Raw genomic sequence first — 115,343 nt, forward strand, 5'->3', positions numbered from 1 at the left:
GAAGCGAACTTCATGATTACCGCGATGGAACCAGTAGTAGGTGAAATCGTCGAGGAAAAACAGCAGCAGCCACCAGGGCCAGCTGGTGCTGACAAAGTCCTTTAATGGCGACAGCTCATAGACCACGAACATAAGCCAGATGCCTGCCAGCTTGGGCAGCACGTCGACAAAGGCCGTTAGTACCATGACCCCCATAGAGGTCATGAAGTCGTTGCGTTGATATATCTCGGGATGACTCTTGAATGCCCAGCGGCCCTCAATTGCGAGCGCCAGTAGGAATATCGGCAGGGCCATCATGACCCAATCTTCCTGAAATACCTCGGATACACTTGCCGCCATAACGCTTCAAAACCTCATTGCCTGTTGATATGCCGTAGCGCGCGGATGGAGCTTACAGCTGCTGAATGTTCGCTGGAAAGTGTTACGCCTGGCGAAATACTGAAGCCAGCTGTGGCTGGATGCCTGACAACTTAACCGGCTCAGATGGTACTGACAAGTCAACCGCCGAAAATTGCCCGAACTGTCCGGGTAATGTACATAAAGACGAGTATTCTGCCGCCTGCGCGCCTGGGGCAGGCCACCAGTGACCTGTTAGACCGGATATTTGGCCTGCATAACCTGCGACCGGGCCGCCGCGTCTCTGCTCAGGCGCTTGCGATCCGGTCAGAGCGCACCATGTCCACCGGGATGCCGGACAGATGCGCCATACCTGATAGCTTTTCAACGTTTGCATAGCCATCGCCGGCCAGGAAGTTGGAGTTTACGCCCGGATGTTGTTGCGCATGCGGCAAACCATCCGCCTTCTGATGCCCCCAGCATTGTGGAATCGCTACTACTCCCGGCATCATCTCATCGGTTATACGCACGGGCAGGGTGATACTGTCTAGCGGGCTACTCACATCGACGTAGTCCCGCTCGGCCAGTCCCAACCGTTGTGCATCGACCGGTGATATGTAGGCGTAATTGGTTTTATCCTTGACCAGCCGCGGCGAGTTGGCAGAGGAGGTGTTCATCCGCTTGATCTCACGCTTACCGATTAACTTCATCTTGTCCAAATTGGCCCTTTCATCGTCAAACAACGGTTCAACCCGTTCCTTGAACGCGGCTACGAAGTCTGGCGGGCCAAGGTCTACCAGCGCGTCATCGGTCAGCACACGATCGGTACCGAGAAAGTTATTGCCAGGGTTGTCTGGCAGGCGCAGGCCGTGGGGGTGGTCCTTGAGCATCGACTTGAAATTCGGTTGCCCGGATTGTTTCAGCATGCCGCTGATCAACATTTTAGGCACATTGATAAAACCCAAGCGGGTACCGGTTAGCCGGGCCGCCAGTTTCAGAATACCACTGAACATAGGGCTGCCCATCAGGGTCACTCCAAATTTGTCGGCCAGCCGTGTATATATCCACCACTCTTCACGCACCCCAGGCGGGGGGTCGAGTACCTTGTCCGCTGCATACAGGTAGGGTGTAGGTGTGCAGCCGACGAAGGACTGCAGGGCGTAGGGCATGCCCGGACGCTCCATCCAGGTTGCGGCGGGCAAGATATAGTGCGCCAGGTTGCCGGTCTCGTTGCGAAACCAGTCAATCGACACCAGTAGCTCGAGTTCGCCCAGCGCGTGCTCCAGACGGTTGCCCGGATTCGGCACCGCCAGCATCGGGTTCGAAGCCTCGACAAAAAGTCCGCGCACCTCGCCGCTGAGAATATCGTCGGCCAACATCGCCGCCGGTTGTTGGCCTGATACTGTGGGCAGGTCATCAGAGCGGTGAAAGCCCAGTTTTAATACCGGGTCATCTTTGGCCTGCAGGGCAAAATCGATGATGCCCTCGCCAATCAGGTTGCCGCCGCGGCGATCAAAATTACCGGTAATAGCCGAAATTGATTCCAGCAACCAGTAACAAAGAGTGCCACTGCGGCCCTGGTTAACCCCGGTTGCCATGTTCAGCGCCGCGCCGTCAGCGGCCAGATAGGCGTCTACCAGTTCCAGCAGGGCGTCCGCGGTGATACCTGTCACCTCAGCCTGACGCTCCGGCGTCCAGTCTGCTACCGCTTCTTTTAAGTCATCCACGTTTTTCATCGTCCGGGCGATGAGTTCATGGTCAAGCGCGTCGCGGCGGAAGATCTCGTTACAAAACGCCGCCAGAAAAAATACATCAGTATCAGGGCGAATGAAAAAGTGTTCTCCGGTGCGCGCAGACTCAACCCGTCGCGGGTTGATCCATACCACCCGCCCGCCGCGTTCGATAATACCGGCAAAGCGATCCCGTGAACGTGGCAGGTGGTAAAGCGTGTTGCCAGAGACGTTAGGGTTGGCGCCCAGGATCATCATAAACTGGGTGTGATCCACGTCTGGGTAGGCCAGACGCATCGCTGACCCGTACATGTCGCCATTGACCCGAAACTTGTTGGTGGTGTCGCAGCTGCCGGTGCCATACATGCGGCTGGAGCCAATGCCCTTGTAAAACTCGCCGCGAAATATCGGTGACATCAGGTTGGCCCCGCCGGGAGCGCCGACGAAATTCCCAAAAGCCTGAGGGCCGTCACGGTCAATAATGCTGCGAATTTTTTCTGCTATTTCGTCGAGGGCCTGTTCCCAGGAAATAGCTTCCCATTTATCGCCAGTTCGTTTCATGGGCTCGATAATGCGGTCGGGGCTATGTTGTACCGAATCAAAGCGGGTGCCTTTCACGCACACGTAGCCGTTGGAGACGACGTGCTCCGGGTCCGGTCGTATGTCCGCAATGCGATTGTCTTTTACATCAACTTCGAGTCCGCAAAATGATTCGCAGAGAGAGCAGAACGTGAGCCTGGTTTCCGTCATGGAATTAGCCACCTGTAGCGGGAATTTTTATTGTGTGCTGTCTATCATAGTCCTCCTTAATCGCGAACGGGCCATAAAGCGATGAAAATGTGTCCACCCTTCAACTATTTGCACCAGCTGATCAGTGCTGCTGTTGCCGGTCGCGCTGCTAAGATTGGACCTGACTTCCTATCGGTAGAGCGTTAAGATTCGCAGTCTTTATATTCTCAACAGGAACTTCACATGGCTATCAACCGACGCTCGCGCAATATTACCGAGGGTGTACAACGGGCACCTAATCGATCCATGTTTTATGGACTGGGCTATGAGGAGGAGGATTTTGCCAAGCCCATGATAGGTGTAGCCAACGCCCATTCAACGATTACGCCTTGCAATGCCGGTATACAACCTTTGGCTGACGCTGCCACGGTAGCTCTCAAAGAGGCTGGGGCCAATGCACAATTGTTTGGTACGCCCACCATTAGCGATGGCATGTCGATGGGCACCGAGGGGATGAAGTACAGCCTGGTATCACGCGAAGTCATCGCGGATTGCATAGAAACCTGTGTTAGCGGGCAATGGATGGACGGAGTTTTGGTGTTCGGTGGCTGCGACAAGAATATGCCCGGTGGAATGATGGGTATGCTGCGCGCTAACGTGCCTTCGATCTTTGTCTATGGCGGCACCATACTGCCCGGGCGGTTTAATGGCCGTGATTTGAACATTGTCAGTGTCTTTGAGGCGGTTGGGGAGCACAGCGCGGGGCGAGTTTCCGATGCTGATCTATTGGCCATTGAGCGTAATGCCATACCCGGCAATGGCGCTTGTGGCGGCATGTACACAGCCAACACCATGAGCTCAGCGTTTGAAGCGTTGGGGATGAGTCTACCTTACTCAAGTACCATGGCGACGGTGGAGACGGAGAAGGCGAAAAGTACTGAGGAAAGTGCCCGCGCGCTAGTAGAAGCTGTTAAGCGTGACCTTAAGCCTAGCGATATTGTGACGCGGGAAGCCATTGAGAACGCCGTTACCGTGGTTATGGCCACAGGTGGGTCGACCAATGCGGTACTACACTTTCTGGCGATTGCCCACGCGGCCGGCGTGCCATGGGATATCGATGATTTTGAGCGCATACGCCGGCGGGTTCCGGTGTTCTGTGACCTGAAGCCAAGCGGCAAGTATATGGCCATCGACTTGCACCGTGTGGGCGGTATACCCCGGGTCATGAAAATGTTGCTGGACGCGGGCTTGTTGCACGGTGATTGCATGACCATTACCGGTTCCACTCTGGCTGAAAACCTGGCTTCTATCGAGTCTGGCTGCCCCCCTGATCAGGATGTCATCCGGCCATTGGATGCGCCGCTGTATGCAGAGGGCCATTTGGCCATATTGCGCGGCAACCTGGCAGAAGAAGGCTCGGTCGCCAAGATTACCGGTCTGAAAAGCCCGGTGATGTCGGGCCCCGCGCGAGTATTCGAAGATGAGCAGTCGGCGTTGGAGGCCATATTGGCAGGCAAGATTAGCGCCGGTGATGTGGTACTTATGCGCTATCTCGGCCCCCGCGGCGGTCCTGGTATGCCGGAAATGCTCGCGCCTACCAGTGCATTGGTCGGACAAGGCTTGGGAGAGTGCGTAGGACTGGTGACCGATGGCCGGTTCTCTGGCGGCACCTGGGGCATGGTGGTAGGGCACGTCGCTCCTGAAGCCTATGCTGGAGGTTTGATCGCCCTGGTCGAGGAAGGCGACACGATTACGATTGATGCACATAAGCAGCTTTTGCAGCTTGATGTTGCCGATGAAGAGATTGTGCGACGACGTGCGGCATGGGTGCGCCCGGAGCCACGTTACCGACGTGGAGTACTGGCCAAGTTTGCCCGCAACGCGGCGTCGGCTAGCAAGGGCGCGGTGCTCGATTTGTACGACGATGACTGGAGCTAGCTAACATGCGTAAATGGCAAATAGGCGAGGTTACCGTAACCAAGATAGTGGAGATGGAAACGACGGGTGGCGCCAGCTGGATTTTGCCGGATGCATCACCCGCTGAGTGCCGTGATATTGAATGGCTGAAGCCCAATTTCATGGACGAAGAAGGTGAGCTCAAGTTCAGCGTGCATGCCTTGGTAGTGGAAACTCCCAGCTGTACTATCGTCGTCGACACCTGTGTCGGCAATGATAAGGAGCGCAAGCCGTTTAGAGATTGGCATCAGCTGCAAACCTCATTTCTGCAAGACTTCGCCGGCGCCGGGTTTGATCGAGACACGGTCGACCATGTGCTGTGTACTCACTTACATGTAGATCATGTGGGCTGGAATACCATGTGGGTAGATGGCGCCTGGGTGCCAACTTTCAGTAACGCCAGCTATCTGGTTGCGCAAGATGAGTACGACCACTTCAGTCGTACCGATATCGAAGAGATCAATCAGCGGGTTTTTAACGATTCCGTGGCACCGGTCTATGAGGCCGGGCTGATGCAATTGGTGGCCACGGATCATCAGGTTTGCCCCGAGGTAGATCTGGTGCCTACCCTTGGTCATACCCCCGGCCATGTCAGTGTCCGGATCCGCTCTGGCGGTGAGCAGGCATTGATTACCGGTGACTTTGTGCATCATCCCTGCCAGATGGCGCGTCTGGACTGGGGCAGTTCGGCAGATCTGGATGCCGCTGCAGCCGATGCTACGCGCCGCCGTGTGTTTGCAGAATATGCCGATACCCCTACCTTGATCATCGGTACCCATTTTGCGGGCGTGACTGCTGGTCATATAGTGCGCGACGGTGATGCATTTCGTCTGCAAACCTGAAGCGTCAGGTGCTGACCTTGTTGAATGCTATGGAGGTAACTTATGAAACTTCAACATAATATCAATCCCGGTCAGCGTCCTTATTTGAAGGATCGGCATGAACAGCTCAGTCAACTCAGTTGGGAACGTATTCGCGCAGAGCGTATCAGTCCCTGTCTTGGGGCCGAAATTAGCGGTGTTGATCTCAGCAAACCACTCGATACGGAAACCTTTGATGAAGTGCGTGCGGCGCTGTTGGCCTACCGGGTCATTTTCTTTCGCGACCAGGATATCACCGCACAGCAGCACATGGACTTTGCCAAACGTTTTGGTGAACTGGAAGAGCACCCCTTTATTCCCTCCGATGCGCCTGACGCAGAAGTCGTGCGCTTTGATAAAGACGAGAAGGCCGTGGGTGTAGAGAATCTTTGGCATAGCGATGTCAGCTGGCGTGAAATCCCTTCACTGGGCTCAATCCTGCGTGCGCATATCGTGCCGGAGATAGGGGGTGATACGTTGTTTGCCGACATGGTAGCAGCCTACGAATGCCTCGATGAAGAAACCAAGGCGTTGATCGAGGGCAAGAGTGCAGTTAACGATTTCACCCAGAGCTTTGGCGTGTTTCTTCGCCCTGAGGAACTTGCCGAACAGCAGAAGAGATTTCCCGCGGTCGAGCACCCGCTGGTGCGCACCAGCCCTGACACAGGCGAAAAATCCCTCTATGCAAATGGTGTTTTCACCAGCCATATAGTCGGCATGGATCGTCAGGCTAGTGATACGCTGCTGGGTCGACTGTTTCTTGAGGCCGCCGTGCCGGAATACCAATGCCGCTTCAAGTGGCGCAAAGACAGTATCGCGTTTTGGGATAACCGAGTGGTACAGCATTACGCGGCTAACGACTACTGGCCCCAGCGCCGGCAGATGGATAGGGTTACCATTATCGGTGACAGGCCCCGCTAGCTTAATCCGCCGTCGCGGCGCCAGGCTCGTGCCTGGCACTTTCGCGTTTTACTCTGGCCCAGCGGAACGGCGCCAGAATCTGCGCCCACCAGGTCATCGGAAAGTCAGGTAGGTCAGCAATGCCAATGTCTCGCGGTGGTTCTCTATCCTTGGGTAGAAAACGCGTACCGAACACCCAGTCCCAAATGCTGATGGTCTGGCCAAAATTGGTATTGGCCTCTTCTATGGTGCGGGAATGGTGCCAGCGGTGTAGCTCCGCCATGCTAAAAATCCAGTTGAGTGGGCCCAGTCGCAGCTGCAGATTGGCGTGTTGGAAAATACCGTGAACCGATGACACCAGGCCGAAATAGGCCAGCACCAGTTCGTTGCAGCCCAGCATAACGAGTAAAAAGTAACTGGGGACATAAGTCAGCATGATATCGATAGGGTGAAAGCGGCCCGCATTGAGCCAGTACAGCCTGGGCGCGCTGTGGTGTACGCTGTGAAAACGCCACAGGCCATCCCAGGAATGCTGCCATCGATGCACCCAGTATCCCGGTAGTTCGCCTATAACCAGTGCCAGCGCGATCTGTGCCAGCAGGGGCCAGTCTTGTGGCCACAAGCCGGAACCCAGTGCCGCGGAAAGCCAGGCCGCCGTGGCGACACCTGCTGACACGACGAAGGGCGCCAGGATTGCGGTGGTAATGCCAATGCCTGCGGTGTGCGTAGCGTCCACTCGAATATCATGTTGCGAGCGCAGCCAGCTCTGGTGGTAGGGATAGATGCGCTCGGCAACTGCAACCACGAAGAAGGCCGCAAATTGCGGGCCCAATATGGCCAGAGCCGGGTTCACGCCGCGCACCATAAGGAAATAGGACCCGGCAATGACCGTTGCCATGACAAGCGGAAACACGCTCCATTGGAATGCCGTGGGCGCCATGCGCAGAGGCGGGTGGGTAGTTTGAAGCGTCGCGTTCACGGCGTTTGTTTATCCCCGGGGCTGAATTATTATAGAGTTTTCCGGTTTGATCCTTATTGGTGCTGCGAATAAGTTAACTGGCGGTCTCTGGCTGAGTCAATACAGTACTGTATACTCCCGCCGCGCACCAAGGTTGGTAGTGGAGTTGTCAGGGTCAACAAGCCTAGAGTGATCCAGTGCAGCAGAGGCGTCGTAGGTTGGTCTTTATCAGGGATAGTAATAGGCATGCGAACTTCATCAAAATATCTGGCGGTTTTTTGTTTCAGCGGATTGCTGGCCTGCCTATCCTTATCCGGCAATGCAGAAGAATCCTCCCCCAAACAATTTGGCCCTTGGGTGTGGGGCGTTTCAGGGGGCACCTTGTATCAGTTTGACAGCGACTTTGCCGACGGCCCGGGTGAGTTCAATGTCACGCGCGGGGTTCTGCAAGGTAGCTTTGGCTATGCCTGGGATAGAAAAACCAGTGTTTCGTTGTCGATAGGGGCCGGTGTCTCTGAGTACGAATTCTCGCAGCAGGCGTCAATCGGTGGCGAGCAGCCCTGGGATCAAATTCGGGATTACCGCGTGTCCTTGCCGATACGTTTCGCCCCATCCGAGAAAACCAGCGTCATCATCATTCCCAGTGTGAGAACCTATATCGAGTCCGGTGCCAGTCTCAGCGAGGGACGAACAGAGGGTGTGTTAGCGGGCATGAGTTGGAAGCTATCCGATAGCTTGACGCTGGGGCCGGGTTTTGGCTGGTTCAGTGAGGTCGGTGGCGGTAGCACAGCGTTTCCCATTGTGGTGATAGATTGGAAGATCACCGATAGGATTAGCCTGACCACCGGCAGTGGTCTTGCTGCTTCGCAAGGTCCGGGTTTGACCCTCAATTACCAACTGGCGGATAAGTGGACGCTTGGGCTCACCGGCCGCTTCGAACAAACGCGCTTTGCGTTGGATAGCGATGGCGACGATGGCGCGCAAGTGGGTGAAGATCAGAGCGCGCCACTATTGGTGACGGTTGAATATAGCCCCTGGCCCATGACTAGTATGAGCCTTTTGGTGGGCGCGGAATTCGCGGGCCAACTCACTCTGGAAGATGCGAATGGTGATAATGTTGCCAACTCAGAGTTCGATACTGCACCAGTGATTGGGTTAACGTTTTCCTCACGTTTCTAGCTGGCTGGCGACTCGGCTACTAGTGGTTATGGAGGCGGCGTAACCGTTTTCATTTAAATGCAGTGAAGCGAGAGCAAACCCGATTGATGCCAAAGTGATCCCTTGTGCATACGCAAGCCCGGGGTTTAGCACCAGGTTGAAGGCCATCGCGGTCAGCCACATGAAGATCGCCCATAGCTGCGGGTTGAGGCGGCCATAAATTTTCTTAAACTGTATATTGGCCGCCCAAAGCCGCGACCAAATCTTGATGTGCATGTAGAGATACAGGAAAGCCCCCACTACACCATATTTGTACAAGGTACCGATAAAACCAATATCGTCGGGGAAAAAATAGGGACCAACAATATCCTGGTAAGTCGCGCCGTAAGCGTTGTCCTCACCGGCACCAAATATCAAGTGGCCGGGTATCTGCTGAAAAGCCAATTCAAATGATTGCTTGCGTAACCCTCCTCCATCAGATCCGAGGAATACATCCAGCATCATATCAAAACCTACAGGAATACTTAGGATAAGCAGCGGAGACATCACTACCACGAGTGGAATCCTGTTCTTCGAGGCGAACAAGGCGGGGTAGAGAAGCATAGCCATAGCCATCGTGGCCAATGTGGAGCGAAACATCACTATCGACCATATATAGATAGCAATCCCCATGACTGACAGCGATATCGCCCATGACATGAAAGTCCGTGCCTGGCCCACACCAATAAATGCAGCCATCAGTCCAACCATGATGGCAAAGAGAGGGGGCTTCAGTCGGAAGCCGCGCCAGTCGTCGTAAGTAACCAGGTTGCTGAGTGTATGGTCGGTAGAGAAAAACAGTGACTTCAAATCGAGAGTGAAGTAAAAAAACAGGTAGTTAAGCATCAGTGCAACGAGTGCGAAGCGCACGGTGGTTTCGACAACCCTAACGGGCAATCCGGTCCTGCACAGGAGATAGACTCCAGGACCAACAAACGCCAGCATGAATTCACGGGCGGAGAAAAAGCTATATAGAGGGTTGCCGCCATAATTGACATAGAAAGCCATTGAACTGATGAGCATGATTCCAAAGATCAGACACACAGGTTTCAAAACCCAGTCTTTCAAGTTGTCCAGGTTCAGTTGGAAAACTGCTCGCCATGCGCCCAGAGACATTAGAAGCAGAGCGCTGAAAATGCCCAGCTCTTGTAGTCGGTTAGACATGTAGTAGCGGCCGCCTTGACAGCCTGCGAATATTGCCAGAAACAGCAAACTACAGATCAGCGGCTGAATATTCAGGGGGCGATGCGCGACCCGTTCTTCCAGCTTGTATTGTAGTGTTGAATCCACTGAGGTTGTCCTACGCTCGGAAACTGCTTGCGCCGAATAAAACAGACAGGACAACGCGCGCGTTACTGAACTGGCCGCGCATCAGTCTCTTTCCAATTTCCACGCAGCTATGTAGGTAACACCAAAGCATACTGCCCCGGTGATGCTTTTTCATAAAAAGATGTTTACTCCTGAAAATATGAAAGTCGGCCAGGAGTGAGGGTGTCGATTGCTGCCAGCTTGGTGAACCGATAGAGCCGCCCTCGCGGTGATAAATGTGCGCATCGCTAGCGATACACGGGCGATTAGATGGGCCTGCTCTGGTAAACCAGTCAATTTCTTCGTAGTAAAGAAAATAGTCTTCACTTAGCAGTCCAACTTTTTGCAGCAGATCGCGAGGTATCAACATTGAACAACCACTTATATAGTCGATCCGCTCCTCAATCAGATTACAATCATTCAGCTCGCCCTCTGATCTAAATCGACCCTCAGATTCGAGGGCAACGCCGGTGCGGCTATTGAAACGATTGCCTCCGATGGCTTGAATGGTCTGTGGGTTATCAAAAAAGTGTATGACTGAGCCACACACTTTTGGAGTGGTTTCTCGCTGCAGACGGTGCTGCATATTCGACAAACAAGCGGGCTCGACCAAAGTATCATTATTCAGTAACCATACATGTGACATGTCAGGCTGATTAAGCGCGTAGCGAATCCCGACATTATTGCCTGCGGCGAATCCACCATTGTCTTCATTGTCTATCAATATCAAGGGTGCCGCGGTGTCGCTGCCAGGCTCTGCCCTGATGCCCGTGGCAGTGAGATTGATGTGCGCTATGGGCCGAGTTGCTCCGCCAACTAATTGTTGTAAGCGAGGGTCCTCTGGTGGCTCCGCTGATATTTGGTTTCTCGCCCAGGCGGCTATCTTTGACAAACTGTCATCACTTGAATTGTTGTCACAGACAATGACGCGGAAAGATGAATCTGTAGACTCAAAGATCGACTCCAGGCATGCGATGGTGTCTCGCCAGCCATTCCAATTGAGAAGAATTATGTAGGTAAAAGTGTCAGTCATTGTTCTGTTCCGTTTTGTTGGATATTGTGCGACCAGGACGTGGTGTGGCAGGCCTGCTTAACTGAAGAAAAATGCTGTGTGAGCCTGGCTTTGACCTGTCACCCCAACTGTGATGCAGCCATATTTTTGCGTAGCTGGCTCATTAGGGTATGGGTGGCTTCTGGGCTCAGCCCGATGTTGGATTGGAGCAGAACGGCCTGTGGTGAATCTCTATGGTCAATTTCATTGAGGAATTTTTCGGTTTCGTCTTTAAACCAAAGGCACTGGCATAGATCGTTCGGATCATGAAAGTGGCCGGACTCTTCAATGCCTATGACGTGCTCGACAAAAACACCGTAAAGTGTATATTCGGAAACCGTCATTCTTCTGCCCACGGCCTCATGCCATGGGCGTTCCTGGCGCTCTTCAATATGGCGTTTCAAATGCACCACGTTACTGCGTCTCCAACTAGCCAGTGCGCCAATGTAGTCACTGCCAAAGTATCTGGGACTAAAGCCCAATAGCTCCGCCGACGCGTGGTGCCATTTCAGGTGTACACCTTCATTTTTGTGCCCCGGCTTTCTGTGGAGGCGCAGGGCTCCATCTCGAAGTAATCGATCATGCTGTAGTGGTTTTAGAAACTCGATATCAGAATCAACAAAGATAATATTTTCACGGCTAGTCACAACGTCTGCACACAGCTTAGTCACCTGTTGGACCATCCAGCCCCGAATCGGCCACATGCTGTCATCGAGCCACCACTTCTTGAATAATGGCAACTGAAGGAACCGGCCTGGCAAAACATCTTCTGTGCTAAGAATGGTTCGGTTTTTCGACTCCAGTGTGGAAAAAATTTTCCTGTCGCGATCAGGTACGATAATAAAATGCGCAGTGTCTGGGCTGATTAGGGCGTCGACGCTTGCACAAAGTCGAGCGCATCGTTCAAAGTCTGGTCGGTAAGAGCAGGTGATGAGAGCGAGTTGCTCATTGATGTTGGTCGGGCTCATAACGGGGTTCCTAAGGGATTATCTGGGCAGCTGTTTAAGACGTTGCAGGCTTCATGCCAATCTATGGCGAACCGATGGTGATAGCGTAAAGGGATGTTTTATATACCCTTTTTTCAATTTTTGGTCGTAGCAGGGGCGCCATCTTCGCGCGGCGACAGCGACGATATCTAGATTGGCGAAACGGCTTGCACCCTGAGTTGCAAAATGCAAAAAAACACCAGCAGTTGCAGCCCAGAAAAGCATCATGGTTTTGGAGCACCGTCATTGGCCGCTAACTCCAAATATTGCGCCCTATAATGGGTGATTTTTTGCAACATACCTGCCAGTAGTACCCAGGCGAGGACACCAAAAACTGTCAGCAGAAAGCCCGTTACTGTGCCGATTGCTATTCTCTTCTTCCGCGACATGTTAAAGCTACGGTAGGGTAGGGCTGCCGGGTCGATAATCTCCAGGGCATACTCCTCCCGTGCGTTGGCTAACATCGCTATCGCTGTCTGTGCTTCGATCAGTCGGTAAATGGATTTCTGCATTTCCAATAGATCCGAGCGGTTGAGTTCCTGCTTCAGGTATTCCTGTTTACTGCGCACGTCATTGATCGTGCGCTCACGTATGAACTCGTTAAAGCTCCGTACATACTGATTCGCCCAGTCTCGCGCCACGGCAGGGTCTGGCCAATTCATGCCGATGGTGATGATGTCGGTTTCCTCATCCCGACTGACGTTGCGCACTTCGTCCCGGAACCGGGTGAATACCTCGCCACGGTCTGGTGTAAAGCTGCCTCTCCAGCGTTGTTCATCTTCGATCCACTGCGTCGGATAAAAATGCCGGTAGACGTTATGCTCGTCGAGAAATCGCATAGTGAAGTCTCTGGAGTTTAGTCGTGCGCGCATCACGTCGTTGTAGTTATCATGAGTGGTCCCCATGACGAAGCCATGTTCAACCAGAGTGAGTACTTCAGAGGCCCGTCGGTCATCGGGAGACACTCCGCCGGGGTCCTCGATATCGACCACGCTTACCTTGATGGCGGACTGGAACATGTAGGGTTTGGAGTATGCGGCAAAACCTGCCAGCACGGCGGACACAAGAACAGCGATGACTAATATCCAGCGGGCTTCGATCAGCGCGTTTAGATAAGGCATGAGATCCAGTTCCATTACCGCGCTTGGCTTGTGACTTATCGTTTCAGTAGTGTTCATTTCCAGATTCCAGAGTTTGCAGGTAGGTGCGGACCTGTATCAAATTGGTGGCTTTCGAATTCTAACGGTGACACAAAGGGCTTCCCGACAGCTATGTCGTTTTGAGCGCGCTTAGGTATTCAAAGTCACCATCGCTCAAGCACAGTACAGCGTTGATTTTCTCCTCAGAAACACCGAGTTTGCAGAGCGACGTGAACAGGTCGAAATCGAGATTTGCCAGTATGATCGGGTCCATTCCAGGTGGGTTGATATCATCGTTCTTGCTTCCTAATGGCTGCAGAGCGGGGATTGTTGCGTGACGGGCTGTTTCGCTGTTCCTTAAACTGTGCATGATTTGATTCCTCATCTCGTTGTTTGTGCTAATAGCGTTCTCTAATGCTGATATAGCAAGATGCGTGCCAGCCCTGTTAGCCACACTTGTGACTGTTTGGGCTGAATTTTTCGCTATGTGAGTTGCAATTTGCGAGTCGGAGTAAGCAAAATTGCAGAGTGAGAGTGTTGAAGTTGGGGTTAAATCGCTATTTGAGCTACCCGGGCAGGTGGGCGTCTGATCTCAGAGCTGGGTTAAGTGCTCTCTCAGTGTTTGCAAGCTGATGGTTTTGCTGTGTTTCAGCTCCTCAATCCATCCTGTTTTTAGCTCCGAATCGTCGCGCAACTGGAGTTCTATTGCGGCGAAGGCATCGCCAGCTGGCATAAGCCCGACACTGCGAAAGATACTGGACAGGCTGTGTACCTGGCGTTGCATCGCTGCCTTATCTGCTTCGATATCCGCACTTAACAGCTCTTCCCAGCGTTGCTCTGCTTCGGTTAGAACCTTTTTAAGCACTGTTTTCAGGTTGTCAGTGCCAATTTGTCGACTAAGCTCGGCCAGGACTGTTTGATCAATTATTTCTTCAGGTGCAAGTGTTTCTTGAGGCTCATTATGGGGAGCTCCAGCGCTTGCCAAGTCACGGCTCAGCCATTGTCCAAGCTCTATGGCCAATGCCTCCTTGACGATCGGTTTGGTCAGGTAGCCATTCATCCCGATTTCCATGCAGGCAGCCTTCTCCTTGTCGTATGCCAGTGCTGTCAGTGCCACTATAGGCAGATCCCGTTGATCCTTGATCTCGCGTATCTGGCGGGTCGCTTCGATGCCATCGAAATCGGGCATATGGATGTCCATCAATACCAGATCAAAGTTGTCCTGCAATGCGGCGGAGACTGCCTCAGTGCCGTTCGTTGCAGTGCTGACCTCTACACCCATTGACTCGATAATCATTCTGCCTAGTAGTAGGTTGGTCTGATTATCGTCAACCAGTAAAACTTTACCGGTAAGTTCGCCATCTGGTTCAAGCACTGCGTTTGCAGGCAATATCTGGCTGTCGCTGGCTTCCGCTACTTGTGCGATCGTTGGCCAATCAAACCAAAACGTTGAGCCCACTCCAAGCTCCGAGATAACGCCGATTTCCCCTCCGGCATGTTCTACATTGCGACGCACGATATCGAGTCCAAGCCCGGTGCCTGCGTCGGCGCGGCTCCCCGCAGAACTGGGTAGGCTCCAGAACGGCTCAAATATGCGCTGCTTCTTGTTCTCGGCAATACCAATCCCGGTATCGCTGACGCTGAATTTCAGAGTGCAGTTCTGGCCCGCTCCAGCTATTTTTTGTACCTTAATGTTCACTGAGCCGCTATCGGTAAATTTGACCGCATTCACAATGAGGTTGAGCAGTGTTTGGCGGAGTAGTGGGGCGTTGCCCATGCAATGCCTTGGTATGTCGGGCGCCAGCTCCAACGTTACTTCCAGCAATTTTTCCTGCGCTATGGGGCGCAGGATGTCTGTGCTGGACTGAACCAGTTGTAGGACATCGAATATGCCTTCTCCATCTTCTCCTGCCAGCTCAAGCTTGGATAGATCCAGTACGTAGTTGATAACGTCCATCAAATTGTGGGAGGCGCTTTGCGCCAGCGAGATGAGTTGGTGGTGCCGCGTTTGATCAAGAGGGTTTGCTTCCAGTAGAGACAGCGCGCTCACCACGCCGTTTAGCGGCGTGCGCATTTCGTGGCTCATCTGGGCGAATAAGCGGTGCTGAGCATTATTTCTTTCTTGCAGTTCGTCCTTGGCTTTTGTCAGTTCAGTGTTTAGACTTTCCAGGTCAGCAACCATGCGCTTCTCTGTCGTCATGAAAAACAGCTGGTCGAGTTGGACATCTTGTGGCGCAAAGTCACTTAAGGTGACACCAATGTCTGGGCAATTACTGGATATCCAGTAAAGCCAGGGGGCCCCATAGAGACACATTACAGGCTTGTTGTCGTAGCTGGTAGGTATGAGCTGGCCGCGAATCGCGAAACGTCCGCTGATGGCTGTCATGAGGCATAGAGACTCTTGGGACGCTAGCGGATCGGAGAACGTTTGCAGCTTGCCTGGGCGCAGTATGTCAAAGACGTCGCACAACAGCGGGTTGTCTTTGACCTCAGGCAAATAACGACTGACTGTTTCGCTGGCGTAGACTATGCGCATAGAGTCATCGAGGCATATTACAACGGAAAACAAACGCTGCAGTTGATCCCAGGGTATGTCTGCCCAATCGTTCATTTTGGCGCTAGCTCAATCTGAAAAATGGTATGAGTTCCCTCATCCACCTCCACTTCGACCTGATCCAGGATGTTCAGTGGGCTGCTAAAGCGTATTGCCAATCCCTTTAAAATTCCGACGACAAACGGCGTCAATCCCTTACGCTTGCTGACGTAATGAATGAGGTGGCCGTTGTCGGTTTTCTCTATATGAAATTCGGGCGGTACATAATTGATGAAAGTACTGCTAATACGGTCATGCAGAGAATTCATATTGCCAAGAAATTCCAGCATATCGTTACCGGCAGCATCCAGAAGCATGCCATATGACTTGGAGGCTGTTTCCAGGACCCAGTACTCGCCGAACATTTCCAGACAGGCATCGGCAGGTGCGTTCAGTACCTCCGAAGCTGCGACCACAAGGGAGTAGATGATTTCGTCGTCATAGGAGCGCATGGCCAGAAAGGAGGCGTCAGGTACTCCGGAGCTTGCGAGTACTTCCTGCCATATTTCTTCGCCGTATTTCTCGTTGATCATGTCTTTCAGTGAGCTGTGTATTAGGCCGTACATAGCAGCGGTGTCCTTTTTGATGATTGGCTGAGTGTCAGGCTTGGAGTTGCTTCCATGCCTGTATTTTTCGGTAAAGAGTGGACGGAGCTATCTCAAGCAGGCCTGCTGCGCGATTGACGTTATTATCGCAGGCTGCTATCGCGGCCTCGATGGCCTTTTTTTCCGTCACCCACAAAGGTTCAATTTGTTGCCGTCGAGCCAGGTGTGAGTATTCAGGGGCGACCAGCTTTGATACGGACGCGGTTGTGGCTGCACTTATGTCCGCCGGTGTCTGATTGATGCCGAGCGGGCCGCTGGTGATTGAGGTTGGCAGCGTTGCTTCAGTCACCAGTTGGCCATCATTCAGTACCACGACCTGTTGCATGGCATTCTGCAGTTGCCTCACATTTCCCGGCCAGGGGTAGCGACGAATCACCGCAGCTGCGTCCTCGGAAAATCCTTCGAAATGCTTGCCCGCCTGCTCGCCAAAGTGTTGCAGGAAGTGATTGGCAAGCATCAAGACGTCATCTTCACGCTCACGTAGTGGAGGCATGTGCAAAGGCACTACGTGTAAACGGTAGAACAGGTCTTCGCGAAAGCGACCTTCGCTCACCTCTGCAAGTGGGTTGCGGTTAGTCGCGCAAACAAACCTTATGTCGACTGTTTCAAGTGTGTTGCTGCCGACCTTGCGAAAGGTGCCGGTTTGGATGAAGCGTAAGAGCTTTTTTTGCAGCTCCAGGCTCATTTCACATATCTCGTCCAGAAAGAGTGTGCCGCCGTTAGCGATACTGGCTGCGCCCTCGCGATTGGCGCTGGCCCCGGTGAATGCGCCTTTGACGTGGCCAAACAGCTCGCTTTCCATCAGTTCACTGGGGATCGCGCCGCAGTTAATGGCGATGAACTCCGCGTCACGTCGCGGGCTTTGTTGGTGGATGCCCTCCGCAGCCAGCTCCTTTCCCGTTCCGCTTTCCCCAACGATGAATCCGGTAGCATCGCTGAGGGCGAGCGAGTCGATGGTTTTGTAGACTGACTGCATGGCCAGAGATTTGCCAATGAAGTTGCAATAACTGTCCCTCTCCAGTTGAGCCAATTCCTGCGCTCGCTTGCCTAGTTGTAACCGCGCCGCGGTGTTGTCCAAGGTTACTTTGAGGCGGGCGGCGTCGAATGGTTTTGTCAGAAAATCAGAGGCGCCTGCCTGAATGGCTTTCACAGCCATATCGGAAGTGCCAAAGGCAGTCATTACGATAACTTTCGGCGGATGTTCCTGACTGGCAGCTTCGGTCAGGAAATCCAAGCCATTACCATCTGGCAATTCGACATCCAGAAGCACAATGTCAGGTTGGAAGGCTGACAGCGCCGTGTGTGCCATGCCCAGCGTTTCAACAGATGCCAGGTGATAATCTGTATCTTGCAGATAGGCGCTGTAGATGGCCGATAGAGTTACGCTGTCTTCAACCATTAGTACTTTTATCGGGGTGCTCATTGGTTCCTCGCTGCGGTTCGAATGGAACCGGTTTTTTCCTATCTGCGTTTTCGGGTTAAACGCATGTCTATATGGTAGTCAACTATTGTGCCACCTCTCCCATTATGCGATTTACATTACCAGGAAGTTCTTATCTTATTGATAATTAAGGAAATATTACTTTGCTCGCGTGTGGTTGAGGGCGCCCAAGCAGAGGCTGCCAGGATTTATTGCCGCATAATTAGTCGCAAAACGCAATTCATAATGCGAAGATAGACTGAATGGCCTCTGCCCCGGAATATACAGGGTGCTAGCGATGGGCTTAGCAGGGCTGGCAACGGTGCATCTTCAGGTCAGCTATGGGGTTCATCAAAGCAGTGACTACCGTTGATGGCCCCAGTGTGAACTGCTGAGTTATTTGTAGTCGTGTCCCTCGGCGGCAATACTGGCGAGGAAGGTCTTGTCATCGATGAAAAGAACCTGCTCGCCCAATCCGGTCATATGGAACATTTGGCGCGCATTGGCGTTCGCGCCGCTGATGAGAATGGCGCCGCTGCGGCTGGCCTGCTGAGCGACTATCAACGGATGGAGCTCGGCGATTGCGGTGCTTTCCAGGAGTGTGACGTTGCGCAAATCAAGGATGCAGGTGCGGTTGCGTGTTGCGTGTTGCAGGCATTCGATAAAGCCCAGTGCTGTCAGGCCGTCGCCGCTGACGCGACCGGAGAGGAAGATCAGTGTCGTTTCGCTCATGACATAGCTCTTGCACCCGATCGTCTGCTGTTGGTTACCCTGTGGTGAGTCGGAAAGCGTGCTGAGGGTGTCACCGTTACCGTCTTCGCCGAGGACGTCCATGATACGAGACGCGGCCAGCTGGCGCTTTACTGTCTTGCTCATGCCCAGCATTGAGATGTCGTTTTGTGGGTCTTGCAGTAGTTGGGCAAGACGGAAAAACTCTTGCTGGCCGGAAGAGTGGATATGCTTCACCAGACTAAAATCCAACAAGCGTAGTGCGGTATTGGCATGGGCCCGTTGCAGTGAAGCGACCAGCTCCTCCAGGTAAGCAGCAGTTACCACAGCTGGCAGCTGCAATACCTCCAGCGACTGATTGCGTGAAGACCAGACTGAATTCCAGCGTATGCGGGGCGGTTCGTTATCCACTGCTACTTGATACAACAACTCTTGCTTGGCTCGGTAGTAGATTAGTGGCGCTGTGAGTACTCCCAGTTTAAACAGCCCGACCGCATAGCGTCGCCAAAGTCTCTGTGGATCTTGTGTGATGCGAAAGAGCCATTCCAGGTTGAGCTTCTGTATCCATGGGGGGGCGCGTTTGACCGAGCCGGTGATGAATTCGAATGTGCCGCCCACGCCTATAGCTACCGGTACTTCTAACTTATGGCGATTGCGGTTGAACCACAATTCCTGTTTCGGGTTACCCAGACCTACAAATAGAATGTCGGCACCCGAACTGTTGATTGTCTGCAGCACTTTGGCGTCATCCTCAGCGAAATCGACTAAAGAAGCGCCGTCAGTGTGTATGAAGGGCGCACAGGTGCCCGCGATCTTAAGTTTTGGATTGGCCTCCTGCAGTGATTCCGCTGCCGCTGCCGCCACACCTTCGCCACCGCCGAGTAGAAACAATGATAGGCCTTCGTCCGCCGCGCGCAGCGCCAGCGCTGGTGTGAGATCGGACCCGGTGACTCGTTGCTGCAGGGGTTTACCCATTATTTTGCTAAGTAAGATAATAGGAAAACCATCGGCTGTTACCATGTCGGAGGTGCGCAGTACGTTGAGTAGCTCCGGATGACGCGGACGGGAAAATGCATAGCCCAGTGAATTCACCAGGAAATCCACGTTCAGGGTAGAGACAAGGCGTGACTCACCATCGCGATTTTTTGCCATGTCTATAATGCGGTCGGTGGCCTGTCGCAGCGACAAGTTGTCCACAGGAATGCCCAGTGAATTGACGCAGTCGCGTGTCCGGGGGTAAGTGATTGTGCTCATATCAAATGTCTCCAAGTTAGGGACTGCAATGTCCCGCTAAAATTAGTGGCTGCCGGTTATGCGGTGTTAGATGCTTTGGCCGGGCAGCGGTAGGTTTGCGTAAGCAATATGTCCTTATGTGTCAGAGGACGATGCCGGCGAGAATTGCCGAGCGCACCAATGTGTCGACCCAGGTCTGCGCTTTCTCGGTACCGTTCATGCGGTCCACGTCCAGAGGTACATATATTTTCGCGCCGGGCATGACAGACTTTCGCGCCATGCGGGATGAATTACGGCTGCCTTTGTAGTTCATCACTTCGCCATTGGCCTGAATAACATAGGTATGCTTGAGCCGCCCCAGTGTTGTGTGGCCGCCACTCATATCGACATAGTCACTGATCTTGCGGTCCTCGTCGTACAGGTGCGAAGTGGGAACATAAACCTGACCCGCAACTTGTACATAATCAGGGGTATGCGGCACAGTGAGGATGTCGCCATCCTCCAGCGCGATATTGTGTTTGGCACTGCATGTCAGTGCGCGCTCCAGATCTATCACCATGCGACCATTTGCTGTGGCCTTTTCAAGCTGGCTTATGGCTTTCAGGTAATCCTGTTTACCCGCCCATTCCGACGGTGCTTTTTCAGTTTTATTGAAACCTTGAGAGAGAGATAGTTCTATCATCAGCTCGTCCAGTTGCCCGTGCAGCTCGTCCAGCGTTTCCTGCTGCATTTCGCGCACCGACCCGCGGGTAAACTCTGCGCCGAAGATATAGGCCTGTGGCGTTAGACCCTCAGCCCGCTGCATTACCTCACATAGGCTCTCGCCGCGGTTGATGGCATATACTCCTGGTCGCTCCACTTCGCCGATGAGAGTTACTGTGGCGCGCTCTACCCACCCTGATTTCTCTGTAAAAGTGAGCTGGTCCATCGGTTTGAGAAACGGATTCAGTTGGTCGTCGGTGTAGTGAACTAAATCGGCATCGCTGTCACTGGGGTTGATTTCTGTGGTCGACATTCTGCGCGTGAGGTCACACAGGCCCAGCAGTGTGCCGCTATCCAGATTGAGGTGCTCAATTGCGTTGTCGTCATCTGTGTAGCGCTGAACCCGCGAAAGCTCGGCGCCTAGGCCATAGGCTTTCCGGGTCAGGCCCTGCGCCGCGCAGAGTAGGTCGCTGGCGCGCATGCCGCGAGTCAAAGGGTATGTCCCGGAGTGCATAACTTCACCTTGTATCGTCACAAGTTGTTCGTCTGCTCCGTAACTTGCTTGCTGTCGCAGGAGGTCTATCTCATCATTTAGCAGCTCAGAGCGACTGCCCTTATCATCGAAGAAATACAATCTGTCGCCCGGCTCTATCGCCAAGTTTGCTGGCGATTCCGGGTTGGTGATTGCCGCGGCGATATTGAATGTGATGGCATCGATAGAGCGGCTCGGATGGCGGGTTCGCGCTATAACCCCATAGAACATGTCTGCGCCGGGTTTTAGGCCTCCGGCCAAAGCCATGACGTTGAGCAGGCGCGCGCCTTCCTGCAGCGGCAGTCGACCGTTGTAGCGCACCGCACCGCGGGCCTCTACTACCCGCGCTGGACGATAGTCGGTGGCCTGTACATCCAGCTCCCGCACAATATTAGCCAACTCATCTTCACGATTCTGGTCAAGCTTGAAAACGATCAATTGGTCTCGCGACTGCAGTCTAATGTCGTCCTTGCCGCCAGGAGTGGTTAGCGCAGCGACCAGGTCCACATACATGGCTTCTGTGCGCAGGGTGCGAGGGTTCTCGCGCTTGATCAGTAGGAAGTCGAGGTCGGCGCCTGGCTGTAGCTCATCGGCACCGGTGACAATATCTGATACGCGCATGCCAGACCTGAACTGATAGCCGCCGGGTCGTTTGACATGGCCAGACAGCAGTACCACGTCCGATAATTCGTCTTCCAGAGATAGGACCCTTAGGAGATCGCCCGTATAAACCTTGGTGTTCAGAATGGCCTTCTCGCCGGCGACCCCGCTCTTTGCGGAAAAATCGATTAGAGTGCGGGTGCCGCCCGACTGAATTCGCTCAATATGCGAGTGTGTCAACGAAGCGGTAGGCAGCAGCCCGCCGGACATCGCGATAACCTGTTCTACAGTTTGCTCGCCGCTCAATTCATAGATAGCGGGCCGCTGTACTTCGCCGCCTACATAGACGATTGGACCAATAGGCGGCACAAAAATCGTATCGTTGTGGGTCAGAAAGACTTCCTGGTCCATTCGCCCCCGCAGTAGCAAGTTATAGAAATCTAGTTTGGCGATGCGCTTGCCATTTCTGATGAGCTCAATATTGCGCAGCGAGCCTGTGTGGCGTATGCCACCCGTTGCCAGTAGTGCGTCTATGGTGGTGGAAAGTCCGCTTACGATATAGACTCCAGGCTGCATGACATCGCCAGCCAGGCGAATCTGAACGGTTCGCAACTGTCCCATGGTGACCACGGCTTTGACGCCAATCACGCGACTTTCAAAACCGCTGGTGATCAGTTCCTCTGCTTCATCAAAGGTCAGACCTGCCAGCTGCACGGGGCCGTACTCGGGTACCAGGATGTTACCGTCTCGCGTGACAACCAATTTGTACTCCACGTTCCGCTTGCCGAACAACTGCACGATAATGCTATCCCCGGGGCCAATCTGATAATTCAATGGCACCGGGATGCCTGCCAAGGGCGCATATGTGCTCGGCACACGGCCAAAGATGTCGTAGCCGAATTGCTCCAAATCAGAGTGCAGCACCTGATCTTGCTGCTTATCTTGCAAGCTTAATGGTCCACTTTTTTCATCTGCCATTTGCTCTAGCCTGGAGTCTTCGGTGTCGGTCAGAATGTTGGTGGCAGCTGCCGGTGGCTGTGTAAGGTCCGTTAGGGGATCATCCTGGCCGCTCGGGGCCGCTTGTGCGTAGGCGCGTTGCTGCACGGTCTGCAGAGACTCAATAAAGGGGAGGTAGGCGTCATTGACGCCAAAGGTCTGTACCGAGGTCATTGTGCATGCCAGATAAAATGCGCCTCGGGTTGCTCCGGCAAGCCGCAAGGTGAAGGGCGTGCTTTGTAGTGCAGTAAGCGCTAGTTTGTGGAACTGTTTCATGTAGCTGGCTCTGTCTTGATTGGTATCCCCTGTGTTATTGCAATAGCAATGCCAACAATGAGAACTAAATAATAGTCAATAAAAACAATTAGATAGAGTTCCTCTTATTATTCGAGTCGGGTGGTTTTGCAATGTGGTTCGCGAATTGCGAAAACTGATTTTTTGCGAATTGCGAAAATAGACTGTATCGGCACTGCAAGCTCGCTAGTCGCACAATGCAATAGCTGAAACCTATTGGCAGTTAAACTGAGGGAGCCTCAGTTATAAGGCAGGTAACGGTCGACCCATGGGGGCGGGTCTACCGAGAGCGATAGCAGTGACTGGATATCCTCGCCGTAGTGCTTGCGCAGTTGATCACTCAAGTGATCGGGTAAGGACATGGGGTCGCCGCTTTTGCGGACATTCCACTGCTCATATTGAAAGCGTAGGCGTCCGCGGTGGGCGTCGGGCAACAGTTGCCAGAGTCTGTATAGCAGCCCGCGATCGCGCAGCCAGCTGCGCACGGAATTTGGGACTCGATTACTGGCGCCGCCGCGATGGATGACTTCTCCCAGTGTGGGTGGACGAAAGCCAACGGGTAAACCAATGAACGCCAGCAGGCGATCGAGCGTGGCTGCCGGGTCGTTCTCCAGGTCCTCTGTGTAGAGCACCAGTAGTTGTTGGGGGCTAAAACAGGCGGAGAATTTTTTTAGAATGCGTCCGTATTCACTCCATGCTACGTAGAAATCTGCCTCGGATTCATAACCATTAGCGTGATCAGGCAGAACCAGCTCTTGCCCCTCTTTCGGTTCGGTGTTGGACAGCAGTGACGCGATGGCCTCGGAGAATTCTCGCTGCTCGGTATCTCGCCGTTGTCCCATGCGAAAGTGCGACCAGGTTCGCTGCATGGGGTCACGTAGAATGGCAACCAGCTTGGTATCAGGCATAAGCTTGTGTATGCGGGCGGCGGCATTGGGATCAGACATGTATTGGGGGGTGGCTTTGCCCCACAACTTTTCATTTTGCTCTGGGCCGAACTTGTCTTGCGCAAAAGCCTGCCAGTTCTCCGCTGAACAATCGTCGCCGGTAAAAAACGGTACCTCTTTCTCCAGTGGCATAGCGATGTCCGGGTGACTGCGCAAATGCTCGAACAGTGTGGTCGTGGCACATTTTTGTGCGCCGATAATCAGGAAGTCCAGTGGTTTCACGAAGTCTCTCTCATTGTAAGAAGATGGTGTCGCGCCAGTGCATACGAGGCGATATTTTTAAGTGCGATACTGCTGCTGAAAACACAGGCCAGGCCTGCAGCTCCGAATTCGGGTCCGACCCACAGACTGCCTCCCAGCGCTGCGAGCATTGCAAGCACCAGGGTCGAAAGCTCCTTTGCTGCTGCGCCGGCCATGTTGAGCATAACGCCCGACAGGCCAGTCACTGCGTTGATCAGATATCCGATGCTTAGTATCGTCAGATATATTCCAAGATCGCCAAATTCTTCACCAAACAATCCGGCCAGTGGGTTCGCCAGAGCGATCAGTGCAACTGCTACGGGCAGGAATACGGCGGTTGAAATCAGCTGGGTGCGGCGTAGCAGGCTGAGCATACCGGGAGCGTCATTTGCCGCCGCCTGACGCGCAAATACGGGGGCGAACACAGCTGCCAGTAACAGGAGTAAGGTAGTCACCACGTTGATTAATTTGTGGGCTACGGAAAACACTCCAATCTCTGCAGTGTCGACGTACAGGGGCATGACAACAAACGGTAAATGCATGAACCCGATACTGAGCACGCCGCATGCCCAAAGCGAAAGTAGCTCTCTGCGTACCGAGGTAGGTGACGTTTTTTCTTGTCTGTGCGGGGGCACGTCGGGTGGCAGTTGCGCCAGTTTTTGCCTGAGTCTGGAGTGTAACGCTAGTGGAGTGATCAGCAGGCTCAGGCTGAAAGCTGTTAGCAGCGTTATCGTTGTAAGCGCCTGCCCGGTAACCCAGCAAACGGCACAAACCAGTAGCAGTGCCATGGGTGAAGTCAGGCTTTCCAGAGTGACTGCCGCCAGTGCGGCTCCGGTCGCCTTTAGCGATTCGGCATACAACCTGACTAAGGCAAACAGTGGAGCAGTGAAGGCAACTCCCATAAGTAACCACGTATACTGCGTCGAGTTAGGCGGCTGATCCACGGGCAGAAACATAGCTAGCGGAATAGCGGCCAGAAGCACTAACAATAACCACAGACGCACTATTCTGCGGCGGGCATTTCTTAATAGCTGCCTTATAGCGTCACCCTGCTGTTCGCCGTAGGCGACCGATGCCATACGCATGGCTCTGGTGGGTAATCCCATTCCCAGTACTTCCCCTGCCAAGCATGTCCAGGAAGTAAATAACTGCAAAACGCCCAGCCCCCCCGCGCCTGCCATAGTACCTACCACCAGTTGGGCGGCGAATTGCGCCAGAATGGCGCCACCGCGACTGGCAGCAAGTTTGCACACGGGCAGGAACCGGCGTATCCGGCGCAGGGCGGACTGATCGATGGCGGGAGCAGCAACCTGACTGGCGCTCAGCTCAGCCAGCATGTTGTAAGTACCGTGCCTCAGGAACACCGTTGTCGGAGCCATTGTTACGTAAGCCCATGTCCAGGGTTCGATGCATCTGCTTAAACAGAGCGCTCCAGGTGTAACGCCGCCGTATGAGATCACGAGAATTCAGCTGCAGGCGCTGCCAGAGCTGCGGGTCAGTGAGCAGACGGTCCACAGCGTTGGCCATGTCATGGGGCTTGTCGGCGACCAGTAAATGTTTGCCGTGCTCCACATCGATACCTTCCGCACCCACGCTTGTGGTTACCGTCGGTATACCGCGCGCCATCGCGTCAAGCACCTTGACCTTCATACCACTGCCGAACAGCAGCGGTGCCACTGATACGCGGCTGTCACGGTAGATCTCTTGTAGGTCGGGAACAAAGCCTTTCAGGGAGATTCCCTCCCAATTTGCCGCAGCTGCCTGCAGACGTTGATCCGGATTCTTGCCGACAATATCAAAGCGCAGCTCGGGGTGGCGTTTGACCAGCTTTGGCCACACTTGCTCAATAAACCACAACAAGCCCTGGGCATTAGGCTCCCATCCCAGGAAGCCGACATACATAAGCTTCTTCGATGTTGCTGCATGGAGGAGGTCGGGCAGTTCCAGTTGTTGGTCGTCGCCGAGGTGGAAAGTCTGATGTAGTTTGGCGGCGTCGACTCCGAGGTCTGCTAGCTCACGAGCATCGTTTGGCGCAGCAAAGGTCAGGTCCGTCAGTTGCGCAACAGAAGTTTCATATTTCTTTACCCGTCTTGCTTCGAGCCAGGCTGCAAACCGCATAGCGGGATTTCCCGGGAGCTCGGCAAAGCGTTGCCACATTTTGAAGTACGCATTGTGCGCATGATAAACAGTGAGGCCATCGTAGGCGGGCGGCAGATAGGAAAATACCTCGTAGTGATCCAGAAATACGATGTCTTGCTCGCCGGCCAGCGCTGCGATGCCGGCCTGTAACTGTGGGCTGTGGCTGCGTAAGACGTTTAGCGGTATACGGCTGAGATAACTTCTGGCCAGATTGCCAAAGCTGCGTGGTATGTGCAGGGCATCGTGAAGATGATTACGGCAAGGTGATATGGTGTAGAACTCCTCCAGATAGCTGGCGTCTTCAAGCTTGAGCGGACAGGCAAGAGTGACTTCATAGCGCTCTGCTAATGTTTGCAGCAGTTTGAGGCTTTTCACCTTGCCGCCGCTTTGAGCGGGGAATGGCAGTTCTGGAGTGATAAACAGCAGCTTTTTCATCGGTTTTCTCGCACAGTGACTAACGTGATTGGAGGTAGTGCAGTGAACATGCCAACCACACAAAAACTCTCGACGAAATCGCTAACTTATTGAAAAATAATGCTTTTTTCTCCCTCCTAAGCATTCTGCGGTGACAATTTAGTGTCTGCGACGCTTGTCTTGGTGGCCATTTCCTAATTCAGCTCGCAAATTGAAACTCGTATCGCGAGTTACCGCTTGATGAATTTCCTTAGAACGTGAATTATCTATAAATATCAATGGCTTGGGGTTTTGGTGCGCGTATTGCAATACGATCTGTGAAGTATTAAATCTATTCTGTGGAGAAACCAATGCCTGCTTTATCGTCGCAAGAGAAAGACTACAAAATACGCCCGTCGGTCGGTGTGCGTGGTGCCGCTGCCAGAGTCTCTGGTGTAATTATTTATGAGCGCAGTAAGCGCTTTATTGATTGTCTGGTTGCGGGGTTGGGCCTGTTGGCCTTGAGTCCTTTATTTGCCTTGATGGCAATAGCTATCAAAGCCGATTCTCCGGGCCCCGTGTTGTTCTCCCAAACTCGATTGGGCCAGGGCGGCGCGCCGTTCAGGTGTTGGAAATTACGCTCAATGTTTTTGGACGCCGAGCAAAGCAAGCAGACGTTACTGACAGGTAATGAGATGGAGGGTGGCACCATTTTTAAGATAAAACAGGATCCGCGTATAACCCGCGTCGGTCGTTTTATCCGCAAGGCGTCAATTGATGAATTACCGCAGTTATGGAACGTATGGGTCGGTGATATGTCGCTGGTTGGTCCACGGCCACCCGTGCCGCAGGAAGTGGCCAATTACACCGCGTACGACAGGCAGCGATTGATGGTAAAGCCGGGCATCACCTGCATCTGGCAAGTATCAGGGCGCAGCGATATTCCTTTTGAGGATCAGGTGGCGCTTGATATCAAATACATTGGTGGGCGCTCACTGCTTACCGATGTGCGGCTTTTGTTGCGCACTATTCCTGCCGTCTTGTTTGCGCGCGGAGCCTACTAGTGTGCAAGCTATGGCGTTCAGTTCGCATAGACTGCGCGCTATGCCCGCCAGGTGTCGCGTCGTGCTATCAACGCCGTGGATTGGGTGGGGCAAGAAGCTGGCAGCAACCTGCCAATGGGTGGTAGCTCAAACCCGGTCAAGCCTATCTGCTGTCCAAGCAGGGTCAGGTTAGAGCGATCGAAGTAGAGTATACGAGCCCAAAGCCTTAGCTCTGTCTCAGATATTGGCTCAGCCGCACCTCCTCACCGTAGTCGTCGTAATCACCCAGTGTTCGGAGTTCGCGGAACCTACCCCAGTTGATAGTGTGGTAACGCGGTGGATGATCCTTGTCCACTGTGCTGTGCAGAGGCTCATAGTTGGCGCTGTAAGCGGGGTTGAGAAAAAACGGAGCACTGTAACGTGCTTCATTGCCGCTGCCAGCCACGCGGTGCAGGGGAGCTCTGTAACGATCGTTTGACCACACTTGGACAACGTCGCCCAGGTTGATGACAAGCGCGTCATCCTGCGCCGCTACGGGCACCCACTGTTCTTGCACGAAGACTTCAAGTCCAGCAACCTGATCCAGAGACAATACAGTCACTGCGCCTGAATCTGTATGCGGGTTAATGCCCAGTGCCGATTCTGTAGCTGCGCTCTCGCCGTGTTTGCCCGGGAAGTAGTTAAGGCGCAGAAAGCTGGTGTGCGAGGGTTGAAAACTGCGTAGCAGCAGGCCAGGTTTTGCGCCAAGATTATGGCCAATGGCTTCCACAAAGACAAATGCCAGGCGCTCGCAGGCGGCATAATGCTCTAGCATGGCTGACTTGAAGCCCGGTGCCTGATGCGGCCATTGTGGGCGCTGGGTGGCGCCATCTGCCGGGCCGTAATCAAATACCTGCTTGCGATCAATCTCGTTGCCGGTGCGCTCCTGGTCATAGTAACCCCAGGGGTTTTCCTGGCTGCGTGATATAGCCAGTTTGCTGGCTTGGGGTTGTGCAAAGAAATTGCGCATCTCATCATGCACTGCGCTGATGCCCTCAGCCTTTATGCCATGCCCTACAACCTGAAACAGTCCCCAATGACGGCAGGCTTCATCTAGTGCGTGCAGCGTCTGGCGACTGCCAATATCCTTGAGGTCGATAACTGGAATATTGGTGTTCATCGTGTGCTCTTCTCTGGGTCTGCTTGCGCGGTCTGTCACCCGAATTGTCCTGTTGATGGGGTGCAGAAGCAAGCACATAGCAGGTCTGAGCTATTGCTCATGCCAGCCATCGAAAAGAGATATTATAGAGTCTGAAGCTCGGTACGTGTCAGCCCGACTGCAGCGTGATTATCAGGTTCGCTGTAGCCGAGCTGGATTTATTTACGGTGAGTGGGTTGCCCGCCTAAAAAGCCCAGCGAACTGTGGCAGTCATCGACATTCTCTCGAAGTCACTCCGATCTTCGTAATCGTAATTGAGGTAGATGTCGACTGTGTCGGTGGCGTGCAACTCGACACCAATGCCAGCATGGAGAATGAGCTCTTCAGGCTCTGCACCTGTTGTAACGAAGCTTGGGCCACCGCCGACGAAGGTGGAAGACAACGCCACATTATCCGTCATCGTGTCATAGCCTACTCCCACGTGGGCACTGATAGACGAGCCCTGTTCATCGAGCGCGTAGGACACACGGCCATCAAGGCCCAGCACCAGCGCATCAAGGTCGTTGCCGTCAACTGCCAGATTCAGCGAGTCCGCATTTTTCTCCGTGTAAGCATCCTCATCGATAGTGGTATAGGTGGCGCTTATTATGGGTGTGACTGTCAGCCTGTCGTATCTGAAGTCGCGCCCTAATCCGGCAAACGCGCGTCCATACCAGCTGTCATAGCTGCCCTCGGCCGTGCGGTCAATCTCGGCGAACCGGATTCTACGCTTTGACTCTGACTCGCTGCTGCCTGCCACGCCGATGAAGTCCATGAACACGTTGTCGCTGATGTTCCACTCTGCGTAGAGTGATAGCTGCATGCTGTCGACGTCCAGCTCATGGTTCAGCAGACTTGAGTTATCCTCAACTTCCGCTTCCGAGTAGCCAATCGCGCCGCCAAGCAGCCATGAATCATTAATTTGCTGGTCGTAGCCGATAATCAGCCCATGGTTGTCCACGTCATATCCTGGAACATCGCCGACGTCATCCTGCTCTCCACTGCTACCAAAAGGTCTGATCCACAGGTTTCGACCATTCATTAGCTCGTCGCCTGCGGCCATGCCCTGACGTGCGGCGACCCGGTTGATAGTTGCATCAGTCAACAAGTTGAGTGACAGGTTGACCATCTGCGAACTCTGCCCAACGAGTACCGGCACCAGTTGTGCTGTTGCAGCGCTGACTTCCTCGAGGGTCTCAAGAGAGCCCAGTTCATCAATTACAGCTGCCATGTCGCCGCTTGGGTTATCCTCGATAATGACGTCCAGAGACTCCGCCGCGCCCAATGCCCAGCTGGGACCGGTTTGGATAATCGCATCGGCCACGAATAGGCCGCGCTCTACCTCAATATCGATGTTGTTCTCGCCGTCATTGACCGCAGTGAAATTCCAGAAGGTGGTGTCATCGGTCACGGTCAGGGTATCGGTTATCAGCGTACCTGCCGAGATGACGTCCTGAATCACTTCCTGGTCCGCCAGACCATCATCCGGGTCGACGATGAGCGACAGCTCGCCGCTGGCCGAGAGATCGGCGGTACCGGCCACCGTCAGCTTGCCGTAACCGCCATCACTGGCATCCAGCACGCCAAGTTCCAACACGCCATCTGTACCCTGGGTGTAGTCCCCGCCGACAAAGCCGGTAACACCAGCCGGAATGCTAACAGTGCCGGTATTGCTCAGGGATGTGCCGTTCAGGTTCAGGTCTCCCTCAAGGCGACCGCTGTTACTGACGTTGCCGCCCATACCCATATCGATATACATGGAGAAGGCGCCCTCTCCAGAGGAGGCGATGATAGAGCCGCTGTTGCTGAGGCTGGCGCCGCTTTCCATTTGCCCGACATAGATGCCCGCCGTACTTGAGTTGCCGCTACCGGACCCGGTGACACTGATGGTGCCACTGTTTTCAACCGCGCCAGCTGCAGCCAGTGTCGATTCGATAAGAATACCGCCAACAGCAGCGCCGCCAGTGCCAGAGACTGTGATATCCAGGGTGTTGGATACCGAGCCTTCCATATAGCCGTCAACCCTCATGCCTGCTGCTGTTGCCATGGTGCCGTTGGCAGCAGCCACAATGGTGCCACTGTTGATAACACTGGCACCGGCTTCGATGCTGTCGACGTAAATACCGGCAGCCATGGTTGCGGCAGAGGCTGTGGTGGCGCCACCGCTGGCCGACACTGAAATCGAGCCGCTGTTCTCCACACTGCCGGTGGCGGCCAGGGTGCTGTGGATCAGCATGCCGTAGGCTTCTGCTTCCCCGGCAGCGACAGCCGTTGCGCTGATGCCACTGGAATTGAGTATAGTGCCCTCCATTGCGCTGTCGATATGCAGGCCGAAGGCGTCAGCCTCACCGGTGCTTGAGGTCATGGAGACCGTGATAGTGCCGGCGTTGACGACTGATGAATCGGCCCCCATAGCGTCGACTTCAATGCCTGTCGCCTCACCGGAGGCACCGCTGCCGGTGGCGCTGATGGTGCCAGCTTCGGTATTGGTCAAGCTGGCGTTGAGCATGGTTTCGACGTAAATGCCGCGTGCCTCCGCATAGGAGCCGGCCTCGGTTACGGTGGCGGCAGCGGTGATAGTTCCGCTGTTGGTCAGCGAGGAGCCATCCGCTAGGGAGCTTTCGATAGTGATGCCTTCAGCCGTGGCATCGTCGGTGCCGTTCGCGGTCACGGTCAGTATGCCGCTGTTGCTGAGTGTGCCCTCCAAACCACTATCGAGGTCGATACCGTAGGCCTCGGCATCGGTGGCACCGTTGGCAGTCACCGTGATAGTGCCGTCATTGCTCAAGGTACCCTGCATATCGCCGTCAATGTACAGACCCCAGGCACTGGCCGACTCAGTGGCTGCTGTGGCCAGTACTGTAATAGTACCCGCATTGGTCAGGGTTGAGTCCATATCCATGGTGCCTGATACCAGTGCGCCGGTAGCCGACACATAGTCGCCGCTGGCGGTAGCAGTAATAAGCCCGGTCTCTGTGTTGGTAAAGCTGGCGCCTTCCATGTCGTAGATATAAACGCCAGCCGCCTCTGCTTCGCCGGTGACGGCGGTCGCCTCCGATGTGATCGTGCCTGAGTTGGTCAGCTGCGAGCCGCTGTACATGGTGGAGCTCAAATAGATGCCGGTAGCACTGGCAGATGTCTGGCCGTTGGCCTCGGCGCTGATCGTGCCGCTGTTGGTGATGCTGCCTTCCATGTAATCGTCAACATAGATACCGACCGCCTCGGCGTCCGCAGTGGTTGCGTTGGCCGTTCCGGAAATAGTGCCATGATTGGTGATCGAGCTGGTATCGTCGATGGTGTAATACACCATTACGCCGGTAGCAGACGCAGATTCCCCGCTGGCAGTAGCGTTAATCTGTCCAGTCTCGGTATTGGTGAGGCTGGCACCTTCCATGTCATAGATATAAATGCCAGTGGCCTCAGCGTCGCCGGAGACCACGGTCGCCTCCGCTGTGATCGTGCCCGAGTTGGTTATTTGCGAGCCGCTGTACATGGTTGAACTTATATAAATACCAGTAGCACTGGCAAATGTCTGGCCGTTGGCCTCGGCGGTGATCGTGCCGTTGTTGGTGATAGTGCCTTCCATATAATCATCAACATAGATGCCCGCCGCTTCGGCTGAGGCAGTGGTCGCGTTGGCCGTTCCGGAGATGGTGCCGTTATTGGTAATCGAGCCGGTGGGCGTCATGGTGTAATACACCAGCACACCGTGGGCAGTGGCGGACTGGCCAGTCGCGGTTCCCTGGATGATGCCATCTGCGGTATTGGTCAGGGTGCCTTCGAGGTCGTGATCCAGATCCACCCCATACGCCTCCGCACCGCCGGCACTAGCTGTGGCCTCGGCGGTTACCGTACCGCTATTGGTAATGCTGGAGTTTTCGGTGACATCATCGGCGATGTAAATACCCGCTGCCGAGGCGGTAGTACTGCCGTTTACCGTGCCAGTAATGGTGCCACTGTTGTTGATGGTGCCGTTAAAGTCCCCATCTACCCCGATACCGCTGGCGTCAGTGGTGCTGGTGGCACTGACGGTGCCTTCGTTGGTTATCGTGACGTTGGTGCTGGCCGAATCGACGCTGATTGCGCTGGGGCCGCTGCTGACCACGATGGAGCCGGATGAGGTTACCGTCACCGAATCGCTACCAGTCAGGTTACATGCCATGGTGCGCGTGCCCGTTACATTGCCCGGGCAGGCGCCCATTGCGCCCGTGGCGCCGAGACTGGCGCCTGCCAGTGCCACGGCGTTATGCATGACTGCTCGCTTCCATTTGGCCGGGAGAGACTTGTTTGATCGTGTTTGCCTAGCGCTTTTGCTGACTTTTTTGGTGGACATTACTTTTTCCCCTGGGGTGGCAGTCAACTTTTGAAAGCTGAGCTTTTCATCACTTACCGCGATCAAGTCCAATCCTGCTTGTTAAACTTTGTTTAGCGACTAGCTATATCGTAGTACAAGATGGCCACTTTGACAGCAGATAGCATTGCGGCTTTGGAAAAATTTGCTCGAGGTCAATTTAGTATTGAAATACCGGGCACTTTTTGTTCTGGCGTGGTCAGGACTTTGTATTCTTTAGCCGAAATCAATCTCGATGCACCCTTGGAATGTTTTGTTGCGCAGAATGTGGTATTTACTATGCTGATCGCGAAGCACATCCGACTGGCTAATTAAGGAATGAGAGTTGTCCAACCCAGCACAGTACCCGGACGTTTCGGTTGCCATGTCCATGGCGCGGCAATGTGAGTCGGAGCAGCGGCTTGCCGATGCGGAGGACCTGTATCGGCAGGTCATTGAGCAGGACCCCTGGTTTCATCCGGCTTATCACGCCCTGGGTCTGGTCGCTTACCGGGTGGACAAACTGGCAGTCGCCGCCGAGCTGATTTCCAGTGCCATTGCCTTGAACGCTTCCCGAGTGCTATACAATCGCGATTATGGCGAGATCTGTCGACGTCTTGGCAGGTTTGACCAGGCGCTGGAAAGTGCACGCCTGGCGGTGGGCCTGGATGACGAGCAGGCGGAGAGCCACTACAACCTGGGCCTTGCGCTGTCTGCGCATGAAGCAAACGAGTCAGCGGTTACAAGCTATCAGCGGGCCGTCGAGCTCGACCCCCTTCATAGCAAGGCCTGGAATAACCTGGGCTCTGCACTGGAACAATGTGCAGCACCGTTAGCTGCGATCGACGCCTACCGGCAGGCGCTGGGTATCAATCCCGATCATGTCGAGGCGCGCAGTAACCTGGGCTCACTTTTAGCCAGGGAGGGCGATATTGACGCGGCGCGGAGCGAATTAGGTCGAGCGCTGGATTTGCAGCCCGAGTCCTTGGCAGCTCACTTTGCTATTTCGTCCTTGAAGCGCTACCAAGCGGATGACCCGCACTTGCGGTCACTGGAGCAACTGGCCCAGCATCCTGAGCGACTGCCTCTCAAGGAGCGCACCCAACTCTACTTTGCGCTGGGCAAGGCGCGCGCGGACTGCGAAGACTATGAGCGGGCTTTTACCGCTTTTGAGCAGGGTAACCGTTTACAAAAGGGACAATTGAAGAGCTCGCGATCCCGGCTGCAGGCGCAGTGCAACGCGATTATCGAATTGTTCGATGCAGATTACCTCGAGCAGATGCACGCTGAATTGAGCCCGCTCGATTCAACACCAGTGTTCGTCGTCGGAATGCCACGCTCCGGTACCAGCCTGGTAGAGCAGATCCTGTCCAGCCATAGCGACGTCCATGGCGCGGGCGAGCTGAAAAACCTCAACGGCGTTGTTAATGAACAGCTGCAACTCGCGCCGGCTGAGTTGTTCACCCGCGGACTGGAGTCCATGCCTGCCAGCGGCTACGCGGAGATGGGCACGGCCTATCTTGAGAGTATCCGCGGGCTTGCGCCGCAGGCCGCCCGAGTCGTAGACAAGATGCCTGCCAATTTCTACTACCTTGGGCTGATTTCGCGGGCTCTGCCCGGTGCAAAAATAATACATATTGCGCGTGACCCTATGGATATCGGCCTGTCGTGCTACAGTCGTTTATTCAATGACACCATGGAATTCAGCTATGATCTGCAGGACATTGGTAATTATTACCTCGGTTACCATCGTCTCATGCAGCACTGGGCAAAGGTGTTGCCAAGTGGCAGCCTATTGACCCTGCGCTATGAAGATCTCGTCGCCGACCTTGAGGGATATAGCCGGTCGATGATTGAACACATAGGTATGGCATGGCAGCCGCAGTGCCTGCGCTTTTACGAAAACCAGCGGCCGGTAAGAACGGCGAGCCTGGCGCAGGTACGCAAGCCTGTTTATGGCAGTTCGGTGGGAGCCTGGAAGAATTACAGCGCGCAGCTGCAACCGCTGCTTGATATCGTGGCTGACTATCGATGACCCTTACTCGCAAGCTCCCCAATGGCGTTCTGCCGCTGCCCGAAGAACCTATTGTTGCACGTACTGTAACCAAGCCGCGTCGTTTGAGTCCGCAGCAGGCTCTGGCTTTGGCAAACAAACACCAGAGCAATGGAGAGTTGCGGCAAAGCTGGTCTATTTTGCAAAAACTGTTGGCAGACAAACCTGATATGCACGCAGCGCTGCATTTGGGCGCTATTGTTAAACATCAATTGGGCGACTTCGAGAGTGGCATTGCGCTGCTGGGCAAGACCGTCTTGCTGCAGCCGGAGGTCAGCTTGTATCGCTCCAACCTGGCCGAGATGTATCGTACGGCGGGCAATACTCCTGCGGCGATCGAGCAGGGCAGGGAAGCGGTGCGACTGGACCCTGCCAGTGCGGTTGCCCATAGCAATCTGGGGATTGCCTATTATGATATGGGCGACTTTGAGGCCGCCGAGAGTTGCCAGCATAGGGCGTTGCAGCTGAACCCTGATCTGGCAGCGGCACGCAACAATCTGGGTAGTATCTTTCGCGAACGCAAGGATTTGCCCGCGGCTATCCGCTGCTATGAAATGGTACTGCGGCTGCAGCCCGAGCATCTGGAAGCCATGAATAATCTGGGTGCCGTACTGACCGAGGACGAGCGCTATGAAGAGGCTGTGGCGACCCTGCGCAAAGTGCTGGCAGTTAAACCTGACTTCGCTGATGCCCATTCCAATATTGGCAATGCGTTTGTGGCGCTGGAAAAATATGAAATTGCCTTGCAGGCCTTCGATCGCGCGCTTGAACTGCGGCCAGAATATGCAGAGCCATATCTGGGACGGGCCCGGGTCTTTCATGAGCAGGGACAATTGCAGTTGGCAGAGGAAGCCGCGAATAGTGCGTTGCTTATCGATGCTGGCAAGGCTGAAGCGCATTGTGTCCTGGCACTGGTGTATGCCGAGCAAGGTTCTCCGGAAAAGGCGATGCAGCAATGGGAGCAGGCGCTTTCCATTGACCCTGCCCTGCAGCGAGCATACATCGGTAAGGGCAGTCTCCTTATGGAACAAGGGTTGATGAAAGAGGCCGAAAGCAGTCAGTTGCAGGCTCTGGAGTTGGACTCGGACAGTCTTGCTGCCCGGATAGCACTGACTCAGGTGAGAAAGACCCTACCCGGAGATGAAAACTTTCTCGAGCTGGAGGCTCGCGTCCGGGATATTGACGGTCTCTATGAGAGCAAGGCCATGGCTCTGCATTTTGCGTTGGGTAAATGCTATGACGACCTTGGCGACTACAATAGTGCGTTCCCACATTTTCTTTCCGCCTGCGCAATCAAACGACGCAGTATCGAGTATTCACCAGCGGATACAGAAACGCTGGTTGATCAACTCATCAGCTTTTTTGATGTAGAGCGGGTTTCCTCGGCAGTCGGGGGTGGGTGTTCCTCGGAATTACCGGTGTTTGTGCTTGGCATGGCTCGCTCCGGCACAACGCTGACCGAGCAAATTATTGCCAGCCATCCTCAGGTATACGGCGCGGGTGAATTACCTGATTTGCTCGCACTGGCGCATAGTCACGACAATCCGCAGTCTGAATGCTACTACCCCTTCAGCCTCTCTGAAACGGATCAGGCCGGCTTTGCTGAAATGGGTGCAAGCTATGTTAGTGGACTGCATGAGCGTTTTGGGCAAGCTCTGCGGATTACGGACAAGATGCCCGCAAATTTCTTTGCCGTGGGGCTGATACATTTAATATTACCCCACGCCAAAATCATCCATATAAGGCGCAATCCCTTGGATACCTGTATTTCGGGTTTCTCAAAACTTTATAACCGCGGGCAGCTGTATAGCTACGATCTGGCGGAGCTGGGCCAGTATTATCGCCAGTATTATCGCCTGATGCAGCATTGGACAGCGGTGCTGCCCGCAGGACGACTGTTGGAAATATGTTATGAGGACCTTGTTGCAGATCAGGAAATGCAGGCCAGACGGATCATAGAACACTGCGGTCTTGAGTGGACTGATCGGTGTCTGGATTTCCATAAGACGAAGCGCTCGGTGAGGACTGCTAGCGCAGCTCAGGTCCGACAGCCGATTTATACCAGTTCGATAGAGCGTTGGCGGCGGTATGAAAAATTTCTGCAACCATTGTGTGACGCACTGGGCCCGGACCTGATCGAGCAGGGCTGAGACCACCCTGTTAACGATTATCCGGTAACGGTTTCCTCACGGTCAGGTAGATGACCGCGCCCAGCGCCGGTAGCAAGGCGTAAAGCCAGAACCAACCATTGATGGACATATTGCGCCGCCGCATGTCATCCGTCAGCACGAAAGCAAAGGCAATCGGGAACAGGAAGAAATCTACCGTCATAACATTGACGAATATATTGCTGTGCCATGTTTCCATAAAGGCAGTGAAGTTACCCTGAGATAGACCGTAGACTAACAAAGCAATGGTTGAAGCCAATAAGACGAGCGCCAGGATTTTGGATTCCGCGAAGCGAATAACCGGCGTTATACGTCCAGCGAAGGGTTTTTGTTCTTTACGTAACAGCAGATAGATATACAGCGCGCTGTTGCCCAGGATCATAGAGCTTATGGCAAAGGGGAATGCTTTTAGTTTGCCTTGAGTATCTTGTACTAGCATGGCCACCATAATAATCGGCCATACGCCCAGTATGTTAAACACCATGAATACCATTGGATCGTAGACTGATTTGTCATTTTGCATAATGCCGACAATGGTGTCGGCGACGGATTCGCCGCCCTCCGGAGAGAAGCCCAGCACATGGATCCAGCCCAACAGCCAAACGCCTGCCAATACGAATTTAGTCATTACGTTTACCCTCTCCTCCCTGAGCATTGCCCGGGACCTTTTAGAATTATTGGGACGTTATTGGAATGTTGCTAAGGCTTTGCTGAAGCTAGCCGATATTGATCCAGGGAAGGCTTAAGCGTTGTTTCCAGCGGACCCAAAAACGGTTGGAAGTGAGTCCATTGTTCAACGCCTTCTTTGTAAATGGGTTGCCTGACTTGCTCAGAGCTCGCTGTGCGCACTGCGCGCTCTGTGTTGTGAAAATCCATACAGGCGGATTCAAAAGGCAGGCCACAATAGTCCAGTAGACGAGTTACTTGGGTTTCCAGGTCTGCAACTACGTTCTCGTATTGGACTCTCAGTACGCTATTGGGTGTTACCGCGTCCCAGTGCGCCATGAGCTCGACGTAGTCATTGTAGTAGCGGCCTATGTCGATGAGGTCATAGGTGAATTCCTGACCCTCGGCGAACAATTGTTTGAAGCCGCTGAAGCAGCAGGCCATGGGATGTCTGCGTGCATCAATGATCTTGGCATTGGGCAAAATGAGTTTAATCAGGCCAATGTGACGAAAGTTGTTGGGCATCTTGTCGATAAAGAAGTCGGCGCCCTGGCGGTGGATACGTGTGTCTTCAATATACTGCTGCCCTAGCGCTTGCAGCTGTTCATCGCTGAAGTCCTGGAGCAGCTCCGGGTAGGCTTTGCCGTCGTCGTCGCGGCCCTGACGCCGCAGCTTTTGCGCGGTGGAGAGAATATTGGGCAGTTCAAGGGTGCCATCAACCTGACTGTGCGAAGACAGAATCTGCTCCAGCAGGGTGGAGCCGGCTCTCGGCAAACCGACGATAAAAATAGGGTCTGGTGCCGGGTGGCCAGCATTGGCGCGGCTCTCCAGAATTTCACGGGTGAAATAGCTGCGCTGCTGCTTGAGATCTTCCGAGATAGTGTCGGCGTCATAATTACTCTGTTGCCGCTTCAACTGATTCCCTTGCGTATAATATTCGAAGGAGCGGGTATAGTCTTTTGCGTCCTCGAACGCCTTGCCCAGGGCGAAGGCGAGATGGAATTTGCTGGCCGGCCCCAGCTCCTCACGTTGCTCAAGGGCTAGCATCTCGTCAAGTTCAGCTTGACTGAAACGGTAGGTCTTGAGGTTGGAGAGGGCGTAATATGCCTCGCCGTGCCAAGGGTTGGATGATATTGCTGCCTGGTAACTGGCAATGGCCTCCTGTTGATCACCGCGGGTTTTTAAGGCGTGTCCGCGAGACGTCAGGGTGATTGCGTCTCCCGGTAAAACTTTTAGTACCTCAGCAAAGAGTGCAAGTGCACCATCAAAATCCCCCATCTGCATTTTCTCGATGGCATACAGAGACTTTAGCTGGGGGTTGCCAGGCTGATGTTGGTGCAGACTTTCTGCTGCGGACAGAGCCTGGGCGAACTTCTGTCGTTTGCGCAGTACATTAACAAAATCAATTTTTACCTGGATATTTTCTGGTTCAAATTCTGCCGCACTTTCCAGCAAGTACTCAGCGTCTTCCAGTACGCCAAACTGGACTGCCAGTTGAGCCAGCAGGCGCATGGCTTCAACGTGAGCGGGATTAGCCTGCAGAAACTTGCGGCATAGCGTTTCTGCTTTGAACAGCTTGCCTTGAGACATGAGGTCAGACACGGCGACCAGGGCTTTGGGAAGAGCCTGTAGGCGTTTTACCTGAGCCTGAGCCTGCTGCGCGTCTTGCGGGCGATTCATCGCCTGCAGAATTTGATGTTGGCTGCGCCAGCTTGCCAGCAGCACCGGGTTCAGCTGACAGGCATTGGCAAAGGCGGCTAATGCCTGTTGCGGGTTGCCCTTGGCTAGATGTAGGTGACCCTGCTCCTGATAGACGCGTCCACGATCATGAGAGGTCGATTTTAGTGAGTCCAGACACGTTTGTGCCTCAGCATATTGCTTTGTATAGCGGTAGCACACCGCGGCCATATACAGGCCTTCGGCATGGTTCGGGTCGATGGCGAGCAGTCGGTCGATGCTCTGTAAGGCTTCGACAAAATTGCCTGCGGCAATGCTCTTTTGAATATCGCCGGGCTTGGGAGCAGCCGAAGTTGAGGTCATGAGATATCCTGAGGGCAGAACGAAAAAGTCCCAGCAGTTTAACGCCGGGACCTGGGTGTTGCGAGTGCTGTTCTAGAAGTCGTAAGCGAAACGCAGACCTATGGTTCTAGGTCTGGCAACCGTTACCCTTGAGACGTTGAAAATAGCGTTGCCCGATATTTCCGCTCTCTCATCTGTCAGGTTCTCCACGTAGAGCTCGGCCGTCCACTGATCATCGGAGAGGCCTGCAGTAACACCCAACAGATACCAGCTGTCCAGCTCTATGCTGTTGGCTGCCACGATGTCAGTGTTTACCTTATCCGAATAGCTGACAAAACCCATGACGTGAGCCAGTCTGCCACTGGCAACGTCCCACTCGTAGCGGCCGTTTAGCGTAGCCTGTACTTCGGGTGCAAACGGCAAGCTGTCGCCTTCGCGGACGAAGCTGGTGACGAAGCTGTCAGTCACTTCTGTGTCGAGCAAGGAAAACCCTCCAGAGACCGTCAGTCCGGTGGAGAATTGGGGTAGCCAGGTAAATTCCCCTTCGACGCCTTTGACCTCTGCGTCTGCAGCGTTATCAGCGAAAAACAGGTTGGTGATGCTGGTATCAAAGATGCCCACCTGTAGGTCAGTAATATCGACGAAGAATATGTCACCGTTAAAGCGCAGGGTATCGTCCAATAGGTCGAGCTTCCAACCGAACTCGTAATTAGTGACTTCGTCGGTATCTGCTGCGAAGGGGACGGTATAAGAGCCATCAGGCGCTGTGCGGCCGCCGGGGCGGTTTAGAAACCCGGGCCGATAGCCTTCCGACCAGGTGACGTAGTACAGCTGGTCCTGATTAGGCGTCCAGGTCAAGCTGACTTTGCCGATGACGCCATCGGTCTTTGCCACGTCATTTTCGCCACTGAAGAGCTCGTCTAGATTTTGTCCAGAGTTGTTGCTCTCGGTACTGCCCAAGTTACCAAAGGAGCTGGCCGCGCTGCCTTTGAGGTCAACCTCGATGTCGTACCAGCGGGCTCCGGCCGTGAGTGTAAACTGGTCAGAAATATCAAAGTTCAGCTCGCCAAATACTCCCAGCTGCTTGTCGGTGCGCAGTACATCGTTGCGGAAACTGACGTCCGGGCTCCATTGGCCGGGGTCGCGCGCCGATGATGGCTGGGCGGAGAAGTTCGGACCCCATCCCACAGTAACGCCGTCGGCGGCAAGAATCTTGTTCCTGTTAGGGTAGGTGAACTGGTTGTCTTCTCGCAGTTCCATATCACTGTAAAATACCCCGCCCAAGCCACGCAGACGCCCGCTCTGGTCGGTAGAAATGCGGAATTCGTGGGTTTGCACTTCGCTTTTCACATAGCTTTTAATAAACAGGTTAGGCGCGTAACAGGTGCCAGCGGGTGCGGCGTCACCTGGATAGGAAACTGAATAGTCGCATATGTAATAAGGAATATATTGACCGACATTTAGGTAGTCGGTGTAATCGACCTGTGACTGAGACTCCCGCTCGGTGTAGGCACCGGTGTAGAGTAGGTCAAGTGTTCCCATGCGGCCCGTCAGAGTCCAGTTGTAGTTCTCGAAATCGTCGTCGAGGGTATCGTTCTCATAGCGGCTAACCTCGAGTTCCTCGAGCTCAGGGTCCTGATAGAAGACCCCTTCAGAGTCGATGCTCTGTTGCGCGACGCCCAGTAGCAGGGTCCAGTCGTCGTTGATATCCCACAGGCCAGACAAGCGGAAGCCAGAATAGCTGACCTCGTTGAAGTTGTCCTCGGTCTTAGATGAGTTGTTTGACTCGCGAAAATCGACAGCGGACAGGTCCGCGCCCTCCTGGAATCCGCCGGCTTGGAAGCGGGCACTTTGTCTGGTCGTCTCAGTGCCGGCCACATTGTCGATGTAGCCGCCCTGGTTGTCGACATAAACCACGGCACGCACGGCCATGTTATCTGCTATCGGAATATTAACGACGCCCTCTACATTGTGGCTGGGGTCGCCTTCCGGTGTGTAGGCTGCGCCCATTTTCAGCTTGCCCGAGAAAGCGCTGGGATCGGGCTTATTGGTAATCATACGCACGGTGCCGGCCTGTGAGCTGGCGCCAAACAGCGTGCCCTGTGGTCCTTTAAGAACCTCAATGCGGTTAAGGTCGGCTGCGTACACGTCCAGGTTTCTGCCCGGTTGCGTGAGCGGTTGCTCGTCTAAATAGAAAGCCACGTTGGGAGCCAGACCGGCTACGCCGGAGGTGGTCAGGTTCGGTGTGGTAGAGGCTACACCGCGAATATAAATGGTGTTGGTGCCGGGTCCACCGCCACCAGCAGTAACGCCGGGCAAGTGAATCAGGTAGTCAGAGAAGTCGCTGATACCCAACTGCTGCAGTGATTCCTCGCCGAGCGCCGTAACGGCGATAGGAATATCTTGAGTGCTGGAAGCTGTTTTTGTCGCGGTGACGATCACTTCTTCAAGTTGAGCGTGAGCCAGATTGATGCTCGAGGCAGCAATGATGACTCCATAGATAGCGTTTCTTTTAAACATAGAATATCCGAGTAATAAAATAGGGGGCTCGAACTTATGATAGTTCGAGCAAGAATATTTACAAGACGAAGCATTATTGTACCTTTTTTGTACGCTTCGACTCAAGTGCAGGGCTGGTCACGCCACAAAGTGCGCCAAATTGGTCATTTTGAGGTGGTTTCGCGCCAACATAGCAGCATTATCGTAGTAACTTCGATCTATAAGATTTCATCTGATATTTGGTGGTCTATGTAAAATGAATGCCCATGGCGGCTACATGCGTATATTATTACGTCTTCTAATTAATCTATGAGTGGCTCCCCGAGGGTCGACAGGCCTATGCCAAGAAAGTATCGATCGGACTACACGATAGGCGAAGACAATATTCAGGTATGGGGTATGGATATCCATAACCCGGTATTCTTTGTCAGCGCCAGTCTCATCATCTTATTTGTCGTCATCACTATTCAGTTTCCTGCGCAGGCCAATGCGATGCTGATGACCGCTCGCGCCTGGTGTTTGGCGACCTTCGCCAGTTTTATGATGGTGTCGGTCAACGCGATACTGCTGTTCTGCCTTGCTCTCATTGTATTGCCGGTTTCCAGAATTCGGTTGGGCGGAGTGGACGCCAAGCCTGAATTCAGTCGCCCGAGTTGGTTCGCTATGCTGTTTGCCGCCGGTATGGGCATTGGCTTGATGTTCTGGGGGGTGGCCGAACCCATGACTTACTTCACTGGTGCGGGGGGTACGCCATTGGCTGTGGCGGCGGGAACAGCCGAGGCGGCAGATATGGCGATGGCGGCCACGATGTACCACTGGGGATTACACGCCTGGGCTATTTACGCGGTCGTCGCGCTGGCGCTGGGCTTTTTCAGCTTCAATTGTAAGCTGCCCCTGACACTGCGCTCGGCATTTTACCCGCTGCTGGGAGACCGCTGCTGGGGCTGGCCGGGACACGTTATCGACACCTTTGCCGTATTAGCGACCATATTTGGTCTGGCCACGTCGCTCGGTCTGGGTGCATCCCAGGTCAACGCTGGCTTGACGATGCTGTTTGGGGTTGATGAGAGCATCAATGCCAAGTTCTCTATTATTATCCTGGTGACGTTCATTGCCATTCTCTCAGTCGTGCGCGGTCTGGATGGTGGCGTCAAGGTCCTGAGCAACCTCAATATGATACTGGCCGCAGCCCTGCTGATCTTTATTGCGCTGGTGGGCAGCAATATCAGCGTATTTGGCGCCGTGCTGGACACGGCCGGGAATTACCTGGGCAATATCATACCCTTGAGCAATTGGATGGGTAGGGGCGACGAGCAATGGATGCAAGATTGGACCGTGTTCTACTGGGCCTGGTGGGTCAGTTGGTCCCCTTTCGTGGGCATGTTCATTGCCCGGATTTCCAAGGGCCGAACCGTTAGAGAGCTTCTCATCGCCGTACTGCTGGTACCGACCGTGGTGACTCTGGTTTGGATGAGTGTGTTTGGTATGAACGCCTTGCATCAGGCACAAAATGGCATAGGCAGCCTCGCTAATGGCATGAGCTCGATGAGCCTTGCTACCTTCCAGATGCTCGAAAGCCTGCCTTACAGTGGGCTAACGACTTTGGTGGGTGTGGTGTTGGTGCTGGTATTTTTTATTACCTCTTCAGACTCCGGTTCGCTGGTTATCGACGGTATCACCTCCGGTGGTAAGGATGATCCACCTGTCCCCCAGCGTATTTTCTGGGCGACGATGCAGGGCTTGCTGGCGGCTGCTTTGCTGTACGGTGGTGGGCAGCAGGCCTTGGCGGCGCTGCAAGCCGGAACAGTGGTCGCGGGTATACCTTTCACGCTAATTCTTTTAGTGGTGTGTTTTAGTCTGTATCGAGGGCTTAATGCCCATTTGGGCGAATTAAGGGCGTCTTGATTGCTATTTTCCGGCGACAGCCGTCGTTGTAATATTATGGTCAGCAGCGCTGTGGCGCTGATAACAGGAGTTTATGGTGGATCGTTTAGATCAAGTACTGACATCGCTGCGCAGGGTTATTCGCGCCACAGATCTGCATTCGAAGCATCTGGCGAAAATTACCGGGCTGACTGCACCGCAGATGCTGTTGTTGCAGGCCATTCGCAAGTTTGAAGGAGCCGCCATTGGGCAATTGGCGAATGAGGTCAGCCTCAGTCAGGCCACCGTCACTACGATTCTCGACCGGCTGGAAAAGAAGGGCTATTTAGAGCGAGTACGGTCCACTGTAGACAAGCGCAAGGTGCACGTTCAGCTCACAGAGATCGGTTTCGAAATTCTCCGGGATGCACCCATACCGCTGCAAGAGCATTTCGCTCGGCAGTTCAATGATCTGCAGGAGTGGGAGCAGACCATGATTATTGCCTCCCTGCAGCGGGTGGCGTACATGATGGATGCTGAACATATTGACGCTTCTCCGGTTCTTGACGTAGGCGCTTTGGATCGGCCCAATGCATCGCCACCTGCTGTCGAAAGCGTGAATCGTCCTACATCATCCAGCCCGACCTCGAAAGCTAACAGCGGCGATTAACGCAATAGTCGATGCTGAAGCAGAGTCTCGAATACGGTCCATACCAAACGCATAACGCGCGCTCTAAGGCATATACCCGCTTTTTCGATCCTTTGCGGGCTAGCTTACGTAGATATCCTATCGCTGCAAAATGCAGAGTTTAACTGGGATTGAGAATGTTCGGACTATTTAAGAAAGACCCCGTGAAGCGCTTACAGAAAGATCATGAGGCGCTGCTGACGAAGGCGTTTCAGGCGCAGCGGAATGGCGATATCCGGCTCTACTCCGCGCTTACCGCAGAGGCTGAGGAGCTGAGATTGAAAATCGAAGCGCAAAAGAGCAACGCAAGCGCTTAGAGAAGACTGTCTGCGCGTGATTGCGGCTCCTGCAGGCTATCTACCGCCGTGCGTTATGGCCCGCAGCTGGGTTCAGCATGAATATCTTCGAATACCAGCTTGCCGGTGGGGCCGTTGCGTAGGCGACACCCCTTGAATGGCGAGGCCAGCGGTTCACCAATAAAGATACCTTGGCCAGGCATGGAGACACTCTTCCAATAGGCTTCAATGAGAGTGTCGCCGCCGATATAGCGGTGCATCAGGATCGCCGGATTAGGGAACTTACCTGGAAAATTGCAGGGTTCGGTAACCGTGCCATACGAGCCGGTAGCACCGGCCTCCAACCATTTCATGGCGCTCATCTGTCGTTCACCAAAAAGCGCGCCCCCGGATGAGGTCAGGTGGTCTGCAACCGCGCCCGGGAGATAGGTGTTGGACTCCAGCCCCCGCACGTTCTTGAGACCGGTGAAGTAGAAAAGAACATCATTCTTATTCTGGATATAGTTTGCCTGAACCACTTCGATATCTACTACATCCTGCATCCTAGAGACGATAAGCGGATAGATTTTTGCGCGCACGTTGCGATTTTTATCCGGCGTGCTAACGAGGTAAGCGCGCCCCTTGGGTCTGCTGGAGTCGGCGCCCACGCCGCGATCAATCAGCTGCAGAACATCGTTGCTATCTTTACCCGCCAGCATCATGGTGGGCCTGATCCCGAAATCTCGATGGGGGTGCCCGCTAGAGGAACCGTAATAGGGAAGTCTTCTGGTAGTCTTGCAGCCCTGCGCGCAATACGCCTTGTCAAAACCCAAGGCAAATGCAGAGGTGATGGACATGCACGCGACCTTGTAAGGCTTGGTCCATGTCAGGGCATAGGCCTGCACCTCATCGGGTACTTTGCTCTCCACCTGTTCCCTTAGCTTGGTGAATGCGGCAGCGCTCATCGATGGCTTCTGGTGATCAAAGCTAAGGCGAATAATATTTTCGTCAGGTATCAGGCGTGATTCCTGATAGTACTTTGCCACTGCGACACTTTGTGGATCATTGTCATTAACGAGTAAGGCGAGATTGGCATTGGTTATTGCAGCGCTAGCGGCATGCGACATAGCTGCCAAAAACAGGAATACCCAAATCACTACATACTGCAATATTGTCTCTCCGGTGCCGCTAGAAGCACATAGGTTGCTTGAATTGGAGTATGAATTCCAGCAATGAGTTGCCTCGCTGATTTAGCTGCGGCTTCCCACTGGAGATTGAGGCGTACGCTGGCATGCAAGTTCAAGTCTGGTTCGATTCATGCGAAACCGCGTTTCAACACAGATGCGAACGCGGATTTCGTCGATTCTGTGTTTTAATGTGCGCCTATCAATGTGACCAAGCATCTCCAACAAGGACCACAGCATGTCAGACAAGTTTTTCTTCCAGGGTCGTCAGAATTCGCGCCAGGATCACGCCGGTGGCGTTTTCAAGACCAAGGCGGGCAGCAATCTGGGTAGCGAGAAGTACCCGTTGGACCTGGTGGTAACCAGTGAGGCGCGGCAGCAGGAAGTTCAGGCGCTGGTAGATGAGGCGCAGCTGTATGCCCAGATTAGTGTCGATAGCAGTAAAGATGCTGAAGAGTCGATCGCTGAGCTCACCGCCCTGCTCAACAAAGGCGCTACTGTCAAATTGGACAAAACGCCGGCCCGTAACGATCCCTGTAGTTGTGGCAGCGGTAAGAAGTACAAGAAGTGCTGCGGTTAGTTACCGTTTTAGAAGTACCTCTATCGGCTAATAAGACCCAGCCATAGCGGCCAGAGATCGCTAGCTTTGGTCGCGGCGGCCACGGCGGGTCAGCGGTTTGCCATCCTCGCCGAGTTTGGACTTTGGTTTTTCTCCCTTGGCAATTTTTGAGGCACGGCTGATTTCAATCAGGTCCAGTGTTTCACTGTCACCCAATTTGGTTGCGTTTTTCTCCAGAGTATCCAGCTCTTCAAAGCTGTATACGTCATTTTTTAACTTCTCTATTCTGTTCATAGAGCGCTCACCTTGCTGCCTGGGAAAAGGGCGGGGAGTATAGTCCATGTCGAGGACAAGTCCTATCAAACGGATTGGCTGGCCAGTGGCGCCAAATCCTGTCTCCAGCACCATGTAGCTAAATAGCAGCGGGTGCGGCATGCCGTCAGCAACGATACTGAGAGCGTTGTCGACGGCGAGCCCGAGCGTAAATATTGTCAGACTCCACAGCGCGGGTAATGTGAGTGGCTGCTTGCGGGCTTAGTGCTCCAGCTCTTTCTGAGGGTTCCAGTCACCCCGTACGTCTCTTCAATAAGGCAGTCCCAGGCGCGGGTAATCGGATTCTGGGCTGGTAATAGCCGTTAAGGCTGCTCAAGCAATTCTGGCAGGCTTAAAGGGGCGCTCGCAGAGCCCGGCGCTTGATCTGCATAAGTATCGTAGTCTGCAGCAAGCGCCTTGCGACCGTGGGCGAATTGACGCGCTACATGAGCAATATGGTTGCCATGTAGCTCTGCGGTCTGAATGTCGCTCGGTGGTGGTGCCAGCTCAGGTGGTTCATCGATATTTGCCTGCGCCATAACGCCGAGATAGCCGGCCATGCGGTTCAGGTCGGCTTCGCTACCCTGCGTGGAATAATTCCCGCCTGTGATTCGCATTGGCACCCAGATCATGCCCATCTGTGCGGCAAATATCGCCAGCTGCTGCAGGCAGGCGAGTTTGTCGCCACCGCGTCCGGCAGAGACGGTGAATCCCCCGGCGATTTTGTTCACCCACAGGCGCTGTAGCCAGACTTCACCGGCCAGTTTTTCAATAAATTCTTTGAACTTGGCCGCGACGCTACCGATATAGGTGGGACTGCCGAATATGATTGCATCTGCAGCGTGCAGGGTAAGCCAATGCTCATCAACCGCGTCAGTATGAATAAGTGTGACTTCGGTGCCGGGCACGGCCTCCGCGCCACGTTGAACCGCCTTTGCCAAGGTTTCGGTATTGCCTTTGAAATTACTAAAATAAACGATCGCGATTTTGGTCACTTATTTATCCCTCACAATTAGTCCTGGTGGCAGTGTGTCCTGTGTAGACTGGATAATGCCTGCTAAAATATCAACAACTGTCCTGTTTTAGCTAGCGTATACTGCGCGACATGGAAAACAACGACGTACTGCAAGCGATCTACAGCGCCTTGGCGCTGTCGGAAGAAGACATTATTGCCCTGTTGGAGCATGGCGGACTTGCGCCTATGCCTGCTTCACCGGCAGGCTTGCTGTCTGCCTGTTCCAATGAACAACTAAGGGCCTTTCTGGAGGGGTTGATACTCGCAGAACGAGGCCCGCGCAGCGATGGCGCGCAGCCGACCATTGATGATCAGAAGATGTCCAACAATGAAGTTCTCAAGAAACTGCGCATTGCCTTCAACCTGCAACAGGAAGATATGCTGCTGATTTTGGAAGAGGGCGGCGCCACCCTCTCGGCGTCGGAATTGGGTGCCCTGTTCCGGAAGCCGGGCAATAAGCACTTTCGCGAGTGCAGTGATGAGCAATTACTGCAATTTATTGGTGGTTTCCAACCCAAGCTAGACACGTGACCAAGCCTGATTTTGACGTCATCGTACTTGGTGGAGGCGCGGCAGGACTATTTTGTGCACTCACTGCCGCCCAGCGCGGTCGACGGGTGCTGGTGTTGGAGAAATCCAACAAAGTGGGCAAAAAAATCCTTATGTCCGGTGGCGGCCGCTGCAATTTCACCAACCTGGATGTGACGCCGGATAATTTTATTTCAGCCAATCCGCATTTTTGTATATCGGCCCTCAGTCGTTACACTCAGTGGGACTTTATCGCCATGGTGGATCGGCACAATATTGCCTACGAAGAGCGCAAGCACGGGCAGCTCTTCTGCCTGGACTCTGCGCGCGACATATTGGATATGCTGGTCGCTGAATGCGATGCAGCCGGGGTTCAAATCAGGACCAAGCTTGGGCAATACAGTGTTCAGAGTGCAGCTGCGGGGCAAGAGGCGGGCTACAAAATTATAGGTGAAGACAAAGTCTTCACTTGCCAGTCGCTGGTGGTAGCCACCGGCGCGCTGTCGATTCCTACGTTAGGGGGTAGTGATTTTGGCTATACGCTGGCGGAGCAATTTGGCTTACCACTGCTGCCGCGCTGGGCGGGCCTGGTGCCATTTATGTTCAGCGACGCCATCAAGGGTCTGTGTGAACGGCTGGCGGGCACTTCGCTGCCCGTAACCGCGAGTTGCCGTGATCAATCTTTCACAGAAGCGCTGTTGTTTACACACCGGGGGCTCAGTGGCCCCGTTATTCTGCAAATCTCTAACTACTGGCTGCCCGGCGAAGTCCTGACGCTGGACCTGCTGCCGGGTATAGATGCTAGTGCGCTTTTGACTGAAGCGAGAACATCCGCTGGTGCCAGCCAGCTAAAAACGGTTCTGCAGCGGCACCTGCCAAAGTCACTGGCTCTGGAGCTGCTGTTCCAATGGCAACCTGACGCCATCGAACGCCCATTGGCGGAATGCAGTGACGTCACTCTGCAAGCCTTGGGGCGACAACTTAATCACTGGGAGTTGAAGCCCGCGGGTACCGAAGGTTATCGTACCGCGGAGGTAACTCTGGGTGGCGTTGATACTAACGAAATCAGCTCCAAGACCATGGAAGCCAGGCAACAGCCCGGCTTATATTTCATTGGTGAGGTGCTGGACGTTACCGGTCACCTGGGAGGATTCAACTTCCAGTGGGCCTGGTCTTCCGGTTACGCTGCAGGGGTGCACGTTTAAATACGCGAGATTATGCTACGACTGAATAACATCAAATTGCCACTGGACCATGCTGAAGCAGAACTGGTGGCAGAGGTATCCAAGCGGCTGGGAATTGAGTTGGCAGATGTGCTGCGCTGTGAAGTGTTTAAGCGTAGCTTTGACGCCCGCAACAAGAACGATATTCAGCTCATCTATCAGGTAGATATTGAGCTTGCCGGTGGCTTGGAAGCTATGCTGCTTGAGAAGTATGCGAATCAGGATATTTGCAGACCAAGCCCGGATACTGGTTACCGTTTAGTGGCCGAGGCAGACACAGGTTTCCCCAGTGCGACCCAGCAACGTCCCATCGTCATTGGCTTTGGACCCTGCGGTATTCTGGCTGCATTGTTGTTGGCGCAGATGGGGTTGCGGCCTATTGTTCTGGAGCGCGGTAAGGCGGTGCGCGAGCGCACCGCTGACACCTGGGCTTTCTGGCGCAAGGGGGAGCTGAAAACAGAGTCCAATGTGCAGTATGGGGAAGGCGGCGCGGGAACCTTTTCGGACGGCAAGCTGTATAGCCAGGTCAAAGACAAACGCTTTCTTGGCCGCAAGGTGCAAATGGAATTTGTTAAGGCCGGCGCACCGGAAGAAATACTCTATGTTAGCAAGCCGCATATCGGTACCTTCAAGCTGGTAAAGATGGTAGAAAATATTCGCGCCGAGATTGTTCGTCTGGGCGGTGAAATCCGATTTTCAGAGAAGGTAGACCACCTACAATTTGAGTCAGAAGATACAGAAGAGTCGAAGCAGGTTACCGGGGTGGTTTTAGCCAGTGGCGAAGTGTTGCACAGCCGCCATGTTGTGCTGGCCATTGGCCACAGTGCGCGAGACAGTTTCCAAATGTTGCAGGACCAGGGGGTGTACATAGAACCCAAGCCGTTCTCGATTGGTTTTCGCATAGAACATCCACAATCGGTTATCGATCGTGCGCGTTTTGGTAAACATGCCGGCCATCCAATTTTGGGCGCGGCAGACTACAAATTGGTGCACCACTGCGATAACGGCCGCAGTGTATACAGTTTCTGCATGTGCCCGGGTGGCACGGTAGTTGCCGCAGCCTCAGAGGAGGGCGGTTTGGTGACCAACGGTATGTCGCAATATTCTCGCAATGAACGCAACGCCAACTCAGCTATTGTGGTGGGTATAAGCCCAGAACAGGATTATCCGGGTGACCCATTGGCGGGAATCGACTTGCAGCGCACATTGGAGCGGCGTGCCTTCAAGCTGGGCGGATCAGATTACACGGCGCCGGCGCAATTGGTCGGCGATTTTCTCGACAACAAACCTTCGAGTGAGTTGGCCGGGACCCAGCCCTCCTATAAGCCAGGCATCAAGCTCACCGATCTTTCAAGCTCATTACCACCCTTTGCCATCGCCGCCATTCAAGAGGCGATCCCCGCGTTTGATAAGCAAATTAAAGGCTTCGCGATGCGCGACGCCATGCTCACCGCCGTTGAAACACGCACCTCATCACCGATCTGTATAAAGCGCGATAAGCAGTTCGAGAGTATAAACACTCGGGGTTTGTATCCGGCCGGTGAGGGCGCAGGTTACGCGGGTGGAATTTTGTCTGCGGGTATTGATGGTATAAAGGTTGCTGAGGCTATCGCCTTGTCCTTGCTTCCGCCGTCTAGCTGAGAGTAACGGGTCTTTAGTTGTTAGCTAGTCGACTCGCGAGTCCGTCAGCAAGCGGCTACTTAATCCACTTTGCATACGGCGAGTTGGCAGTCGGAGTTTTCGTGCTTTCCGCAGTCTCAGCACTTTCGACTTGTTCGCCGCGATACTTAACCTGTAGCCCTTTAAGGAAGTAGCGCAGCACCTGATCTTTGCACTCGCGGTAGTTTCTGTGTCCCGGGCGCCGCATAAACGAACTCAACTCGGGCGCTGAAAGTCTAAATCCGCCCAACGTTACCATGGCGATGATGTCCTCTGATTGCAGGTTCAGTGCAATTTTCAGCTTCATCAAGACGATGTTGTTGGTCAGATGGTGCTCTGGTTCCGGCTGGGGGCCAGGCCTTTTACCGCGCTTTTCACTAATCAGACCATTGAGAAATGTGGCGAGGGTGCGGCCGTTACAATCTTCGTAGGCAGGGTCATCGTCCTTTAACAGCCAGGCAATAATGTCCCCGCGCTTAACCTGCAAGTCTGCGAGTGCGAAGATCGCTATCATTTTCGCGTCATTGAAGTCGAAGATGTAGCGGATACGCCGTAAAACATCGTTATTTGTCATGGCGCTAGTCTGCTGGGGTGGGCGGTAAAGGTCAACAATAGTGGCAGTGGACCGGTCGCTGACCGACTCCTGTGCGTCCTTGGCCTCGAAATTCATGTTAGCGGAGCATATTTTGTAAACACGCGCTGAGAATTGATTCGGGGTTTGTTCTACTATGCGGGGTAACAATAACCAGCACAGTAGGGAAATACCAATGGCAGGACGTTTAGAAGGCAAAGTAGCAGCTATTACCGGGGCGGCAAGTGGGTTTGGGGCAGCCGCAGCAAGGCGGTTCGTGCTCGAGGGCGCCAAAGTAGTGATGGGCGATATACAGGATGCGCCGGGACAGGCACTTGCGGATGAGTTAGGTGATGCCGCGCGTTATGTGCACTGTGATGTAACCATCGAAGAACAAGTTGCCAATATGGTTGATACCGCAGTATCGGAATTCGGTCAGTTGGACATTATGTATAACAATGCTGGCATCGTTGGCTCTGTAGGCCCCATTGCCACCACTCCTGCGGATGAGTGGAAGCGCACGTTTGATATTCACGTCCATGGTACTTTCTACGGGTGCAAGCATGCAGCACGCGTGATGATTCCCAGAAAGGCTGGCTCCATTGTCAGCATGACCAGTACCGCGGGCATTATGGGTGGTCTTGGGCCGCACGCCTACGCGGCCGCCAAGCACGCTATTGTGGGTATTACCAAAAATGTTGCGGCCGAGCTGGCCCAGCACGGTATTCGGGTCAACTGCATTGCACCAGCAGGCATGGCGACGGCGATGGTCGCGGCCTTGAGCGGTGATCATACGGCGATTGAAGAAACAGAGAAGGCCCTGGCCTTGGCGTCCCCCCTTAAAGGGCGAGGAGGACGGGCCGATGACGTGGTGAATGCAGCATTGTGGCTGGCATCAGATGAAGCGGGCTATACTTCTGGCCACACGCTGACAACAGATGCCGGCTACACGACCGGAGCTGCCTTCCCCACGCCGTTTGCTGAACGCGAGGATTTTGTTGCAGAGGCCGGCAAGCGCGGCATGGACAGCTGATTCGCAGCGGAGCACTTAAAGCCACCGGCGTAAGCTGTTGTGCTTGATGGCTATACACCACGAGCTTGTTCCACTATGTTTGGCGTATGGAATGTCGACAACTCATGGTTTTTCTTGCGCTGACAGCTAGCGTGTATGCTCAGGCTCAGCCCGGTGAATCACCTTGGAGAGCAGCCCCTGTCTGGCCAACACATCTGGAATACCGGAGTCAGGATGCCGAGAAACCCGTTAGCCCTGCGCCTGATCCCGGGTTTACGATTCAGGTGGGGGCCTTTCGTGATCGTGCAACAGCCATGTCCAAAGCTGCAACCTTAGGCTCTGCCTCTGTGAAGGTAGAGCGTACGCTGCGGAACGGAGAGAGCTGGTACTTGGTATTACTGGGTGCTTACGCGACGAAAGTGGAGGCTCTTGCAGGTGAGGGTCTTTATCTTTCCGCCAACCCCGGAGCTGACACCTGGGTAAGGACTATGCCTGAGTCGCTGGCTAGATAGTATTGACGTAATGGGAACTGTATGACCTCCGTTTACAAAGCTCACGTAGCTCTGCTCATGAAATATTGGCCGTCAAAGGCCCCGTTACTGCTGGCTCTGGTGCTTGTCCTGACTGCCTGTTCAGCGGGGCTCCAACCAGTTGTTGCACCGGTCGAGATGACCCCCGAACCCTCCCAAGCGAGTGAATGGCAGGAGCTCGAGGCGGTGCGTCAGGGCGATTGGTTTCACCTCCTGAACGCCGGGGGTGAGGCGCTCGACTGGCGCCTGCGTGCCATCGACAGCGCGGTCAGTAGCATCGATATGCAGACCTTTATCTGGGATCTTGATAGTTCTGGAGCGGCGATAAAGGAGCATTTGTTGGCGGCCGCGCGGCGTGGTGTGGTGGTTAAGGTGCTGGTGGATGACTCACTGGTTCTTGACGCCGACCAGGAACTGCTCGATATCGATCAACATGCCAGCATTGCGCTGAAAGTGTTTAACCCCTTTAAACGACGCTCCAATCAGGCTGTATTGCGCGAGGTGCTTAACCTGGGCGAGTTTCACCGGCTCGATCATCGTATGCACAATAAGGTAATGGTGATTGATAACCGGGTTGCGGTGCTGGGCGGGCGCAACCTGGCCGACCATTACTTTGGTTTTAGTGAAAGCGATAACTTTCGCGATATGGAAATAGTCGTCGGAGGGCCTGTGGTGCAGCAGTTGGCCGACGGCTTTGATCGCTACTGGAACAATGGCTGGTCGTTCCCCGTTGCAGTCGCCATCGAGCAACGTGCCGCAATGGACTCAGCTCCCGCTCCGCCATTGGCCGACCTAGCGCCGCCTGGCGCTCACCAGGAGCAGCACCCGCAAGACCGAATAGCAGCATGGCTGGAGTTGGTGCAGGGCGCACATGCTGGCTCAGCGCGCCTGCTGCTGGACTCGCCGCCGGCGGACGACCTCACCGCACCCGAGCAGGCGCCCACGGAGTTGGGCGAACAACTGATCCTTGAGATTGACGCCGCTACCCGAGAGGTGTGGCTCATTTCAGCCTACCTGATTCCTACCCCCGAGCTGGAGCACGCAATACAGCGTGCTCGGGAGCGCGGAGTAAGAGTGCGAATACTGACCAATTCTATTAATTCCAATAATCATTTGTTGGCCCACAGTGCCTATCGCAATCACGCCAGAAGCCTGGTGGAAATGGGTGCAGAAGTGCATGAAGTGCGGTTTGACGCCTTAGACCGTGATCTTTATATCGAATCACCGGTGGCCGAAAAATCCTTGAGCCTGCATGCGAAAATGATCGTGTTCGATAATGACCGTGTTTTCGTTGGCAGTGCCAATCTGGATCCTCGCTCTTTGCACATCAATACGGAAATGGGGTTGATTATTCACAGTGCCACTTTTAATGCAGAGGTGCGGGAGGCGTTCGAGCCTGATTTTTCCCTGCGCAACGCATGGCGCTTAGAATTGAATTCCGAGCAGCAGATGACCTGGGTTTCTGATAGCGAAACGCTTAGCCGACAGCCCGCGCATTCGTTTATGCGTCGTATCGAAGATTGGTTCTTGAGCCTGCTGCCAATTGAAGGTGAGATGTAGCGCGAGTGATCGTAAATAGCGCCACCCTGTGCCTGCGCATGGGTATCTGGGGTAATAATCGATGGCGCAAGCAAGTGCCGGCAGCGAACGGCTAACCGTATGATTCTGTTGATTATTTACTAAATCGGCATGAGCCGGTGGAAAGCCCTATCTTTTACGGCACGCGTTGGTATAGTGCACCCCGTCCTGGCGCACTTCGGTCTGCGCCTAGCATCACCGCCACAGCCTGTGGTGGTTGATATCATTGTAAAATCCAAGCCTGGACCGAGCCATTCGCGAGTACGTCGTTACTAAGTCGCTTTTTGGTCAGGCGCTCTCTAATAGAGAGAATCAGGAGCAAGACATACATGTTATTTAAAGATCTCGGCCTCTCGGCTGAACTTCTGCGCGCCATTGAAAAACAAGGTTACGATAGTGCGACCCCAATCCAGGAACAAGCCATACCGTTGGTAATGGAAGGTAGGGACGTTTTGGCCGGAGCCCAGACCGGCACCGGCAAAACTGCCGGCTTTACCCTGCCGGTACTGCAGCTTTTGCAAAACAACTACACCGAAAGCAACAAACGTCATCCCAAAGTGTTGGTATTGACGCCAACTCGCGAGCTGGCCGCTCAGGTGCATGAAAGCGTGCGCGATTACGGGCAGTATTTACCATTTCGCTCTGCTGTCATTTTTGGCGGAGTAAGTATCAACCCGCAAAAGCAAAAGCTCATCAAGGGTGTCGATATAGTCGTAGCCACACCGGGTCGCCTGCTTGATCATGTGCAGCAGCGCAGTATTGATCTGTCCAAAGTAGAAATACTCATTCTGGACGAAGCGGACCGCATGCTGGATATGGGCTTTATCCGTGATATCCGCAAAATATTGAATGTGATTCCCAAGCAGCGTCAAACTCTGCTGTTCTCGGCCACGTTCTCACGTGAGATCAAAACGCTGGCCTCGGAATTTCTGCAGCAACCGGCGGAAATACAGGTCACACCGGAAAACACCGCCGTGGAACTGGTCAGTCAGACAGTTTATCCCGTCGACAAGAAGCGCAAGCGTGAGTTGTTGTCACACAAAATCAGTGATGAATCCTGGCAGCAGGTGCTGGTATTTACCCGCACCAAGCACGGCGCCAACAAGCTGACGGAACAGCTAGCCGATGATGGTATTACTGCAGCCGCGATCCACGGCAACAAGTCGCAGGGTGCAAGAACCAAAGCACTGGCTGGCTTCAAGGCTGGCGACGTCAGGGTTTTGGTCGCTACCGATATTGCAGCCCGCGGTATCGACATCGACAAACTGCCACATGTGGTCAATTTTGAACTGCCAAATATTCCTGAAGACTACGTGCATCGTATCGGGCGCACGGCACGAGCCGGTCAGCAGGGCAATGCCATGTCGCTGGTATGTGTTGATGAGTTGAAGCTACTGAGAGATATCGAGAAGCTGCTGGGTAAGAATATTGAGAAGATCAACTTGCCTGGCTATGACATCGACCCCAGCATCAAAGCTGAGCCTATCGTGAACGGTCGCGGCGGTGGTGGTGGCGGTCGTGGTCGCAGCAATGGCGGCGGCGGTCGCGGCAATGGTTCGCGCGGTCGAGCCGGGTCGGGTGCGGGTAATTCAGGCGCCCGTGGTAATCACACCGGCGGCTCGAGAGCACGTTCAAGCAATGGCAACCAGCGTGCTGGCTAGTATTTCCTTGTCGCTGCCTCGGATGTTCGTGTTTTTACCGGGGCGGCACTATCCGCCATCAGCTGTCTATCATGAAAAATTGTAACCAGTGCGGTAAGTGCTGTCTTCAGTACAGCGATGGTGGTTTATCCGCTACTGCCGAAGAAATCGAGAGTTGGGAGATATTTAATCCCGCCATTGCTGATTATGTCGTCAATGGTCAAATCTGGATGGACCCCACTACGGGTGAGCAACTGACTCGCTGTCCCTGGCTGGAGGAACTGTCACCCAGTTCGGGCTCTACTGCTATCAAGTATGGCTGTCGTATTTACCATAATCGTCCTCAAGACTGCCGCCACTACCCGGTCTCGATCGCCGATATGGTGCGCGATGATTGTGAGATGATAGAAGCGGGAGATCTTGATGAGCCCAGGAAGGCACAGATAGTACTCGACAAACTGATGGCTGACAGCCGTCCACCACTACATTGAGAAACAGTTAGAAGGGGCGCAATGATGTCCAGCCAGATTGTTAAGTTTGAAATTGAAAAAGAAACCAAGAATAGCGTGCGCTATAAAGAGGTTCCCGCCGAGGGTCAGGCTCCCATCGTCGGCAGCCTGTATGTGCAAAAGTGGTTTGCAGGCAATACCAAGAACCTTGAAGTAAGCATAAAAAAGCTGGATTAGCCGCGCTATCATCACACCTGGCCGGCTAGAGCCGGCCCTCAACGCCGATCAACAGCACTCAATGTTGGCTGGCGCCCGATATTCGTTAAACACCGCAAATACCTGATTCATATCAACACCAGGCACGCCTGTGTACAGGAATGATTGCCAATTGATGCCGTTATAGTAGAAACTGACACCATGTCAGATATCGAAGCCTACTCGACCCGTTTACGCGGCGCCGCGAAACCCTCCACAAAAATCGGTAAATCCGATCGTACGCGGGCAGCGATACTGGATGCGGCGCTGGATTTTGTCTGGTCGCAGCCGTTTCATGAAATGACGGTCGGTTCGCTGATGGCCACAACCGGCGTTAGCCGTTCGGCGTTTTACCAGTACTTCCGTGACCTGCACGCAGTGATGGAGGCCTTACTGGATATGCTGGCTGCTGAAATATCCGCTGTCGTTAAGCCCTGGTATGTGGGTGTAGGCGATCCCGTGGCCCTGCTGCACGAAACGGTGTCTGAGCTGGTTCGCATTTGCTATAAGCGCGGTCCCTTCTTACGTGCGATATCCGATGCGGCCGCTACCGACAAACGGCTCGAGAAGGACTGGCAGCAATTTATGAACGGTTTCGATGAAATGGGGGTTGCGCTGGTTACTCGTGATCAGGAGCAGGGTCTGATCCCGCAATTCGATCCACGTCCCGTGATCACCGCGCTCAACCGCCTCGATGTTTATACGATGATAGAGGCATTTGGGCGGCGCCCAAGAAGCAATCCGGAGCCGGTGCGAGAAGCGTTGTTCCGGGTCTGGGCTTCCACGCTTTATGGTGCTGAGTGGGTTGAAAAGGCCTCCTCGACGCTGGTCCGTAAATGAATCATTTGGAGAATTCAATGAAGAGCATATCGGAATTAGAAATCAAGACACGTGGTGCGGGTATAGCGACCGCCGCCCTGCTGTTGGCTATGCTCGTTGGAATGAGCGCTTGTCAAAATGAGCAGAGCCCACCTGCGGCATCCACAGCGCTGCCGCAAGAGCATGCACAGGCCGCGGAGTCGAGCCCGAAAGAGCTAAAGACTTACGCACAAACAACAGAGTTACCGGAGGGTCTCCATACTCCCGACGTCGTTGAGACTTCAATCGGCACCCTAAAATTTACAGATGGGGCTCCGCTTCCTGAAACTGCAGAGTTGGTTTACGAAAACCTGGACAGGATGCGTGGTGTGGATGTCTTTTTGAAAACGATGTCTGCAGCCTCTGTAAGACAGCTTATGGTCGGGCCTGAAGTTCTTGGGACTAACCACAATAATAAGGTAATGATTTCTGACAAGTTATTGGATTCGAAAGCCTATTTTCTAACGGGTAACACCTCTACGCTTTATGTAATGCCAACTTTTAATTTGAAAGAAACCGGAGCAACGGTTCTTGAAGTACCACCAGGTATGCTGGGCGCTTTTAATGACGCATGGTTTAGGTACATGCAGGATGTGGGTCCGATGGGTCCGGATAAGGGAAAAGGCGGAAAATTCTTGTTATTACCGCCTGACTACGAGGGAGACATTCCAGCAGGTTATTTTGTAGTGAAATCTCCTACTTACCGAATTTGGACATTTATGCGTGGCTCCATAGCCAACGGTATAGAAGCCGGGGTTAAAAATATAACAGACAACTTGAAAGTTTATCCTTTAGCACAAAAAGACAGTCCTTCGAAAATGGAGTTTATTAGCGTATCAGGAATACATATCAATACAGTCCACGACAACGACTTTCATTTTTATGAACATGTAAATGCCGTTATTCAGGAAGAGCCCTTGGAAATGATTGATGCAGAAACTCGAGGACTATTAGCTTCAATTGGTATTGAAAAAGGCAAAGAATTTAATCCCGATGAAAGAATGAAACGCATTTTGACCGATGCCGTTGCCATAGCAAATGCTACTGCGCGATCAATAGTCTGGTACCCAAGGGTAAGTGGCAGTGTCGATAACATGAAGGGAATTCAGGTTTACCCGGATACTAATAGTGCCTGGTTAATGGCATGGGTCGACAAAAATGTATTTTTTAACGGTAAAGACGGACAGACCATGAATTCAGATGCAAGGGCTATGTTCTATTACCCTTACACCGCGGTTACACCGGCAATGGCTGTGACTATTCCTGGAGCTGGTTCTGATTATGGTATTGCCTATGTAGATGCAGACAAGCAACCGATGGATGGCGCTCTTACCTATAAAATCCATGTTCCGGCTAATCCTCCCGCCAAGGATTTTTGGGCAATAACTGCGTACGACACTCAAACGCGTTCACAACTCCAGACAGATCAGAAACTACCAACCGTTGGCAGTCAAACCGAAGGTCTCAAAATGAATGAAGATGGATCCTTTGACATCTATTTTGCGCCTGAAGCACCAGCTGGTTATGAGAGTAACTGGTTACAAACCATTCCAGGAAAAAGCTGGTTTGCTGGCTTTAGAATGTATGGACCTATGGAGGCATGGATAAATAAAACCTGGCGGCCAAGCGAAATAGAACTCGTTAAATAGACCCGAACCAGTAACAGAAAGAGGAACACATGTGAAAGCACAATCGACTTTACAGCGAAGCCTGAAAGGCTTGTTTCTAACCGGGGTTGCAGCGCTTGCCCTGACATCGGCGCACGCGGAGGACCTCGTTAAGGTCACTGCCGACAACTACGTTCGCGCCGAGAGCGACGTTCAAATGAAGGGGTACGCCCTGGCCATGGACGCCTTCGGCAAGTTTGCCGTCAACCGCAAGCACTATGATGTCGACAACCAGGTGACCGTTCGCGGAAACCGCGACACGATCTATATGTTCGGAACATTTGACCTTAGCTCACCGTTGACCATTACGATACCAGACTCGGGAGATCGGTATATGTCAATGCAGGCAATCAGTCAGGATCACAACATTCCACCCTCTATCTACGGGCCTGCAACAAAGACCTATACGATGGAGAATATGGGAACCCGCTATATCTTAATTGGCATTCGAACCTTTGCGGATCCTAATGACCCTGCCGATATGAAGATCGCCCACGCCTTGCAGGATGCGGTCGTAGTCGAGCAGGCCGACATAGGCAAACTTGAGTTGCCGAATTGGGATAAGCAGGGTGTAGAGACCTTGCGCAATGCGATCAACGTTTTGGGCTCTACAATGAGGTCCACCCAAGGATGGTTTGGTGAGAAGGACGAGATCGATCCCATTCACCGCCTGCTAGGCACCGCGTTCGGATGGGGTGGACAGCCCAGTGAGGACGCCATTTATCTCAATTTTTCTCCGGAGAAGAACGACGGTAAGACGGCTTACACGCTAACGGTGAAGGACGTGCCGGTTGATGCCTTTTGGTCAGTGATTGTGTACAACAAGGAGTCGTGGATAGTTAAAAATTCTCGAGACATCTATTCCTACAATGGTATCACTGCTAAGAGGGCAGCAGATGGTAGCGCTACTATTCGCTTTGGCGGCGATCCCAATGCCGATAACTACCTTGAAATCATGGATGGTTGGAATTACCTCGTGAGGCTTTATCAGCCGAAGAAGGAAATTCTTGATGGAAGCTGGGCCTTTCCTGAGCCGAAAGCCGTTCAATAAAGTTTAACTATTCGCGCCGACGCTAGGGCGTTGCCTCGACCATGGAAGAGAAGGATAGCAATCATGAAAGCGAAATCGCTTAAGAAGCCAGAGATGCTTATAAAGCATCGCTATGGATTTCCTGGAATTGCCTTGTGCTTTCTCGCATCCGGATTCGCATTTTCTCAGGGTGGGCAGGCCACCGGAGCCGACTTTTCGGTTAGCAGAGACAATGTGCCGCACAAAGACCCGGTCTATTCACCTTACGTCGGCCAGAGCCATCCGGATCGGGTTTACTGGGGTGATTCGCACCTGCACACATCCTATTCATGGGATGCCGGGCTGGTTGGTAATACCCTGGGTCCTGATGCGGCTTATCGTTTCGCAAAGGGTCAGCAGGTAATAGCTAGCTCGGGACAACCGGTTAAGCTGGTGCGACCTCTCGACTGGCTAGTCGTTGCCGATCATGCCGAGAGTCTCGGGGTAGCGGTGTTGATTGAGCGGTCTGATCCTGCAATTCTCGCCAGTGAAGTCGGCCGCAAGACACACGACCTGTACAAAAAGGGCGAGATCTACGACGCGTTCGAGACCTGGGGCTTGAACGTCATTGTCAAAGGTGACAACCCACTGACAGATGAGAATCTCACACGCTCCGTCTGGGAGGAGATTATTGATCACGCGGAAGCGCACAATCAGCCGGGGGAGTTTACCGCGTTCATAGGTTATGAATGGTCGTCAGCTCCGGCCGGCAATAATCTGCATCGCGTCGTTGTAATGCGTGATGATGGCGACAAGGCGAAGCAGGTGCTTCCATTTGCCTCCTATGATTCGGATGACCCCGAGGATTTATGGCGCTGGATGGCAGGTTATGAGGACAAGACCGGCGGACGTGTATTCGCGATCCCACACAACGGTAATCTGTCGAACGGCGTGATGTTTTCAACGGAGACCCTTTCAGGTCGTCGTATCAATAGTGATTATGCCGAGCAGCGCGCCATGTGGGAGCCGTTGTATGAAGCCACGCAGATGAAAGGGGATGGCGAAGCACATCCATTCTTGTCGCCGAACGACGAATTTGCTGACTATGAGAATTGGGATCGTGGCAATTGGAACGGCGAAGTGAAGAAGCCGGAAATGCTGGCGCATGAATACGTGCGTGGTGCGCTCAAAATTGGTCTGCAACAGGAAAAGCGGCTTGGCGTAAACCCATTCAAGTTCGGGCTGGTCGGAGCGACAGATGCGCATACCTCGCTTTCGACGACGCGTGAAGAAAACAATTTTGGAAAAATATCGATGATGGAGCCCGGGCCTGATCGCTGGGCGGGGCAGATCGTACCAGACCCCGACGAGGTCGGCACCAGCACCTATGAGTTCGAGACTATCGCATCGGGCCTGCAGGGCGTGTGGTCGCGGGAAAATACGCGGGAGTCATTGTGGGATGCGATGAAGCGCAAGGAAACTTATGCGACGACAGGTACGCGCATGACCGTGCGGATTTTTGGCGGTTGGGACTATGACGAGAAGGATGTGTTACGACCGGATTTCGCGAAGACAGGCTACCTGGGCGGTGTGCCGATGGGAGGCGACCTTAAGGCTGCGCCGGACGGCAAAGCTACCCGCTTAATGATTCGAGCGCTTCGGGATCCCGACGGTGCCAATCTTGATAGAGTACAAATCATCAAGGGCTGGCTGGACAGCAGCGGTGACCTACAGGAGAAAATCTACGATGTTGCCTGTTCCGACGACAGGGCTGTTGGAACAAACAATCGCTGTGATGGTCTTGTTGGCAATACCGTCAACGTTGCCGCAGCAAGCTACACGAATGATATTGGCGATGCCTTATTGATGGCGTACTGGGAAGATCCGCAATTCAATGCCGAAGAGCGAGCGTTCTACTATGTACGCGTCCTGGAAATCCCGACACCACGCTGGACAACTTACGATGCAGTTTTTTACGGCTTGGATTTGCCGGAAGGTGTTCCTGCTGATCAGCAGGAGCGGGCCTACACCTCGCCGATCTGGTACACACCGTAATAACTAAAAGGCGTTCAGCGCTAATAGACGTGAAAACGCATTGAAATAAAATCGCTCAAGAGGCGGAAGATAAAAATGAAACTCAACTATTTAGTTCTTGGAATTTCCCTGTGCTTGCTCAGTTCGGGCGTCAGCGCGCAGGTTGGGATTACGCTCACTGACGAGTCCATCAAGCCGGGCTATTCGGGCAAGTCCTATTCCCCTTATGCACAGCGCGACTTTTCGAGCCGCCCACTTTTTGGAGACCAGCATGTGCACACTGTCTACTCCATGGATGCGGCCCTGTTTGGCAATACATTGGGACTAGACGAATCCTGGCGTTTTGCGCGTGGAGAAGAAGTCACTTCTTCAACCGGGATTCCGGTAAAACTTGGCCGACCTCTGGATTGGATGGCCATTGCAGATCATTCCGATCAGATGGGATTTGCCGGAGACATCATCAAAGGCTCCCCGGAAGTCATGAAGTCCGAACAAGGCAAAAAGTGGGCCACGGCAATGAGTAAAGGCGGGCAGACGTCTGTGGACGCAGGGATTGACCTGGTGTACACATTCGCTCGGGGAGAAATGGATCCTTATCTGACTGAGACCTACTCGCCAGGTTCAACCAAGTACAACACCATTTGGCAGAGGATGGTCAAGGCAGCAGACCATTACAACGAGCCCGGCCATTTTACTGCGCTTATCGGTTATGAATGGACGTCGTTGACTGATGGCCGCAACTTGCACCGCAACGTAATTTTCCGTGATGGCGGCGATAAAGCCAGTCAAGTGGTGCCATTTACGATGATGGAACCCTATGGAAGTCCCGATCCGCTCAAGCTGTATGAATGGATGGAAAGCTATGAAAGAAAAACAGGCGGCTCAGCATTGGCAATCGCGCACAATGGCAACCTGTCTAACGGCATCATGTTCCCGGTGGGTAAGCAGTTCACCGGCCGCAAGCTCGATAAGTTCTACGTGGAATCCCGTGCCAAGTGGGAACCCCTCTATGAGGTAACGCAGATCAAAGGCGACGGCGAAGCACATCCCTTTCTTTCGTCCGATGACGAGTTCGCAGATTTTTACACATGGGACAAAGGTAATCTTGACGCGAGTGTCAACAAAACCAATGACATGTTGGAGTATGAATATGCCCGGGAGGCAATGAAGAACGGATTAGTCCTGGAGAAAAAATTCGGAACCAATCCTTACAAATTAGGGTTGGCCGCCGGCACAGATGCCCACACTTCGCTTGCTTCCATTGAAGAAGAGAACTTCTTCGGTAAACACCCTGGAAGTGAACCCTCTGCCGAACGCATGAGTGGTTTGTTCCAAGAAGGCGACAATATTCAGATCATGGACTATGAAATGCAAGCCGCTGGGCTTACAGCGGTATGGGCCACTGAAAATACGCGCGAATCCATCTACGACGCTATGCAACGTAAAGAGGTTTATGCCACAACTGGAACCAGAATGGCAATCCGGTTTTTCGGCGGCTGGGACTTCACGCAGGATGACATCAATAGCCGTCATCTGGCTTTTGTTGGTTACGAAAAAGGCGTTCCAATGGGCGGCGATTTGAAGCCTGTGAAAGGGAAAGAAGCGCCCAGCTTCATGGTTGCTGCATTGCGTGACCCCATCGGTGCCAATCTGGATCGTGTTCAGATCGTCAAGGGGTGGTTGGATAAGAAAGGAAAAACACACGAGAAGGTTTATGACGTCGTTTGGTCAGGTGACCGCAAGCCCGATAGCAAGGGTAAACTGCCTGCTGTCGGTAACACTGTAAACGTAAAAGCGGCTAATTGGACCAATACCATTGGTGCTCCAGAGCTGCTCACTGTCTGGACTGATCCGGATTTTGATGCCAAGGAGAGCGCCTTCTACTACGTACGTGTTCTCGAGATTCCAACACCGACCTGGATCGCCTATGACGCCTTCCGCTTTGGTGTCGAGTTATCCGAGATACCCAAGGGGGCAAAGACCGTAGAGCAGGAGCGTGGCTATACAACTCCGATCTGGTACACGCCGTGAAAACCAACCACCTCAGCAATGGAGAAGTAGAATGAAAACTTTAGTTACCCTCGTTACGACATTAATGTTCATGTGCACGTTGAGCCCAGCCTTCGCAGGCCCCTCAGACCGGCAAGACAGACGTGAAGTAAGGCAAGAGTCCGACGTGCGCGAAGACAGACGTGAAGAGCGCGGCAGATCCGATGAACGGCAAGACAAAAGAGAATGCCGTCAGGAAGAAGGCGCGGTAGGCAGCGATAAACGTGAATGTAAGCGAGAAGAAGTTCGAGATGGCCCTCGTGGTGGTGATGGGGATGACTCGTAAATAGGCACCAGGCCAGTCATGAGCAGAACCCCGTGCTTTGCCGTCGGGATATCGGAATTAACAATCAAGAGAGAGTGAAAGCGCCATGAAAACGATATTGAATTTGCATGGAACGCTTGCTGCTTTTTTGCTAGCGGGGCTCTCAATCTTTGCCCTCGCGCCGGCTCACGCGGAGGATCCGGCCCCGGTGGCACCATCACCTACGTTCGAGAAGCCCAGGCTGGTGCTCCAGATCACCGTCGACCAGTTCCGGGGCGACCTGCCGACGCGCTACGCCGACCGGCTCGGCGAGGGCGGTCTTCGCTACCTGCTCGAGGAGGGCATCCATTACAACAACGCCCACCATGGCCATGCTAATACGGAGACCATCGTGGGTCACGTGACCCTGGCAACCGGCGCGCACCCGGCAGCGCACGGGATGATTGGCAACCTCTGGTTCGACCGTACAACCGGTCTCACGACCTACAACATCGAGGACCCAAACTATAGCCTTCTGACCAAGGGCGCCGATGTGGATGCCGACACCGAGATCGATCCTACGCAGAAAGCCGCTACCAGCGACGGTCGTTCGCCCATGGCCATACTTACCACCACGTTTTCCGATGAACTGGCGTCGCTGACTGCCGGCAAAGCCAAGGTTTTCAGCGTCTCGGTCAAGGATCGCGGCGCGGTGTCGATGGCGGGACATACCGGCAAGGCCTTTTGGTTCTCAAAGGCAGTGAACCAGTTCGTGACGAGTAGCTACTACTACGACGAGTACCCCCAGTGGATTGTTGACTGGAACGCCAAGAAACTTCCCGAGAGCTACGCCAACCGCGCCTGGGAATTACTGAACCCGATCGACACCTACCTGTTCGGCGATCGCGACGACCAGGAGTGGGAAGCCGAGCTTGGCAGTTATGGGCGCACCTTCCCCCATAAATTTACGACACCCGAGAACCCGTATTTTTCGACCTTCTTAACGATCAGCCCGGCGGGCGACCGAATTACGACGGATCTCGCGAAAACCCTCATCGCCGAGGAAGGACTGGGGGATGACGAGATCACCGACTATCTCGGCGTCAGCTATTCCGCGACCGATATCATCGGTCATTTCTTTGGCCCTTCTAGCCTCGAGTCTGAGGACAATATACTGCAGCTCGACCGCACACTCGCAGATCTCTTTGCCTATGTGGATAAGGAGATAGGGTTGGAGAACACGCTGATCGTGCTGTCTGCTGATCATGGCGGCCCCGAGGCTCCAGGATACCTGAAGAGCATTGGCGTCCCGGCTGACTACGTCTCGCCTGACGAATGGGACACGGAGCCTGTGGTCGCGCGGATCAAAAAGAAGTTCGGTATCAAGGGAAAGATGATTGAAGGCTACGACCACCCTTATCTTATCCTGACCAGTGATGTTATCAACGATCCCGAAATCGACCTCGCGGCGCTTGAGACCACCATCGCCAAAGAGCTCGTCGCCTTTCCCGCCGTGTCTTATGCAATCCCCAGCACCTCGCTTGAGCGCGGAACGGTTCCCGACAACGGACTGACACGAGCAGTCCTGAACAACTACAACGCCGCCCGCTCGGGCAACATCTATGTGGTGTTCAACCCCGGTTGGTTCATCAACAATCTGGACGGGTTGTCGGTGGCGGTCGTACACGGCTCACCCTGGCGATATGACACCTATGTGCCAATCATCTTTGCTGGCAACGGGATCAAGCCGCAGACAGTCTCGCGCCGCGTTCATACGGTAGACGTGGCACTGACACTTGCCACCGCCATTGGAACAAAACCACCTTCTGGTGCGGCTGGCGAGGTCTTGCTTGAGGTGCTGGGGCAGTAAGCGGGCGTCTATAAAAAGGAATAGAAGATTAGTTATGGAGCGAACTCTGTTTATAACAGGGGATTCAACCTTTGCCCTGACGGCCCACTGAGATCGAACTGGCTAAATGAGAGTTAGGTATGAATGGAATAACAAATAGTTTATTTGGCAGTTGGCGTCATCTGATTGAAGATCCGGTTTTGGTTAGTGATGTAAAACATACGGTTGTAAAAGGCTCAGTTCCGTCCTTTGGTTTTTTCTTTATGCTGGCAGCTGCTGGTGTCATTGCCACATTTGGCTTGTTGTCCAATAGTGCTGCAGTGATTATAGGGGCCATGATTGTTGCGCCACTGATGAATCCCATTATTTCCCTGGCATTCGGTGGTATAGAAGCCAACAGAGTGCTTGTTTCTCGCTCGCTGTTAACGATTGTCATTGGTACTATCGTCATTATCGCAATGGCTTTTCTTGTTTCTGAACTCATTGGCTGGAAACTGGCAGGTTCGGAATTGATCGCACGCATGAGCCCCAGCCTTCTTGACTTGGGTATCGCTGTCGCAGCAGGAGCCGCTGCAGCGTTTGCCTATACTCGGCCAGGGGTCTCTTCGGCGCTAGCCGGTATTGCGATTGCTGTCGCCCTGGTGCCGCCCTTGTGTACGGTAGGCATTGCGCTTTCACTTGGACACAAAGCCGGTACCGATATTGGTTTTGCAATGGGAACGGTAAGTGCCCGGGGACCCTTCCTACTATATTTGACCAATATTTTCGGCATCGTTCTCTCAGCTAGTCTTATTTTCTTTTTGCAGTACTTTCGCCGTCAAGCATCGGCGTTCATATCATTGGTTCTTGTTGGTAGTTGCTTGTTATTGGTCATTCCGCCATTGGGAATCAGTATGGACAACCTCCTGGTTCGTAACCTGGTACATCGCAGCTTGACGGTTAAAACACAGGAATTAGTGCTGGCAGATCGTGATGTGCGATTTAACAACCTGAGCATACGTCTTAAAAATGGCTCGGCTTACGTTCGAGCGGATCTGGTCGCATCAGCGGGCGCCTTGAATCAGGGTGTTGTGAATTCAATTCGGGATAGTATTTCTGAAAGTATAGATATGCCAGTCGTGCTGGAGTTCAGCATTATCCCTGAGACGATAGTTCGCAGTTCCGGTGTTAGCACATCATCAAAATAGAAGGTAAATCAGAGATTAACCCACAATCGAAACCCTATCGAAACCCTATCGAACACTACAAGCCCTGTTAATAACGGGTATCTCAATCTTTGCCCTGGCATCGGTCTATGCCGCGGATGCCACGAGGTTACCGGCTTCAACTTCGTTCGTGCAGAGACGGACGTTCAGGTTTTAGTAAATTGGAGAACGAAGAATGTATAGGAACCGAGGGCTGAGACTTTCAGAGACGCGGCAGAGAATTAGTTTGCTCTGCCTTTGCGTCATTTTTCTGTGTATTTCGCAGGCGGCGTATAGCCAAAAGTATCTTGTTGCCAAGCCATTGCCGGGAAACATAGTCGTCGAAAATGTGATACTGATTGATCGTTCCGGCGAGGTGGAGGACGTCAAAGTCAGTCTTAGAATTCGAGACCACAAGCTGGACCTCATTACACAAAATGCACTGATAGCCGAAGAATCTGACCTGGTTCTGAATGCTAATGACGGCATGGTCCTGGGTGAGTTAAATCTCGGCGAGGCTCCGAGTTTCATGATACTGAGCAGCGATCCGCGGGAGGACTTCAACGTTCTCCTTAATACCGCTGCTCACACGAGTTTCGCGATGCACGACGGCAAAGTTGTTCGTAACAACCTGGAGCGTATCGCAGCGCCGGAAGCTGGCACTAAGGTTGAGCCAGGTGGCTGGTTCGCCTATGCAGCACCACCGGTTTCATTGCCTGTGGCGTATAGGAACAAGCACAAGTGGAACCGATTCGACACCGATTGGATCGCTGGATCTCTTTTCGGTGCACTGGTGGTGGATCGACAGTACTGGCCCAGGCAAGATGCAAACAGCGAGGCGCAAGTAGGTGATTTGAAGGAGTTCGAGGCGGGAGAAATTCGGGCGCTGCGTTTTGGGCTTGTCGGCAGCCTGAAACTGCCGACACCGGTTCTTTACTCAATCTCTGCGTCGACCAACGCTTTCGACAAAGGTATCGATGTTAATCAGATAGACGATTTTTCCTGGAGCGACTGGCGCTTTGATGTGCCGGCTTTTGCTGGTACTACACTGAGTATAGGCAAGCAGAAGGAGCCGATTTCCATGGAGCGCCTTATGGGTCTGGTCCATATGCCGATGCAAGAGAGAACAGCAGCGGGAGACGCCTTGCTACCCGCGCGTAATACCGGGTTGATATGGAGCGGCAATGCGTTCCAGCGTGACGTTAGCTGGGCGGTCTCGGCGTTCATGCCGGGTCTGGACCCGGAGGCCGACATTGGAATGAGTGAAAGCCCGACTAGTTATGTGGCCCGCCTCACCGGCGTGCCCTATGAATCTGAGGACACTAGCGACCTGGTGCATCTGGGGCTAGGTGTCCGCTATACGGATGCGGTTGCGGAGTTAAGGTATGCGAGCGAGCCTGAATTCAACCAGGCGCCGATATTTATCGACACAGACGAATTCACGGCGAATGAGGTATACACCTATAACCTGGAGGCATCCTGGCGCCGGGGGCCGCTCTGGCTGATGGGCGAATATCTTTATCAGGACATCAAAGCGCCAGCTCTGGACGCCCCTGGTCTCTCCAGCTATTACATTCAGGCCGCTTATACGTTGACCGGAGAGAGACGCGAGTATAATCGCCGCAGCGGAGTCTTTCGTCCCTTGCAGCTTGCCCGCAGCGTCAACCAATTTGGCTGGGGTACCTGGGAATTGGCAGCTAGATTCTCCTCAGCTGATTTCGATGATGGTGAAATCAACGGTGGTGAGCTCGATATTTACTCGCTCGGTCTCAACTGGTGGCTGACACCTGCATTCAGTTTTTCAGTGAACTATCGCTACAGTATTCTCGACCGGTTTGGTGTCGAGGGCGAGAGCAGTGGCGTAGCTAGTCGGTTGGTACTCATGCTGAATTGATTTCCGAATTTATTGTGAAGGTTTATCTGGTTCCCGCTGATTCTGCTGCTGAATTATCAATTCGCCACGCACAGGCGCTGCTGAAGTCGCTGTTCGATACTCCAATACCGGGCTGTCCGACGCGACCGTGGATGGGGGATATGGACATTTATTCAATACCCCTCAGTGCACTATGCCGAGGCATACACGCTCTTTTAATGTAGCAGGTCAGTTACTTTAAGCCAGGTGGAAGATTTGTGCTGCTTGGCTCGGTTAACTTACCCGAACCATTGCAATCACTTAACTTGGGCCGTCAAAAAAACCTAATCCGTGTAGTAGATAAACACGTAGGCCGACAGCAGGATGGCAATCCACAGTGCGGTGGCGCCAATAGGCCAGGACCGCGCGAACAGGCCACGCTCTTCGCTATCCGCAGTCTCGGGCTGGCCTAGATAGTTTACGGCCATACGCTTGGAGAGCGCTTCCAGACTCTGCCAGGTAGAAGCACTGAAGACCAGGAGTGGTTGCAGGCCACGCGAGCCCTGCTGCAGTAACCAGGGTGCTGCCCGGCGCCACAGCCAGTCGACGTCAAGGCTGATAGTTTCGGTGCGCTTCATCAACGGCAGCAGGATAAAGAATGCCAATCCTGAGAACAGTAATAACTGCAGATAAAATACTACCTTGCCTGCCGTATAGGCCTCGTACTCAATCGGGTAGGGCAGGAACGGGTACAGCCACTGCGGCGCAACTCCCAACAAAATACATAATGCGGCGAATATGATCATCGCGGCGGCCATATTCCAGGGCGCGTCTTTGGGTCGCATGCCCGAGTCACGCTGAAAGAAAACGAACCAAGGGAACTTGATACCAGCGTGCAAGAAAACGCCTGCGGAAGCCGCTGTAAGTGTCATATAAACCCACACCATTTGCTCATTGGCTGCAGCCAGAGAAATCAGGCTCTTGGTGGTAAAGCCGGAGGTCAGCGGAAAGCTGGATATAGCCAGTGCACCAATAATGCAGCATATGGTGGTTACTGGCATGGTTCGGTAAAGGCCGCCTAATTCGGTACAGCGGGTCTTACCGGTCCGATAAATGACCACTCCAGCGCTCATGAACAGCAATGCCTTGTAAATGATGTGCGCGAACGCATGAGCAGCAGCCCCGTTAAGCGCGAGTTCCGTACCGATACCCACCGCGCAGACCATGAAGCCGACCTGGTTGACGATCGAATAGGCGAGGATGCGCCGTATGTCATTTTCCAGCAAGGCATAGACAATGCCGTAAACCACCATGAACAGGCCCACCCCAATGAGTACTGGCTCACCCGGGAAAAGCAATATCAGGACCAGCACCGCGGTCTTGGTAGTGAATGCGGAGAGGAAGACAGAGCCGGTCGGGCTCGCTTCGGGGTAGGCGTCTGCCAACCAGGCCGAGACTGGCGGTGCGGCGGCATTGATGAGAATGCCACAGAGAATCATCCAGGTGCTGAAGTCGGTTGCCAGCAAGGGGCGTATTTCAATAGAACCGGTGCTGATGAGCACGCCTTCTATGCCCACCTTTAGCACGACGCCACCCAGCAGATGCATGATGGCATAGCGGATGCCGGCGGCGCGCGCGGCCGGTGTGCCCCCACACCAGACCACCACGGTGGAGAACAGGGCCATGAGTTCCCAATAGAGAAACAGCACGATTAAATCGCCGGCGAAGCAAACACCGATTGCGCCAGCCGCATAGGCATAGGCAGCGGCTAGCTCATACCAGCGGGCTAAACGGAACGCGTAGAGACCGCCGACAAAAACCATGAGAGCAAACACGGTCGCGAACAGACGCCGCAGGGCACTGCCCTCCACGGGCTCAACATTGTAGGAAAGAAATTTGACGGTACCTTGTACGCCATCGGGCACCTGCCATATCGCCCATAGCGTGATCAGCGGCGCCAGCAACAACACTGCAGTGCGCAGATGTCCCTTGGCCGGGCCAATAGCCATTGCGGCGACTATCATAATCAGCGCAGGCGATAGCAGGTCAGGCATCGTCTTCGTCCTGCTGGTAAAAGTCTGCGGGCTTCTTCAGAAAATAGCCCAGGGCCTTGGCGGCGAGTACCATAAGCAGGCAGCTCAAAAAGCCGTAAACCGCGCCAAACCCAAACCAGCCATCCACCACAAAATAGCCTTTGACGTAGATCACCAACTGCGCAGCCACGGTCAACGCCAGGACTATTGAAAAGCCCCACCACAGACGGCGAATCGTTTGCGGCCTGCTCAAAAAATCCTGGGAATCTGAATCAGACATTATTGGATTCCGCCCCTCACCAATTGTGACTCCAGCTCAATGACCGGGCCATTAAACAGGAAGAAAGCCAGCGTTAGCATTGCGGTGGCGGTAAGCGCAAATACCATTAGCCAGGGTGCCTCACCGTGATCAGGCCCATCCGGCGTTTCGGCAGCGAACCAGGCCATGAATATGATGGGTAGAAAATAGGCCGCATTGAGTACGGTGCTGGCTATAATCGTAAACACCACCAGTAAGTTGTCGGCCTGGAACGCTCCCGCCAGAATATACCATTTGGACACAAAGCCAGCGGTTGGTGGCACCCCGATCATGCTGAGTGCGCCAATCGTGAAGGCGGCCATGGTCCAGGGCATACGCCGTCCAATACCGCGTAACTGATGTACCTCGGTTTTCTTGGCCGCGGTATAGATAGCACCGGCGGCGAAGAACAGCGTTATCTTGCCAAAGGCGTGCGCCATCATATGCACCGCGGCACCCACTTCTGCCAATGGCTTGAGGACGGCAGCGGCCATCACCACATAAGACAACTGGGCTATCGTGGAGTAGGCCAGTAGCCGCTTCAGATTTTGCTGCCGCAGGGCAATCAAACTGGCGGTGATAATAGTAAATGCCGCTGCATAGACTAGCCAGCCACTGCTGGGTGTCGCGAACAGAAAATCTATGCCAAAGATGTAGACGATGATTTTGGTGATCGCAAAAACACCCGCTTTAACGACGGCTACCGCGTGCAGCAGGGCGCTGACCGGTGTTGGTGCGACCATCGCTGCCGGCAGCCAGCGATGCACTGGCATCAGTGCGGCTTTGCCGACGCCGAACACAAACAAGCCCAGCAGCAAGCCCACATCGGCGCCCGATATATGGCCCTCTAGAATGCCGCCCACTGTGAAATCGCCGGTGCCTGCTAAATGGTAGGTCCAGATAATGGCCGGCAGAAACAAACCGATAGACGTTCCCAGCAAAATGCCTAGATAAGTGCGCGCGGAGCGAACCGTAGCGGGGTCACCTTTGTGGGAGACCAGGGGGTAGGTCGACAGCGTTAACAATTCATAGCACAGGAACAACGTAAACAGATTGGCCGAAAAAGCTACGCCCATAGCCGCCCAGAGTGCCAGGGCAAAACAGACATAGAAGCGGGTCTGATTCTTTTCCCGGTTGGCGCGCATATAGCCAATTGAATAGATGGAATTGATAATCCACAGTCCACTGGCGAGTGCAGCAAACAGCATGCCTAAAGGCTCAACGCGGAAAGCCACCGATAGTCCGGGTAGCACTTCACCTATTTCAAGAGCCGGTCGCTCACCGGCCATCAACTCAGGCAACAAACTCCAAACCAGGCCGGCGAGCGCACTGGCCCCCAGCAGGGTAACCGCTTCACGCAGATTATCGGAAAAACGTCCAGCCACCACGATACCCAACGCGATGAACAGCGGCAGGCAAAGAATGAGGGCTATGGTGTTTTCCGGCGTCATGGCAGTTGGCCCAATAACACGCTGGCAGCGCCGCTAGACAGGCTGATCGGTAACTGCGGGAAAAAGCCGAAGCCTATATTCGCCAGTGCCACCAGCCAGGTTACCAGCAGCAGCGGCAAGGGTGCTTCACGTATAATGTCAGTGGCGCCATCTGCCGCAACATTATCTGTTGAACCGAAGTACAGAGTTTCGACTATGCGCCATACGTAGGCGACGGCCATCAGTGAACTGAGCAGGATTACCGCTACCAGTAACACACTGTAATTGTCCTGAGCCATGGCTGCGTTGATCAACAGCCACTTGGAGATAAAACCTGCCGTACCCGGTACGCCGATCAAACTAAGGCCACAGATCACCAGGGCTGCTGCTGTCCAGGGCATGGTTTTCGCGGCACCCGCCAACTGGCTCAGGCGCAGATCACGGTAGTGACAGGCGAGGCACGCTACGGCAAGAAACAGCCCGCCTTTCGCCAGCGCATGATTAAAAATGTGGGTCACGGAGGCAGACAGCCCGGCCGCGCTGAGGAAACTGGCGCCGAGGACGATGTAGCCGATCTGTGCCACGGAGGAGGTTCCCAATAGTCGTTTGAGGTGTCCCTCGAACACAGCGACAGCCGAGGCTACGACGATACCCAGAATCGCCAGGGGCATCAGGAATGAAGCAAATTGCGTGGAGTGCCCGGGCAGGGCGCTTTGAAACACCAGGAAGTCGAAGCGAATAAGAACGTAGATAGCAACCTTGGTGCCACATGCGGCGAGAAACATGGTGACCATATGGGGAGCGTGGGTGTAGGCATTGGGCAGCCAAACATGTAGCGGGAAGACGGCGGCTTTAAGCGCGAGGCCAATGGTGATAAAGCCAGCCGCGACCAGTAACGGGTTGAGCTCAGTCACTTCCTGAATTCTGACTTCCATGTCTGCGAGATTGAGGGTTCCCGTCATCATATAGACCAGGCCAACACCAATCAGATAAAAGGTGGCTCCGATGGTGCCCATGATCAAGTACTTGAATACGGACGGCAAAGCGCGTCGATCCGGGCCGCCGGCGATCAGCACGTAACTGGCCAGGGAAGAAATTTCCATGAACACAAAAATATTGAATGCGTCTGCTGAAACCACGATACCAATCAGGCCTGCCATTGCCAGTAACCAGGCGGAGTAGAACAGCGGCTGGCGTTCCAGCTCAATCTGCTGGTCGACACTGGCATGTGCCGCCAACATTCCCAGTGCGCCAGCGCCACTCACCACTAGCAATAACACCGCACTAAACGCGTCCACCGATAATTCAATGCCGTAGGGTGCCGCCCAGCCACCCATTTGGTAAGTGAATACCTTGCCTTGCAGGACGTCTATGGTCATGGCAATGGCAATGCAGAAACTCAGCATGGCAACCGCAGTCGCACCGGCCCAGGCAAGGCCCCTGGGTTTCAGTAACACGATCAGAGGTGCCGCGAGCATTGGCACGACAACCTGTAAGGCCGGCAGATGTGGCGTTAAATCCATAGCCTCAGTCCGCGTCCAGAATTTCGTCTTCTTCTATGGTGCCGTAGCTTTCGTTGATTCGCACAACAATAGCCAAACCCAGAGACAGAGTAGAAACGCCCACCACAATTGCAGTCAGTATTAACACCTGCGGTAGCGGGTTAGAGTAAATTTGCTCAGGCATACCCGCAAGGATGATGGGGGCAGTTCCACCCTCAACCTTGTCCATGGTGATATACATCAGAAACACCGCCGACTGAAATATAGACAGGCCGATCAGCTTCTTGACCAGATTGACCTTACTGATGACGGCGTAAAGACCAATCATCAATAACACGACAAAGACAAAGTAGTTGAAGTAGCCGAGCAATTCCATCAGCCCTGACCTCGCGACGCGAAGGCATGGAAAATCGTTAGCAAAGCACCGCAAACTGCCATGCCGACACCGGCCTCAATGATAAGGATACCTAATTGCTGTCCAAACACGGGGTCGCTGGACAGCACCGAATAATCGAGAAAGTTGCCACCCAATGCAATGCAGACGATACCGACCGCTCCGTAGAGGCTGGCGCCACCAATCACCAGGGCCATCAAAGCGCGCTGCGGCACTGCGCGTAGCGCCGCGTTCTCGCCCTCCAGTAGGGCGAAAAGGATAACGCCAGTCGCTATGATAGCGCCGGCCTGGAATCCACCCCCCGGGCCATATTCACCGTGAAACTGCACGTATAGTCCAAACAGAACAATAAAGGGCACCAGCAAGCGACCCACAACCTGGGGTATCAGGTGGTGTTTCAGGCCGCTGCTTCGCGCGGGCCGCTGCGCGGCATGGCCGGCAGGTCGTGGGCCCAGAATAAACAATACGCCAATGCAGGCAGCAAAAACTACGAACACTTCACCCAAAGTATCGTAGCCGCGAAAGCTACTCAGTACCGCGGTAACGATATTGGGTATATCAATATATTCAGGTGTCTTCTCCAGATACCAAGGTGCAACGTGTTGGTGTACCGGTGCATTCGGGTCGCCCAGACGTGGCGCATCAAATATGGCATAAGTCATCAGTGCACCCAGAACAATGACGACCAGCAGGGCGGCTGCACGGCCGACATGGGCAAATTTCTCGCGTTCAGCCGTCATCGCCAGCGCACTGAGGAAGATGACTGTCGTCACGCCCGCGCCAACGGCCGCCTCGGTCAGGGCGACGTCCGCGGCATCGAGGATAAAAAAATTGGCCGCCATTAGCAGGCTGAATATTGACGTCAACATGACCGCGACAAATAAGTTGTCGCTGCGGACTATCGCCAGCGCAGTGATGACCAGCAGGGTCAACAAAAATAGCGCAAAAACAAAAGTCATTTATCTCTGCCTGTACTGGTTACAGTCGGTTTTTCGGGTCGCAGACCAGACTGTAGGGCGGCATTGGCGAGTGCATAGCTGGCGGTGGGACCGGTCAGCAGAAGGAAGATCATAATGGCAAATAGTTTCAGTGCGGCCAGAGAAAAGCCCGCCTGCAAAATGATACCGAAGAATATGAGTATGCTGGCCATGGTGTCGGTTAGGCTGGCAGCGTGAATGCGAGTGTAGAAATCGGGCAGGCGCAAGGCACCAATACCACCAATCAGCACAAAGCCACCGCCCAGTGCCATTAGCAACCAACTGAGAGCATCTATTAATAGCTCAGTCATTATCGTACTCGGCGTGGTCTCTGTGATTATTCTGGAAAAACTCGAGCACCGCCAGAACGCCCACCAGATTAATCAGTGCATACGCCAGCGCCAAATCAAGAAAATCCGGACGTCCATAGAGATAGGCAATGACGGCAAGTAACATGGCTGTTTTAGTGCCGAACATATTGACTGCCAGCACTCTGTCGTAAACGGTGGGCCCCTTCAAGGCTCTGACCAGGGCCAGTACCATAGTGACCAGAATGGCGATGGATACCAGTATATACATACTCAGTTAAGCCCCAGCAGCTGCACACGTCGTTGCGCTTCCTGCTCCTGCAGCGCCTGTGCGCCTTCTTTGGTCAGGCAATGCACCAGAAAGGTGTCCTTGTAAAGATCGATTGTGACGGTGCCGGGGGAAAGGGTGATGGAGTTCCCCAGGATGACCTTTCCCGCATCATTGAGGCCCTCGCTCTTGAGTTCTACCACTGTCGGACTGATTGGCATTGATGGGCTTAGTACCACACGGGCCACGTCGATACTCGACTTGACGATCTCCAGCAGCAGCCACCACCAATAGCCCGGCAGTCGCAGCAGTGTTCGCAGCGGAAACTTGTGGCGAAAAAACCCCATGCGGGTGGCCAGATAGGTACTGAGTAAACAGGAGAAAACGCCCAGACCCAGGATGAGGGGCTTGTACAGCCCGGACCACAGAACCCAGGATACCATCAGCACTGCCAGCAGAGCGGCGATATGCAGAACCTTCCCGTTACCCTGTTGCTGGTTACTACGATACATCTACGTTTTCTCTCACAAAGTCGGTCTGGCAAGGCACTCTTAGGCTACCTGTGACGCGGCCTGTCATTATGGCCAAATTCTCGGTCCAGACAAGTGAACTCGGCTCTGAAACGGCAATTTCCAAATATTGAGACGGTATTGCCATGTTTAACGACCAATATTGTTAGAATCGTGCAGCGCTAGGTGGATTTTATGGAGTTTTAGTACAGCATAATTTAAGCCGCTGCATCAGGTTAACGGGGGATTAATCTCTATTTGACCACTCAATTCATGCGGTGAGTGTCAGCGCAATCCCACCTAAGTATCACAGGATCTGGACAATAATATGAAGTACTTTCTACCCTTGGCCTCATTTTTTGCAGGTTGGATTTTGTTGCTAATGACCAACAGCCTTTTTGCCACCAGTCTCGTCAATGGAGCGCTGCAGATGCTGCTATTTGCCCTGGTGGTCTGTCTGCCGATTTGGCGCACTGGACGTATGTCTTATGTGGACATCGGCTGGCCCTGGGGCGTCGCTGTTATAGGGGTTTTGACCTGGGTCACCGGTGAAGGTGATCCCGTTCGTGTAGCTCTGGTTAGCATGGCTTATATTTTTGTGGGTAGCCGAATGGGACTGGGCGCTTTGCAACTCTGGAAAATGGGTGTTCTGAAAAAGGAGCTCCCGCGCTATGAATATCAAAAGCGACGTTGGCTAAAGGCAGGTAAGACCAATACCGCACTGGCAATGCAGGTAGATGCTATTTTGCAGGGTATGGCCAACGCCTCTTTTCTGGCGCTGCCGGCGTTCCTGATAGCCACAAACCCCAGTGATAGTGTCTCGGCGCTAGAGGTGATCGGCCTGCTGGTCTGGGTAGGCGCTTTTGCTATGGAGTCTGTCGCAGACCTCCAAAAACTGGCCTTTTTAAAGGCCATGAAACGCTCAGGTCAGAAAAACAGAGTGTGTGATGTCGGTTTGTGGAAGTACACCCGTCACCCGAATTATTTTGCCGAGTGGATGGTGTGGAATGGCCTTATTATTGCAGCTATACCGTCCTGGTTAGCGCTGCAAAATCAAGAGTCGACGGTGATTTGGGGCCTGCTGGGTGTGGGTCTTTTGATGGCATCAAGAATGATGTATGCCACACTGGTCTATAATACTGGAGCCGTGCCGGCGGAGTACTATTCGGTGCAAAAGCGGCCTGACTACAAAGCCTACCAGGAGAAAACCAATATCTTTTTCCCTGGGCCGAGAAAATAGCCCCAAACAGGTTGGGGCGTTTCACTCAATCTCGCAGTAACAATCTGTCCCCTCAAGGACGCCGGGCTAAAGCACCCGGCAAGCCGGGGGTTAGTCAGCTACCCAGGATGCGTGAAAGCCATGCGGCACACGCTGAGGGATTTTGATACGCGCTACTGGTTCATCGGTGAAACGCTTGGCATCGATGATATGGCATTCACTTTCTTGGGCGACCTTATCGTAGACGAAACAGATCACATAACCATCATCTTCGCTCTGGGCGTTGAGGCGAGGTGCGAACACCGCTTCGCCCGATTCGCAATTGTCGCCAAACGGATGTACCTGAATTTCACCAGTCTCATTGTCGTATTTCATTTCGCCGTCGAAGGTCGCCATGGCGTCGGTGCGAAAACGCGCTGCGTATAGGTATCGGTTCTTACGCCCCATCAGTTCATCATTGATGCGAGGGAAATCGCAGTGGTACTCGCGGTCAAGTGGCTTGGAGCTTACCTCACCGGTAGCCATATTCAAGCGCCATTCGTGCAACTGCCCTAATTGCTCTGTTACATCACTGTCGGGATCAGAGACAATGCCGCCGCGGTTGGAGCGACAGGCCTGAAATACGATTTCATCGCCTTCTTCCCAGGAGTTGGAAACGTGGAATAAAAAGCTCTCTTCAATATCAAACCACTTGATATTGGAGTCGTCACCCAGGCGCGGCACCACACCAAAGCGGCAGCCGTTGGACGGATCCCAGCGAATCATGTCCTCGCCATTCATCGCCGCCTCAAAATCAAAGATCAGTGGTAGGTCAGGAAAGATGGTGTAATTTTCAGTGATCGCACAGTCGTGCATCATGATGCCTTTGGGTATCGTAATTTCCTTCGTGTGGATGGCCTTTCCTGTTGGAGCCACCACGGAATAAGTCAGAAATGGCGGCATTGGCGAGTAACCGAAGGTAATCATTTCATTGGTTGCGGTATCCACTTTGGGGTGGGCGGTGAAGTTGTGGTTTAACGTGCCGTCAAAGTCATGCTCACCCGTGGTCTCCAGGTCTGGCAGGGTGACACGATAGGGGGTGCCGCCTTCCATCAGGGCGAACAGCTGTTGGTTGTGAAATACCATGGCTGTGTTACCCGTATTCTTGCTGGGAGGTATCTCGCCTTTGGCAATCATCTCACCAAACATGTTGAGGCCCGGATAGATCCACTCGCCCTTGGCTCGCTCTTCTCGGAGCCCATCTGAGTCAATAAAGCGATTTCGGTAGGTGGCCTTGCCGTCGCGGATATGTACCCCGTGAATCATGCCATCGCCGTCAAAAATGTGATATTTCTCTATGTCGGGTACGTAATAAGGATTGGGGCCGATACGCAGGAAGTTGCCCGCAATGTCATTAGGAATGGTGCCGATAACCTCCATCTCTTCTGCGGTGATTTCATCGTAGACCGGCTTGTAATTTTCTTCCAATTGAGGATTCGTGGGTAGGTTCTGTGCAGCAGTATTCATGGAATTTCCCTGTTTTATGCTTTTTATCGGATGCAGTGCTTTATTCACAATAGCACCTTGAGCGTATATGTATAGGAAGGTGGTCACAAATTAGGTGGCTGAGACCGCCACAATGCGCGTTCCCATAGATGCCTGCACCAGCGTCCGCGAAGTATCGGGAGGCGCTGGATTCGACTCTGCAGCCACTGGGCAGCGGAGCTGGCTGCGGCGTGCGGTTTATTGCTTAGTCGGAACGCTTTTGGTACGTTCTGGGGTACTTACATTTCTTGGATTGGGGACATTTTAGTATGGCAAGTATTGAATCTCGTTTCAGATATTTGGCGGTGGCAATGGTTGTTACTTTGGCCGCGCCGACGATTTTAAATGCCCAGACAACTACAACTACAACGACCACAACTAATGCCGATGGATCAACGACTACCGTTGTTGAGGAAAGCGAACCGGCAGAAGAGTCGTCCCAGGATGCAGGAGGCAACCTGATCGGGCCTACCGGAGTTACAGGGACTATTCGGCGTTCAGACCGTCGCCAGGACCGGCGCCTGGAAGAGGACCTTGAAGATCTGGAAGATTTCCGAGATGACAATGACAGGGATCGGAGGCGCTAGCTCTATCAGGGGCTGTGCTTCTGACTTATCCTGTCAGAGCCTCGAAACGGTATAAGTCTCAATTCCAAAAAATGCAGCATATCGAGGGTTTTTATGGCCGTTCACTATGAATTTGAACAAGAAGTCGAAAGTGTTCTGGCCCTGCTGATGGACCCGGACTTCCTGGTTGATCGTTGCCTGGCACTCGGGGAGCTGGAGGCCAGCTGTGAGGTGGAAGAGTTTGATGACACCACTGTTATCAAACTGACGCGTAAATTGCAGCGCGACCTACCGCGCTTTCTGGCTAAGATGATGGATTCGGTGCAGATCATTCATATCACTGAACAGTGGCAGGCCGATGACGACGGCGGCTGGAAAGGTGAATACACCTTTGAAGTTGAAGGCCAGCCAGTTGCGGTAGGTGCCCGCTTTGAACTCTACCCAACCGATGCTGGATGTTGTTACTCAATTGAGCACAGTGCCAGCGCCAAAATTCCTTTGCTGGGTCGCCGCATTGAGAAGTTTATATTGGTCCAGGCGGAAGAGGGCTGTGCGGCGGAGTTGGACTATCTGCAGCAGCAGTTGGGGTAACCCCATGTTTAGGATCTGGTTGCTCTCTGACAGAGCATCCAGCGCAGCTGTTTAGAGTGCGGCTGCGATGTACAGAGGAGTAGATATGTCCAGCACTGAAAAAAACCTTCCCTTGCAGGGCAAAATGGCGCTGATCACCGGTGGTTCAGGCGGTATTGGCAGTGCTTGTGCCCAGGCCTTTATCCGGGATGGCGCTTCGGTAACGTTGATGAGTCGCTCGCTGGAGAAGTTGCAAGAGGTGCATGAGCGCTTGCAGCCGGAATTGACGGCAGGTGCAAGGATCGAGCTGTTTGCGGGGGATGCGATGGCTACTGATGACGTGAAAGCCGCTATCGAGTTGGCGACTACTGACGGTAAGCTGGATATCTGTGTGCCCACGGTCGGCGGTGGTCAGATTCGGCCGCTGCTAATGCATGACGCTGACAGCTTCCGCAGCGAACTGGAATTGAATATTGTCTCTGCCTTCCTGGTAGTGCGTTACTCGGTTAAAGCCATGCACGCAGCCGGGGGTGGTTCCATTGTCTGTATATCGTCGGATGCAGCCAAGCTGGCGTTTCCGTGGTTGCCCGCGTATACAACGGCCAAGTCCGGGCTGGAGGGTTTTGTGCGCGCCGCGGCCGAAGAGTTGTCGCGCTTTGGAATTAGGGTTAACGCCGTGCGCCCCGGGCTTACCCGCACCGAGGCCACTGCTAGTCTGTTTGATGACCCCGCGACATATGCTGCTTTTGCTGCAGAGAAGCCATTGGGACGTCTAGGTGAGCCGGAGGATATTGCAGCCGGCGTGCGCTACCTGGCCGGACCGGAATCTTCCTGGGTGACTGGCCAGAGCTTTGCGATTGAGGGCGGCAATGAACTGCGCAAGGCCGCGGATATGTCGGTGATGGTGCAGCAGATATACGGAGAAGAAGCCTACCAATCAGTGCTTGCCGGAGTAGCGCCTTTTGACGCAGACTGATGCTTAACCAATCAGTCTGCCAGTCGGCGAGACGTTGACATAACGGAGAAAATCTCAGGATGCAAATTGTCATTATAGTATTGGGCGTAGTTTTAGTGTTAGCCGGACTGTATTTCGCGGTGGGTGGTTTCGGGCAGGGGAGCAGCGGAGGCGGCTTCCGGGATATGAAAATGGAGGGCCCTCCGTGGTTGATATTGGTCGCAATTGGCGTTGGCCTGGTGGTTTACGGTTCAACCTGGGAAGCAGGCCAGGACCCTGCTCCCCGCGCATCGGTGGGCGAGGCGGAGCGGCCTGCAATCACGGCCAACGTGCCAATCTACAAGTTTGGCGACACCACATGGACGACCAGCACGAAAGCAGCCGGAATTGTCGATTGGGCACAGGCATCTGCCTACTGTAGTGGCCTGAATGCGGGCGGTCTAGCCTATCGCCTGCCAACCATTGCGGAGCTGCAATCCATTGCGGACCCGAATGACCCAAATGCCTGGGATAGAAAGATTGCCAGGATTTTCCACGATGGTATTGGCAGCAACTGGATCTGGAGCGCTGATGTCGATGGCGCAGGTGCTGCCTTTTACTTTGATTTTGAAACGCTAGGAGTTAGCAGCTCTGCGCGGAACAGTACTGTCGGTATAGAAGCTCTTTGTGTAGGTGAGTAAAGGTATCTGGTTATAGGGTTTACCTCTTCCACGCTTAGGTGGGCAGGCATCTTTAGTGAGTCCAGGGTCAAGATACCTATTCGTTGCCACTGCGCTCCATTACCAGACGAAAACCGATATCGGGCATCCGCACATTATTGCTGGCCCCATCGCGCCGGTAGACCTGTGATTCCTCAGCCTCAAACTCGTAGCCACCGCCGCGCTGGACTTTTATAACCATGCGCCGCGGGTCAGAGGCTTCAACAATGTGCACTGGGTTAACCCTGGGCTGGTCGCCTTTCAGTTGATGATGTCGTGCATAGAGGTTTGAACTCATATTATCCAGGCAGAATTCCCAAAGATTGCCCGTCATATCATATAAGCCGAGTTCATTGGGGGCTTTCTGAGCCACCGGGTGGCTGCGATTGCCGGCGTTACCCGCATACCAGGCGACTTCATCAATACTGTTGGAACCGCTGAATAAAAACCCCTTGGACCTATTGCCGCCGCGGGCGGCGTATTCCCATTCCGCTTCCGTGGGCAGCCGAAAACGCTTGCCGGTAGCTTCATTCAGTCGATCAACCAGTAACTGAATGTTGAGCCAACTAAGGTTGTTGACGGGGCAGGTAGCACAGGAGAAATAGCTGTTATTCCAGCCCATCAGCTCTTCAAAAATGTCCTGGGTAAACTCAGTGCGGCCCATATAGAAGCCGTCAACCGTCACGGTGTGAGCCGGTTTCTCTCGATCATCTGCAATGTCATCTTCGGAGCCCATGGTAAAGCTGCCGCCGTCCACCCAGATCATCTCGGCAAGCAGCTTTGCCTGACTCTCGGCGGACAATTTGTATTGTGGCTCGGGCTTGGTTGCACTACCTTCTTCTGCAGACGCCACTGTTGAGGCCGCTGATGCAGCCAATGATAGTGCTGCACAAAAAGAAATTACTTTGCGTATGTTCAATCGATTTTCTACTCCCCAAACTGGTGACAGTCGCGCTGAATCGCAAAGGCTAAAGCACTGGTTTAACTGCTGTGCAGATGATTTATACCTGAATTCACGTCGCAGGTATTGAGTATAGTTCGATAAGACGAGTTCGCGTGTCGCTGCGTGATCCAGAATTACCCGCTAAACGACAGTAATCTGCTGCACTATATGCGAGAATGCTCGAAGATACTCGATCGATATGACTACCGATTTAAGATGCAGTAAGAGGACGTGGTGACACCCGCGATGAGCCAGATATCTAACAATGATGTGCGACCTGCTCCGGCAAGGATAATTTGTATATTGGGTATGCACCGCAGTGGTACCAGCTGTTTGACCGGATCTTTGCAGAATGCGGGAATTGCGCTCGGAGATATTCATACTTGGAATCCATATAACAAGAAGGGTAACAGGGAAAATCAACGCTTCGTTGACTTGCATGATTCGATTCTTGAGCATAACGGCGGAGCGTGGGATGAGCCGCCTGCAAGTTCTGTGTGGCGCTCTGAGGAGAAGCAAGCCGGGCGAGAATTGCTGGAGAGTTATGCAGAATATCCGCTGTTTGGCTTCAAGGATCCACGTGTACTGTTGGTGCTTGAAGGCTGGAAGCAGTTGTATCCTGATATGGAATATATAGGTAGCTTCCGTCACCCCAATGCTGTTGCCGAGTCACTGCGCGTTAGGAGTGACATGCCGCGCAATCGGGCTCTCAAATTGTGGTATGTCTACAACAAACGTATGTTGCAGGAATACAAAAAAGGTCCATTTCCGATACTGTGCTTCGATGATAGCGAAGAAAATTTTCATGCCAATTTGAATAGGGCTCTGGATATTCTTGGCGTATTGCCGAAAGAATCTGGAGAGAAATTTTGGGAAGAGCGTCTAAGGGGTTCGCAGAACGCGAGCCAAGAGAAACTTCCGTGGCGGATCGGTCGGCTGTATCGCAAATTGCGCTCATTAGCACTCCGATGAATTTTCTTGGGTGATCCCTCCAGGACGAAAACTGTTGTACGGCGGGTCGCAGCCATGTTCAGAACTGGGCCTTGATGAGTTTTACAGCCCCTACCTTCTAAAAAGTCGCCGAGGCCATCGTCAACCCTGCGCAAGTGCGTATGTTTCGTTATAAACAATCCTGAGCAAGTACCAAGTGCATCTCCTTCATTCTCAAAGCCGGAAATCATCTGACTGGATCGGATGATGGTTCAGTGTCGAATTGGAAAGCTTCGAATGAGGCGGAGGCTCGATGTCCAGCTTTCTATCCTAAACCACCGAGTGATTTCTTCGATACGGTGACACCCCAATTTTGTCATCATTGAGCGGGGTGAGGATAAGCTAGTTGATGGTTTTTCCCAGCCGTCGGCAATGGTCTTCAATTAGACTGAAACTCGCTTTAGTTTGATAGAAGTCGAGTCACGCGAGCGCCAAGTGTTGCCAAAATTAGTAGCGCCGGGGCGTCTATTGTACCCTAAGAGCATCACATCTATAATTAGGTAAAGCGTCAGGCTTGGTTCGTTTCTTGAGATGACGATAGTCATGAGAGACTTGCTTGTCCATAACTCCCACCCAAGATTGTTCTAATGACCCTATCTCAATACTATGCCCTTATTGATGTGCAGGCGCGTATGGCGCTCAAGTCAGATGCTTCCAGATACTACTTTGGTTATCTGTGGTGGGTGCTGGAGCCGTTGCTCTATGTCGGTGTCTTTTACGTAGTCTTTAACGTCATACTGGATTCTCGGCGATCCGATTTCCTGATTTTTCTGGTGTGTGGAAAGCTGCCCTTCGTTTGGTTTTCCAAGAGCGTCAGCCAAGCGTCCAGCAGCATAATCGCCAACGTCGGTTTGATCGGTAAAATCGACGTTACTAAGACCCTTTTTCCGATGGCCGTTATTCAGGAGGGCCTGTACAAACAAGCTGTGGTTTTTCTGCTTTTGTTCGCAATTTTGCTGTTCACTGGTTATATGCCAACGATGGCCTGGTTCTGGCTAATCCCCATCATGCTCGTCAACTACATTATGATTGTGGCTTGTTCTTATGTGGGCGCAGTACTCGTTTGCTATATGCGGGACTTCACCATTTTTATTGGCCTTGGCATGATATTTTTGATGTTCACCTCTGGTATTTTCTGGGACTTGCGGGCGTTGGAGCCAGCGATGGCTGAAGCTGTGTTGCTGTACAACCCCATGGCGCTCATTCTGGATTCTTACCGTCAGGTGCTTATGCAAAATGCTGCGCCCGACCTGGTGCATCTGGCTTGGGTGGGGGCTCTATTCGGCGGCCTTACTATCATTATGGTCAAGCTTATGCGCTTCTTAAGTAAATCTCTGGCGCTGAAGGCTCTTACAGCGTGAGTACCAGCATCAGACCTACTATGTTGGAGCTGGATAATGTTGTTCTCAATTATCGATCAGGTAAAAACTCATTTGAGCACGGTGTTCATAACGTACTTAACGGCGTTTCTTTAAGTCTCTATAAGGGTGAGACCCTCGGTGTCATTGGTAAAAACGGCTGTGGCAAGACAACGATACTCAGGCTGATGGCCGGCATTTTTGGGCCAACCGCCGGTACGGTGCGGCGTCGAGCAAATACATCCGCCGCGCTACTTACAATCGGTCTGGGGTTCAAACCACAACTCTCGGGGCGCTCAAACGCTTTATTGTCGGCGATGTTACAGGGCTCTACGCGTGCTGAAGCGGAATCATGTCTAGAGGAGATCAAAGCCTTTTCTGAACTGGGTGATGGTTTCGAGGAGCCGGTTAAGACCTACTCTTCCGGCATGCGTTCTCGATTGGGCTTCACCACGGCACTCATGACGCGTGTGGATATTCTAATGATTGATGAAGTATTGGCTGTAGGTGACGCCCAATTTAGGGCAAAGGCCGAGGCTGCTTTGAAAGAGCGTATCACGGGCGAGCAGACGGTGGTTTTTGTTTCCCATCAAGGGCCGCAGGTGCAATCCATTTGCGATCGAGCTATTTGGTTGGACCAGGGTAAAATTGCCGCCGAGGGTGACGCTGAGTCGGTGCTTAAGCAATATACCGCTTCGATTAAGCTGGGCCCGAAATGAGCGAACGCTCGGTAAGCCTATTTACCTTAAGCTAAAGCGACCTGCTGCATACTTTAGTTTTCTCTGACAGAGTGGATGAACAGCTGTGATATTTCAAATAGTGTCTGCTGGCAATCGAATCTCTTGGTTCGAGCAGGATTGGTAGCACATCGTCCAGCCTGGCAGGTGCAACCTGCTAGAACACAGCTATAAGGTGAAATCAGGGATTTGTACCGGCTATGACTCTCTGAACATATATTTCTACAAAGTTCACCCGAAGCGCTGTTTTCTGTTAGTGTGCAGGATTATGAAAATAAGAGCCTGAGACATATTCAAGTTGTTTAGATATTCCGCTGACCGCTTGCCGGTTGCCATTATCCTAGCGATCAGCTGCGTGGACCTGTACCTGTATTTTGCGGTGCAGAACACCTATCTGCTGTTGTTGTATTGGGTTTTGATGATATTCCCCAAAGTGCAAATTTGTGCCTGGAATCATCATCACCAGCACACGCGCACATTTCGCTTCAAGCCAGTAAATCGCGTGTTGGAATTCTTTTATGCCCTGCATACCGGGGTAACCACCAATTTATGGCTGCTGCACCACGTGTTGGGCCATCATCAGAACTATCTGGATCAAACTCAGGACGAGAGCCGCTGGAAACGCTCCTCGGGAGAGACCATGGGGGAGTGGGAATATACCCTCAATGTGGGACTAACCGCTTATCCGCGTGGCTATCAGGTGGGCAAACAACACCCTAAAGCCCAGCGGGCGTTTGTTTTTTGTACAGCGGTTACTTTCGGTATTGTGGCACTGGCGGTCTGGTACAAGCCGGTAGCGGGGTTGCTGCTGTTTGTTCTGCCCATGATTACTGGACTGTTCGTGACGTCATGGGCGACCTATGATCATCACGCTGGGCTGGATACGAAAAATGTGTTTGCGGCCTCCTACAGCAATGTTGGGCGTCTCTACAATGTACTAACGGGTAACCTTGGTTATCACGCAGCGCACCACTTTAAGCAGGGTGTGCATTGGTCTGAGTTGCCGCAGCTGCACGAGCAGATAAAGGAACATATCCCACCGGGGCTTATCCGGGGTGTCAGGGGTACCTCTTAAAAGACGTTGCAGTATTTGGCAACGCTCTCAGGTGATCTGGTCAATTGCACCCCACCTGGTCCATAGTGAGTTCAGCTAGCTAGTCCTTATCTCTCAGTAATCGCCCTAGTGTCTCCTCAAACAGTGGACTGAGCAGATAGGCACCGTATAGGGAGATATGATCGCCGTCGTTATAAACCAGACTGCCGTCTATTGTAAGAGGGCATTGATTGCCTTCGCATAGCGTGGCTTGGGTAGGTATGACTTCAAAGCTCTGTTGCTGATTAGTCAGTGCTGCCTCCAGATACACCTTGTAGAGGTCCTGTCTTTTGTGGTGCCTGAGGGTGTCTGTTTGCGAGCTACTCAGCCATGCCTGGCGGATAAAGTTGCTACTGACCGATTTCCCGAAACTGGCGCCAACTTCAGGAATGTCTTCCACAAAAAATATGTCTTTGTCTTTCAGTGCATGCAGTGTCCTGGCTAACCCTCTACTGAAAACCTGACGATTTTCACCGGGAGAACTGCTGCCGGATTCTTCATCGACAATAAAAAAGTTACTGTTGTCATAGCTAAAGCTCAACAGCGGCAGTCTCCAATAGCCAGCCAGATAAACCTGCCTGATGCTGGGGTTACTCTCAATGAACGCCATGACTTCATGGCCAAAATTCAGACAGCGATAATCATTCTCTCGCGAAACTCCCAGCAGAGGCCGGCAGCCACCGTAGTGAAAAGCGATTCCTGAGTTACCTGTCTTGAGTGCAGCGCGTTGTAGTCCTGGCATTAACGCTTCGGCATGGGAGTCTCCCCAGAGCACAAATTCCGGTGCGCCGTTCTCGTCACCCAACTGGCACGCTTGAGCAACTCTGTCGCCGTCTGCACGGCCAAAGTCTTCGCAGCTGGCAGGCGTATTGTTGTGATAATTTTCCAGCTCGTCAACGATAGAAAAAGCGGACTCGGGCACCCGTGAAGCCAGGCCATTGCTACCGATAATTACGGCAACGCCCAGCAGTATTATCACCGTCAAAAAGCCCAGCTCTTTGCCCAGTTGTCGATCGTTGAGTGGTTGGTCAGTTTTACGATAGCGGCCCTCAACATAGCGGTATGAAAGCGTAGCCAGCAGCAGCGATACAGCCACTATTAGGGCTTTGGTTATGGGGCCGCCCTCCAGCATCAGGACAAATACCATCACGGGCCAGTGCCATAGATAGAGCGAGTAGGAGATGAGGCCCACAAGCACCATTAGTCTGACGCTTAGCAGTTTGGCGATGAGTGTATTGTTTCCCGTATTGGCCCAGATAATCAGTGCTGCGCCCAATACGGGATAAACTGCATTGATACCCGGAAACGGGTCTGATGCAGACAGTAACAGCATGGTGCCGGCGATCAGAAGAAGTCCACACATGGCGACTACATTTGCCAGCCAGTAGCTGCGAATAACAGGAATTAAGCCCAGACCGAGAACCACGCCAAACAGTAATTCCCAGGCGCGAGTTGGCAACAGATAGAAAGCGAACTTGCTCAAATATGGGGTTAGCGCGAGGTTGAGTGCCAGCGAAAGCGCCAGTAAAAGCACAATGCTACATCCCAGACTTACCCTGCCAAGATAGCGGCTCAGGGGAATCATTAGCAGCGGAAACAGGATATAGAACTGCAACTCTACGCCCAGTGACCAAGTGTGCAGTAAGGGTTCGGTTGCTACGTCGAGACCGAAATAGGTAGTTGAGGCGTCGAAAAAGAAGATATTGGGTACAAAGGCCAGTGTTGCGATCGTAGCCTGCGCCAGGTTGACGTACTCGGTGGGTAACAAAAAGTAGTAGCCGGCGATCACCGTGGTGGTCAGTACTACTAGAAGTGCTGGAATGATCCGTCTGACTCGACGCAGGTAAAACGACAGGAAGGTGAAGCGTTCTTGCTGTATTTCCTTGGCAATAATAGAGCTGATGAGATAGCCCGAAATGACGAAAAAGATATCAACGCCGACAAAGCCACCGGGTATCCACGTGTACCCTGCGTGGTAGAGAACCACGGGAAGCACTGCAACGGCTCGAAGGCCGTCTATGTCAGAGCGATATTTCATTGCCTGGGAGCTTTTTCAGAAAAACCGCGCAGAGTGTAGCCCTAGGAATGGTGCGTGTCACTGATGAAAGTGCCAGCTATTAGCGTCCGCAGGCGCCTACTCATGTTTCAAGCAGTTGCTTAATCCGGCGGCTAACATGCTCAAGTGCATCACTGTCTTTGTATCCAGGTGATGGAACAAACTCTTTTCCGAGCGGTACTGCCAACTTTTGCTGATACAAGTAGCTATGAATGCGAGTCAGATCGCGGGTATAGCCGACCAGTCCCAGTTTCTGTAAAACGCCGAAAATGGGTTTTATGATAGCTGAAAACTTGCCGTGTCCGGTGGCGGCCAATTTAAGTCGCGCAATAATGCTGGTTTGGTTGGGTAGAGCATAAATAGCAAGCGGTTTGCCCATCTGTGCCACTTCTACCAGCATCGAAACACTATCACCGGTCACGACAAAATAGTCGGCTTCAGATAGCAAGGCGCGGTAGGGGTTGTTGGTGCTGTCGTCGCCCCAGGCAAAAAGCTGCCAATTGGCCGGCAGTTCTTGCTTGATGATATCTGTCACAGCGGGCGAGGTGCGCCTGCTGGTGGATATGTAAACTGTGGCGGAATCAAACTGAGTTTTCATGGACTGCATGAGATCTTTGGCGGTGTCAGCGTCAAAGCGGAAAGGGTCGGTTTTACCGCCAACCATCAAGGCGACTGTCGGACGTGGAAGTGCTTCGAAACGAGTTTTCCAGGCTTGACCCTGAGTAGCAATGTCATGCTTATTCACCGTAAAAAGCGGCAGATTCAGGGTGATAATGCGGGGGTCTTCGGGCACCTGGTAGTGCGAGGCGGCGATTATCAGTGAAAAGCGCTTTAGAAATCGCTTCGGCCTGCCCAGTAATACTATCTTGGTGTTCTTGGTAGATTGTTTTTGGATCCAGAGCGCGGCCATTGCTGGTCGTCGGCCGATGGTGAGGATTAGATCTGGCCATGGCGCTGTCAGGGGGTCTGAACGATCAAGATCCAGATGCTTCACGGAGGGTCGAAAAAACGGCTTCCCCAAGACGAATTTTGCCTTCGGTAGCACGGTTTTAGTGACAACTGGTATGCCCAGCGTGTTGCTGATCATGGCTATTTGGGCGTTGTCGCCGCCCTTGTCGCCGATGACCAACCACACAATAGGTGTCTCTTTCTCGCTGTTAGACATCGGTAAAATAGCCCGTTTCGATGAAGGTCGCACCTGAAATTTCCGGCAAATGAACAAACAAAGAGTGCCCAGATCCACCTGCAGTGGGTGACGCTGACGATTCTGCTGATCCTGAACAGCTGAGGGCTACTCTCTCTGCGTGTCCTCAAGTATATAGCTCAGCGAGGCGTGAGCAAGCGTGGCTGGTGCGCGCGCCGGCCTCATACTACCGCTGTGCGGCTATATAAGGTATATTTTGGAGCATACCAAGCGCATTACTCCATGCCTCTCTAGAGAAATATCGATACCATGACTTTCAAGCTTTCCAGCCTCTTCGGTTCTAGTAAAGAAGCGTTACCTGCAGCGGGTGGTAACTACTCGCGCGACACTCCCAGCCCCCGTTACCTTGAATTGTCCAAGGTCTATGCGACCATGCATGACGAGGGTAGGCCTGACGTCGACCATAGTGCTGGTGAGACTTTTGATGGCAGGTCGTTGGAGCCGCATATTGATGTCATTGCCAAGTTGCTGAAAAGCAGTGGCTCGACATCGGTGCTGGATTACGGATCTGGTAAGGGCAAGCTGTACCAGCCGCGCCCCGACTCAAGTGAAGAGCGTTGTAAGCGGCTACCGGCGTGGGAAGGGGCGGAGATAACCTGCTACGACCCCGGCTACGATCCTTTCTCTGAGCTGCCAGACGCCAAATTTGATGCAGTCATTTCGACCGATGTTGTTGAACATATACCCGAGCTGGATATTCCCTGGATTCTCGACGAAATATTTGGCCGCGCTGAAAAACAAATATACGTGGTCGCCGCCTGCTATCCCGCCAAGAAAATACTGCCAGATGGCAGCAACGCGCACTGCACCGTCAAACAACCGGCATGGTGGATAGAGCAAATGGAAGGTGCCGCCAAGCGCAGAGGGCAGGTGGCATGGACCTTGTGTACGCAAAGTAAGAGCTTCTTCTCGTTCGAGCACCGTAGCAGTCTGCGCAAGCCAGGTACCAAAACACTGTATTTCACTGGCTAGTCGAACTCGGTTTTGATGGTAATCTCCCCACCCTGAACCCCGTTAATATCAAGTGGCCTTTCTTCATCGTGAATGACGCTGCCGGAGATGCTCGTCTTCTTGTTCTTTTTTTCCGCGGTACCAAAAAAATTCGGTGCTGTGCGTTCATAGCTCTCCATCGGTCGCGTATTCAGCTGCGCGTCAAGATCAGCTGGAATACTGAGATCCAGTGGCAGTGGCTCTGCGGTTGCCTCAGCTGGAACCGTGGGGGGCTCCGTGGGTGCGATTTTTGCCGGTGAAAGTGCAGTTGCAGCAGGCACTACTTTCTCTGCGGACATAGTTTCTTCTGGGGTCTCTGGCTGACAAGCTGTGAGAGTGAGCATCAGAATTACTAAAGTTACGAGCGTCGTCGGTTTCACTCAAGCTTCCTCGTGACCTGCTGAGGCTCGGCCAGTTTTTCAAGCGGGTACAATCTGAGAAACTCAGTTTCACCCTGCGGAGTGCCGATCAACACTATTTCACCAGTTTCAGGCAGAATCGTATCGGGACCAACCCCGGTTATCGTCTCATCATCAGTATCGATACCGATAACACTGCAATTGGTCGCTTCGCGGAAGCTTGCCTCCAGTAAAGACTTGCCGGCCAATCCCTTTGGCACCGGTACCTTGAAGACATCCAGACCCTCTGCAATCATGAGTAAGTCACTGCGTTGCAACAGGTTGAATAGGGCGTTGGAACCCATGGAAGCATAAGACATGACAATATTCGATCCCGCTCGATGTAGCGTCGGGACATTCCGTTCAAAAGTTGCTCGGCTGATAATCTGTATGTCAGGGCGCAATAGCCGGCAGTGAATGGTCAGGTAGATGTTCGTTTCGTCATCACGCGTGGTGATAATAATGGTGGGTGCGTCCTCGATGCCGGCCCGCTGCAGGGCGGACTTATCGGAACCGGATCCGTGCACATATTTCTCCGGATCATGAATACGCTCTTCCAATGGCTCAACGATGCGATAATCAATACCGCGACGCTTTAGGGCGGTCGCAGTGGACCGGCCGACACGGCCTCCGCCGATGATAATGACTGGCTTGGATTTGACCGAGGCCTCCTCCGCGCGATAATTCGCGTCGAATTCCTTAATCTGCTGTTTTGTGCCGGCCAGAACCAGTACTGAGTTTGCGTCGATGGTGCTATCCGCCTGACCGATTTCGAATTGTCCGCGGGCCCAAAAACCAACGATACTGACCTGGGTCTGGCGTTGTGCATTGACATAATTTTCGCCTACCAGGTTGGTTCGGCTCGCATCAATTTCCGCAATCAGCAAGTCATCAATACGGCCGACGATATGTGAGAAACCGGGACCACCGATAGCACGTCTGGCCAGGGCCTCTGCCATTAGTCGAGTCAGATCCAGAACCCTGCTACTACCGGCTAGTTTAAGAATTTCAACAGCGCTATCCTCGCGGACCGTGGCGATCACCTTGGTGCTGGATGTGATGCCACGGACCGTGAAAACCACTGAGGTGTTGACGATGTCGCTGCGAGTTGTCGCAACCAGCGCGGCATGCTCTACACGGGCTCGCAGGTATGTCTCAGGGTCATTGAGTTCTCCATATATCGTCCGGATGCCTTTATCTACCAGTCGCTTCACTTCTTCAATATCAGGCAGAATGACAATGTAGGGATAGCCAAATTGGTTGAGCTTTTCGATAAGCGCACTGGCAACGGGGCCATAAAAAGTCAGTATGACGTGACCGTGTATGTGTTCCGGGACGCTCCGAGGCACGAGATCGGCGGCTCTGGCGTCCATCCAGGGCGCCCAGAACAGCTCAATAAAAGTAACCGGGAGCAGGACCAGCATGAATATCATTCCAGACAACAGGACGAAGATGGAGAAAATTCTGCCCAGGTCTGAGGTAAATGCAATATCGCCGTATCCCAGCGTTGTCATAGTCGACAGCGCCCAGTAGAAGCCCGTTACCAATGAGTGGCTTTGTCCCTCAAAAGTCATCAACGCTTGAAAAACTAGCGCGTAAGCCGTGACGAGCATTGACACGACAATTACGAAGCGCAATAAAGTCCGAAAATGGCGTTGCTGCGATGTCGCAGATACCCAAAGCAGAAAGACAGAGGCAAAACGCTCTGTGGATATCTGCCAGCGAGATTTGTTGCCGTTCTTATTGGATCCAGACATGATTGCGGTCACTCTAAGTTTGCTCTGCGGCAGTGGTTTTAGTCATTGCGCTTTAGCTGACGCTGGCAGCCATAATACCTTGCTGCAACTTGGTCGCAATCTATCGAAGGCTTGGAATACACGTGAGCCCGTTATTTGTCGACACTACCCCTTTTTACTTTCTATAATTCGACCTACCGCCTCAGTCTTGGAGGCTCACTGGCATCAAAGATGCTAACGCTAGTATTGTTCAATTTCGCTGCTGGGTCATCTGCTGATGATTCTTCTCAAAGCGGGTTACGTATTATGGAGATATACCCTTGTCTGATCCCACGCGCTATGCGCCGCGTCCAGCACCCTATGAAGCCGTCGGTAAGCGCGCGCCGCTTGCTCCCGACAGGCCCGGATTTCTGGTTGACCTGAGAAGATGCATTGGATGCCATGCTTGCAGTGTCGCCTGTAAAACAGTACATGAGGTAGAGCTAGGCAGCTTCCCGCTTCGAGTCCGTTGGCTGCCCGACCCAGGCGGGGATACCTATTCGTTTGTACCCGTTTTCTCCGAGTCACTGTGCACAGATGATGCGGAGAGTCTTGCCGTGGGTATGGAGCCGGCGTGTGCGCGGGCGTGTCCGACCGATGCTTTGGTGTTTGGGGACTTTGCGGCTGCGGGCTCGCTGCTTGGTCTGGCCGAGCTAGAATCGGATATCCGGCGGCTTGCAGGACCCGATGCCACCGACTTGAAGCAAGAGGTGGTATATCGCGCGCTGCCGGAATGGGTAGGCGCGAAGCTAAATCAGGGCGCCGCCCTGGATCCCAAGGATGAAGATCCAATCTACGAGCAGCGCTAGGAAGTTTGCATGACTGATAATGACCAATCTCGAAAGTCCATTCTGCGGCGCGATTTCCTTCGGCTATCGGCGACGCTGGCGGGGGCAACCGCTGCCGGGTCGCTCCTCTCCTGTGCAGCGACAGAGCCCTCTAGTCCTGCTGCGCGTGATCAGCTTTTGGAGCAAGTCCGCTCTACCAGGCTGAATTATTCGCGAGCCCGCGCTGTGCCTACCATCTGCTTTGGCTGTACCACCCACTGCGGTGTTATCGGCTGGGTCGAGGACGGACGCGTCAAACTGATTGAAGGCAACCCCCTCGATCCCAATTCTCAGGGTACGATCTGCTCAAAGGCAAATGGGCTTATCTCAGCCACCGAATATCCGGAGCGACTGCTTTATCCGATGCGCCGTGTGGGCCCGCGTGGGTCTGGACGCTGGAAACGAATTTCATGGGATGAGGCGCTGGGAGAAATTGCCGATCGGTTGCGCCCGCTGCGTGAGAACGGTACGCCTGAGCGGTTTGTATTCCAATACGGTCGCGACAAAACCAAGGGCTTCAGTAAGCGCTTCACCGATGCCTTTGGTACCCCCAACCGCCTCAATCGCCGCTCGATCTGTAGTTCGAGTCGCAGGGCGCCACTAATGAGTTTTTACGGGCGCGACTTTGAGTGGGAAAGCCAGGACGTTGAGAACACGCAATATGTGCTCAATTTTGGTGGTAATCCAATGGAGGCTTACCAGGGCGGTATGTTTATGCGTAAGCGCTTGATGGACGCCAAAGTAGATCGGGGAGCCAAGCTGGTCACCTTTGAAGTCAGACCCACTGCGACGGCGTCGGTCTCGGATGAGTACTTTGCGGTTAATCCAGCTTCCGACGGCGCTATCGCACTTGCGATGGCCCATGTGATCGTACGTGAGGGCCTTGAAGATCGAGACTTTTGGGACCGCTGGTCAACGTGGGACTTCGCCGAGATGAGCGCCCATGTCGCCAGTTTTACCCCGGAATGGGCAGAATCCGAGAGCGGTATTCCCGCGGCGACTATCGAGCGTCTGGCCAAAGAGTTCGGCGCCGCGGCGCCTGCCTGTTGCACCATGTCCAACCGGGGATCTGCCAAGCACTACAACGGCATGCAGGCCGACCGGGCTATTCGTATGCTTGACGTACTCGTCGGTAACGTTGGCAAGCCCGGTGGCTTCTGTCTGTCCACTTTGCGCGGCTGGAACAACCGTTACGGTCAGGATGGCCTGCCAGTGCTGTCTCAGCCCGCCCCCAAACCCGCCTCGCCCAGTCCCTGGAAGCCGGGTACACGGCAATTCGAGACGCTGGCTCCGGAAATACAAGAACGCGTGCGCAATTTCCCCCAGATGTGGCAAGACAAATATTTTGGTGAGCTCGCTACGCCCAGTGAATACCCGCTTTCGTGGCATTGGTACTCGATGCGCGTCGGTCAGCTGGTTTACCCCTATATTAAAGAGGGTCGGCATAAGGTCGACCTTTACATGTCTTACACCTTGGGGGCGGCTTACGGTATGCCCGAGGCCAATCTGGCGCGTGAAGTGCTGGCAGATGAATCTCTTATCCCCTTCCACGTCGCCATCGATATCAATTATGGCGAGCAAGCCTCGCTGGCTGACATTGTCCTGCCCGATGCGACCGCTCTGGAGCGGTGGGATGCGCATTCCAACAACAACTATGGTCTACGCCCCTATACAGGCATTCGGCAGCCCCTGGTTGAACCGCTTGGCGAGGCGCGGCCGGCGCAGATTATTTGGCGCGATCTGGCGCGGCTTATTGGCGGTGGCATGGAGCAACACTTCGACTTCGAAGATCTCGAAGATTACTACCGTGAGTGGTACAAAAATCTGCCGATAGACTGGGAAACGTTTAAGCGGGATGGAATCTGGTACGACGACAAGCGGCCACTCGACTATGAACTTTACGACCGCGCCGTATTGCCCGAACATCTGGTTGGCGCTGAAACCGACCCTGACACCGGGGTGTTGTATCAGACCAAAGGCGGCAAGCGCAAAGCCGTAGGCATCATGCAAGATGGTCGGGCGGTGCAGGGGTTTCCGACTCCCACGCGGAGGATTGCTGTATATGATCCTATTTTTCCGTTGGCGGCGGACCATGTAGGCCTGTCGTTAGATGACGGCAATGCCAGTCCTATACCAACCTATCATAAGGTTCCAGAGCATAAGAATTTGGGCGTAGATGACTATATTCTGACCACATTCAAATGGAATGTGCATACTCAGGGACGGTCTGCCTATTGGAAGCATGCAGCGGAGATCGTGCACACCAATCACGCCATGATGGCACCCGAAACAGCAGTGCGGCTTGGCGTAGTAACCGGCGACGAAATTGATATTACGACATACCGGCCCAAAGGAGTTGCCTACCGGGCTAACGAAAGCGACCCGGTTGGAACGGTTCGCAACCGGGTACGCATCATTCCAGGCATGCATCCGCGGGTCATAGCTCAGGCGCACCATGCCGGGCACTGGGAGCACGGAGTCGTTGCTCGTGGTGGTGACACAGCGCCTTCGGGTGGCAGTTCTGGTATGGCAGCGAACACACCCGGTCGGGATGAATTATCGCGACAAATCTGGTGGTCCAAAGAACGCGGCGGTACCGGGGGCGGGGTTGCCATCAATCACGTCTATCCGATTAACGCGGCGCCACTGGTGGGCGGCCAGAGCTGGTTCGACAATGTATGTACGGTGAGCCGGGTAGATGCGGTGTGACTTCGGCTTCGCTAATGGACCTCGCGGAGCGGGCGCCTATCTATGCATGGCTTGCTCGCTTACTGGTCTGTGAAATTGACGCTGAGGCATGGCGCCAGCTAGGGACTGCTCGCGATGTGCTAGTGCAGTTAGAGCCTGCGCTGGCCGATGAACTTGCCGGTCAACTCACACCTAGCCGCTGTGAAGACTTGGCCGAGGAATTTGCACGCTTGTTTCTTCTCCCTAACGGTGTCTCTCCATTTGCCTCGTCCTGGATTGCGGAAAATCAGGCTAGCGAATCGATTAGAGATGAGATATCCATGATGGTTGGACAGGGTCTTTTGGCTCTAGGTCACCAGGCTGTGCATCGAGAACCTTGGGGAAGATTGCCTCAGGATCATGTTGCCGTACTGCTTGATCTTGTCGCCTCAGCGCAGCTTTCGAATGACGCTACGGCTAATGAAATTGCCGGTCACCTGGATCAGCAGCTATTGGGCGCATGGCTGCTAGCCTTTGGGTCGGCGCTGGCGCAATCTTCACGTGAGCCATTATACCGCGCGCTAGGGCAGCTTACGGTTGAGCTGCATACAGTGTCTCCTCAGTAGCTTTATGCGCGGGTGCGGTACCTGCACCATTGCCATCCCTATACTTTGTGCTTGAAGCATGATGTACTCAGCGAATTTAACGCCTTGAGAGTCCAAGCATGTATGATCATATGAACCGCTTAATAGCGTTTATACTTGCGTTATTGCTGCTGTCTGCCTGTGGCGACAGCGCGCCGGATCCCGCGCCTGAGAGCCTGATTACGATCAGTAGTGGCGATGTTGTCGGTTTCGCACATGAGCACGCAACCTATGCCTGGAAAGGGATTCCTTTTGCCGCGCCGCCCGTGAATGAACTGCGTTGGCGCGCACCACGCGCTGCTATTCCCTGGAGCGACACGCTGGAGGCGACTCAATTTGGTTCGGCCTGCGTGCAGCCGCCAAATAGGACCGCAGGTTCCAATGCTCCCGAATCTGAGCACTCGGTTGGGCTGGAAGACTGCCTGACTTTGAACGTATTTACCCCCCGCACTGCGCTACATGATGCCAAGCAGCTACCGGTCATGTTCTGGATTCACGGCGGCGCCAATATTCTGGGTTCCGCACAGCAATACGACGGAGCGCGGCTGGCCAGTGAGCAGAACGTTGTCGTCGTAACCATCAACTACAGATTGGGACTGTTTGGCTGGTTTCGTCACGAGTCACTGCGTACTGCTGGAGACAGTGCTTCCGATCACTCCGGTAACTATGGCACTCTCGATATCATCGCTGCGCTGCAGTGGGTGCAGGACAATATCAAAGCCTTTGCCGGTAATCCGGATAAAGTGACTGTGTTCGGCGAATCGGCTGGCGGGCGCAACACCTGGTCGATGGTGCAAACGCCGTTGGCCAAGGGGCTATTTCACGGAGCCATTGTGCAAAGCGGCACATTGAAAATCATGGATCCCGACAAGGCAGAGTCGATCAGTGCGGACGCACCCGATTACCCTAGCTATCAAAACAATAGCGCAGAGTTGGTTCCGAAGCTGGTGGCTGGCGCGACGGGTTTGGATTCTGCAGTAATCGCCAGCGCTTTGCGCGCGCTGACAGCAGATGAAATTTACCAACAGCTAACTGCGGGTTCGGATGATAGCTACGACCAGCCGCGGCTGTTTCTGGACGGTCATGTGTTTTTGGAGCCGGCACTGGAACTGTTCAAAGATCCGGCTAAGTACAATTCGGTACCCATCATTACTGGCACCAATCGCGACGAAGACAAACTGTTCATGATGTTCAATGAGCGCTGGGTCGATTTTCGGTTTGGCTTTTTTCCTCGTGTAAAAAGCAGCGAGCGCTACAACAAATCGGCGTCTTATGGCGCTGATACCTGGCGAGTATTCTCAGTGGATAGGCCCGCGGAGGTGATTACCCGGCACGGTGGCGCCTCGGTCTACACTTATCGCTTTGACTTTGATGACATGTCCGATGCGGTACTGGATATGCCGTTGTTAATGGGCGCGGCGCACGCTATGGAGATCCCCTTCGTGTTCGGTAATCACAGCGAGGCGCCCTGGAGCTGGCTCTTTTCAAATAGTGAGCAACGCACAGAATTATCTGCGGCTATGATGAATTATTGGGGTGCCTTCGCACATACGGGCGACCCCGGCACCGGCAGTGCAGCGGAGCAACCGCGCTGGCAACCCTGGCAAGCAAGCGGCGACCACATTATGTTGCTGGATACTGAAAACGATGGGGGTGTGCGCATGAGCAATCAGCCCATGCGTGTGGAAGACATCAAACAGCGTTTGTTTGCTGACGCGGCATTCACAGTTGAAGAGCGATGCGAGGCTTATTCGGCACTGTTTTTGAATGGTTATATGGTCGCAGACGCTTTTGATGATGCCGAACGCCGATTGCTATGCGAGGGTGGTGCACCCTAAGCACGGATGCTCATGCATTTTTGTGCGCCCGTGTTTTGGGTATCCAGTGAATGATGAAGTCTTCAATTTTGTCTTCGTTGACACTGTCTTCGGCTATGGTGCGCCCGCGCACAGACATGCCGGCAGCATGAACACTATCGCTATCGCCGCTAATAAGGGGGTGCCATTGTGGCAAGGGCTTACCTTCGTCGAGTAATCGATAGGCGCAGGTATCGGGCAGCCAGGTAAATTTGCCTAGCTGGTCTGATGCCAGAACGACGCAGTCTGGTACCAGCTGCTGACGCTCGGTGTAGCGGGTACAGCGGCAGCTGCTTTCGTCGAGCAGATGACAGGCGACGTTGGTGTAGTAAATATCTTCGGTAAAATCGTTCTGTATCTTGGTCAGGCAGCAACGTGCGCAACCGTCGCAGAGAGACTCCCACTGTTTGCGAGACATTTGGTCCAAGGGCGTGGTTTCCCAGAAAGGTTTTTCGTGCATATATAGCTCCAGCAAGAGGCTAGTATACTTGCTGGTGGGCGTTGATACATCCACCTGAACTTGACGGCGTCAGGTTGAGCGGCGGGCCGGCGAACGCCTATTTTTCTGTTAGCGGATAGTTTTTCTCCCGCCAGAGTTGTAAGCCCTGGTCCATCGCCACCGCCCGGGTGAAACCCATGTCCCGTAAGGTTGCGGTGGCGAGCGTGGATATTCGGCCATATTCGCAATACACCACGATGCGCAGGGTGGGGTCCTGCAATGCCTGATTGACTCTTAGCTCCAGCTGCCCGCGGGGTATGTGGATGGCGCCGGCTATATGACCTGCTGCAAATTCCTCACGCTCTCGCACATCGAGCAGGATTATCTCGGGGTCATCGGTATTTGTGCGTCGCAGAACCTCCTCCAGCGACATGAATGAGACGCTGTGCGCGGCTTCGGCAATCAGTTGCTCGACAGTTTTTCCGCCGGTGAGATTGGTGCGCAGTGCCTCCGAGAGGTGATCAGGTTCACGCAGCGTCAGCGTACGCATTTGCTGGACAAAATCATCACGCTGCTTCAACTGCAGTCTTGGATTGTGCTCCGCCTCCTCCGCCAGGGTTGAGTAGTCGCGGTCGCTATAGATGTGGGCTGGATACACCCTGGTGGCAGGATCGAGCAAGAGTAATTTGTTAAACAGGCTGTCGAACAGCTGGTCGGCGTCGCCAGTGGGTAAATCCGAACGGCCACAGCCACCAATCAATAATGTGTCCCCGGTAAAAACCCTGTCCTTGACCAGTACACACAGGGAGTCCGCAGTATGGCCTGGCGTATGGATTAAATTCAGTGAAAGCTTGCCCAGATTGATTTTCTCACCGTCATCCACACGCATATCAACGAATGGGGCCGGGCTGTTACGATGCATAATGAGTGGAATTCGCAGCCGCTGCGCCAGCTCCTTGCCGCCCGAAAAGTGATCTGCGTGAGTATGGGTGTCGAGCACGTAATGGAGCCGCACACCTTCCTGTGCGGCCAGGCCTAGATAGCGATCCAGCAAGGTTTCCTCCGGGTCAATCACGACTGCCATGCAGGTTTCTTCGCAAGCCAAAAAATAGGATTGGCAGCCGCGCTCGGTCGCGATCTGGTGAAAGATCATCTTGCTATTCCTTTATTTGCAGTCATTAAGCATAGACTACTTCGACAAAACCCGTAACTGGCTCTTGCGAGCAAGCGCTCGCCGGATGGCGAAGCTGCGCCGCCGTTTATGTATAGCGCAGTTAGGCGGTGCATGTATCTGGTGCGCTGGCCCCATATTGGTGCGCTCTCGGGTTGCGCATAACTGGCCGGGCGAAGGCAAACCCCATTAATCTGCGCTAACGGCGCTGTTGGCACAGTTATTGCTAATACTCTGGTATTGCGTGAGATCCTTGACGGGAAAGTCGAGGGCAATAGTAAACCCAATAGATAGCTAGGGTTCCGGTTTCATTATTGAGGCGTCTGGTCCAAGAGCCATCGACCTCCTGAAGGGGGTTACACGGAGGGATAAAAGCCCGGGAGACCTAGTACAGGATCTCTCGTGCCCGAAAACTTTGTGTACCACTCTGGAGGTTTCCATGAACGTTCGTTTTTCTATCCGTAAGACTCTGAGTTCTCTTGCCGCCGCGACTGCCTTGGCTGTTGTCAGTTTCGCCGCGCAGGCAGCAGAACCACTAAAAATTGGTTATAGCGACTGGCCGGGCTGGGTGGCCTGGGAGGTGGCGATTGAAAAAGGCTGGTTTAAGGAAGCCGGTGTCGATGTTGAATTCGAATGGTTTGATTATGTTGCCTCTATGGACGCCTTTGCGGCCGGTCAGCTGGATGCAGTAACCATGACTAACGGTGACACGTTGGTGACCGGTGCTACCGGTGCTCAGGGTGTGATGATTTTGATCAACGATTACTCCAACGGTAATGACATGATTGTGGCCAGGCCTGGTATTGCCACCGCTGCTGACCTAAAGGGTAAGAAGATTGGCGTTGAAGTGGGGTTTGTCGGTCATTTGCTGTTGCTCAATGCTCTGGAGAAAGTTGGGCTGACAGAATCTGATGTCGAGTTGGTCAATGTCCCGACCAATGAAACGCCTCAAGTGCTGGCTTCTGGTGATGTGGACGCCATCGTTGCCTGGCAGCCAAACTCTGGACAAGCAATGCAGCAAGTTCCCGGGTCTAAGGCAATAGCAAGTTCCGCCGATGAGCCAGGTCTGATCTACGATGTGCTTGCCGTGAACCCTGCTTCCCTGGCGCGCCGCAAAGCGGACTGGCAGAAAGTTGTGAAAGTTTGGTACAAGACCGTTGATTATATTCTGGATGAGAAAACCAATGCAGACGCACTGTCGATCATGGCGGCGCGTGTTGGGCTTGCGCCTGATGAGTATGCCCCGTTCTTAAAGGGTACCAAGCTCTTGAAGGCGGATGAAGCCAAGAAAATCTTTGTCAAAGCCGACGGTTTTGGATCGCTGTACGGTTCCAGCAAGATATCTGATGACTTTAATCTGAAGTATGAAGTCTATACCGAAGCGCAGGCATTAGAAGGCTATATCGACAGTTCGCTTACTAACGCCATGTAAATCGGTTCGCACTTTAAAGACAGGAATAAGCATGGCTGGTTCTACACAATGGTTTGCAGTACGTAAAGCCTTGCCACAGGATCGGATGATGCTGCTAACGGTATTGTCCTTTCTGCTACCCGTATTGGTGTGGTGCCTGTTTAGCTACGCTCCCTTTATCTGGCATCCCAAGGTAGAGATTACTGAGCCAGGTGGAGTGAGCTGGTTTAAAGCCGGCATGCTGGTGGACCGGCAGGTTTTTTCGGAACAAAGCCTGGAAGCCAGGCAATCGGGTGTTTCGTTGCCCGAAGGCGATCTTGCCAATCCGGTTTACTTGCCGGCTCCGCATGAGGTCGCGAGTGCGTTTTATACCGCGTTTACGACTGAGCCTAAGCGCAAGAGCGAACAATGGCTACATGAGAGTTTGTGGCATAGCATCACGATCATTTTTTGGGGTTTTGCACTGTCTTCGCTGGTCGGCTTACCGATAGGGATTCTCTGCGGTACTTATGCGGCAGTGTCCAAATTGAATGAACCCTTTATCGAGTTTTTTCGTTACCTGCCAGCGCCGGCTTTTGGAGCTCTGGCGGTAGCCATACTTGGTATTCATGATGGGCCCAAGATCGCGATCATTTTTATTGGTACGTTCTTTCAACAGGTATTAATCGTAGCTAACACTACTCGAAAGTTGGACATGGCTCTACTGGAGGCGTCGTTGACCTTGGGTGCCAAAAATCTGCAGTTGTTATTTCGAGTAGTTATCCCCGGCATATTGCCGGATTTGTTTCGGGACCAACGTATTTTGTTGGGGTGGGCGTGGACTTACCTGATTGTTGCCGAGCTAATCGGTACCAGTTCAGGCATTACATGGTTTATCACTCAGCAGGCGCGCTACAAGAATTTTGACAACGTGTTTGCTGCCATCATTATGATCGGCATTATCGGCTTGCTGTCAGATTTGATTCTGTCGCAGTTGGGCAAGCGCCTATTTTCCTGGGATAAAGCCCAGGCTAAGTCCTAGTGGGTAAGGAGCAGATCTGATGAGTACGCTGGACCTACCCAGTTACCTTGAACAATCAAATAAGGTGAAAGACCGTTTTGATAAGCTCAAGGCCAGAGAGACTATTCTAGAAGTCAAAGGGTTGGGAAAAACCTTTGACAGCGCGCAGGGCACAGTAACTGCGCTCAAGGATATAAATTTCAAGACGCACCGACGCGAGTTTGTCTGTGTAATCGGACCATCTGGCTGTGGAAAGTCGACGCTAATTCGTACGTTGGCGGGCCTTGAATCGCCTAGTAGCGGTGAAGTTTTGCTTGATGGCAAGCCGGTTTTCGAGCCGGGTCCTGATCGTGGCATGGTGTTCCAGGGTTATACCTTGTTTCCCTGGCTAACCGTTAAAAGGAACGTGATGTTTGGTCTGGAAATGTCAGGTCATTCAAGGTCCACCGCCGAGGGTGAGGCGATGGACTGGATTGGACTGGTAGGACTGGACAAGTTCGCTGATGCCTATCCCTCTCAGTTGTCGGGGGGCATGAAGCAGCGGGTAGCAATAGCCCGTGCCCTGGCCAACAAACCACGTATTCTTTTGATGGATGAGCCTTTTGGCGCGCTGGATGCGCAAACCCGCAGTAAGATGCAGGCCAACTTGTTGGAGATATGGCGCAACATCGACATCACTGTGCTATTTATCACTCATGATCTTGATGAGGCGATTTATCTGGCAGATCGGATTCTGGTACTAAAGGCACATCCAGGTGAAGTGAATGAACTGATAGAAGTTTCGGTGCCGCGGCCTCGACATTTCGATCAGGCCATTTCGCCAGAATTTTTGGCGACGAAAAAACGACTAGAAGAACTGATCCATCCACCGCTGGACGATAATGATGATGAACCCGGGTTATCGATGATACGAATGGTTCCTGTCGGCGATGAAGTAGAAAATGGAGATAGCTCTGTTGATAATTCTGCGATGACCGCAGAGGTGGATTAGGGCGACATTGGTCGCGCAAAAATATTCTTTCAATCGGCGGTGGGGACGACCCCGCCGCTCTATCTCTAACGGGACGGCCCGCAACAGTTTGTAATGCTAGAGCCTTCTAAATGCCGGTCAACGTATCGGAAAAATCACTATCTTTATGTTTCAGCTCTGACTCAGGGAGGGCAAAGCTATGGGTGATTCCAGCCATCTTAAAGTTTTCTATCAGGACACACTGCCCGGCGGTAGTCACTGGTCCATGACGCTTCGTAAAGGTACTACCCTGCGTCTGATTGACGATGAAGGCGGTGCCAACGTCGGGATGTTGATGTATAACCCTTCAAATCCTCTGGAGCGTTACAACGCGCCCGACACTCTAAAGTGTCAGCACAGCTTCAAGCTTACGCGTGGGCATTGCCTGTACTCTGACATGGGCAGAATTTTCTGTTCGATTATCGAAGATACGGCGGGTTGGCACGACACCGTTTGCGGTAACTCCAATCGCGCCATGATTGAAGAAAAGTGGGGGCACCGTAGCTATCAAGAGTATCGCAACGATTGGCAGCTCAATGGCCATGACAGTTTGCTGGTGGAGGTGGCCAAGTATGGTTTGGGGAAAAAGGACTTGGCGGCCAATCTCAATCTATTCAGCAAGGTGGCCGTTGACGAATCGGGTAACCTGCAATTCGATGAATCGCATGGCACGGCTGGCAGTTTTGTGGATCTGCGTTTCGAGATGGATACGCTGGTGGTTATGCATACCTGTCCGCATCCACTGAATCCTGCCGAAGACTATCCACGCAAGTCAGTTAGCTACCACCTGCGAAAATCGAACCCGGTCGCGGTTGATGATCTGTGCAGGAATCACTGCCCCGAAAACCAGCGCGGTTTCCAAAACACGGAGTTGTTTACGCTTGGGTTACCGGGAGCCAGCTCATGATTGTGAAAAGTGCTTTGCAGGCAAGCCAGAGCGTGTATCGAGAGTCAGTAGAATCCGGCGACTACTATATGCGCCCTCTGAAGGCTGGGCAGTTCCTTCGTATTCTTGATCTGCAGGGTAATCAGGCCGCGGATACACTGTTTTATAGCGAGGCTGATCCCACCGAACGCTACAGTGCGATAGATACGGTTCGTGAGCAGGGCAACGTTTATCTCACCGCCGGTACAGTGTTAATGAGTACCGAGAATAATCCGATGCTCGAAATCACAGCCGACACTTGTGGACGACACGATACGCTGGGCGGCGCCTGTGCCACGGAATCAAATACGGTTCGCTATGCGCTGGAAAAAAAGTGCATGCACGCCTGCCGCGACTCCTATCTCTTGGCGGTAGCGGAAAATGAAAACTTCGGCATGAGCAAAAGAGACATCACCCACAATATCAATTTCTTCATGAACGTACCGATTACGCCCGAAGGTGGGTTGAGCTTTGAAGATGGTATCAGTGACGCTGGAAAATACGTGGAGCTGCAGGCAAAGATGGATGTCATTGTACTGATATCCAACTGCCCACAGCTCAACAATCCGTGTAACGCCTATAACCCGACACCCATCGAAGTTTTGATCTGGGACTAAGACCTATGTTCAGTCGAGTATTGATTGCTAACCGTGGCGCTATAGCCACTCGTATTATCCGCACCCTTCAGGAAATGGGGGTAGAGTCTGTCGCCGTCTATAACGAGGCCGACGCCGAGTCCCTGCATGTGCAACGAGCCGATACTGCGGTGAGTCTCGGCGAAGGCAGCGCTGCAGAGACTTATCTGAATATGGATAAGATACTGGAGGCGGCCCTGGTTGAGGGCGCCCAGGCGATTCATCCCGGCTACGGTTTTCTCAGTGAGAATACCGAGTTTGTCAGCCGTTGTGAGGCTGCAGGCATAGCATTTATTGGTCCCACCGCTGAACAAATGAATCTCTTTGGCCTCAAGCATTTGGCGAGGGTCGCTGCAGAGCAAGCTGCTGTGCCGCTGGTGCCGGGATCACCCCTGCTGAGTGATATCGACGATGCGCTAAATTGGGCAGCGGATGTAGGTTATCCGGTAATGCTTAAAAGTACCGCCGGTGGTGGCGGTATTGGCATGCAGGTATGTGATAACAAAGAGTCTCTGACCAGCGCTTGGGGCAGCGTAAAGCGTCTAGGTGCGAACTATTTTGCGAATGACGATGTGTTTCTCGAAAAGTACATCGGTAATGCCCGTCATATTGAAGTACAGGTGTTTGGTGATGGCACGGGTTCTGTAGTGTCTTTGGGAGAGCGCGATTGCTCCGCCCAGCGGCGTAACCAGAAGGTTATCGAGGAATCACCGGCCCCGAATCTAGACCAGTTGACTCGGGAAAAACTACATATTACCGCAGAACGTCTGATGGCCTCGGTTAATTATCGCAATGCCGGTACGGTGGAATTCATTTTTGATGCGGATCAGCAGCAATTCTACTTTCTGGAGGTCAATACCCGACTACAAGTTGAGCATGGTGTCACCGAACTTGTATGGGGTGTAGATCTTGTCAGTTGGATGCTACAACTTGCGGCTGGGGATTTGCCGGATTTGACGAGTCTCAAGTCCGCGCTGACGCCATCAGGTCACGCCATCCAGGTGCGTGTATATGCCGAGGACCCGGCCAAGGACTTCCAACCCTGTGCCGGTTTGCTGTCATCAGTGAAATGGCCCGAAGCTCGCGGGCTGCGCATCGACCACTGGGTGGAATCAGGTGTTGAAGTACCTTCATTGTTCGACCCAATGCTGGCAAAGGTGATTGCCTATGGCACGGACCGATTGCAGGCTTTGGCGAAACTCTCTGCAGCGTTAGCGGAAAGTGAGCTCTATGGCATCGAAACCAATCTTGATTACTTGCAGGCGCTGCTGGCCGAACCGGTCTGTCAGCACGGGAAACTACTGACCCGTAGTCTATTGGATTTCAATTATCAGCCGCGGCTTGTGCAGGTAATACAGGGGGGTACGCAAACCACAATTCAGGACTATCCCGGACGGTGTGGCCTTTGGAATGTTGGTGTTCCACCTTCCGGCCCCATGGACTCGCTGTCTTTTCGCCTGGCCAATCGTTTACTGAAGAATTCGCAGCAGGCGGCGGCTCTGGAGATAACGCTGAATGGTCCTACTCTGCTATTTACCAGTGCCACGCAGCTGGTGATCTGCGGCGCAGAGATTGAGGCTAGCGTCGATGGTCAAGCAGTGGCGATGAATAGCGTGCTATCGATTGACGCCGGTCAGACTCTGAAGCTGGGCAAAGTGCTCGCTGGTGCACGCAGTTATCTGGCGATTGCCGGTGGTATTCAGTGCCCTCAATACCTTGGCTCACGCTCTACTTTTACACTTGGTCAGTTCGGCGGCCATGCCGGCCGCGTTCTGCGTGCCGGTGATGTATTGCGGCTGGATGAGACTGAATCGTCGAAGCGGATTACTTTGCCCTCGCGGATGGTGCCCGCCATTTCTGATCATTGGACCTTACGTGTTATGTATGGCCCTCATGGCGCGCCGGATTTCTTTAAGAACAGTGATATTGATACCTTGTTTAAACATGAGTGGGAGGTTCACTACAACTCCAGCCGCACCGGTGTGCGTTTGATCGGTCCAAAGCCCGACTGGGCAAGAGAAACTGGCGGTGAGGCCGGTTTGCACCCCTCCAATATTCATGACAATGCTTATGCCTTCGGCACGGTCGACTTTACCGGTGATATGCCGGTCATTCTGGGCCCAGATGGACCCTCACTCGGTGGTTTTGTCTGTCCTGCAACCGTTATTCAGGCCGACTTGTGGAAGCTGGGCCAGCTCAAGGCCGGTGCCAAAGTGCGCTTTCAGGCGGTGACGCTGGAACAAGCGGTTGCGCTGGAGTCTGCTCAGGATGAGTCGATAGCCCTTCTGTCAGAGTTGCCGGACCCAGTGGCGGGTAGTAAGTCACTAGTTTCACCGATTATTAAGACCTCAGTGTTTGGCGATGATGAGGTCGTTTACCGTTTGGCCGGAGATCATTTTCTATTAGTTGAAATGGGACCGCTGGAACTGGATATCGAAAGACGATTTAAAGTCCATGCCCTGATGCTTTGGCTTGGGGATAATCTGCTACCCGGCATGCGTGAAATGACGCCCGGTATTCGCTCACTGCAGGTGCACTATGATTCACAGCAGCTGTCGGTTGCTATGCTTATGGCGCTGATAGAAAAGGGCTGTAGGCAGCTGGCTGACAAGCAGCAGCTTAGCGTCCCAGCGCGAGTTGTTCACCTGCCACTAAGCTGGGATGACGATGCCTGTCGTCTTGCTATTGAAAAGTACGTGCAATCAGTGCGTCCCGATGCACCGTGGTGTCCGAGCAATCTGGAGTTTATCCGGCGCATTAATGGACTGCCGGATATTGAGGCAGTAAAGGACATTGTTTTCGATGCCTCTTATCTGGTCATGGGCCTGGGCGATGTGTACCTGGGAGCTCCGGTGGCGACACCTCTGGACCCGCGTCATCGGCTGGTTACCACCAAGTATAATCCGGCTCGTACCTGGACCGCCGAAAACTCTGTGGGTATCGGTGGGGCGTATATGTGTGTCTATGGTATGGAGGGACCGGGAGGCTACCAGTTTGTTGGTCGCACGCTGCAAATGTGGAACCGCTACCGTCACACTGAATGTTTTGAGCAACCCTGGTTGCTTCGATTCTTTGATCAGATTCGCTTTTACCCGGTATCACCCGAGGAATTGCAACAAATACGGCGTGATTTTCCGCTGGGAAATTATCCGCTGAAGATCGAAGAGATTGAATTTGACCTGGTGGACTACCAACAGTTTCTTGATCGGGAAGCAGATTCTATTAATCAGTTTCAGCACCTGCGTGAGGGTGCGTTTGCGGAGGAACTCGAGCACTGGCGAGCCGAGGGCTTGCTGACGTACGAGCAGCAAGAAGCTGAAGTTCCAGACCTTCAAATTGAGCAACTACCGGAAGGTGTTACAGCGATTACTAGCGCTGTTGCCGGCAATGTCTGGCAACTGCAGGTGGCGGAAGGCGACTCAGTCAGGGCCGGCGATGTGCTGATGGTACTGGAGTCGATGAAAATGGAAATCGATATTCACGCGGAATGTGATGGCCGCGTGGAGAAGATTTACTCACAGAAAAGCCAAGGTGTTGTCGCCGGTCAGACTTTGCTGTGGCTGAGCAACTCCTAAATCAAATTACAGTTGGGTAGGTTTAATGAGCAATATAATCCACAATTTGTCCCTGTCGGCGCTACAGAACGCTTACGCTGAGGGCAGCACCACACCGCGCCAGCTATTGTTGCAGTTGCGACAGCAAGCTCTCGCCGAGAGTGAATTCAACGCCTGGATTCATCTATTAAGCGAGAAAGAGCTTGAGCCGTATCTGGGCGCGCTAGAAACGGGCAGTGCCAGTGAGTTGCCTCTGTATGGAGTCCCTTTTGCAATTAAGGATAATATCGACTTGGCGGGTGTGCCTACCACAGCGGCGTGCCCTGACTTCGCCTATATCCCTGAACAGTCCGCAGCACTTGTAGAGGTGTTGATTAACGCGGGCGCTATTCCATTGGGTAAAACTAATCTTGATCAGTTTGCTACTGGTCTGGTCGGCACCCGTTCACCCTACGGCGAAGGTAAAAACAGTTTTGTGCCTGAGTACATATCCGGTGGTAGCAGCGCAGGGTCGGCAATCGCCACAAGTCTGGGACAGGTGAGTTTCGCCCTCGGTACAGATACCGCCGGGTCAGGCCGGGTGCCTGCTGTGCTCAACAATCTGGTGGGGCTGAAGCCCAGTAAGGGCCTGTTGAGTACGCGGGGCGTGGTGCCTGCCTGCCGTACGCTTGATTGTGTCAGCATCTTTGCGCTTAACAGCGATGACGCGGCCTCCATTTTTGATGTCGCTGCCCGTTATGACGAACTTGATCCCTATGCTCGTGAGAACGCCTATGCCAACCGCAGTCGTAACTACGGTCCGAAAGGGATAAAGCAGGGCTTCACATTCGCAGTACCGGATGAGCTGGATTTTCAGGATGATCCGGAAACCGAGCGTTTGTTTCATGAGAGTGTTGCGCACTTTGAGGCGGCTGGCGGTGTTGCGAGTAGCATCGACTTCGCGCCGTTTTTGGCGGTAGCAAAACTGCTTTATGAAGGTCCTTGGGTAGCGGAGCGTTGGCTCGCGACGCAGGCCGTTGCCAGTGAATCAATGTTGCCGGTGATTCAAACGATCATCAAAGGTGCGGATGGCACTACAGCGGCGGATGCGTTTTCGGCTCAGTACCTGCTAGCTCGATTGAAAAAGCAGTGCGATGCTTTGATCGCCGAGTATGAGTTCGTTGTAATGCCTACTATGCCAACCTTTTTCACCCGCGCGCAAATGGCTGAGAACCCGATTGTTCACAACTCGACACTCGGGACATACACCAATTTTGTCAACCTGTTGGACTATACGGCGACCGCGGTACCGGTAGGTTTTACCGACTGCGGGGTGCCTTGGGGCGTAACGCTACTAGGACAGGCGTTTGAGGATATCCATATTCTCAATTATTGCCAGTTATTACAGCACGCGTGCAAGCTGCCAATGGCGACGGGGCCCCATCCATTGCCAACCGTCCAGATCGACAGCGGTGGCCTTGCTGCCGATTGCGTTGATGTCGCAGTATGCGGCGCCCATTTGGAAGGCCAGCCTTTGAATTGGCAGCTGACCGAACGTGGCTCGAGGCTGTTACAGAAAACAGCCAGCTCTGCCCACTACAAACTCTATGCTCTGGCCGATGGCAAGCGACCGGCTATGGTTCGTGATGAAACGCAGGGTGCTTCGATCGAGGTAGAGGTCTGGTCAATGCCGGTTGAGAATTTTGGCTCCTTTGTGGCGGCTATTCCCGCTCCGTTGGGCATTGGTAAAGTGGAGCTAGCCGATGGCCGCTGGGTCTGTGGCTTTATCTGTGACGCTTACGGGGTGAATGGCGCTCGGGATATCACTGAGTTCGCATCCTGGCGCGAATGGCTGGCACGCGCATAGCTACAAGGGGCAGGTGATCTTCGCTCCAAGCGTCTGCAGTGTCCTAAGCAGGGTAATGTTGCAGCAGCCACTGCTTTATGAGATCAGTGGTTTTCTGCGGTTCTTCTTGCATAATCCAGTGGCCGCACTCCAACGATACCACTTCAACCTGCGGCACAAATTCTGCCAGATTTTCCAGTGGCGGCACCATATCATGATCGCCGTGTATCATTAACGCCGGGCAGAGAACTTGCTCTGGTGCAGCTTCGAGTAACTGCCAGTTGCGGCTTAGATTACGATACCAATTGATGCCCCCGGTAAAGCCACTGTGCTCAAACGCGGTGACAAAAACCTGCAGATCTTCCTCGCTCATCAGTAGATCCCCTGGCATCGAGTCGGCAGTGGCAACGTTCAAAAGTGCCATCCCCTCACCTAGCTCCGGTGGTGCTTCCAGCCAGTGTCGAGTCCTATACATATTGCGCAAGAAATTTTCAGTGTTGGCGTCAAAAACCGCATCAGCGACACCTGGCTGGCGATTGAAGTGCACCATATAGAAGTCAGGGCCTAGAAACTGTTCCCACAGTGATATCCAATCCATGGTGCCTCTTGGCATGAACGGGACGCTCAAATTGATCACGCCTGCCACTCGCTGAGGGTGCAGCAGTGCCATATTCCAAACCACGATAGCTCCCCAATCGTGGCCAACGAAGAGTGCATCATCATAACCGTAGTGATCGAGCAGTCCTGCCAAATCAGCGGTGAGCTGGACAATGTCATAGTCTACAACGGCTTCTGGCGCAGTCGAGTTACCGTATCCGCGCTGACTCGGGACGATAACGTGATAACCCGCCTCCACCAAAGGGTCGATTTGATGCCGCCATGAATAAGCATGTTCTGGGAAGCCGTGGCACATCACAATGGGTTTACCGCTCCCCGCCTGAAACACTTCAAGCGACACACCATTGGTTTCAATAAAAGTAGGGGGCGGAAACGTACTCATAACGTCACTTTAGTTAGAGGTATAACGAATTGGAGCACGATCCAGCGCTTCTGACAATCTCGCTGTGTGAGGGCGAGGGATTGCTGAAGCCAAATCACGTACTGTTATTGCGGCGGCTATCTTGCTATTAATAGTGCCTACTTGCTACCAAGGTCTACCACTATGTCAGTTGTATTGGGATTGAGAAAAGCCCCTATCGGGGCCACTCGGCGAGTCCATCTGTGCCTGGCTTGTATCACTTTGGTTTGTGTAAACATGTTCTCAGGGGCACAGCTGTTTGCAGATGACGCTGCGACGCAAGGCATGCAGCACTATTTAATTGGCCGTGGTATGGCTGATGTCACCGGCCCCGCCGTCGGCGTGCAACTTTGGGGGTTCGGTCGTCCCGACCAAATAGGCGAGGGCATTCATATCCGCCAACGATCGCGGGCTTTTGTCATTGCCGAGGTCAACAACCCCGGTAATCGCTTGGCGTATGTTAGTGCAGACATTGGCAGTATTGACCACCATATTGCTCTGGAGGTGATCGAGCGGCTTCGCGCCAAAGTTGGTGAGGCCTACAGTCTGGAGAACGTCATCATTACCGCCACTCATACCCACTCGGGACCGGGAGGTTACTGGCAGCCACGCTCTGATTCCGGGCTTGACGGAGGACTTTATCCTGAGCACTTCGAGGCTATAGTTGCCGGTATAACTGACTCGATAATCAAGGCCGATGCTGACTTGCAGCCGGGCAAGATAATGATCAACACTGGTGAGGTTAGCAATGCTGGCGTTAACCGGTCGAACATTGCCTATCTTGAAAACCCGCTGGAGGAGCGCCAACGTTTCTCGGCCAACACCAATACAACTATGACGCTATTGAAGTTTGTTGATGATAGCGGCGCTATTGGCACGCTCAACTGGTATGCGCTGCATCCAACAGCGATGAACTATTACAACCGACTGGTTTCAGGTGATCACAAGGGCT

The 115,343-nt window shown here is 53.4% G+C and carries 95 protein-coding genes and 1 riboswitch (2 of these 96 only partly in view); of the genes, 52 read left to right on the forward strand and 43 right to left on the reverse strand.

Annotated features, from left to right (window positions below; all coding sequences use genetic code 11):
* Positions 1-339, reverse strand: the beginning of a protein-coding gene (locus EYC98_RS06745; RefSeq protein ID WP_279244550.1) for a sterol desaturase family protein. 558 nt of this gene lie to the left of the window's left edge; the window shows 339 of its 897 coding nt (coding positions 1-339); it begins with the start codon at positions 337-339; its stop codon lies off the left edge, out of view.
* A 305-nt stretch (positions 340-644) separates the two neighbouring features.
* Positions 645-2,816, reverse strand: a complete 2,172-nt coding sequence (locus EYC98_RS06750; RefSeq protein WP_279244551.1) for a molybdopterin-containing oxidoreductase family protein — start codon at positions 2,814-2,816, stop codon at positions 645-647.
* A gap of 222 nt (positions 2,817-3,038) precedes the next feature.
* On the opposite strand from EYC98_RS06750, the gene ilvD reads away from it, so the two are divergent.
* Genes ilvD through EYC98_RS06765 form a run of 3 tightly spaced genes read left to right on the forward strand, consistent with a single transcriptional unit; the run spans position 3,039 to position 6,532 of the window.
* A complete protein-coding gene (ilvD, locus tag EYC98_RS06755) occupies positions 3,039-4,733 on the forward strand; it encodes a dihydroxy-acid dehydratase (RefSeq protein WP_279244552.1) in 1,695 nt (564 codons plus the stop codon).
* Positions 4,734-4,738: 5 nt separating this feature from the next.
* Positions 4,739-5,593: an MBL fold metallo-hydrolase gene (locus EYC98_RS06760; protein ID WP_279244553.1), complete on the forward strand. Its 855-nt coding sequence runs from the start codon at positions 4,739-4,741 to the stop codon at positions 5,591-5,593.
* 42 nt (positions 5,594-5,635) lie between these two features.
* A complete protein-coding gene (locus EYC98_RS06765) occupies positions 5,636-6,532 on the forward strand; it encodes a TauD/TfdA dioxygenase family protein (RefSeq protein ID WP_279244554.1) in 897 nt (298 codons plus the stop codon).
* 1 nt (position 6,533) lies between these two features.
* On the opposite strand, the gene EYC98_RS06770 is transcribed toward EYC98_RS06765, so the two are convergent.
* Positions 6,534-7,490 (reverse strand): sterol desaturase family protein, encoded by a 957-nt coding sequence (locus tag EYC98_RS06770; protein WP_279244555.1) that lies wholly within the window; start codon positions 7,488-7,490, stop codon positions 6,534-6,536.
* Positions 7,491-7,715: 225 nt separating this feature from the next.
* Between EYC98_RS06770 and EYC98_RS06775 the strand changes: the two genes are divergently transcribed.
* Positions 7,716-8,648 carry a hypothetical protein gene (locus tag EYC98_RS06775; RefSeq protein ID WP_279244556.1) on the forward strand — a complete coding sequence of 311 codons (933 nt, stop codon included), beginning with the start codon at positions 7,716-7,718 and terminating at the stop codon, positions 8,646-8,648.
* On the opposite strand, the gene EYC98_RS06780 is transcribed toward EYC98_RS06775, so the two are convergent.
* From EYC98_RS06780 to EYC98_RS06840, 13 genes are all read right to left on the reverse strand, one after another.
* A complete protein-coding gene (locus EYC98_RS06780) occupies positions 8,637-9,956 on the reverse strand; it encodes a hypothetical protein (RefSeq protein ID WP_279244557.1) in 1,320 nt (439 codons plus the stop codon). The genes EYC98_RS06775 and EYC98_RS06780 overlap by 12 nt on opposite strands.
* 10 nt (positions 9,957-9,966) lie before the next feature.
* Complete coding sequence (locus EYC98_RS06785) at positions 9,967-11,007, reverse strand: glycosyltransferase family 2 protein (protein WP_279244558.1); 1,041 nt, start codon at positions 11,005-11,007, stop codon at positions 9,967-9,969.
* A 98-nt stretch (positions 11,008-11,105) separates the two neighbouring features.
* The gene (locus EYC98_RS06790) at positions 11,106-11,993 is read right to left on the reverse strand and encodes a DUF6492 family protein (RefSeq protein ID WP_279244559.1); all 888 of its coding nucleotides are present in this window, start codon (positions 11,991-11,993) and stop codon (positions 11,106-11,108) included.
* Positions 11,994-12,235: 242 nt separating this feature from the next.
* A complete protein-coding gene (locus tag EYC98_RS06795) occupies positions 12,236-13,189 on the reverse strand; it encodes a GumC domain-containing protein (protein ID WP_279244560.1) in 954 nt (317 codons plus the stop codon).
* Between the two features lie 91 nt (positions 13,190-13,280).
* Entirely contained in the window at positions 13,281-13,520 is a 240-nt protein-coding gene (locus tag EYC98_RS06800; RefSeq protein ID WP_279244561.1) for a hypothetical protein, read from the reverse strand.
* A 222-nt stretch (positions 13,521-13,742) separates the two neighbouring features.
* A complete protein-coding gene (locus tag EYC98_RS06805) occupies positions 13,743-15,761 on the reverse strand; it encodes a response regulator (protein WP_279244562.1) in 2,019 nt (672 codons plus the stop codon).
* Positions 15,758-16,309 carry a heme NO-binding domain-containing protein gene (locus EYC98_RS06810; protein WP_279244563.1) on the reverse strand — a complete coding sequence of 184 codons (552 nt, stop codon included), beginning with the start codon at positions 16,307-16,309 and terminating at the stop codon, positions 15,758-15,760. The genes EYC98_RS06805 and EYC98_RS06810 overlap by 4 nt, the downstream gene beginning before the upstream one ends.
* A 34-nt stretch (positions 16,310-16,343) precedes the next feature.
* Positions 16,344-17,771, reverse strand: a complete 1,428-nt coding sequence (locus EYC98_RS06815) for a sigma-54-dependent transcriptional regulator (RefSeq protein ID WP_279244564.1) — start codon at positions 17,769-17,771, stop codon at positions 16,344-16,346.
* Between the two features lie 393 nt (positions 17,772-18,164).
* Positions 18,165-19,751 carry a WecB/TagA/CpsF family glycosyltransferase gene (locus tag EYC98_RS06820; RefSeq protein WP_279244565.1) on the reverse strand — a complete coding sequence of 529 codons (1,587 nt, stop codon included), beginning with the start codon at positions 19,749-19,751 and terminating at the stop codon, positions 18,165-18,167.
* 121 nt (positions 19,752-19,872) lie between these two features.
* Positions 19,873-22,836 (reverse strand): SLBB domain-containing protein, encoded by a 2,964-nt coding sequence (locus EYC98_RS06825; RefSeq protein ID WP_279244566.1) that lies wholly within the window; start codon positions 22,834-22,836, stop codon positions 19,873-19,875.
* A gap of 257 nt (positions 22,837-23,093) precedes the next feature.
* A complete protein-coding gene (locus tag EYC98_RS06830) occupies positions 23,094-24,023 on the reverse strand; it encodes a sulfotransferase (protein ID WP_279244567.1) in 930 nt (309 codons plus the stop codon).
* Positions 24,020-25,378 carry a lipopolysaccharide biosynthesis protein gene (locus tag EYC98_RS06835; RefSeq protein ID WP_279244568.1) on the reverse strand — a complete coding sequence of 453 codons (1,359 nt, stop codon included), beginning with the start codon at positions 25,376-25,378 and terminating at the stop codon, positions 24,020-24,022. The genes EYC98_RS06830 and EYC98_RS06835 overlap by 4 nt, the downstream gene beginning before the upstream one ends.
* A complete protein-coding gene (locus EYC98_RS06840; RefSeq protein ID WP_279244569.1) occupies positions 25,368-26,615 on the reverse strand; it encodes a glycosyltransferase in 1,248 nt (415 codons plus the stop codon). The genes EYC98_RS06835 and EYC98_RS06840 overlap by 11 nt, the downstream gene beginning before the upstream one ends.
* 329 nt (positions 26,616-26,944) lie before the next feature.
* Between EYC98_RS06840 and EYC98_RS06845 the strand changes: the two genes are divergently transcribed.
* Positions 26,945-27,637, forward strand: a complete 693-nt coding sequence (locus tag EYC98_RS06845) for a sugar transferase (RefSeq protein ID WP_279244570.1) — start codon at positions 26,945-26,947, stop codon at positions 27,635-27,637.
* 205 nt (positions 27,638-27,842) lie between these two features.
* On the opposite strand, the gene EYC98_RS06850 is transcribed toward EYC98_RS06845, so the two are convergent.
* Positions 27,843-28,775, reverse strand: coding sequence for an isopenicillin N synthase family dioxygenase (locus EYC98_RS06850; protein WP_279244571.1), 933 nt, complete (start codon positions 28,773-28,775; stop codon positions 27,843-27,845).
* Positions 28,776-28,998: 223 nt separating this feature from the next.
* Positions 28,999-33,045 (reverse strand): autotransporter domain-containing protein, encoded by a 4,047-nt coding sequence (locus EYC98_RS06855; RefSeq protein ID WP_279244572.1) that lies wholly within the window; start codon positions 33,043-33,045, stop codon positions 28,999-29,001.
* Positions 33,046-33,246: 201 nt separating this feature from the next.
* Here EYC98_RS06855 and EYC98_RS06860 point away from each other — a divergent pair, with 201 nt between their 5' ends.
* Genes EYC98_RS06860 through EYC98_RS06870 form a run of 3 tightly spaced genes read left to right on the forward strand, consistent with a single transcriptional unit; the run spans position 33,247 to position 37,326 of the window.
* Entirely contained in the window at positions 33,247-33,459 is a 213-nt protein-coding gene (locus tag EYC98_RS06860; protein ID WP_279244573.1) for a hypothetical protein, read from the forward strand.
* A gap of 10 nt (positions 33,460-33,469) precedes the next feature.
* Complete coding sequence (locus EYC98_RS06865) at positions 33,470-35,158, forward strand: tetratricopeptide repeat-containing sulfotransferase family protein (RefSeq protein ID WP_279244574.1); 1,689 nt, start codon at positions 33,470-33,472, stop codon at positions 35,156-35,158.
* Entirely contained in the window at positions 35,155-37,326 is a 2,172-nt protein-coding gene (locus EYC98_RS06870) for a tetratricopeptide repeat-containing sulfotransferase family protein (protein ID WP_279244575.1), read from the forward strand. The genes EYC98_RS06865 and EYC98_RS06870 overlap by 4 nt, the downstream gene beginning before the upstream one ends.
* Before the next feature lie 10 nt (positions 37,327-37,336).
* Here the strand turns inward: EYC98_RS06870 and EYC98_RS06875 are convergent, their stop codons facing one another.
* The 3 genes from EYC98_RS06875 to EYC98_RS06885 form a co-directional block, all read right to left on the reverse strand.
* A complete protein-coding gene (locus EYC98_RS06875; protein WP_279244576.1) occupies positions 37,337-37,972 on the reverse strand; it encodes a hypothetical protein in 636 nt (211 codons plus the stop codon).
* A 71-nt stretch (positions 37,973-38,043) separates the two neighbouring features.
* Positions 38,044-40,050 carry a tetratricopeptide repeat-containing sulfotransferase family protein gene (locus EYC98_RS06880; RefSeq protein ID WP_279244577.1) on the reverse strand — a complete coding sequence of 669 codons (2,007 nt, stop codon included), beginning with the start codon at positions 40,048-40,050 and terminating at the stop codon, positions 38,044-38,046.
* A 72-nt stretch (positions 40,051-40,122) separates the two neighbouring features.
* A complete protein-coding gene (locus EYC98_RS06885; protein WP_279244578.1) occupies positions 40,123-42,549 on the reverse strand; it encodes a TonB-dependent receptor in 2,427 nt (808 codons plus the stop codon).
* 318 nt (positions 42,550-42,867) lie between these two features.
* Between EYC98_RS06885 and EYC98_RS06890 the strand changes: the two genes are divergently transcribed.
* From EYC98_RS06890 to EYC98_RS06900, 3 genes are all read left to right on the forward strand, one after another.
* Positions 42,868-44,433 (forward strand): BCCT family transporter, encoded by a 1,566-nt coding sequence (locus tag EYC98_RS06890; RefSeq protein ID WP_279244579.1) that lies wholly within the window; start codon positions 42,868-42,870, stop codon positions 44,431-44,433.
* Positions 44,434-44,506: 73 nt separating this feature from the next.
* Positions 44,507-45,061 carry a MarR family winged helix-turn-helix transcriptional regulator gene (locus EYC98_RS06895; protein WP_279244580.1) on the forward strand — a complete coding sequence of 185 codons (555 nt, stop codon included), beginning with the start codon at positions 44,507-44,509 and terminating at the stop codon, positions 45,059-45,061.
* A gap of 155 nt (positions 45,062-45,216) precedes the next feature.
* Positions 45,217-45,396 carry a DUF6435 family protein gene (locus EYC98_RS06900; RefSeq protein WP_279244581.1) on the forward strand — a complete coding sequence of 60 codons (180 nt, stop codon included), beginning with the start codon at positions 45,217-45,219 and terminating at the stop codon, positions 45,394-45,396.
* A gap of 53 nt (positions 45,397-45,449) precedes the next feature.
* On the opposite strand, the gene EYC98_RS06905 is transcribed toward EYC98_RS06900, so the two are convergent.
* Positions 45,450-46,523 (reverse strand): TIGR03790 family protein, encoded by a 1,074-nt coding sequence (locus EYC98_RS06905; RefSeq protein ID WP_279244582.1) that lies wholly within the window; start codon positions 46,521-46,523, stop codon positions 45,450-45,452.
* A gap of 253 nt (positions 46,524-46,776) precedes the next feature.
* Here EYC98_RS06905 and EYC98_RS06910 point away from each other — a divergent pair, with 253 nt between their 5' ends.
* Positions 46,777-47,118, forward strand: a complete 342-nt coding sequence (locus EYC98_RS06910; RefSeq protein ID WP_279244583.1) for a PBPRA1643 family SWIM/SEC-C metal-binding motif protein — start codon at positions 46,777-46,779, stop codon at positions 47,116-47,118.
* Between the two features lie 60 nt (positions 47,119-47,178).
* Here EYC98_RS06910 and EYC98_RS06915 read toward each other — a convergent pair whose 3' ends face one another.
* The gene (locus EYC98_RS06915; RefSeq protein WP_279244584.1) at positions 47,179-47,391 is read right to left on the reverse strand and encodes a hypothetical protein; all 213 of its coding nucleotides are present in this window, start codon (positions 47,389-47,391) and stop codon (positions 47,179-47,181) included.
* A gap of 341 nt (positions 47,392-47,732) precedes the next feature.
* Positions 47,733-48,404 (reverse strand): flavodoxin family protein, encoded by a 672-nt coding sequence (locus EYC98_RS06920; protein ID WP_279244585.1) that lies wholly within the window; start codon positions 48,402-48,404, stop codon positions 47,733-47,735.
* Between the two features lie 110 nt (positions 48,405-48,514).
* On the opposite strand from EYC98_RS06920, the gene EYC98_RS06925 reads away from it, so the two are divergent.
* Genes EYC98_RS06925 through EYC98_RS06935 form a run of 3 tightly spaced genes read left to right on the forward strand, consistent with a single transcriptional unit; the run spans position 48,515 to position 51,816 of the window.
* Positions 48,515-48,955: a DUF1456 family protein gene (locus tag EYC98_RS06925; protein ID WP_279244586.1), complete on the forward strand. Its 441-nt coding sequence runs from the start codon at positions 48,515-48,517 to the stop codon at positions 48,953-48,955.
* The gene (locus EYC98_RS06930) at positions 48,952-50,157 is read left to right on the forward strand and encodes a BaiN/RdsA family NAD(P)/FAD-dependent oxidoreductase (protein WP_279244587.1); all 1,206 of its coding nucleotides are present in this window, start codon (positions 48,952-48,954) and stop codon (positions 50,155-50,157) included. The genes EYC98_RS06925 and EYC98_RS06930 overlap by 4 nt, the downstream gene beginning before the upstream one ends.
* 12 nt (positions 50,158-50,169) lie before the next feature.
* Positions 50,170-51,816: an NAD(P)/FAD-dependent oxidoreductase gene (locus EYC98_RS06935; RefSeq protein ID WP_279244588.1), complete on the forward strand. Its 1,647-nt coding sequence runs from the start codon at positions 50,170-50,172 to the stop codon at positions 51,814-51,816.
* A 55-nt stretch (positions 51,817-51,871) separates the two neighbouring features.
* On the opposite strand, the gene EYC98_RS06940 is transcribed toward EYC98_RS06935, so the two are convergent.
* Positions 51,872-52,504: a YehS family protein gene (locus tag EYC98_RS06940; protein ID WP_279244589.1), complete on the reverse strand. Its 633-nt coding sequence runs from the start codon at positions 52,502-52,504 to the stop codon at positions 51,872-51,874.
* 97 nt (positions 52,505-52,601) lie between these two features.
* Here EYC98_RS06940 and EYC98_RS06945 point away from each other — a divergent pair, with 97 nt between their 5' ends.
* From EYC98_RS06945 to EYC98_RS07015, 15 genes are all read left to right on the forward strand, one after another.
* A complete protein-coding gene (locus EYC98_RS06945) occupies positions 52,602-53,438 on the forward strand; it encodes a glucose 1-dehydrogenase (RefSeq protein WP_279244590.1) in 837 nt (278 codons plus the stop codon).
* Positions 53,439-53,542: 104 nt separating this feature from the next.
* A complete protein-coding gene (locus EYC98_RS06950; protein WP_279244591.1) occupies positions 53,543-53,929 on the forward strand; it encodes an SPOR domain-containing protein in 387 nt (128 codons plus the stop codon).
* 57 nt (positions 53,930-53,986) lie between these two features.
* Positions 53,987-55,507, forward strand: a complete 1,521-nt coding sequence (locus EYC98_RS06955) for a phospholipase D-like domain-containing protein (protein ID WP_279244592.1) — start codon at positions 53,987-53,989, stop codon at positions 55,505-55,507.
* Between the two features lie 347 nt (positions 55,508-55,854).
* A complete protein-coding gene (locus tag EYC98_RS06960) occupies positions 55,855-57,186 on the forward strand; it encodes a DEAD/DEAH box helicase (RefSeq protein WP_279244593.1) in 1,332 nt (443 codons plus the stop codon).
* A 71-nt stretch (positions 57,187-57,257) separates the two neighbouring features.
* Positions 57,258-57,656, forward strand: coding sequence for a YkgJ family cysteine cluster protein (locus EYC98_RS06965; protein ID WP_279244594.1), 399 nt, complete (start codon positions 57,258-57,260; stop codon positions 57,654-57,656).
* Positions 57,657-57,677: 21 nt separating this feature from the next.
* Positions 57,678-57,851 (forward strand): hypothetical protein, encoded by a 174-nt coding sequence (locus EYC98_RS06970; protein ID WP_279244595.1) that lies wholly within the window; start codon positions 57,678-57,680, stop codon positions 57,849-57,851.
* 180 nt (positions 57,852-58,031) lie between these two features.
* Positions 58,032-58,709 (forward strand): TetR/AcrR family transcriptional regulator, encoded by a 678-nt coding sequence (locus EYC98_RS06975; protein WP_279244596.1) that lies wholly within the window; start codon positions 58,032-58,034, stop codon positions 58,707-58,709.
* A gap of 17 nt (positions 58,710-58,726) precedes the next feature.
* Positions 58,727-60,376 (forward strand): DUF1254 domain-containing protein, encoded by a 1,650-nt coding sequence (locus EYC98_RS06980; protein ID WP_279244597.1) that lies wholly within the window; start codon positions 58,727-58,729, stop codon positions 60,374-60,376.
* Between the two features lie 31 nt (positions 60,377-60,407).
* Positions 60,408-61,445: a DUF1214 domain-containing protein gene (locus EYC98_RS06985; RefSeq protein ID WP_279244598.1), complete on the forward strand. Its 1,038-nt coding sequence runs from the start codon at positions 60,408-60,410 to the stop codon at positions 61,443-61,445.
* Between the two features lie 63 nt (positions 61,446-61,508).
* Positions 61,509-63,458, forward strand: coding sequence for a DUF3604 domain-containing protein (locus EYC98_RS06990; RefSeq protein ID WP_279244599.1), 1,950 nt, complete (start codon positions 61,509-61,511; stop codon positions 63,456-63,458).
* Between the two features lie 75 nt (positions 63,459-63,533).
* Positions 63,534-65,468, forward strand: coding sequence for a DUF3604 domain-containing protein (locus EYC98_RS06995; protein WP_279244600.1), 1,935 nt, complete (start codon positions 63,534-63,536; stop codon positions 65,466-65,468).
* Between the two features lie 31 nt (positions 65,469-65,499).
* Complete coding sequence (locus EYC98_RS07000) at positions 65,500-65,772, forward strand: hypothetical protein (protein WP_279244601.1); 273 nt, start codon at positions 65,500-65,502, stop codon at positions 65,770-65,772.
* An 85-nt stretch (positions 65,773-65,857) separates the two neighbouring features.
* Complete coding sequence (locus EYC98_RS07005) at positions 65,858-67,600, forward strand: alkaline phosphatase family protein (protein ID WP_279244602.1); 1,743 nt, start codon at positions 65,858-65,860, stop codon at positions 67,598-67,600.
* A gap of 119 nt (positions 67,601-67,719) precedes the next feature.
* On the forward strand, positions 67,720-68,766 hold the full coding sequence (locus tag EYC98_RS07010) for a DUF389 domain-containing protein (protein ID WP_279244603.1): 1,047 nt from the start codon (positions 67,720-67,722) through the stop codon (positions 68,764-68,766).
* A gap of 244 nt (positions 68,767-69,010) precedes the next feature.
* A complete protein-coding gene (locus EYC98_RS07015) occupies positions 69,011-70,657 on the forward strand; it encodes an OprO/OprP family phosphate-selective porin (RefSeq protein WP_279244604.1) in 1,647 nt (548 codons plus the stop codon).
* 302 nt (positions 70,658-70,959) lie between these two features.
* Here EYC98_RS07015 and EYC98_RS07020 read toward each other — a convergent pair whose 3' ends face one another.
* Genes EYC98_RS07020 through EYC98_RS07060 form a run of 9 tightly spaced genes read right to left on the reverse strand, consistent with a single transcriptional unit; the run spans position 70,960 to position 78,337 of the window.
* Positions 70,960-72,669 (reverse strand): Na(+)/H(+) antiporter subunit D, encoded by a 1,710-nt coding sequence (locus EYC98_RS07020; protein WP_279244605.1) that lies wholly within the window; start codon positions 72,667-72,669, stop codon positions 70,960-70,962.
* Positions 72,662-72,928 carry a hypothetical protein gene (locus EYC98_RS07025; protein WP_279244606.1) on the reverse strand — a complete coding sequence of 89 codons (267 nt, stop codon included), beginning with the start codon at positions 72,926-72,928 and terminating at the stop codon, positions 72,662-72,664. The genes EYC98_RS07020 and EYC98_RS07025 overlap by 8 nt, the downstream gene beginning before the upstream one ends.
* Positions 72,928-74,397, reverse strand: a complete 1,470-nt coding sequence (locus tag EYC98_RS07030) for a monovalent cation/H+ antiporter subunit D family protein (protein ID WP_279244607.1) — start codon at positions 74,395-74,397, stop codon at positions 72,928-72,930. The genes EYC98_RS07025 and EYC98_RS07030 overlap by 1 nt, the downstream gene beginning before the upstream one ends.
* The gene (locus tag EYC98_RS07035) at positions 74,394-75,899 is read right to left on the reverse strand and encodes a monovalent cation/H+ antiporter subunit D family protein (RefSeq protein WP_279244608.1); all 1,506 of its coding nucleotides are present in this window, start codon (positions 75,897-75,899) and stop codon (positions 74,394-74,396) included. Before EYC98_RS07035 ends, EYC98_RS07030 begins: the two co-directional genes overlap by 4 nt.
* A gap of 4 nt (positions 75,900-75,903) precedes the next feature.
* The gene (locus EYC98_RS07040; RefSeq protein WP_279244609.1) at positions 75,904-76,254 is read right to left on the reverse strand and encodes a cation:proton antiporter subunit C; all 351 of its coding nucleotides are present in this window, start codon (positions 76,252-76,254) and stop codon (positions 75,904-75,906) included.
* Positions 76,254-77,231 carry a DUF4040 domain-containing protein gene (locus EYC98_RS07045; RefSeq protein WP_279244610.1) on the reverse strand — a complete coding sequence of 326 codons (978 nt, stop codon included), beginning with the start codon at positions 77,229-77,231 and terminating at the stop codon, positions 76,254-76,256. The genes EYC98_RS07040 and EYC98_RS07045 overlap by 1 nt, the downstream gene beginning before the upstream one ends.
* Positions 77,228-77,560 carry a monovalent cation/H(+) antiporter subunit G gene (mnhG, locus tag EYC98_RS07050; RefSeq protein ID WP_279244611.1) on the reverse strand — a complete coding sequence of 111 codons (333 nt, stop codon included), beginning with the start codon at positions 77,558-77,560 and terminating at the stop codon, positions 77,228-77,230. The genes EYC98_RS07045 and mnhG overlap by 4 nt, the downstream gene beginning before the upstream one ends.
* Positions 77,553-77,828 (reverse strand): MrpF/PhaF family protein, encoded by a 276-nt coding sequence (locus EYC98_RS07055; protein ID WP_279244612.1) that lies wholly within the window; start codon positions 77,826-77,828, stop codon positions 77,553-77,555. The genes mnhG and EYC98_RS07055 overlap by 8 nt, the downstream gene beginning before the upstream one ends.
* 2 nt (positions 77,829-77,830) lie before the next feature.
* Complete coding sequence (locus EYC98_RS07060; protein ID WP_279244613.1) at positions 77,831-78,337, reverse strand: Na+/H+ antiporter subunit E; 507 nt, start codon at positions 78,335-78,337, stop codon at positions 77,831-77,833.
* A 325-nt stretch (positions 78,338-78,662) separates the two neighbouring features.
* Between EYC98_RS07060 and EYC98_RS07065 the strand changes: the two genes are divergently transcribed.
* Complete coding sequence (locus EYC98_RS07065; RefSeq protein ID WP_279244614.1) at positions 78,663-79,574, forward strand: DUF1295 domain-containing protein; 912 nt, start codon at positions 78,663-78,665, stop codon at positions 79,572-79,574.
* Between the two features lie 90 nt (positions 79,575-79,664).
* Here the strand turns inward: EYC98_RS07065 and EYC98_RS07070 are convergent, their stop codons facing one another.
* On the reverse strand, positions 79,665-81,059 hold the full coding sequence (locus tag EYC98_RS07070) for a carotenoid oxygenase family protein (RefSeq protein ID WP_279244615.1): 1,395 nt from the start codon (positions 81,057-81,059) through the stop codon (positions 79,665-79,667).
* Between the two features lie 287 nt (positions 81,060-81,346).
* On the opposite strand from EYC98_RS07070, the gene EYC98_RS07075 reads away from it, so the two are divergent.
* The 4 genes from EYC98_RS07075 (at position 81,347) to EYC98_RS07090 (ending at position 83,848) form a co-directional block, all read left to right on the forward strand.
* Positions 81,347-81,664, forward strand: coding sequence for a hypothetical protein (locus tag EYC98_RS07075; protein ID WP_279244616.1), 318 nt, complete (start codon positions 81,347-81,349; stop codon positions 81,662-81,664).
* 93 nt (positions 81,665-81,757) lie between these two features.
* On the forward strand, positions 81,758-82,234 hold the full coding sequence (locus EYC98_RS07080) for a DUF2505 domain-containing protein (protein WP_279244617.1): 477 nt from the start codon (positions 81,758-81,760) through the stop codon (positions 82,232-82,234).
* Between the two features lie 85 nt (positions 82,235-82,319).
* The gene (locus EYC98_RS07085; RefSeq protein ID WP_279244618.1) at positions 82,320-83,189 is read left to right on the forward strand and encodes an SDR family NAD(P)-dependent oxidoreductase; all 870 of its coding nucleotides are present in this window, start codon (positions 82,320-82,322) and stop codon (positions 83,187-83,189) included.
* Positions 83,190-83,248: 59 nt separating this feature from the next.
* Complete coding sequence (locus tag EYC98_RS07090) at positions 83,249-83,848, forward strand: Lcl C-terminal domain-containing protein (RefSeq protein WP_279244619.1); 600 nt, start codon at positions 83,249-83,251, stop codon at positions 83,846-83,848.
* 76 nt (positions 83,849-83,924) lie between these two features.
* On the opposite strand, the gene EYC98_RS07095 is transcribed toward EYC98_RS07090, so the two are convergent.
* Positions 83,925-84,785 (reverse strand): formylglycine-generating enzyme family protein, encoded by an 861-nt coding sequence (locus EYC98_RS07095; RefSeq protein ID WP_279244620.1) that lies wholly within the window; start codon positions 84,783-84,785, stop codon positions 83,925-83,927.
* Between the two features lie 270 nt (positions 84,786-85,055).
* Between EYC98_RS07095 and EYC98_RS07100 the strand changes: the two genes are divergently transcribed.
* From EYC98_RS07100 to EYC98_RS07115, 4 genes are all read left to right on the forward strand, one after another.
* Positions 85,056-85,781 carry a hypothetical protein gene (locus EYC98_RS07100; RefSeq protein WP_279244621.1) on the forward strand — a complete coding sequence of 242 codons (726 nt, stop codon included), beginning with the start codon at positions 85,056-85,058 and terminating at the stop codon, positions 85,779-85,781.
* A gap of 605 nt (positions 85,782-86,386) precedes the next feature.
* Positions 86,387-87,160: an ABC transporter permease gene (locus EYC98_RS07105; protein WP_279244622.1), complete on the forward strand. Its 774-nt coding sequence runs from the start codon at positions 86,387-86,389 to the stop codon at positions 87,158-87,160.
* A gap of 20 nt (positions 87,161-87,180) precedes the next feature.
* A complete protein-coding gene (locus EYC98_RS07110) occupies positions 87,181-87,876 on the forward strand; it encodes an ABC transporter ATP-binding protein (RefSeq protein WP_279244623.1) in 696 nt (231 codons plus the stop codon).
* Between the two features lie 373 nt (positions 87,877-88,249).
* Complete coding sequence (locus EYC98_RS07115) at positions 88,250-88,969, forward strand: fatty acid desaturase (protein WP_279244624.1); 720 nt, start codon at positions 88,250-88,252, stop codon at positions 88,967-88,969.
* A gap of 79 nt (positions 88,970-89,048) precedes the next feature.
* Here EYC98_RS07115 and EYC98_RS07120 read toward each other — a convergent pair whose 3' ends face one another.
* Together EYC98_RS07120 and EYC98_RS07125 are read right to left on the reverse strand one after the other, a co-directional pair.
* Positions 89,049-91,025, reverse strand: coding sequence for an acyltransferase family protein (locus EYC98_RS07120; protein ID WP_279244625.1), 1,977 nt, complete (start codon positions 91,023-91,025; stop codon positions 89,049-89,051).
* Between the two features lie 100 nt (positions 91,026-91,125).
* Positions 91,126-92,208, reverse strand: coding sequence for a mitochondrial fission ELM1 family protein (locus EYC98_RS07125; protein ID WP_279244626.1), 1,083 nt, complete (start codon positions 92,206-92,208; stop codon positions 91,126-91,128).
* Between the two features lie 288 nt (positions 92,209-92,496).
* On the opposite strand from EYC98_RS07125, the gene EYC98_RS07130 reads away from it, so the two are divergent.
* Complete coding sequence (locus EYC98_RS07130) at positions 92,497-93,219, forward strand: class I SAM-dependent methyltransferase (protein WP_279244627.1); 723 nt, start codon at positions 92,497-92,499, stop codon at positions 93,217-93,219.
* Here EYC98_RS07130 and EYC98_RS07135 read toward each other — a convergent pair.
* Together EYC98_RS07135 and EYC98_RS07140 are read right to left on the reverse strand one after the other, a co-directional pair.
* Positions 93,216-93,536: a hypothetical protein gene (locus tag EYC98_RS07135; RefSeq protein WP_279244628.1), complete on the reverse strand. Its 321-nt coding sequence runs from the start codon at positions 93,534-93,536 to the stop codon at positions 93,216-93,218. The genes EYC98_RS07130 and EYC98_RS07135 overlap by 4 nt on opposite strands.
* Before the next feature lie 77 nt (positions 93,537-93,613).
* The gene (locus EYC98_RS07140; RefSeq protein ID WP_279244629.1) at positions 93,614-95,392 is read right to left on the reverse strand and encodes a potassium channel family protein; all 1,779 of its coding nucleotides are present in this window, start codon (positions 95,390-95,392) and stop codon (positions 93,614-93,616) included.
* A gap of 299 nt (positions 95,393-95,691) precedes the next feature.
* Here EYC98_RS07140 and EYC98_RS07145 point away from each other — a divergent pair, with 299 nt between their 5' ends.
* The 4 genes from EYC98_RS07145 (at position 95,692) to EYC98_RS07160 (ending at position 101,386) form a co-directional block, all read left to right on the forward strand.
* Positions 95,692-96,219 (forward strand): hypothetical protein, encoded by a 528-nt coding sequence (locus tag EYC98_RS07145; protein WP_279244630.1) that lies wholly within the window; start codon positions 95,692-95,694, stop codon positions 96,217-96,219.
* Positions 96,220-96,228: 9 nt separating this feature from the next.
* Positions 96,229-98,946, forward strand: coding sequence for a molybdopterin-containing oxidoreductase family protein (locus EYC98_RS07150; protein WP_279244631.1), 2,718 nt, complete (start codon positions 96,229-96,231; stop codon positions 98,944-98,946).
* Complete coding sequence (locus EYC98_RS07155; RefSeq protein ID WP_279244632.1) at positions 98,943-99,530, forward strand: TorD/DmsD family molecular chaperone; 588 nt, start codon at positions 98,943-98,945, stop codon at positions 99,528-99,530. The genes EYC98_RS07150 and EYC98_RS07155 overlap by 4 nt, the downstream gene beginning before the upstream one ends.
* A gap of 98 nt (positions 99,531-99,628) precedes the next feature.
* Positions 99,629-101,386, forward strand: a complete 1,758-nt coding sequence (locus tag EYC98_RS07160; RefSeq protein WP_279244633.1) for a carboxylesterase/lipase family protein — start codon at positions 99,629-99,631, stop codon at positions 101,384-101,386.
* A 10-nt stretch (positions 101,387-101,396) separates the two neighbouring features.
* On the opposite strand, the gene EYC98_RS07165 is transcribed toward EYC98_RS07160, so the two are convergent.
* Positions 101,397-101,864 carry a YcgN family cysteine cluster protein gene (locus EYC98_RS07165; protein ID WP_279244634.1) on the reverse strand — a complete coding sequence of 156 codons (468 nt, stop codon included), beginning with the start codon at positions 101,862-101,864 and terminating at the stop codon, positions 101,397-101,399.
* Between the two features lie 97 nt (positions 101,865-101,961).
* Positions 101,962-102,996 (reverse strand): MBL fold metallo-hydrolase, encoded by a 1,035-nt coding sequence (locus EYC98_RS07170; protein ID WP_279244635.1) that lies wholly within the window; start codon positions 102,994-102,996, stop codon positions 101,962-101,964.
* A 301-nt stretch (positions 102,997-103,297) separates the two neighbouring features.
* Positions 103,298-103,399, forward strand: a riboswitch (guanidine-I (ykkC/yxkD leader).
* Positions 103,400-103,453: 54 nt separating this feature from the next.
* Between EYC98_RS07170 and EYC98_RS07175 the strand changes: the two genes are divergently transcribed.
* From EYC98_RS07175 to atzF, 7 genes are all read left to right on the forward strand, one after another.
* Positions 103,454-104,446 carry an ABC transporter substrate-binding protein gene (locus tag EYC98_RS07175; RefSeq protein WP_279244636.1) on the forward strand — a complete coding sequence of 331 codons (993 nt, stop codon included), beginning with the start codon at positions 103,454-103,456 and terminating at the stop codon, positions 104,444-104,446.
* 31 nt (positions 104,447-104,477) lie between these two features.
* Positions 104,478-105,446 carry an ABC transporter permease gene (locus tag EYC98_RS07180; RefSeq protein ID WP_279244637.1) on the forward strand — a complete coding sequence of 323 codons (969 nt, stop codon included), beginning with the start codon at positions 104,478-104,480 and terminating at the stop codon, positions 105,444-105,446.
* Between the two features lie 19 nt (positions 105,447-105,465).
* The gene (locus tag EYC98_RS07185) at positions 105,466-106,416 is read left to right on the forward strand and encodes an ABC transporter ATP-binding protein (protein WP_320415540.1); all 951 of its coding nucleotides are present in this window, start codon (positions 105,466-105,468) and stop codon (positions 106,414-106,416) included.
* A gap of 178 nt (positions 106,417-106,594) precedes the next feature.
* Entirely contained in the window at positions 106,595-107,341 is a 747-nt protein-coding gene (locus EYC98_RS07190) for an urea amidolyase associated protein UAAP1 (protein ID WP_279244638.1), read from the forward strand.
* The gene (locus EYC98_RS07195; RefSeq protein ID WP_279244639.1) at positions 107,338-107,976 is read left to right on the forward strand and encodes an urea amidolyase associated protein UAAP2; all 639 of its coding nucleotides are present in this window, start codon (positions 107,338-107,340) and stop codon (positions 107,974-107,976) included. The genes EYC98_RS07190 and EYC98_RS07195 overlap by 4 nt, the downstream gene beginning before the upstream one ends.
* Before the next feature lie 5 nt (positions 107,977-107,981).
* Positions 107,982-111,569, forward strand: coding sequence for an urea carboxylase (gene uca, locus EYC98_RS07200; RefSeq protein WP_279244640.1), 3,588 nt, complete (start codon positions 107,982-107,984; stop codon positions 111,567-111,569).
* Between the two features lie 25 nt (positions 111,570-111,594).
* The gene (atzF, locus tag EYC98_RS07205; RefSeq protein ID WP_279244641.1) at positions 111,595-113,394 is read left to right on the forward strand and encodes an allophanate hydrolase; all 1,800 of its coding nucleotides are present in this window, start codon (positions 111,595-111,597) and stop codon (positions 113,392-113,394) included.
* 43 nt (positions 113,395-113,437) lie between these two features.
* Here atzF and EYC98_RS07210 read toward each other — a convergent pair whose 3' ends face one another.
* A complete protein-coding gene (locus EYC98_RS07210) occupies positions 113,438-114,373 on the reverse strand; it encodes an alpha/beta fold hydrolase (protein WP_279244642.1) in 936 nt (311 codons plus the stop codon).
* A 255-nt stretch (positions 114,374-114,628) separates the two neighbouring features.
* Here EYC98_RS07210 and EYC98_RS07215 point away from each other — a divergent pair, with 255 nt between their 5' ends.
* Positions 114,629-115,343: the 5' portion of a neutral/alkaline non-lysosomal ceramidase N-terminal domain-containing protein gene (locus EYC98_RS07215; RefSeq protein WP_279244643.1), read on the forward strand. The gene runs 1,271 nt beyond the window's last position; the window shows 715 of its 1,986 coding nt (coding positions 1-715); it begins with the start codon at positions 114,629-114,631; its stop codon lies beyond the right edge, outside the window.

The organism is Candidatus Litorirhabdus singularis, assembly GCF_026262625.1.
Taxonomy (GTDB): Bacteria; Pseudomonadota; Gammaproteobacteria; order Pseudomonadales; family Halieaceae; genus Litorirhabdus; species Litorirhabdus singularis.

Excerpts from the sequence above, each read along its gene's own strand:
- EYC98_RS06785 (WP_279244558.1), bottom strand. The coding sequence starts at position 11,007 with ATGACTGACACTTTTACCTACATAATTCTTCTCAATTGGAATGGCTGG.
- EYC98_RS07000 (WP_279244601.1), top strand. The coding sequence starts at position 65,500 with ATGAAAACTTTAGTTACCCTCGTTACGACATTAATGTTCATGTGCACG.
- EYC98_RS06795 (WP_279244560.1), bottom strand. The coding sequence starts at position 13,189 with ATGAACACTACTGAAACGATAAGTCACAAGCCAAGCGCGGTAATGGAA.
- EYC98_RS06815 (WP_279244564.1), bottom strand. The coding sequence starts at position 17,771 with ATGAGCACCCCGATAAAAGTACTAATGGTTGAAGACAGCGTAACTCTA.
- EYC98_RS06965 (WP_279244594.1), top strand. The coding sequence starts at position 57,258 with ATGAAAAATTGTAACCAGTGCGGTAAGTGCTGTCTTCAGTACAGCGAT.
- EYC98_RS06805 (WP_279244562.1), bottom strand. The coding sequence starts at position 15,761 with ATGAACGATTGGGCAGACATACCCTGGGATCAACTGCAGCGTTTGTTT.
- EYC98_RS06915 (WP_279244584.1), bottom strand. The coding sequence starts at position 47,391 with ATGAACAGAATAGAGAAGTTAAAAAATGACGTATACAGCTTTGAAGAG.
- EYC98_RS07160 (WP_279244633.1), top strand. The coding sequence starts at position 99,629 with ATGTATGATCATATGAACCGCTTAATAGCGTTTATACTTGCGTTATTG.
- EYC98_RS07150 (WP_279244631.1), top strand. The coding sequence starts at position 96,229 with ATGACTGATAATGACCAATCTCGAAAGTCCATTCTGCGGCGCGATTTC.
- EYC98_RS07060 (WP_279244613.1), bottom strand. The coding sequence starts at position 78,337 with ATGTATCGTAGTAACCAGCAACAGGGTAACGGGAAGGTTCTGCATATC.
- ilvD (WP_279244552.1), top strand. The coding sequence starts at position 3,039 with ATGGCTATCAACCGACGCTCGCGCAATATTACCGAGGGTGTACAACGG.
- EYC98_RS07075 (WP_279244616.1), top strand. The coding sequence starts at position 81,347 with ATGGCAAGTATTGAATCTCGTTTCAGATATTTGGCGGTGGCAATGGTT.
- EYC98_RS06975 (WP_279244596.1), top strand. The coding sequence starts at position 58,032 with ATGTCAGATATCGAAGCCTACTCGACCCGTTTACGCGGCGCCGCGAAA.
- EYC98_RS06820 (WP_279244565.1), bottom strand. The coding sequence starts at position 19,751 with ATGAGCACAATCACTTACCCCCGGACACGCGACTGCGTCAATTCACTG.
- EYC98_RS07040 (WP_279244609.1), bottom strand. The coding sequence starts at position 76,254 with ATGGAATTGCTCGGCTACTTCAACTACTTTGTCTTTGTCGTGTTATTG.
- EYC98_RS06950 (WP_279244591.1), top strand. The coding sequence starts at position 53,543 with ATGGTTTTTCTTGCGCTGACAGCTAGCGTGTATGCTCAGGCTCAGCCC.
- EYC98_RS06945 (WP_279244590.1), top strand. The coding sequence starts at position 52,602 with ATGGCAGGACGTTTAGAAGGCAAAGTAGCAGCTATTACCGGGGCGGCA.
- EYC98_RS06870 (WP_279244575.1), top strand. The coding sequence starts at position 35,155 with ATGACCCTTACTCGCAAGCTCCCCAATGGCGTTCTGCCGCTGCCCGAA.
- EYC98_RS07020 (WP_279244605.1), bottom strand. The coding sequence starts at position 72,669 with ATGCCTGACCTGCTATCGCCTGCGCTGATTATGATAGTCGCCGCAATG.
- EYC98_RS07185 (WP_320415540.1), top strand. The coding sequence starts at position 105,466 with ATGAGTACGCTGGACCTACCCAGTTACCTTGAACAATCAAATAAGGTG.
- EYC98_RS07010 (WP_279244603.1), top strand. The coding sequence starts at position 67,720 with ATGAATGGAATAACAAATAGTTTATTTGGCAGTTGGCGTCATCTGATT.
- EYC98_RS07085 (WP_279244618.1), top strand. The coding sequence starts at position 82,320 with ATGTCCAGCACTGAAAAAAACCTTCCCTTGCAGGGCAAAATGGCGCTG.
- EYC98_RS06940 (WP_279244589.1), bottom strand. The coding sequence starts at position 52,504 with ATGAATTTCGAGGCCAAGGACGCACAGGAGTCGGTCAGCGACCGGTCC.
- EYC98_RS07140 (WP_279244629.1), bottom strand. The coding sequence starts at position 95,392 with ATGTCTGGATCCAATAAGAACGGCAACAAATCTCGCTGGCAGATATCC.
- EYC98_RS06860 (WP_279244573.1), top strand. The coding sequence starts at position 33,247 with ATGGCCACTTTGACAGCAGATAGCATTGCGGCTTTGGAAAAATTTGCT.
- EYC98_RS06960 (WP_279244593.1), top strand. The coding sequence starts at position 55,855 with ATGTTATTTAAAGATCTCGGCCTCTCGGCTGAACTTCTGCGCGCCATT.
- EYC98_RS07135 (WP_279244628.1), bottom strand. The coding sequence starts at position 93,536 with ATGTCCGCAGAGAAAGTAGTGCCTGCTGCAACTGCACTTTCACCGGCA.
- EYC98_RS06800 (WP_279244561.1), bottom strand. The coding sequence starts at position 13,520 with ATGCACAGTTTAAGGAACAGCGAAACAGCCCGTCACGCAACAATCCCC.
- EYC98_RS06885 (WP_279244578.1), bottom strand. The coding sequence starts at position 42,549 with ATGTTTAAAAGAAACGCTATCTATGGAGTCATCATTGCTGCCTCGAGC.
- EYC98_RS06935 (WP_279244588.1), top strand. The coding sequence starts at position 50,170 with ATGCTACGACTGAATAACATCAAATTGCCACTGGACCATGCTGAAGCA.
- EYC98_RS06970 (WP_279244595.1), top strand. The coding sequence starts at position 57,678 with ATGATGTCCAGCCAGATTGTTAAGTTTGAAATTGAAAAAGAAACCAAG.
- EYC98_RS07055 (WP_279244612.1), bottom strand. The coding sequence starts at position 77,828 with ATGTATATACTGGTATCCATCGCCATTCTGGTCACTATGGTACTGGCC.
- EYC98_RS06840 (WP_279244569.1), bottom strand. The coding sequence starts at position 26,615 with ATGAAAAAGCTGCTGTTTATCACTCCAGAACTGCCATTCCCCGCTCAA.
- EYC98_RS06995 (WP_279244600.1), top strand. The coding sequence starts at position 63,534 with ATGAAACTCAACTATTTAGTTCTTGGAATTTCCCTGTGCTTGCTCAGT.
- EYC98_RS06895 (WP_279244580.1), top strand. The coding sequence starts at position 44,507 with ATGGTGGATCGTTTAGATCAAGTACTGACATCGCTGCGCAGGGTTATT.
- EYC98_RS07165 (WP_279244634.1), bottom strand. The coding sequence starts at position 101,864 with ATGCACGAAAAACCTTTCTGGGAAACCACGCCCTTGGACCAAATGTCT.
- EYC98_RS07070 (WP_279244615.1), bottom strand. The coding sequence starts at position 81,059 with ATGAATACTGCTGCACAGAACCTACCCACGAATCCTCAATTGGAAGAA.
- EYC98_RS07180 (WP_279244637.1), top strand. The coding sequence starts at position 104,478 with ATGGCTGGTTCTACACAATGGTTTGCAGTACGTAAAGCCTTGCCACAG.
- EYC98_RS06760 (WP_279244553.1), top strand. The coding sequence starts at position 4,739 with ATGCGTAAATGGCAAATAGGCGAGGTTACCGTAACCAAGATAGTGGAG.
- EYC98_RS06855 (WP_279244572.1), bottom strand. The coding sequence starts at position 33,045 with ATGCATAACGCCGTGGCACTGGCAGGCGCCAGTCTCGGCGCCACGGGC.
- EYC98_RS06880 (WP_279244577.1), bottom strand. The coding sequence starts at position 40,050 with ATGACCTCAACTTCGGCTGCTCCCAAGCCCGGCGATATTCAAAAGAGC.
- EYC98_RS07090 (WP_279244619.1), top strand. The coding sequence starts at position 83,249 with ATGCAAATTGTCATTATAGTATTGGGCGTAGTTTTAGTGTTAGCCGGA.
- uca (WP_279244640.1), top strand. The coding sequence starts at position 107,982 with ATGTTCAGTCGAGTATTGATTGCTAACCGTGGCGCTATAGCCACTCGT.
- EYC98_RS07065 (WP_279244614.1), top strand. The coding sequence starts at position 78,663 with ATGAAGTACTTTCTACCCTTGGCCTCATTTTTTGCAGGTTGGATTTTG.
- EYC98_RS07195 (WP_279244639.1), top strand. The coding sequence starts at position 107,338 with ATGATTGTGAAAAGTGCTTTGCAGGCAAGCCAGAGCGTGTATCGAGAG.
- EYC98_RS06990 (WP_279244599.1), top strand. The coding sequence starts at position 61,509 with ATGAAAGCGAAATCGCTTAAGAAGCCAGAGATGCTTATAAAGCATCGC.
- mnhG (WP_279244611.1), bottom strand. The coding sequence starts at position 77,560 with ATGACTGAGCTATTAATAGATGCTCTCAGTTGGTTGCTAATGGCACTG.
- EYC98_RS06890 (WP_279244579.1), top strand. The coding sequence starts at position 42,868 with ATGCCAAGAAAGTATCGATCGGACTACACGATAGGCGAAGACAATATT.
- EYC98_RS06875 (WP_279244576.1), bottom strand. The coding sequence starts at position 37,972 with ATGACTAAATTCGTATTGGCAGGCGTTTGGCTGTTGGGCTGGATCCAT.
- atzF (WP_279244641.1), top strand. The coding sequence starts at position 111,595 with ATGAGCAATATAATCCACAATTTGTCCCTGTCGGCGCTACAGAACGCT.
- EYC98_RS06765 (WP_279244554.1), top strand. The coding sequence starts at position 5,636 with ATGAAACTTCAACATAATATCAATCCCGGTCAGCGTCCTTATTTGAAG.
- EYC98_RS07125 (WP_279244626.1), bottom strand. The coding sequence starts at position 92,208 with ATGTCTAACAGCGAGAAAGAGACACCTATTGTGTGGTTGGTCATCGGC.
- EYC98_RS07080 (WP_279244617.1), top strand. The coding sequence starts at position 81,758 with ATGGCCGTTCACTATGAATTTGAACAAGAAGTCGAAAGTGTTCTGGCC.
- EYC98_RS07045 (WP_279244610.1), bottom strand. The coding sequence starts at position 77,231 with ATGACTTTTGTTTTTGCGCTATTTTTGTTGACCCTGCTGGTCATCACT.
- EYC98_RS06925 (WP_279244586.1), top strand. The coding sequence starts at position 48,515 with ATGGAAAACAACGACGTACTGCAAGCGATCTACAGCGCCTTGGCGCTG.
- EYC98_RS07030 (WP_279244607.1), bottom strand. The coding sequence starts at position 74,397 with ATGACGCCGGAAAACACCATAGCCCTCATTCTTTGCCTGCCGCTGTTC.
- EYC98_RS06810 (WP_279244563.1), bottom strand. The coding sequence starts at position 16,309 with ATGTACGGCCTAATACACAGCTCACTGAAAGACATGATCAACGAGAAA.
- EYC98_RS06955 (WP_279244592.1), top strand. The coding sequence starts at position 53,987 with ATGAAATATTGGCCGTCAAAGGCCCCGTTACTGCTGGCTCTGGTGCTT.
- EYC98_RS06825 (WP_279244566.1), bottom strand. The coding sequence starts at position 22,836 with ATGAAACAGTTCCACAAACTAGCGCTTACTGCACTACAAAGCACGCCC.
- EYC98_RS07025 (WP_279244606.1), bottom strand. The coding sequence starts at position 72,928 with ATGTCTGATTCAGATTCCCAGGATTTTTTGAGCAGGCCGCAAACGATT.
- EYC98_RS06850 (WP_279244571.1), bottom strand. The coding sequence starts at position 28,775 with ATGAACACCAATATTCCAGTTATCGACCTCAAGGATATTGGCAGTCGC.
- EYC98_RS06900 (WP_279244581.1), top strand. The coding sequence starts at position 45,217 with ATGTTCGGACTATTTAAGAAAGACCCCGTGAAGCGCTTACAGAAAGAT.
- EYC98_RS07175 (WP_279244636.1), top strand. The coding sequence starts at position 103,454 with ATGAACGTTCGTTTTTCTATCCGTAAGACTCTGAGTTCTCTTGCCGCC.
- EYC98_RS06910 (WP_279244583.1), top strand. The coding sequence starts at position 46,777 with ATGTCAGACAAGTTTTTCTTCCAGGGTCGTCAGAATTCGCGCCAGGAT.
- EYC98_RS07170 (WP_279244635.1), bottom strand. The coding sequence starts at position 102,996 with ATGATCTTTCACCAGATCGCGACCGAGCGCGGCTGCCAATCCTATTTT.
- EYC98_RS06775 (WP_279244556.1), top strand. The coding sequence starts at position 7,716 with ATGCGAACTTCATCAAAATATCTGGCGGTTTTTTGTTTCAGCGGATTG.
- EYC98_RS07130 (WP_279244627.1), top strand. The coding sequence starts at position 92,497 with ATGACTTTCAAGCTTTCCAGCCTCTTCGGTTCTAGTAAAGAAGCGTTA.
- EYC98_RS06790 (WP_279244559.1), bottom strand. The coding sequence starts at position 11,993 with ATGAGCCCGACCAACATCAATGAGCAACTCGCTCTCATCACCTGCTCT.
- EYC98_RS07120 (WP_279244625.1), bottom strand. The coding sequence starts at position 91,025 with ATGAAATATCGCTCTGACATAGACGGCCTTCGAGCCGTTGCAGTGCTT.
- EYC98_RS07190 (WP_279244638.1), top strand. The coding sequence starts at position 106,595 with ATGGGTGATTCCAGCCATCTTAAAGTTTTCTATCAGGACACACTGCCC.
- EYC98_RS07105 (WP_279244622.1), top strand. The coding sequence starts at position 86,387 with ATGACCCTATCTCAATACTATGCCCTTATTGATGTGCAGGCGCGTATG.
- EYC98_RS06835 (WP_279244568.1), bottom strand. The coding sequence starts at position 25,378 with ATGCTGGCTGAGCTGAGCGCCAGTCAGGTTGCTGCTCCCGCCATCGAT.
- EYC98_RS07035 (WP_279244608.1), bottom strand. The coding sequence starts at position 75,899 with ATGGATTTAACGCCACATCTGCCGGCCTTACAGGTTGTCGTGCCAATG.
- EYC98_RS06845 (WP_279244570.1), top strand. The coding sequence starts at position 26,945 with ATGCCTGCTTTATCGTCGCAAGAGAAAGACTACAAAATACGCCCGTCG.
- EYC98_RS06750 (WP_279244551.1), bottom strand. The coding sequence starts at position 2,816 with ATGACGGAAACCAGGCTCACGTTCTGCTCTCTCTGCGAATCATTTTGC.
- EYC98_RS07110 (WP_279244623.1), top strand. The coding sequence starts at position 87,181 with ATGTTGGAGCTGGATAATGTTGTTCTCAATTATCGATCAGGTAAAAAC.
- EYC98_RS07005 (WP_279244602.1), top strand. The coding sequence starts at position 65,858 with ATGAAAACGATATTGAATTTGCATGGAACGCTTGCTGCTTTTTTGCTA.
- EYC98_RS07210 (WP_279244642.1), bottom strand. The coding sequence starts at position 114,373 with ATGAGTACGTTTCCGCCCCCTACTTTTATTGAAACCAATGGTGTGTCG.
- EYC98_RS07100 (WP_279244621.1), top strand. The coding sequence starts at position 85,056 with ATGAGCCAGATATCTAACAATGATGTGCGACCTGCTCCGGCAAGGATA.
- EYC98_RS06980 (WP_279244597.1), top strand. The coding sequence starts at position 58,727 with ATGAAGAGCATATCGGAATTAGAAATCAAGACACGTGGTGCGGGTATA.